Source organism: Allosphingosinicella sp., from assembly GCF_046295735.1.
In the GTDB taxonomy this organism is placed as follows: domain Bacteria; phylum Pseudomonadota; class Alphaproteobacteria; order Sphingomonadales; family Sphingomonadaceae; genus Allosphingosinicella.
The window spans coordinates 1-108,061 of sequence record NZ_JBKBMQ010000002.1; the positions used below are offsets into that span (position 1 = coordinate 1).

117 protein-coding genes, 1 tRNA gene and 1 pseudogene (1 of these 119 cut by a window edge) are annotated in these 108,061 nt (G+C 69.0%); 43 read left to right on the forward strand and 76 right to left on the reverse strand.

The genetic code is table 11. The features are described 5' to 3' along the window. Positions 1-118: 118 nt before the first annotated feature. Positions 119-1,696, reverse strand: coding sequence for a TIR domain-containing protein (locus ACK4K7_RS02640; RefSeq protein WP_431863634.1), 1,578 nt, complete (start codon positions 1,694-1,696; stop codon positions 119-121). Positions 1,697-1,890: 194 nt separating this feature from the next. Between ACK4K7_RS02640 and ACK4K7_RS02645 the strand changes: the two genes are divergently transcribed. Beyond that, positions 1,891-3,315: a coniferyl aldehyde dehydrogenase gene (locus tag ACK4K7_RS02645; protein ID WP_431863635.1), complete on the forward strand. Its 1,425-nt coding sequence runs from the start codon at positions 1,891-1,893 to the stop codon at positions 3,313-3,315. Next, the gene (locus ACK4K7_RS02650) at positions 3,312-4,193 is read left to right on the forward strand and encodes a haloalkane dehalogenase (RefSeq protein ID WP_431863636.1); all 882 of its coding nucleotides are present in this window, start codon (positions 3,312-3,314) and stop codon (positions 4,191-4,193) included. Before ACK4K7_RS02645 ends, ACK4K7_RS02650 begins: the two co-directional genes overlap by 4 nt. A gap of 15 nt (positions 4,194-4,208) precedes the next feature. Here the strand turns inward: ACK4K7_RS02650 and ACK4K7_RS02655 are convergent, their stop codons facing one another. From ACK4K7_RS02655 to ACK4K7_RS02670, 4 genes are read right to left on the reverse strand one after another with little or no spacing between them, the layout of a single operon-like run. Next, positions 4,209-5,873: a GMC family oxidoreductase gene (locus ACK4K7_RS02655; protein WP_431863637.1), complete on the reverse strand. Its 1,665-nt coding sequence runs from the start codon at positions 5,871-5,873 to the stop codon at positions 4,209-4,211. Next, a complete protein-coding gene (locus tag ACK4K7_RS02660) occupies positions 5,851-6,816 on the reverse strand; it encodes an alpha/beta fold hydrolase (protein ID WP_431863638.1) in 966 nt (321 codons plus the stop codon). The genes ACK4K7_RS02655 and ACK4K7_RS02660 overlap by 23 nt, the downstream gene beginning before the upstream one ends. Then, positions 6,813-7,631, reverse strand: a complete 819-nt coding sequence (locus tag ACK4K7_RS02665; RefSeq protein WP_431863639.1) for an SDR family NAD(P)-dependent oxidoreductase — start codon at positions 7,629-7,631, stop codon at positions 6,813-6,815. Before ACK4K7_RS02665 ends, ACK4K7_RS02660 begins: the two co-directional genes overlap by 4 nt. Continuing rightward, positions 7,628-9,106 carry a flavin-containing monooxygenase gene (locus ACK4K7_RS02670; RefSeq protein ID WP_431863640.1) on the reverse strand — a complete coding sequence of 493 codons (1,479 nt, stop codon included), beginning with the start codon at positions 9,104-9,106 and terminating at the stop codon, positions 7,628-7,630. The genes ACK4K7_RS02665 and ACK4K7_RS02670 overlap by 4 nt, the downstream gene beginning before the upstream one ends. A gap of 63 nt (positions 9,107-9,169) precedes the next feature. Here ACK4K7_RS02670 and ACK4K7_RS02675 point away from each other — a divergent pair, with 63 nt between their 5' ends. Further along, positions 9,170-9,760: a TetR/AcrR family transcriptional regulator gene (locus ACK4K7_RS02675; RefSeq protein WP_431863641.1), complete on the forward strand. Its 591-nt coding sequence runs from the start codon at positions 9,170-9,172 to the stop codon at positions 9,758-9,760. A gap of 216 nt (positions 9,761-9,976) precedes the next feature. Beyond that, positions 9,977-13,057 carry a TonB-dependent receptor gene (locus tag ACK4K7_RS02680; protein WP_431863642.1) on the forward strand — a complete coding sequence of 1,027 codons (3,081 nt, stop codon included), beginning with the start codon at positions 9,977-9,979 and terminating at the stop codon, positions 13,055-13,057. On the opposite strand, the gene ACK4K7_RS02685 is transcribed toward ACK4K7_RS02680, so the two are convergent. The 8 genes from ACK4K7_RS02685 to argC form a co-directional block, all read right to left on the reverse strand. Then, positions 13,047-13,733 carry a glutamine amidotransferase-related protein gene (locus tag ACK4K7_RS02685; RefSeq protein WP_431863643.1) on the reverse strand — a complete coding sequence of 229 codons (687 nt, stop codon included), beginning with the start codon at positions 13,731-13,733 and terminating at the stop codon, positions 13,047-13,049. The two genes, ACK4K7_RS02680 and ACK4K7_RS02685, sit on opposite strands and share 11 nt — an antisense overlap. Then, positions 13,730-14,968: an argininosuccinate synthase gene (locus ACK4K7_RS02690; RefSeq protein ID WP_431863644.1), complete on the reverse strand. Its 1,239-nt coding sequence runs from the start codon at positions 14,966-14,968 to the stop codon at positions 13,730-13,732. Before ACK4K7_RS02690 ends, ACK4K7_RS02685 begins: the two co-directional genes overlap by 4 nt. After that, a complete protein-coding gene (locus ACK4K7_RS02695; RefSeq protein ID WP_431863645.1) occupies positions 14,965-15,150 on the reverse strand; it encodes a hypothetical protein in 186 nt (61 codons plus the stop codon). Before ACK4K7_RS02695 ends, ACK4K7_RS02690 begins: the two co-directional genes overlap by 4 nt. Further along, a complete protein-coding gene (locus ACK4K7_RS02700) occupies positions 15,143-15,607 on the reverse strand; it encodes an arginine repressor (protein ID WP_431863646.1) in 465 nt (154 codons plus the stop codon). Before ACK4K7_RS02700 ends, ACK4K7_RS02695 begins: the two co-directional genes overlap by 8 nt. 151 nt (positions 15,608-15,758) lie before the next feature. Then, the gene (gene argF, locus ACK4K7_RS02705) at positions 15,759-16,622 is read right to left on the reverse strand and encodes an ornithine carbamoyltransferase (RefSeq protein ID WP_431863647.1); all 864 of its coding nucleotides are present in this window, start codon (positions 16,620-16,622) and stop codon (positions 15,759-15,761) included. Beyond that, the gene (gene argB, locus ACK4K7_RS02710; RefSeq protein ID WP_431863648.1) at positions 16,619-17,506 is read right to left on the reverse strand and encodes an acetylglutamate kinase; all 888 of its coding nucleotides are present in this window, start codon (positions 17,504-17,506) and stop codon (positions 16,619-16,621) included. The genes argF and argB overlap by 4 nt, the downstream gene beginning before the upstream one ends. A 100-nt stretch (positions 17,507-17,606) precedes the next feature. Beyond that, entirely contained in the window at positions 17,607-18,767 is a 1,161-nt protein-coding gene (gene argJ, locus ACK4K7_RS02715; RefSeq protein ID WP_431863649.1) for a bifunctional glutamate N-acetyltransferase/amino-acid acetyltransferase ArgJ, read from the reverse strand. 16 nt (positions 18,768-18,783) lie between these two features. Continuing rightward, positions 18,784-19,788 carry an N-acetyl-gamma-glutamyl-phosphate reductase gene (argC, locus tag ACK4K7_RS02720; protein WP_431863650.1) on the reverse strand — a complete coding sequence of 335 codons (1,005 nt, stop codon included), beginning with the start codon at positions 19,786-19,788 and terminating at the stop codon, positions 18,784-18,786. Positions 19,789-19,874: 86 nt separating this feature from the next. On the opposite strand from argC, the gene ACK4K7_RS02725 reads away from it, so the two are divergent. The 4 genes from ACK4K7_RS02725 to ACK4K7_RS02740 all read left to right on the forward strand — a co-directional run bounded on the left by ACK4K7_RS02725 (position 19,875) and on the right by ACK4K7_RS02740 (position 23,349). Next, positions 19,875-21,035, forward strand: a complete 1,161-nt coding sequence (locus tag ACK4K7_RS02725) for a glycosyltransferase (protein ID WP_431863651.1) — start codon at positions 19,875-19,877, stop codon at positions 21,033-21,035. Between the two features lie 59 nt (positions 21,036-21,094). Then, entirely contained in the window at positions 21,095-22,501 is a 1,407-nt protein-coding gene (locus tag ACK4K7_RS02730; protein ID WP_431863652.1) for an NAD(P)H-dependent flavin oxidoreductase, read from the forward strand. 64 nt (positions 22,502-22,565) lie between these two features. Continuing rightward, on the forward strand, positions 22,566-23,051 hold the full coding sequence (locus tag ACK4K7_RS02735) for an SH3 domain-containing protein (RefSeq protein WP_431863653.1): 486 nt from the start codon (positions 22,566-22,568) through the stop codon (positions 23,049-23,051). A gap of 16 nt (positions 23,052-23,067) precedes the next feature. After that, a complete protein-coding gene (locus ACK4K7_RS02740; RefSeq protein ID WP_431863654.1) occupies positions 23,068-23,349 on the forward strand; it encodes a DUF6916 family protein in 282 nt (93 codons plus the stop codon). On the opposite strand, the gene ACK4K7_RS02745 is transcribed toward ACK4K7_RS02740, so the two are convergent. The 5 genes from ACK4K7_RS02745 to ACK4K7_RS02765 are packed head-to-tail and all read right to left on the reverse strand — an operon-like array spanning position 23,346 to position 25,889. Then, positions 23,346-23,849 (reverse strand): N-acetyltransferase family protein, encoded by a 504-nt coding sequence (locus ACK4K7_RS02745; RefSeq protein WP_431863656.1) that lies wholly within the window; start codon positions 23,847-23,849, stop codon positions 23,346-23,348. The two genes, ACK4K7_RS02740 and ACK4K7_RS02745, sit on opposite strands and share 4 nt — an antisense overlap. Before the next feature lie 3 nt (positions 23,850-23,852). Next, a complete protein-coding gene (locus ACK4K7_RS02750; protein ID WP_431863657.1) occupies positions 23,853-24,311 on the reverse strand; it encodes a hypothetical protein in 459 nt (152 codons plus the stop codon). Between the two features lie 32 nt (positions 24,312-24,343). Next, the gene (locus tag ACK4K7_RS02755; protein WP_431863658.1) at positions 24,344-24,865 is read right to left on the reverse strand and encodes a phage tail protein; all 522 of its coding nucleotides are present in this window, start codon (positions 24,863-24,865) and stop codon (positions 24,344-24,346) included. Between the two features lie 11 nt (positions 24,866-24,876). Next, positions 24,877-25,380 (reverse strand): phage tail protein, encoded by a 504-nt coding sequence (locus ACK4K7_RS02760; RefSeq protein ID WP_431863659.1) that lies wholly within the window; start codon positions 25,378-25,380, stop codon positions 24,877-24,879. 11 nt (positions 25,381-25,391) lie between these two features. After that, positions 25,392-25,889 (reverse strand): phage tail protein, encoded by a 498-nt coding sequence (locus ACK4K7_RS02765; protein ID WP_431863661.1) that lies wholly within the window; start codon positions 25,887-25,889, stop codon positions 25,392-25,394. A gap of 165 nt (positions 25,890-26,054) precedes the next feature. Here ACK4K7_RS02765 and otsB point away from each other — a divergent pair, with 165 nt between their 5' ends. The 5 genes from otsB to ACK4K7_RS02790 all read left to right on the forward strand — a co-directional run bounded on the left by otsB (position 26,055) and on the right by ACK4K7_RS02790 (position 30,938). Continuing rightward, a complete protein-coding gene (otsB, locus tag ACK4K7_RS02770) occupies positions 26,055-26,792 on the forward strand; it encodes a trehalose-phosphatase (RefSeq protein ID WP_431863662.1) in 738 nt (245 codons plus the stop codon). After that, entirely contained in the window at positions 26,789-28,579 is a 1,791-nt protein-coding gene (locus ACK4K7_RS02775) for a glycoside hydrolase family 15 protein (RefSeq protein ID WP_431863663.1), read from the forward strand. The genes otsB and ACK4K7_RS02775 overlap by 4 nt, the downstream gene beginning before the upstream one ends. Next, a complete protein-coding gene (gene otsA / locus ACK4K7_RS02780; protein WP_431863664.1) occupies positions 28,576-29,982 on the forward strand; it encodes an alpha,alpha-trehalose-phosphate synthase (UDP-forming) in 1,407 nt (468 codons plus the stop codon). The genes ACK4K7_RS02775 and otsA overlap by 4 nt, the downstream gene beginning before the upstream one ends. A 123-nt stretch (positions 29,983-30,105) precedes the next feature. Further along, complete coding sequence (locus ACK4K7_RS02785; protein WP_431863665.1) at positions 30,106-30,285, forward strand: hypothetical protein; 180 nt, start codon at positions 30,106-30,108, stop codon at positions 30,283-30,285. A 170-nt stretch (positions 30,286-30,455) separates the two neighbouring features. After that, on the forward strand, positions 30,456-30,938 hold the full coding sequence (locus ACK4K7_RS02790; protein ID WP_431863666.1) for an Hsp20 family protein: 483 nt from the start codon (positions 30,456-30,458) through the stop codon (positions 30,936-30,938). A gap of 237 nt (positions 30,939-31,175) precedes the next feature. Here the strand turns inward: ACK4K7_RS02790 and gph are convergent, their stop codons facing one another. After that, positions 31,176-31,907, reverse strand: coding sequence for a phosphoglycolate phosphatase (gene gph, locus ACK4K7_RS02795; RefSeq protein ID WP_431863667.1), 732 nt, complete (start codon positions 31,905-31,907; stop codon positions 31,176-31,178). 58 nt (positions 31,908-31,965) lie between these two features. Between gph and glmU the strand changes: the two genes are divergently transcribed. Then, positions 31,966-33,327 carry a bifunctional UDP-N-acetylglucosamine diphosphorylase/glucosamine-1-phosphate N-acetyltransferase GlmU gene (gene glmU, locus ACK4K7_RS02800; protein ID WP_431863668.1) on the forward strand — a complete coding sequence of 454 codons (1,362 nt, stop codon included), beginning with the start codon at positions 31,966-31,968 and terminating at the stop codon, positions 33,325-33,327. A gap of 23 nt (positions 33,328-33,350) precedes the next feature. Here the strand turns inward: glmU and ACK4K7_RS02805 are convergent, their stop codons facing one another. Both ACK4K7_RS02805 and ACK4K7_RS02810 read right to left on the reverse strand, forming a co-directional pair. Continuing rightward, positions 33,351-33,818: a hypothetical protein gene (locus tag ACK4K7_RS02805; RefSeq protein ID WP_431863669.1), complete on the reverse strand. Its 468-nt coding sequence runs from the start codon at positions 33,816-33,818 to the stop codon at positions 33,351-33,353. Continuing rightward, positions 33,815-34,411 (reverse strand): hypothetical protein, encoded by a 597-nt coding sequence (locus ACK4K7_RS02810; RefSeq protein ID WP_431863670.1) that lies wholly within the window; start codon positions 34,409-34,411, stop codon positions 33,815-33,817. Before ACK4K7_RS02810 ends, ACK4K7_RS02805 begins: the two co-directional genes overlap by 4 nt. Before the next feature lie 153 nt (positions 34,412-34,564). Here ACK4K7_RS02810 and glmS point away from each other — a divergent pair, with 153 nt between their 5' ends. Then, on the forward strand, positions 34,565-36,388 hold the full coding sequence (gene glmS, locus ACK4K7_RS02815) for a glutamine--fructose-6-phosphate transaminase (isomerizing) (protein ID WP_431863671.1): 1,824 nt from the start codon (positions 34,565-34,567) through the stop codon (positions 36,386-36,388). A 2-nt stretch (positions 36,389-36,390) separates the two neighbouring features. Here glmS and ACK4K7_RS02820 read toward each other — a convergent pair whose 3' ends face one another. The 3 genes from ACK4K7_RS02820 to paaG all read right to left on the reverse strand — a co-directional run bounded on the left by ACK4K7_RS02820 (position 36,391) and on the right by paaG (position 39,867). After that, entirely contained in the window at positions 36,391-36,972 is a 582-nt protein-coding gene (locus ACK4K7_RS02820; protein WP_431863672.1) for a DUF6624 domain-containing protein, read from the reverse strand. After that, a complete protein-coding gene (gene paaZ / locus ACK4K7_RS02825; protein ID WP_431863673.1) occupies positions 36,969-38,987 on the reverse strand; it encodes a phenylacetic acid degradation bifunctional protein PaaZ in 2,019 nt (672 codons plus the stop codon). Before paaZ ends, ACK4K7_RS02820 begins: the two co-directional genes overlap by 4 nt. Before the next feature lie 100 nt (positions 38,988-39,087). Beyond that, positions 39,088-39,867, reverse strand: coding sequence for a 2-(1,2-epoxy-1,2-dihydrophenyl)acetyl-CoA isomerase PaaG (paaG, locus tag ACK4K7_RS02830; protein ID WP_431863674.1), 780 nt, complete (start codon positions 39,865-39,867; stop codon positions 39,088-39,090). A 208-nt stretch (positions 39,868-40,075) separates the two neighbouring features. On the opposite strand from paaG, the gene pcaF reads away from it, so the two are divergent. Then, positions 40,076-41,278 carry a 3-oxoadipyl-CoA thiolase gene (gene pcaF, locus ACK4K7_RS02835; RefSeq protein ID WP_431863676.1) on the forward strand — a complete coding sequence of 401 codons (1,203 nt, stop codon included), beginning with the start codon at positions 40,076-40,078 and terminating at the stop codon, positions 41,276-41,278. Positions 41,279-41,442: 164 nt separating this feature from the next. Beyond that, positions 41,443-42,186, forward strand: a complete 744-nt coding sequence (locus tag ACK4K7_RS02840) for a creatininase family protein (protein WP_431863677.1) — start codon at positions 41,443-41,445, stop codon at positions 42,184-42,186. A 193-nt stretch (positions 42,187-42,379) separates the two neighbouring features. On the opposite strand, the gene cysK is transcribed toward ACK4K7_RS02840, so the two are convergent. Continuing rightward, positions 42,380-43,300 carry a cysteine synthase A gene (cysK, locus tag ACK4K7_RS02845; RefSeq protein WP_431863678.1) on the reverse strand — a complete coding sequence of 307 codons (921 nt, stop codon included), beginning with the start codon at positions 43,298-43,300 and terminating at the stop codon, positions 42,380-42,382. A 131-nt stretch (positions 43,301-43,431) separates the two neighbouring features. On the opposite strand from cysK, the gene ACK4K7_RS02850 reads away from it, so the two are divergent. Then, a complete protein-coding gene (locus ACK4K7_RS02850; protein ID WP_431863679.1) occupies positions 43,432-43,977 on the forward strand; it encodes a 2OG-Fe(II) oxygenase in 546 nt (181 codons plus the stop codon). Between the two features lie 2 nt (positions 43,978-43,979). Here the strand turns inward: ACK4K7_RS02850 and ACK4K7_RS02855 are convergent, their stop codons facing one another. The 10 genes from ACK4K7_RS02855 to ACK4K7_RS02900 form a co-directional block, all read right to left on the reverse strand. Beyond that, positions 43,980-45,224 carry an MFS transporter gene (locus ACK4K7_RS02855; protein ID WP_431863680.1) on the reverse strand — a complete coding sequence of 415 codons (1,245 nt, stop codon included), beginning with the start codon at positions 45,222-45,224 and terminating at the stop codon, positions 43,980-43,982. 46 nt (positions 45,225-45,270) lie between these two features. Then, a complete protein-coding gene (locus tag ACK4K7_RS02860; protein WP_431863681.1) occupies positions 45,271-45,657 on the reverse strand; it encodes a type II toxin-antitoxin system VapC family toxin in 387 nt (128 codons plus the stop codon). Then, entirely contained in the window at positions 45,654-45,920 is a 267-nt protein-coding gene (locus ACK4K7_RS02865; RefSeq protein ID WP_431863682.1) for a type II toxin-antitoxin system Phd/YefM family antitoxin, read from the reverse strand. The genes ACK4K7_RS02860 and ACK4K7_RS02865 overlap by 4 nt, the downstream gene beginning before the upstream one ends. Positions 45,921-45,971: 51 nt before the next feature. After that, positions 45,972-47,330 carry a serine hydrolase gene (locus ACK4K7_RS02870; RefSeq protein WP_431863683.1) on the reverse strand — a complete coding sequence of 453 codons (1,359 nt, stop codon included), beginning with the start codon at positions 47,328-47,330 and terminating at the stop codon, positions 45,972-45,974. A gap of 89 nt (positions 47,331-47,419) precedes the next feature. Continuing rightward, positions 47,420-49,699, reverse strand: coding sequence for an ATP-dependent helicase (locus tag ACK4K7_RS02875; protein WP_431863684.1), 2,280 nt, complete (start codon positions 49,697-49,699; stop codon positions 47,420-47,422). 62 nt (positions 49,700-49,761) lie between these two features. Beyond that, entirely contained in the window at positions 49,762-52,296 is a 2,535-nt protein-coding gene (locus ACK4K7_RS02880; protein ID WP_431863685.1) for a PAS domain-containing protein, read from the reverse strand. 88 nt (positions 52,297-52,384) lie between these two features. Then, positions 52,385-53,101 carry an NnrU family protein gene (locus tag ACK4K7_RS02885; protein WP_431863687.1) on the reverse strand — a complete coding sequence of 239 codons (717 nt, stop codon included), beginning with the start codon at positions 53,099-53,101 and terminating at the stop codon, positions 52,385-52,387. A gap of 84 nt (positions 53,102-53,185) precedes the next feature. After that, a complete protein-coding gene (locus ACK4K7_RS02890; protein ID WP_431863874.1) occupies positions 53,186-54,622 on the reverse strand; it encodes an amidohydrolase family protein in 1,437 nt (478 codons plus the stop codon). A 71-nt stretch (positions 54,623-54,693) separates the two neighbouring features. Continuing rightward, positions 54,694-56,085, reverse strand: a complete 1,392-nt coding sequence (locus ACK4K7_RS02895; RefSeq protein ID WP_431863689.1) for an amidohydrolase — start codon at positions 56,083-56,085, stop codon at positions 54,694-54,696. Continuing rightward, entirely contained in the window at positions 56,085-57,701 is a 1,617-nt protein-coding gene (locus tag ACK4K7_RS02900) for a peptide MFS transporter (protein WP_431863690.1), read from the reverse strand. The genes ACK4K7_RS02895 and ACK4K7_RS02900 overlap by 1 nt, the downstream gene beginning before the upstream one ends. A gap of 133 nt (positions 57,702-57,834) precedes the next feature. On the opposite strand from ACK4K7_RS02900, the gene ACK4K7_RS02905 reads away from it, so the two are divergent. The 3 genes from ACK4K7_RS02905 to ACK4K7_RS02915 all read left to right on the forward strand — a co-directional run bounded on the left by ACK4K7_RS02905 (position 57,835) and on the right by ACK4K7_RS02915 (position 59,207). Further along, a complete protein-coding gene (locus tag ACK4K7_RS02905) occupies positions 57,835-58,431 on the forward strand; it encodes a nitroreductase family protein (protein ID WP_431863691.1) in 597 nt (198 codons plus the stop codon). A 52-nt stretch (positions 58,432-58,483) separates the two neighbouring features. Continuing rightward, positions 58,484-58,828, forward strand: a complete 345-nt coding sequence (locus ACK4K7_RS02910) for a GntR family transcriptional regulator (protein ID WP_431863692.1) — start codon at positions 58,484-58,486, stop codon at positions 58,826-58,828. A gap of 64 nt (positions 58,829-58,892) precedes the next feature. Beyond that, positions 58,893-59,207: a hypothetical protein gene (locus tag ACK4K7_RS02915; protein ID WP_431863693.1), complete on the forward strand. Its 315-nt coding sequence runs from the start codon at positions 58,893-58,895 to the stop codon at positions 59,205-59,207. 5 nt (positions 59,208-59,212) lie between these two features. Here ACK4K7_RS02915 and ACK4K7_RS02920 read toward each other — a convergent pair whose 3' ends face one another. Continuing rightward, entirely contained in the window at positions 59,213-59,365 is a 153-nt protein-coding gene (locus ACK4K7_RS02920) for a hypothetical protein (protein ID WP_431863694.1), read from the reverse strand. A gap of 120 nt (positions 59,366-59,485) precedes the next feature. On the opposite strand from ACK4K7_RS02920, the gene ACK4K7_RS02925 reads away from it, so the two are divergent. Next, a complete protein-coding gene (locus ACK4K7_RS02925) occupies positions 59,486-59,947 on the forward strand; it encodes a hypothetical protein (RefSeq protein ID WP_431863695.1) in 462 nt (153 codons plus the stop codon). 89 nt (positions 59,948-60,036) lie between these two features. Continuing rightward, positions 60,037-60,459: a hypothetical protein gene (locus ACK4K7_RS02930; RefSeq protein ID WP_431863696.1), complete on the forward strand. Its 423-nt coding sequence runs from the start codon at positions 60,037-60,039 to the stop codon at positions 60,457-60,459. Between the two features lie 192 nt (positions 60,460-60,651). Here the strand turns inward: ACK4K7_RS02930 and ACK4K7_RS02935 are convergent, their stop codons facing one another. Then, positions 60,652-61,068 (reverse strand): hypothetical protein, encoded by a 417-nt coding sequence (locus tag ACK4K7_RS02935; protein WP_431863698.1) that lies wholly within the window; start codon positions 61,066-61,068, stop codon positions 60,652-60,654. 162 nt (positions 61,069-61,230) lie between these two features. Here ACK4K7_RS02935 and ACK4K7_RS02940 point away from each other — a divergent pair, with 162 nt between their 5' ends. Further along, positions 61,231-61,698, forward strand: a complete 468-nt coding sequence (locus tag ACK4K7_RS02940; RefSeq protein ID WP_431863699.1) for a hypothetical protein — start codon at positions 61,231-61,233, stop codon at positions 61,696-61,698. A 430-nt stretch (positions 61,699-62,128) separates the two neighbouring features. Here the strand turns inward: ACK4K7_RS02940 and ACK4K7_RS02945 are convergent, their stop codons facing one another. Beyond that, positions 62,129-62,677 carry an SHOCT domain-containing protein gene (locus ACK4K7_RS02945; protein ID WP_431863700.1) on the reverse strand — a complete coding sequence of 183 codons (549 nt, stop codon included), beginning with the start codon at positions 62,675-62,677 and terminating at the stop codon, positions 62,129-62,131. A gap of 88 nt (positions 62,678-62,765) precedes the next feature. Next, entirely contained in the window at positions 62,766-62,984 is a 219-nt protein-coding gene (locus ACK4K7_RS02950) for a hypothetical protein (protein ID WP_431863702.1), read from the reverse strand. A gap of 27 nt (positions 62,985-63,011) precedes the next feature. Here ACK4K7_RS02950 and ACK4K7_RS02955 point away from each other — a divergent pair, with 27 nt between their 5' ends. Genes ACK4K7_RS02955 through ACK4K7_RS02965 form a run of 3 tightly spaced genes read left to right on the forward strand, consistent with a single transcriptional unit; the run spans position 63,012 to position 63,592 of the window. Continuing rightward, a complete protein-coding gene (locus tag ACK4K7_RS02955; RefSeq protein WP_431863703.1) occupies positions 63,012-63,152 on the forward strand; it encodes a hypothetical protein in 141 nt (46 codons plus the stop codon). Beyond that, the gene (locus ACK4K7_RS02960; RefSeq protein WP_431863704.1) at positions 63,149-63,343 is read left to right on the forward strand and encodes a hypothetical protein; all 195 of its coding nucleotides are present in this window, start codon (positions 63,149-63,151) and stop codon (positions 63,341-63,343) included. Before ACK4K7_RS02955 ends, ACK4K7_RS02960 begins: the two co-directional genes overlap by 4 nt. A 51-nt stretch (positions 63,344-63,394) precedes the next feature. Beyond that, on the forward strand, positions 63,395-63,592 hold the full coding sequence (locus ACK4K7_RS02965; RefSeq protein ID WP_431863705.1) for a hypothetical protein: 198 nt from the start codon (positions 63,395-63,397) through the stop codon (positions 63,590-63,592). Here the strand turns inward: ACK4K7_RS02965 and ACK4K7_RS02970 are convergent. Then, complete coding sequence (locus ACK4K7_RS02970; protein ID WP_431863706.1) at positions 63,587-64,990, reverse strand: hypothetical protein; 1,404 nt, start codon at positions 64,988-64,990, stop codon at positions 63,587-63,589. The genes ACK4K7_RS02965 and ACK4K7_RS02970 overlap by 6 nt on opposite strands. A gap of 95 nt (positions 64,991-65,085) precedes the next feature. Between ACK4K7_RS02970 and ACK4K7_RS02975 the strand changes: the two genes are divergently transcribed. Continuing rightward, positions 65,086-65,577 carry a thermonuclease family protein gene (locus ACK4K7_RS02975; RefSeq protein WP_431863707.1) on the forward strand — a complete coding sequence of 164 codons (492 nt, stop codon included), beginning with the start codon at positions 65,086-65,088 and terminating at the stop codon, positions 65,575-65,577. Positions 65,578-65,699: 122 nt separating this feature from the next. On the opposite strand, the gene ACK4K7_RS02980 is transcribed toward ACK4K7_RS02975, so the two are convergent. From ACK4K7_RS02980 to ACK4K7_RS02990, 3 genes are read right to left on the reverse strand one after another with little or no spacing between them, the layout of a single operon-like run. Continuing rightward, on the reverse strand, positions 65,700-66,071 hold the full coding sequence (locus ACK4K7_RS02980) for a hypothetical protein (protein WP_431863708.1): 372 nt from the start codon (positions 66,069-66,071) through the stop codon (positions 65,700-65,702). Continuing rightward, a complete protein-coding gene (locus ACK4K7_RS02985) occupies positions 66,068-66,733 on the reverse strand; it encodes a glycosyl hydrolase 108 family protein (RefSeq protein WP_431863709.1) in 666 nt (221 codons plus the stop codon). The genes ACK4K7_RS02980 and ACK4K7_RS02985 overlap by 4 nt, the downstream gene beginning before the upstream one ends. Before the next feature lie 21 nt (positions 66,734-66,754). After that, entirely contained in the window at positions 66,755-67,198 is a 444-nt protein-coding gene (locus tag ACK4K7_RS02990) for a hypothetical protein (RefSeq protein WP_431863710.1), read from the reverse strand. A gap of 133 nt (positions 67,199-67,331) precedes the next feature. Between ACK4K7_RS02990 and ACK4K7_RS02995 the strand changes: the two genes are divergently transcribed. Continuing rightward, positions 67,332-67,778 carry a hypothetical protein gene (locus ACK4K7_RS02995; RefSeq protein WP_431863711.1) on the forward strand — a complete coding sequence of 149 codons (447 nt, stop codon included), beginning with the start codon at positions 67,332-67,334 and terminating at the stop codon, positions 67,776-67,778. A 50-nt stretch (positions 67,779-67,828) separates the two neighbouring features. Further along, positions 67,829-69,355, forward strand: coding sequence for a hypothetical protein (locus tag ACK4K7_RS03000; protein WP_431863712.1), 1,527 nt, complete (start codon positions 67,829-67,831; stop codon positions 69,353-69,355). Between the two features lie 3 nt (positions 69,356-69,358). On the opposite strand, the gene ACK4K7_RS03005 is transcribed toward ACK4K7_RS03000, so the two are convergent. The 31 genes from ACK4K7_RS03005 to ACK4K7_RS03155 all read right to left on the reverse strand — a co-directional run bounded on the left by ACK4K7_RS03005 (position 69,359) and on the right by ACK4K7_RS03155 (position 99,988). Further along, positions 69,359-71,926, reverse strand: a complete 2,568-nt coding sequence (locus tag ACK4K7_RS03005; protein ID WP_431863713.1) for a hypothetical protein — start codon at positions 71,924-71,926, stop codon at positions 69,359-69,361. Further along, positions 71,919-72,284, reverse strand: a complete 366-nt coding sequence (locus ACK4K7_RS03010; protein ID WP_431863714.1) for a hypothetical protein — start codon at positions 72,282-72,284, stop codon at positions 71,919-71,921. Before ACK4K7_RS03010 ends, ACK4K7_RS03005 begins: the two co-directional genes overlap by 8 nt. Positions 72,285-72,300: 16 nt before the next feature. Further along, entirely contained in the window at positions 72,301-74,538 is a 2,238-nt protein-coding gene (locus tag ACK4K7_RS03015) for a phage tail protein (protein WP_431863715.1), read from the reverse strand. Next, a complete protein-coding gene (locus ACK4K7_RS03020) occupies positions 74,535-74,966 on the reverse strand; it encodes a DUF6950 family protein (protein WP_431863716.1) in 432 nt (143 codons plus the stop codon). The genes ACK4K7_RS03015 and ACK4K7_RS03020 overlap by 4 nt, the downstream gene beginning before the upstream one ends. After that, on the reverse strand, positions 74,948-75,598 hold the full coding sequence (locus tag ACK4K7_RS03025; protein ID WP_431863717.1) for a hypothetical protein: 651 nt from the start codon (positions 75,596-75,598) through the stop codon (positions 74,948-74,950). Before ACK4K7_RS03025 ends, ACK4K7_RS03020 begins: the two co-directional genes overlap by 19 nt. Beyond that, on the reverse strand, positions 75,595-76,284 hold the full coding sequence (locus ACK4K7_RS03030) for a hypothetical protein (RefSeq protein ID WP_431863719.1): 690 nt from the start codon (positions 76,282-76,284) through the stop codon (positions 75,595-75,597). Before ACK4K7_RS03030 ends, ACK4K7_RS03025 begins: the two co-directional genes overlap by 4 nt. Beyond that, positions 76,281-79,340, reverse strand: a complete 3,060-nt coding sequence (locus ACK4K7_RS03035) for a hypothetical protein (protein ID WP_431863720.1) — start codon at positions 79,338-79,340, stop codon at positions 76,281-76,283. Before ACK4K7_RS03035 ends, ACK4K7_RS03030 begins: the two co-directional genes overlap by 4 nt. A 5-nt stretch (positions 79,341-79,345) precedes the next feature. Beyond that, positions 79,346-79,504 (reverse strand): DUF7697 family protein, encoded by a 159-nt coding sequence (locus ACK4K7_RS03040; RefSeq protein WP_431863721.1) that lies wholly within the window; start codon positions 79,502-79,504, stop codon positions 79,346-79,348. 35 nt (positions 79,505-79,539) lie between these two features. Further along, positions 79,540-80,109, reverse strand: a complete 570-nt coding sequence (locus ACK4K7_RS03045; protein WP_431863722.1) for a hypothetical protein — start codon at positions 80,107-80,109, stop codon at positions 79,540-79,542. Positions 80,110-80,132: 23 nt separating this feature from the next. Further along, positions 80,133-81,083, reverse strand: a complete 951-nt coding sequence (locus ACK4K7_RS03050) for a phage tail tube protein (protein WP_431863723.1) — start codon at positions 81,081-81,083, stop codon at positions 80,133-80,135. A 66-nt stretch (positions 81,084-81,149) separates the two neighbouring features. Then, positions 81,150-81,602 carry a hypothetical protein gene (locus tag ACK4K7_RS03055; protein WP_431863724.1) on the reverse strand — a complete coding sequence of 151 codons (453 nt, stop codon included), beginning with the start codon at positions 81,600-81,602 and terminating at the stop codon, positions 81,150-81,152. Positions 81,603-81,612: 10 nt separating this feature from the next. Next, positions 81,613-82,245, reverse strand: coding sequence for a DUF6441 family protein (locus tag ACK4K7_RS03060; protein ID WP_431863725.1), 633 nt, complete (start codon positions 82,243-82,245; stop codon positions 81,613-81,615). A 19-nt stretch (positions 82,246-82,264) separates the two neighbouring features. Next, the gene (locus ACK4K7_RS03065; protein ID WP_431863726.1) at positions 82,265-82,621 is read right to left on the reverse strand and encodes a head-tail joining protein; all 357 of its coding nucleotides are present in this window, start codon (positions 82,619-82,621) and stop codon (positions 82,265-82,267) included. Between the two features lie 22 nt (positions 82,622-82,643). Next, positions 82,644-82,991: a DUF2190 family protein gene (locus ACK4K7_RS03070; protein WP_431863727.1), complete on the reverse strand. Its 348-nt coding sequence runs from the start codon at positions 82,989-82,991 to the stop codon at positions 82,644-82,646. A gap of 138 nt (positions 82,992-83,129) precedes the next feature. Beyond that, on the reverse strand, positions 83,130-85,205 hold the full coding sequence (locus tag ACK4K7_RS03075; RefSeq protein ID WP_431863728.1) for a prohead protease/major capsid protein fusion protein: 2,076 nt from the start codon (positions 85,203-85,205) through the stop codon (positions 83,130-83,132). Between the two features lie 10 nt (positions 85,206-85,215). After that, the gene (locus ACK4K7_RS03080) at positions 85,216-86,709 is read right to left on the reverse strand and encodes a phage portal protein (protein WP_431863729.1); all 1,494 of its coding nucleotides are present in this window, start codon (positions 86,707-86,709) and stop codon (positions 85,216-85,218) included. Further along, positions 86,709-86,921 carry a phage head-tail joining protein gene (locus tag ACK4K7_RS03085; protein WP_431863730.1) on the reverse strand — a complete coding sequence of 71 codons (213 nt, stop codon included), beginning with the start codon at positions 86,919-86,921 and terminating at the stop codon, positions 86,709-86,711. The genes ACK4K7_RS03080 and ACK4K7_RS03085 overlap by 1 nt, the downstream gene beginning before the upstream one ends. Then, entirely contained in the window at positions 86,921-89,044 is a 2,124-nt protein-coding gene (locus ACK4K7_RS03090; RefSeq protein WP_431863731.1) for a phage terminase large subunit family protein, read from the reverse strand. The genes ACK4K7_RS03085 and ACK4K7_RS03090 overlap by 1 nt, the downstream gene beginning before the upstream one ends. Beyond that, entirely contained in the window at positions 89,044-89,667 is a 624-nt protein-coding gene (locus ACK4K7_RS03095; RefSeq protein WP_431863732.1) for a hypothetical protein, read from the reverse strand. The genes ACK4K7_RS03090 and ACK4K7_RS03095 overlap by 1 nt, the downstream gene beginning before the upstream one ends. Before the next feature lie 413 nt (positions 89,668-90,080). After that, a complete protein-coding gene (locus ACK4K7_RS03100) occupies positions 90,081-90,575 on the reverse strand; it encodes a hypothetical protein (RefSeq protein ID WP_431863733.1) in 495 nt (164 codons plus the stop codon). A gap of 261 nt (positions 90,576-90,836) precedes the next feature. Beyond that, on the reverse strand, positions 90,837-94,007 hold the full coding sequence (locus ACK4K7_RS03105) for a phage/plasmid primase, P4 family (RefSeq protein ID WP_431863734.1): 3,171 nt from the start codon (positions 94,005-94,007) through the stop codon (positions 90,837-90,839). A gap of 3 nt (positions 94,008-94,010) precedes the next feature. Next, positions 94,011-94,592, reverse strand: a complete 582-nt coding sequence (locus ACK4K7_RS03110) for a hypothetical protein (protein ID WP_431863735.1) — start codon at positions 94,590-94,592, stop codon at positions 94,011-94,013. Continuing rightward, positions 94,589-94,948 (reverse strand): hypothetical protein, encoded by a 360-nt coding sequence (locus tag ACK4K7_RS03115; RefSeq protein WP_431863736.1) that lies wholly within the window; start codon positions 94,946-94,948, stop codon positions 94,589-94,591. The genes ACK4K7_RS03110 and ACK4K7_RS03115 overlap by 4 nt, the downstream gene beginning before the upstream one ends. Further along, positions 94,945-95,181, reverse strand: a complete 237-nt coding sequence (locus ACK4K7_RS03120) for a hypothetical protein (RefSeq protein ID WP_431863737.1) — start codon at positions 95,179-95,181, stop codon at positions 94,945-94,947. Before ACK4K7_RS03120 ends, ACK4K7_RS03115 begins: the two co-directional genes overlap by 4 nt. Continuing rightward, on the reverse strand, positions 95,174-95,470 hold the full coding sequence (locus ACK4K7_RS03125; protein WP_431863739.1) for a hypothetical protein: 297 nt from the start codon (positions 95,468-95,470) through the stop codon (positions 95,174-95,176). The genes ACK4K7_RS03120 and ACK4K7_RS03125 overlap by 8 nt, the downstream gene beginning before the upstream one ends. Beyond that, complete coding sequence (locus ACK4K7_RS03130) at positions 95,467-98,112, reverse strand: DNA methyltransferase (protein ID WP_431863740.1); 2,646 nt, start codon at positions 98,110-98,112, stop codon at positions 95,467-95,469. Before ACK4K7_RS03130 ends, ACK4K7_RS03125 begins: the two co-directional genes overlap by 4 nt. Continuing rightward, positions 98,112-98,363 carry a hypothetical protein gene (locus tag ACK4K7_RS03135; RefSeq protein ID WP_431863741.1) on the reverse strand — a complete coding sequence of 84 codons (252 nt, stop codon included), beginning with the start codon at positions 98,361-98,363 and terminating at the stop codon, positions 98,112-98,114. Before ACK4K7_RS03135 ends, ACK4K7_RS03130 begins: the two co-directional genes overlap by 1 nt. Further along, complete coding sequence (locus ACK4K7_RS03140) at positions 98,360-98,575, reverse strand: hypothetical protein (RefSeq protein ID WP_431863742.1); 216 nt, start codon at positions 98,573-98,575, stop codon at positions 98,360-98,362. Before ACK4K7_RS03140 ends, ACK4K7_RS03135 begins: the two co-directional genes overlap by 4 nt. Continuing rightward, the gene (locus ACK4K7_RS03145; protein ID WP_431863743.1) at positions 98,572-99,171 is read right to left on the reverse strand and encodes a hypothetical protein; all 600 of its coding nucleotides are present in this window, start codon (positions 99,169-99,171) and stop codon (positions 98,572-98,574) included. The genes ACK4K7_RS03140 and ACK4K7_RS03145 overlap by 4 nt, the downstream gene beginning before the upstream one ends. Positions 99,172-99,188: 17 nt before the next feature. Further along, positions 99,189-99,710 carry a hypothetical protein gene (locus tag ACK4K7_RS03150; protein ID WP_431863744.1) on the reverse strand — a complete coding sequence of 174 codons (522 nt, stop codon included), beginning with the start codon at positions 99,708-99,710 and terminating at the stop codon, positions 99,189-99,191. Then, complete coding sequence (locus ACK4K7_RS03155) at positions 99,707-99,988, reverse strand: carph-isopro domain-containing protein (protein WP_431863745.1); 282 nt, start codon at positions 99,986-99,988, stop codon at positions 99,707-99,709. The genes ACK4K7_RS03150 and ACK4K7_RS03155 overlap by 4 nt, the downstream gene beginning before the upstream one ends. On the opposite strand from ACK4K7_RS03155, the gene ACK4K7_RS03160 reads away from it, so the two are divergent. From ACK4K7_RS03160 to ACK4K7_RS03210, 11 genes and pseudogenes are all read left to right on the forward strand, one after another. After that, entirely contained in the window at positions 99,920-100,756 is an 837-nt protein-coding gene (locus ACK4K7_RS03160; RefSeq protein WP_431863746.1) for a S24 family peptidase, read from the forward strand. The two genes, ACK4K7_RS03155 and ACK4K7_RS03160, sit on opposite strands and share 69 nt — an antisense overlap. Positions 100,757-100,767: 11 nt before the next feature. After that, positions 100,768-101,109, forward strand: a complete 342-nt coding sequence (locus tag ACK4K7_RS03165; RefSeq protein WP_431863747.1) for a hypothetical protein — start codon at positions 100,768-100,770, stop codon at positions 101,107-101,109. Between the two features lie 3 nt (positions 101,110-101,112). After that, complete coding sequence (locus tag ACK4K7_RS03170) at positions 101,113-101,508, forward strand: HIRAN domain-containing protein (RefSeq protein ID WP_431863748.1); 396 nt, start codon at positions 101,113-101,115, stop codon at positions 101,506-101,508. A gap of 82 nt (positions 101,509-101,590) precedes the next feature. After that, a complete protein-coding gene (locus tag ACK4K7_RS03175) occupies positions 101,591-102,049 on the forward strand; it encodes a hypothetical protein (RefSeq protein WP_431863749.1) in 459 nt (152 codons plus the stop codon). Then, entirely contained in the window at positions 102,046-102,309 is a 264-nt protein-coding gene (locus ACK4K7_RS03180) for a hypothetical protein (RefSeq protein WP_431863750.1), read from the forward strand. The genes ACK4K7_RS03175 and ACK4K7_RS03180 overlap by 4 nt, the downstream gene beginning before the upstream one ends. After that, positions 102,306-102,572 carry a sigma factor-like helix-turn-helix DNA-binding protein gene (locus ACK4K7_RS03185; RefSeq protein WP_431863751.1) on the forward strand — a complete coding sequence of 89 codons (267 nt, stop codon included), beginning with the start codon at positions 102,306-102,308 and terminating at the stop codon, positions 102,570-102,572. Before ACK4K7_RS03180 ends, ACK4K7_RS03185 begins: the two co-directional genes overlap by 4 nt. Beyond that, positions 102,569-104,500 carry a DNA cytosine methyltransferase gene (locus tag ACK4K7_RS03190; RefSeq protein WP_431863752.1) on the forward strand — a complete coding sequence of 644 codons (1,932 nt, stop codon included), beginning with the start codon at positions 102,569-102,571 and terminating at the stop codon, positions 104,498-104,500. Before ACK4K7_RS03185 ends, ACK4K7_RS03190 begins: the two co-directional genes overlap by 4 nt. After that, on the forward strand, positions 104,497-104,643 hold the full coding sequence (locus ACK4K7_RS03195) for a hypothetical protein (RefSeq protein WP_431863753.1): 147 nt from the start codon (positions 104,497-104,499) through the stop codon (positions 104,641-104,643). Before ACK4K7_RS03190 ends, ACK4K7_RS03195 begins: the two co-directional genes overlap by 4 nt. Next, positions 104,640-105,035 carry a hypothetical protein gene (locus tag ACK4K7_RS03200; RefSeq protein WP_431863754.1) on the forward strand — a complete coding sequence of 132 codons (396 nt, stop codon included), beginning with the start codon at positions 104,640-104,642 and terminating at the stop codon, positions 105,033-105,035. Before ACK4K7_RS03195 ends, ACK4K7_RS03200 begins: the two co-directional genes overlap by 4 nt. 2 nt (positions 105,036-105,037) lie before the next feature. Further along, a complete protein-coding gene (locus tag ACK4K7_RS03205; RefSeq protein ID WP_431863755.1) occupies positions 105,038-105,208 on the forward strand; it encodes a hypothetical protein in 171 nt (56 codons plus the stop codon). Beyond that, positions 105,159-106,013, forward strand: a pseudogene (locus ACK4K7_RS03210) (recombinase family protein); the annotation flags it as partial. The gene ACK4K7_RS03205 and the pseudogene ACK4K7_RS03210, both read left to right, overlap by 50 nt. Positions 106,014-106,749: 736 nt before the next feature. Here ACK4K7_RS03210 and ACK4K7_RS03215 read toward each other — a convergent pair. Both ACK4K7_RS03215 and ACK4K7_RS03220 read right to left on the reverse strand, forming a co-directional pair. Continuing rightward, a tRNA-Thr gene (locus ACK4K7_RS03215) sits at positions 106,750-106,825 on the reverse strand. Between the two features lie 20 nt (positions 106,826-106,845). Then, the gene (locus ACK4K7_RS03220) at positions 106,846-107,742 is read right to left on the reverse strand and encodes a hypothetical protein (protein WP_431863756.1); all 897 of its coding nucleotides are present in this window, start codon (positions 107,740-107,742) and stop codon (positions 106,846-106,848) included. Between the two features lie 13 nt (positions 107,743-107,755). Between ACK4K7_RS03220 and ACK4K7_RS03225 the strand changes: the two genes are divergently transcribed. Together ACK4K7_RS03225 and ACK4K7_RS03230 are read left to right on the forward strand one after the other, a co-directional pair. Continuing rightward, positions 107,756-107,974, forward strand: coding sequence for a BrnT family toxin (locus ACK4K7_RS03225; RefSeq protein ID WP_431863757.1), 219 nt, complete (start codon positions 107,756-107,758; stop codon positions 107,972-107,974). A gap of 45 nt (positions 107,975-108,019) precedes the next feature. Continuing rightward, positions 108,020-108,061 carry the 5' end (the start) of a hypothetical protein gene (locus ACK4K7_RS03230; protein WP_431863759.1) on the forward strand. 249 nt of this gene lie beyond the right edge of the window, so the window shows 42 of its 291 coding nt (coding positions 1-42); the start codon lies at positions 108,020-108,022; its stop codon lies beyond the right edge, outside the window.

Sequence of the window (108,061 nt, forward strand, 5' to 3'; positions counted from 1 at the left end):
TAGTTATAGTAATGTCGCACACATAGGCCTTCTTTGGAACGTCATCTCCTTCCGGGGTGATTATCGGCATCGGACGGGAAGGGTGACCGACCATCGTTGCTGCGAAGTTATGACTCATCTACTCCTCCTTGGTTCCTTCGATCCGCTGTGCCCAGCGGCGCCAAAGCTCGTTTTCCGGGTCGTGCGTGCGTAGCTGGACCGCGAGCATTCGCGCCTGATCGCGATAGGCGCCGGCTTCGCCGGCTCGACCTAGGCGCTCCAGCAGTTCGGCGACCGTCATCAAGGTTCGCGTCCACTGGTCCTTGAGGTGCATGTCCTGAGGATGGCGATCGACCAGCTCGCGCACGAGGCCCATCTGCGTCCTACGCGAGCGGTATGCGGCTTCCACGTCGCCATTGGCGAGCCATGCATCGGCCATCCAGGCATGGCGATTGGCCACATCCTGCTGCGCCTTTCGGTCTGCGGGCAGCAGGCTGCGCACCTGCGCCATGCGGGCGAGCGCGGCCTGGCAGTAGCGGAGCGCCGCCGACGCGTCGCCCTTCGCGGTGAGTTCCAGGGTGCACAGATTGCCTTCGGCATAGCCGGCCTCGCGCAGCCATTCCGGGTTGTCCGGGTCTGCCGCCGCGAGGCGGTCGGACAGTTGCTTGTAGCGACCCCAGCTCTCCCTGACCGCCGGCCAGCTTTGTCGCTCGTAGTCGACATACCCCACCCAATATTCGCTCTGCGCGTGGGCGTAGATGCGGGCGGGATCTTCGGGGGCGCGGGCGAGGAGGGCGGCGGTGGTGCGGTGCGCTTCCTGGAAGGAGGCGAGGGCCGCATCGAGATCGCCGCGGGTCGCGTCGTCCTCGCCCATGGCGTGGAGGATGCGGGCGCGGCGGTCGAGCGAGTCGTCGGTGAGGCGGCCCAGTTCCTCCTGCCCCTCGTAGAAGCCGAGCGCGCGCTGGTTGACGGCGGTCAGCACGTCCAGTCGTCCGACGCTCTTCAGCCTTTGTCTCAGATCGGTCAGCATGAACTCGATCAGTCCTTCCGCCTCGGCCCGCTGGCGCTCCGCTTCGACCCGGGCGGCGAGCGCCACGAGGGTCAGCGCCACCATCGCTAGCATCGCCGTCACCGCCGCGAGCGTGACGGCGGTCACGCGCCGCAGCCGGCGCTGCGCGTCGCGCTGGACGAGCGCGTCGAGCTCCACCCCGGCGATGCCGGCGACGAGCTTCAGGAGGCCGAGCCTCGGCCCGTCGCCCTCCGGCCGGAGATCGGTGGCGAGCGGCTCGATCGCGGTGCCGGCGGGGCCGGTCCTCAGCGCCTCGGGAAAACAGTCGGCCGGATCGCCGCGCAGGATGGCCGCGAGCACCGGCCGGTCGGGGTGGAGCGCGCGATAGGTTTCGATCTCGCGGCCGACCCAGATCGATCCGGCCGCATCGGGCGAGCACAGCACGACCAGGCAATCGGAAACGGCCAGCGCCTCGCGCACCGAGGCGCTGAGATCGGCGGCGGCGGGGAATTCCTCGCGGTCGCGGAAGATCGGCGCCAGCCGCTCCGGCACCGGCCCACCCCGCCCGTCGCGGCCGACGAGGCGGCGCGGGATGCGATAATTCTCCAGCCGCCGGTGCAGCCGCCGCGCGGCCGCGGCGTCGCGATGGCTGTAGCTGAGGAAGGCCCTGTAGCGCCCCCGCTCCCGATCTTCCCCGCCGCCGCTCATTCAGGACCCCCGACGCGCAAGCTGCCAGAGGCCCGCACCCGACACAAGGGCGCGCGGGCCGGTTGCCGCCGCCCGGGACTCGTATATGGTCGTGACGCCGATGCGGCCTGTGACGGCCGGGCGGACGCGGGCCGAAGCGCCGCGCGCCGCCGGCAAGGCTTGCGGATCATGCGCTTCGTGACGGGGAGGTGCCGGTGGCCGACGACCAGACGATCAGGACCGCGGAGACGGCGGAGGCGCGCCGGCTGTTCGAAGTCCAGCACCGCGCCTCGCGCGCGGAGCGCGTTCCCGACGCGGCGCTCAGGCGCGACCGGCTCGCCCGGCTGAGGTCGGTGGTGGCCGGTCAGGAGGCGGCGTTCGCGCGCGCCATCTCGGACGATTTCGGCGTGCGGTCCCGCACCGAGACCGAGCTGCTGGAGATCGTGCCAACGCTGAACGCGATCAAATATGCGCGCAGGAAGCTCGGCGGCTGGATGAAGCCGGAGCGGCGGCACGTGTCCGCCACCTTCCAGCCGGCCAGGGCCTGGGTGCGCTGGGAGCCGCTCGGCGTCATCGGCATCATCTCGCCCTGGAACTATCCGCTGCAGCTCGCCATCTCGCCGCTGGTGGATGCGATCGCCGCCGGCAACCGCGCGATGGTGAAGCCTTCGGAGCTGACGCCCGCTTTTTCCGATCTGCTGAAGCGGCTGATCGCGGAGCGGTTCGACGAAGTGGAACTGGCGGTGGTGACCGGCGGCGTCGAGGTCGGGCAATATTTCGCCTCGCTCCCTTTCGATCACCTGCTGTTCACCGGATCGACCGCGGTCGGGCGCAAGGTCTACCAGGCGGCCGCGGCGAACCTCACGCCGGTGACGCTGGAGCTGGGCGGCAAGTCGCCGGCGATCGTGTGCCCCGATTACGCGCTCGACAAAGCGGCGAAGTCGATCGCCTTCGGCAAGTTCGTCAATGCCGGCCAGACCTGCATCGCGCCCGATTACGTGCTGGTCCCGCGCGGCCGGGAGGAGGCGTTCGCGCAGGCGCTGATGGCGCAGGTCCGCGCCTCCTATCCCACGCTCGGCGGCAACGACGATTATTCGGGCGTGATCAGCCCGCGCCACCGTGAGCGGCTGGAGCGCGCTGTGGCGGAAGCGAAGGAGGCGGGCGCAAGGGTGCTCGTCCACGAAGACGAGGCGGGAAAAGCGGAAGGCAAGGTCGGCCCGACATTGGTGCTGGGCGCGCCCGAAAACGTGCTGTTCCTGACCGAGGAGATTTTCGGGCCGGTGCTGCCGATCGTCCCCTATGACGGGCTCGACCAGGCGATCGACTTCGTCAACCGGCGCGACCGGCCGCTGGCGCTCTATTGCTTCAGCCGCGACCGGCGGCAGCACGACCGTGTGCTGGACGCCACCCTGTCCGGCGGCGTGACGCTGAACGGCACTTTGCTCCACGTCGCGCAGGAAAGCCTGCCGTTCGGCGGCGTCGGGCCGAGCGGCATCGGCGCCTATCATGGCCGCGAGGGCTTCAGGCGGTTCAGCCATGCCCGCGCCGTTCACAAGGTCGGCTTCGTCAACGTGTTCGAGAAGATCGGACCGCCCTGGGGCGGGATGGCGAAGCGGTTTGGCCGGATGCTGGCGAAATGAGCCGGGTGCTGCGCACGCCCGACGCGCGGTTCGAGGGGCTGAAGGATTTCCCCTATGCCGCCCATCATCTGGAGGTGGGGGAGGGGCTTCGCCTTGCTTATGTCGACGAAGGGCCGCGGGACGCGCCCGTCGTGCTGCTGATGCATGGCGAGCCGACCTGGTCCTACCTTTACCGCCACATCATCGCCGCGCTGCAGGACCGGTTCCGCGTGGTCGCTCCGGACCTGATCGGGTTCGGCCGCTCCGACAAGCTGCCGGAGGAAGCGTATTACAGCTACGAGCGGCACGTCGCCTGGATGCGGGAGTGGCTGGAACGGCTGGACCTGAGGGACGTGACCCTGTTCTGCCAGGATTGGGGCGGGCTGATCGGCCTTCGTCTGGTCGCCGCCCTGCCGGAGCGGTTCGCGCGCGTGATCGCCGCCAATACCGGCCTTCCGACCGGAACCGGCATGAGCGAGGGCTTCCGCGCCTGGCTGGAGTTCAGCCAGTCGGTGCCGGTCTTCCCGGTCGGCATGATCGTCAACGGCGGCGCGGCGCGCGAACTCGAGTCCGCCGAGATCGCCGCCTATGACGCGCCCTTTCCGGACGAGAGCTACAAGGCCGCCGCCCGGGTCTTTCCGCGGCTGGTGCCGGTCACTCCGGAACATGCGTCGGTCGCGGAGAACGGGGCGGCGTGGTGCGCGCTGGAGCGGTTCGACAAGCCCTTCCTCACCGCCTTCAGCGACCGCGATCCGGTCACGAACGGCGGCGAGCGCATCTTCCAGGCGCGGGTGCCGGGCACGCGCGGCCAGCCGCACGTCACGCTGCCGGGCGGTCATTTCCTGCAGGAGGATTGCCCGGACGAGATCGCGCGCCTGATCGCCGACTTCGCCGGCTGACCGGCCGCCGGAGGCTCAGGCGGCGGCGCGCGTCGCCGCGCTTTCGCGGATCATGTCGCTGGCTTTCTCCGCGATCATGATCGTCGGCGCGTTGGTGTTGCCTGAGACCAGCCGCGGCATGATCGAGGCGTCGACCACGCGCAACCCCTCGAGCCCATGAACCCGCAGCTGCGGATCGACCACCGCCTCCGGGCCTCGCCCCATCGCGCAGGTGCCGACCGGATGGTAGATCGTGGTGCCCTTCTCGCGGGCGTAAGCGAGCATCTCGGAGTCGCTTTCCACCTCCGGTCCCGGATTGATCTCGTGCGCGATATAGTCGGCGAGCGGCGCGGTCGCGGCGATGCGGCGGCCCCACCGCAGGCCCGCGAGCACCACTTCCTGGTCCAGCGGATCGGCGAGGTAATTGGGCACGATCGAGGGATGCTCGTCGGGGTTGCGCGAGCGGATCGACAGGTGTCCGCGCGACTCGGGGCGCAACTGGCACGGCGCGATGGTGAGGCCGGGCTCGGGCTCCAGCACCATCTTCTGCTGCTTGACGAGCTTGTCCGAATCCATCGTCGCCGGGAGGATGTGGAACTGGATGTCCGGCCCGGCGAGATCGGGCCGCGACTTACAGAACACGGCGATGTGGGCGGCCGACAGGGTCAGCAGGCCCTTGCGGCTGAACAGATAGCGGCCGACTTCCTTCACGAACCGCCAGCCCCGCGTCAACTCGTTCACCGAAATCGTGCCGGGCTTCAGCCGGTAGGTCGCGCCGACGACGAAATGGTCCTGGAGGTTGCGCCCGACGCCGGGCAGATCGGCGACCACGTCGATGCCATGTTCGCGCAGCAGCCCGGCCGGGCCGATGCCGGAGAGCTGGAGGAGCTGGGGCGAGTTGATCGCGCCGCCCGCGACGATCACCTCCGCGTTCGCCCGCGCGGTCTTCATCGTGCCGTCCTGCACATATTCGACGCCGACGGCGCGCTTGCCTTCGAACAGGATGCGGGCGGCGAGCGCCCGGGTCTCGACGCGCAGGTTGGGCCGGTCCATCGCCGGGTGGAGATAGGCGACCGCGGCCGAGCAGCGGCGGCCGTTGCGGATGTTCACCTGATACCATTCGGCCCCTTCCTGATCGGGGCCGTTCGGATCGCGGCGCGGCAGGCCGAGTGCCTCGCACGCCTCGATCGCCGCTTCGGACACGGGGTGGCGCGTCGTCACGTCCGATACGTGAAGCGGGCCGCCCACCGCGTGGATGTCGCACGGGCCGCGTTCCTGGTTCTGCGCGCGCCGGAAATAAGGGAGTACGTCGTCCCACGCCCAGCCTTCGCAGCCGAGCTGCCGCCAGCCGTCATAATCGGCCCGCTGGCCGCGGATGTAGAGCATCGCGTTGATCGACGAAGAGCCGCCCAGCACCTTGCCGCGCGGCCAGACGTGGCGGCGGCCCAGCGTGCCGGGATCGGGATCGGTCAGGTAGAGCCAGTTGACCTTCGGATCCTTCAGCGTCTGCGCATAGCCGACGGGCACGTGGATCATCAGGTTGGACATGAACTGCGACGGTTCCTTCAGCGGCCGGTCGTCCCCGCCCGCTTCCAGCAGCAGCACGCGGCTGCGCCCGTCCTCGCTCAGCCGGGCCGCGAGCACGCAGCCCGCCGATCCCGCGCCGACGATGATGTAATCAGCCTGGATGTCCTCCGCCATTCGCCCCGTTCCCTCCTGCCGCGGCCCGGATCCAGCGGGCCGTCAATTCCGGCTGGGTGAAAGGCAGCATGTGGCCGCCTTCGACCAGTTCGACGTCGGCGCCCACCATGTCCTTCATGCGGGTGCCGTGGACCTCCGGATCGAGCAGATTGTCGCCCCGGCCGTAGAGGATCGCCACCGGCGCCTTCACCTCGTCGTAGCGGGCGACGAGCCGCGGCATGTCGTCCTCGAGCGCGGCCATGTCGGAGGAGGCGTTGTAGAAGTTGGAGGGCCTGAGGCCCAGCGCGCCGCCGCCCTCGGTGGCGAAATCGTCCGGCACCGGCTCGGGCGCGAAGATGCCCTTCAGCAGCTTGTCCCGCGCCGCCACGCCCATCGGCACCGCCAGCGTATGGGCGACGATGCGCCGCACCGGCTCGGATCGGATGGCGAGGCCACGCAGCGGCTCCGGCACCTCTTCCTGCGTCTGGGTGAGCGGACAGATGAGCGCGAGCCGCCCGACCTTTTGGGGATGGTGGACGGCGACGGCGAGCGACAGGGCGCCGCCGAGCGAGTGGCCGACCAGCATCGGCCGTTCGAGCCCGAGCCGGTCGATCAGCCCGGCGATCGTCTCCGCCTGCGCGGCGAGGCCGGCGGACGCGCCCTTCGGCCGCACCGAATAGCCCGAACCCGGGCGGTCGACGAGGATCACCCGGTGGTCGCGGGCGAGATCGTCGACGAGCACGCGGGCGAAGTTGCGCATCTGTCCGCCGAGCCCGTGGATCAGCACGATCGGCGGACCCGAACCCTTGTCCACATAATGGACGAGCGTGCCGTCGACGTCGATCAGCTCGCCGTCGCGCGGGACGGCCTGTTCGCTCTTGCGGGCGGTGGCGTCGCTGAACAGCTTCAGCGAAGCGGCGACCGCGCCGGCGCCGCCGGCGATGAGCAATGCGAGCGGGATCATTTCAGCCTCCTCCCGAGGAATTTCCAATATGACACGGGTGCGAGCCGTTCCGCCAGCGCCATGAACTTCGCGTCGTTGCCGACAACGACGCGCGGCCGGCCTTTCTCGACGCCGACGACGATGATCTCGCCGGCCTGCTCCGGCGGCATCTTGAGGAAGGCCTGGAAGCGCACCTTGTCCGCCTCCGCCTGGCGGAGGCGTTCGGGCGTGGCGAGGCGGGCGGGGCGGGCGCTGCGGGCGATCGACGTCGCGACGCCGCCGGGATGCACGACGGTCACGCCGACCGCCGACCCTTCAGCCGCAAGTTCGTTGCGCAGCGATTCCGAAAAGGCGCGGACGGCGAACTTGCTGGCGCTGTAGGCGGTCTGGCCCGGCGGCGCGACGATGCCGAAGATCGAGGAGATGTTGACGATCCGCCCTTCGCCCGCCGCACGCAGCTGCGGCAGGAAGGCGCGCGTCATCCGCACCACCCCCCAGAAGTTGATGTTCATCAGCCACTCGAAATCCTCTTCCGCCACCTCCTCGAAATTGCCGCCGATCGCGACGCCGGCATTGTTGAAGAGGAGATGGACGGCGCCATGCTCCGCCAACACCTTTTCGGGAAGGTCGGCGATCGCGTCCTTGTCGGCCACGTCGATGCGGTGGCGGGTCACCTTGACGCCGTTGCCGCACAGCCGGGCGGTCTCGGCGAGCCCTTCCTCGTTGAGGTCGCACAAAGCGAGGTCGCAGCCGCGCTTGGCGAGCGCCAGGGCGATGCCGCGGCCGATGCCGCCGGCGGCGCCCGTGATCACCGCCGTGCGCCCGGAGACCTTCATGCCGCCTCGCGGGCGCTGGCCGGGGCCGCGCGCTTCGAAAAATGCATCACCCCGTCCTCCAGCTTGCCGAACCGCAAGGCCGCCATGTCCTTCGCGTAATTCTGCGTCACCCGCCATGGCTGGGTCGCGCCTTGCTTGGGCAGGATGTCGATCGCGCGCTGCACATAGCCCGACGTGAAATCGAGGAAGGGGATTTCCTCCACGTCCGGATCGCGACGCGGCACGGCGATCTCCAGCCCCTCCTTCTCGAGATGGTTGAGCAGGCGGCAGAGATAGGACGCCGTGAGATCGGCCTTCAGCGTCCAGGAGGCGTTGGTGTAGCCGAACGTATAGGAAAGGTTCGGCACGTCGCCGAACATCATCGCCTTGTAGCTGAGCGCCTTGGACAGGTCGCGCACCTCGCCGTCCACGGTGAACACGACGTCGCTGAGCAGCTGGAGCTTGAGCCCGGTGGCGGTGACGATGATGTCCGCCTCCAGCTCCTTTCCGGAGCGCAGGCGGATGCCGGTTTCGGTGAAGCTTTCAATCTGGTCGGTGACGATCGACGCGCGGCCGGAGCTGACCGCTTCGAACATGTCGGCATCGGGCACCAGGCACAGGCGCTGGTCCCAGGGATTGTAGCGCGGCGTGAAATGGGTGCCGATGTCATAGCCTTCGGGAAGCAGCTTCGCGAGTTCGTCCAGCAGCCGCTTCCTGACCTTGTCCGGCCGTTTGCGGGCGAGCTGGAAGAAGAAGAGCTGCAGCCCGACATTCTTCCAGCGCACGATGTCGTAGGCGAGCTTGCCCGGCAGGATCCGGCGCAGGAAATTGGCGATGCCGTCCTCCGACGGACGCGAGACCATATAGGTGGGCGAGCGCTGCAGCATCGTCACGTGGGCCGCGTCCTTCGCCATTTCCGGGACCAAGGTCACCGCGGTGGCGCCGCTGCCGATCACCACCACCTTCTTGCCCTTATAGTCGAGATCCTCCGGCCAGAATTGCGGGTGCACGATCCGGCCGGCGAACCGGTCGCGGCCGGGAAAATCGGGATCGTAGCCCTCGGCATAGTCGTAATAGCCGGAGCACATGTGGAGCCAGCCGCAGCTGAACCGCACCCGCTCGCCGGTGTCGGTACGCTCCGCCTCCACCGTCCAGCGCGCGTCGGCCGACGACCATTCGGCTTTCTTCACATGGTGGCGGAAGCGGATCTTGCGGTCGATCCCCGCTTCGCGCGCGGTGTCGCGGACATAATCGAGGATCGACGGCCCGTCGGCGATCGCCTTCGCTTCCGTCCATGGGCGGAAGGAATAGCCGAGCGTGTACATGTCGCTGTCCGAACGGACGCCGGGATAGCGGAACAGGTCCCAGGTGCCGCCGATCGCCTCGCGGCCTTCCAGAATGACGAAGCTGCGGCCGGGGGCGCGTTCCTGCAGGTGCCAGGCGGCGCCGATCCCCGACAGGCCGGCACCGACGATCAGGACGTCGAAATGCTCCATCCCTTCCTCCACCCGAGTCGCGGCCGAGTTTGAATTTGACAACGGATCATGTCAACAAGCGCCATGGCCAGCCGAACCCGCCGACATTATCGCGGCGCGCCGCCGGAGGAGCGGCGGGCGCAGCGCCGCGAGCAACTGCTCCTGGCCGCCATTCAGGTCTATGGCGAGCGCGGCTATCGCAACGCCACCGTGAAGGCGGTGTGCGAGGCGGCGGGGCTGACGGAGCGCTATTTCTACGAAAGCTTCGCCAATTCCGAAGCGCTGCTCGCCGCCGCCTATCAGGCGGTCGTCCAGCATCTGCTGCGCGAACTCGCGGCGACCGGGGCAGGGGCGGGCGGACCTCCCGAGGCCAAGGTCCGGGCGATCCTCGCGGCTTATTATTCGAAGCTGCGCGACGATCCGCGGTCCGCGCGGCTGTTCCTGGTCGAGGTGGCGGGCGTCAGCCCGGACGTGGACGAGGTGCTCGCCGACTCGCTCGGGCGCTTCGGCGAGCTGCTGGCGGACACGCTCGGCGCGCGTCCCGATCCGATGCTGCGCACGGGCGTGGTGGGCGGCGTGCTCCACATCGCGCTCGGCTGGGTCGGCGGCGGCTATCGGGAGCCGATCGACGAGGTGGTGGATGCCGCACTCAGCCTGTGCCTGCTTCTGAAATGACACTGTCGTCGAAGTCGCTTTCCGGCGCGGAAAAAAGCATCTGCGTTTCGCTTGTGTAGCGATATTTTCCCGCGCTACTGTAACACTTGTAAGTCCGAGGGCAGCCGCCTCCGATCCCGGGGGATGAGACGACAAGGCTCCGGACATTTGGGGAGGGGTATCGAAATGGCGAATCACACCCGAATTGCGCGTGCATTCCTTGGCTGCACCGTGTCCATGCTGGCGATCGGCCTTGCCGTTCCGGCGGCCGCCCAGACAGTCCCGCCGCCCGCCGGCCAGCCGCGCGGCGACATCGAGACCGGCGCCGGCGCCGATCGCGGCGGCGACGCGCAGAGCGGCCTTACCGCGAGCCCCGCCGCCACCGAATATGCGCAAGGGCCGCTCGGCGACATCGTCGTCACCGCCCAGCGCCGCGCCGAGACGCTGCAGAGCGTTCCGATCTCCGTCTCCGCCTTTACCGGCGAGGCGCTGGAGCAGCTTCAGATCGAGAATGCGGTCGACCTGCAGCTCAGCCTTCCGAATATCACCTTCACCAAGACGAACTTCACCTCGTCCAGCTTCACCATCCGCGGCGTCGGCGATCTGTGCACCGGCTTCTCCTGCGACTCGGCGACCGGCATCCACATCAACGACATGCCGCTCGTGTCGACCCGCCTGTTCGAGACCGAATATTTCGATCTGGAGCGGATCGAGGTGCTGCGCGGCCCGCAGGGCACGCTGTTCGGCCGCAACGCGACGTCGGGCGTCGTCAACTTCATCACCGCGCGCCCGAACCTCAACGCCTTCCAGGCCAACCTTCAGCTCGAATATGGCAATTTCGATTCGAAGAAGGTGACCGGCATGGTGAACGTGCCGGTGGGCGACATGCTCGGCGTCCGCCTCGCCGGCTATTGGCTGGACCGCGACGGCTATACGCTCAACCTGTTCGACAACACCCGCATCGACGACCGCAACCTCTACGCGCTGCGCGGCACGGTGCGGTTCCAGCCGAGCGCGGGCACGACGCTCGACCTCATCGGCTATTATTTCCGCGAGAAGGACAATCGCTCGCGCATCCAGAAGCAGCTGTGCGCCCGCGACGAGACGGCGGTGCTGGGCTGCCGCCCGGACCGGCTCGCCTTCGAGACGGTGAACGGCCGCTCGACGCTCGCCGCGATCCTGTCGTCGCGGGAATTCTTCACGCTCAACAGCCCGACGCTCACCAATTTCGGCCTGACCAGCATCTACGGGCAGGATGTGTTCTTCGGCGGCGTCGTCAATCCGGCGGACCTGCGCACGGTGCGCACCGATTTCACGCCGACCTATTTCGCCCAGGAATATCATTTGATGGGCCGGCTGGAGCAGGAGCTCGGGCCGCAGTTCAACATCACGCTCACCGGCGGCTACACCAACGCCAAGGTGGATTCCCGCACCGACTACAATCTCATCGCCGGCAATTCGCTGGCCAACAATCCGGGCCTGCTGACGCTGGCGGGCACCGCGGCGGCGCCGGGCGCGGCCTTCCCGGGCGGGGTCAACCCCTACACGCCCGCGGCGGCGCGGCTCATTCCGCAGGGGCCGGCGGGCGGCGTCTGCACGTCCGAGACCAACCTCGCCTACACCGGCATCTATGGCGGCTTCGTCAACCGCTGCACGCCGGGCAGCACCGACTATGACCGCTCGCAGAGCAATTCGCGCCAATATGTGATCGAAGGGCATCTCGACAGCAGCTTCGACGGGCCGTTCAACTTCCTGCTCGGCGGCATCTATCTCGATCAGAAATTCAGCGACTCGAACTATTATGTCGCCTCGTTCGGCCTCGATTACGCGGCCGGGATCCTCGGCGCCGCGCAGTCGCTCGGGCAGCGGGCGGCGGGCAACACCACGTTCCCCAACGTCTTCCTGGCGCCGCCTTTCTACAACAGCGAAGTGGCGCTGTTCACGCTGCGCAGCTACGGCCTCTTCGGCGAGGCCTATTTCCAGGCGTCCGACGCCCTGCGCTTCACCGCGGGCCTGCGCTATTCGAACGACCGCAAGCGCCAGGTGGCGCGGGTGCCGATCCTGTCCTGGGCAGTGCCCTATGGCGTGACCGACGCCAACGCCTCGCCCTTCCTCGCCGCCTATGACGCCGATCCGAGCCGGCCGGGCAACCAGCCCTATAACGAGGCCGAGGCCCGGTTCAGCGAAGTGACCGGCCGCTTCGTCGTCGACTATGAATTGGCGCCGGGGCGGATGCTCTACGCCTCTTACTCGCGCGGCTACAAATCGGGTGGCATCAACCCGCCGATCGATCCGATCTTCAACGTGCCCTCGACCTTCCGGCCGGAAATCATCAACGCCTTCGAGATCGGGTCCAAGAACACCTTCATGGGCGGGGCGCTGCGGCTCAACGCCAGCGCCTTCTACTATGATTACAAAGGCCTGCAGCTCAGCCGCATCGTCGCCCGCACCTCGGTCAACGACAATACGGACGCGTCGATCTACGGCGTCGAGCTCGAGGCGGTGGTGCGGCCCGATCCGGCGCTACTGCTCAACTTCTCCGCGAGCTATCTGCGCACCCGGATCAAGGACCTGCAGCTCATCGACCCGCGCGACGTGTCGGGCGGTCGTTCGGACACGGTGATCATCAAGGATCTGACCAACGCGTCGAACTGCGCCGTCCAGCCGCGGGCCGGCGGCGCGGCGGCATCCAACGCCTTCGTCAGCACGATCAACCAGTTCCTGGGACTGCGGCCGACGACGCCGGTGCCGGGCACCAACACCACCGGCGCGTTCGGCGTGTGCGGCATCCTGCAGGCGGCGGCGGCCGGCAATATCGGCGCGGCGAGCGCGGCGCTGGCGGCGCCCAACCCCGCGCTCGGCGGCCTCACCCCGCAGCAATTCCTGAACCTCACCTTCGCCGGCGGCCAGGCCGGGCCGCTGCCGTTCGACGTCACGAGCGGCGTGCCGGTCGATCTCAGCGGCAACGAGTTGCCGCAGGCGCCGCGCTTCAAATTCTCCGCCGGCGCGCAATATACGTTCGAACTCGGCGGCGGCATGACGCTCGTGCCGCGCGCCGACCTCACTTATACCGGCAATTATTTCGCCCGCAGCTTCAACCGGCCGATCGACCGGATCGAGGGCTTCGAGGTGATCAATGCCCAGATCCAACTCAACGGGCCGGACGAGCGCTGGTTCTTGCGCGGCTTCGTCCAGAACCTGACCGGCAACGACGCCATTACCGGCCTCTACGTGACCGACCAGTCGTCCGGCCTGTTCACCAACGCCTTCACGCTGGAGCCTCGGCGCTACGGCGTCGCCGCCGGGATCAGGTTCTAGGAAGGACCAGGAAGCTTCTCATCCATCCGCCGACCCGCGCATTGTCGTTGGGTCGGCGGAGCGAGGCGATCGCGCCGTCCGGGTCCGGCAGCCGGTCGCGCCGGGTCTCGATCAGCGCGCGTGCGAAAGCGGGGTCGAATTCCGGGTGAAACTGGAAGGAGATCGCCGAGCCGTCGCGCCAGGCGAGCGCCGCGAAGGGCGTAAAATCGGTCGCCGCGACCACGTCAGTCCCCGGCGGCTGGACGGTCACCTGGTCCTGGTGCGACGCGGGAATGGCGACGCGGCCGCCGCCGTCCATCCATGCCGCGCGGCCGACCAGCGGATATTCGGTGAGGCCGACGCCCCAGCCCTTGGCCGACTTCTCCACGCGCCCGCCCAGCGCCTCCGCCATCACCTGGTGGCCGAAACAGACGCCGACGAGCCGCGTCCGGCCGTGAGCGGCGCGCAGGAAGTCCTTGAGCGGCGCGATCCACGGCAACGGGTCGTAGACTCCGGCCGGCGAGCCGGTGACGAGATAGGCGTCATGGTCCGACACGGCCGAGGGATACTGCCCGGCCGTGACGTCGTAGCTCGGCGCATCGGTTCCGAGCAGCCGCCGGAACATGTCCGGATAGCGGCCGAAGGTGGGGATCAGTTCGTCCGGCGGGTGGCCCGTCTCGAGGATGGCGAGCTTCATTCGCCCGCCAGCCGCCGGTCGCGCTTCGCCATGGTGCGCAGCCTCAGCGCATTGAGGCGGATGAAGCCGGCGGCGTCGCGCTGCGAATAGCTCGACGATCCTTCCTCGAAGGTGACGAGATCCTGGTCGTAGAGCGGGCAGGGGCTGTCGCGGCCGATCACCGTGGCGTTGCCCTTGTAGAGCTTCATTCGCACCGTCCCGGTCACCGGCTCCTGGCTCTTGTCGATCAGCGCCTGCAGCATCTCCCGCTCCGGCGAGAACCAGAAGCCGTTGTAGATGAGGCTGGCATAGCGCGGCATCAGCTCGTCCTTGAGGTGGGTCGCGCCGCCGTCCAGCGTGATCGACTCGATGCCGCGATGGGCCGCGAGCAGGATGGTGCCGCCCGGCGTCTCGTAGACGCCGCGCGATTTCATGCCGACGAAGCGGTTTTCGACGAGATCGAGCCGGCCGATGCCGTTGTCGCGGCCGAGTTCGTTGAGGCGGGTGAGCAAGGCGGCCGGCGACAGGCGCTCGCCGTCGATCGATACCGGATCGCCATGCTCGAAACCGATCTCGATCACCGTCGGCTTGTCGGGCGCATCCTCGGGCGAGACGGTGCGCTGGTGGACATATTCCGGCGCCTCCTGCGTCGGATCCTCGAGCACCTTTCCTTCGGACGAGGAGTGGAGGAGGTTGGCGTCGATCGAGAAGGGGCTTTCGCCGCGCTTGTCCTTGGCGATGGGGATCTGGTTCTTCTCGGCGAAATCGATCAGCTGCTCGCGGCTCGCGAACTCCCATTCGCGCCAGGGCGCGATGACGCGGATGTCGGGTTCCAGCGCATAATAGCCAAGCTCGAAGCGGACCTGGTCGTTGCCTTTCCCGGTGGCGCCGTGGCAGACCGCGTCGGCGCCGACCGCGCGGGCGATCTCGATCTGCCGCTTGGCGATGAGCGGACGGGCGATCGAGGTGCCGAGCAGATACTGGCCTTCATAGACCGTGTTGGCGCGGAACATCGGGAAGACATAGTCGCGCACGAATTCCTCGCGCAGGTCCTCGATGAAGATGTTCTCCGGCTTGATGCCGAGCATCTCCGCCTTGCGCCGCGCCGGCTCCACTTCCTCGCCCTGGCCCAGGTCGGCGGTGAAGGTCACCACCTCGGCGCCATATTCGGTCTGCAGCCATTTGAGGATGATCGAGGTGTCGAGCCCGCCCGAATAAGCGAGCACGACCTTCTTGGGGGGAGGCAGGGAAGTCATTGGTGGCTTGGTCCTTGGCTAATCGTCGTCCCGGCGAGGGGAAGAAGAAGGGAGATCCCGGCCTCCGCCGGGATGACGGGCGTCATCGTCATCCCGGCGAAAGCCGGGATCTCGACCCGGCGCCGGGAAAGGAAAGAGAGATTCCGGCCTTCGCCGGAATGACGGAAGCGCGCTTCACCCATCGATCATGTCCTTGATCCGCTCCGCGACCGCGTGTGGGACGACGCCGTCGCGCAGCGCGAGGAACAGGGTGTCGTCGCCCGAAATCGTGCCGGCGACTTCGGGCAGCCGCGCCTGGTCGATGGCGAGGCCGACGAGATGGGCGGATCCCGGCGGCGTGCGGAGCACGATGAGATTGCCCGCCGCCTCGACCGAGCGCACCCATTCGGACAGGATGCGCTCCAGCCGCGCCGCCGCCCAGTCGCTGTCGGCGATCTGGTCCGGAAGCGCGTAGGAAAGGACGCCGCCGCGCTTCACCTTGACCGCGCCGAGCTGGTCGAGGTCGCGCGAGACGGTCGCCTGGGTGACCGCGCAGCCCAGCTCGGCAAGCCGCGCCGTCACTTCCTCCTGGCTCGCGAGCGGTTCGGCGCGCAGGAGATCGGCGATGATCTTCTGCCGCCGGGTCCGGGCTTCGGTCATGAGGACATCCTCCCCTGGAAGGGGAGGGGGACCATGCGAAGCATGGTGGAGGGGGTTACGAGACCCGCGAAGTGCCAGGCGGACTCCCCCCTCCACCGCACTTTGTGCGGTCCCCCTCCCCGTCCCGGGGAGGAAGTGGGTGAGCCCCACCTCACGCCCCGCGCATCCATGCCAGCGCGCCGCGCGCGGTGTGCATGCGGTTCGCCGCCTGACGCCAGACGGCGGAGCGGGGACCGTCGATCACGTCGGCCGCCACTTCCTCGCCGCGCCGGGCGGGAAGGCAGTGAAGGAAATGGGCGTCGGGGCAGGCGGCCAGCAGCGCAGTGTTCACCTGATAGGGGGCGAGTGTCCGCCGCCGTGCCTCGGCCTCGCCGTCCTGGCCCATCGACACCCACACGTCGGTATAGACGATCTCGGCGCCGCGCACGGCCTCGGCGGCGTCGTGGGTCTGGCGCACGCCGTCCGGCGCGTCGGACAGGCCATAGCCTTCCGGGCTCGCGATCACGAGCTCCGCGCCGAGCAAGGCGCAGCCCTGGGCGAGCGAGCGGGCGACATTGTTGTCGCCGTCGCCGATATAGGCGATTCGCGCGCCCTCGATACGGCCGAGCAGCTGCTTCACCGTCAGCAGGTCGGCGAGCGCCTGCAGCGGGTGATCGCTGTCCGACAGCATGTTGAGGATCGGGGTCTCGACCGCGGCGGACATGGCGACGAGATCGCGATGGTCCATCACGCGCGCGGCGATGATGCGATGGTAGCAGGCGAGGGTGCGGGCGACGTCCTCCGCGCTCTCGCGCGTGCCGAGGCCGACCTCTTCCTTCTGGATGTAGACCGGGTGGCCGCCGAGCTGCACGACCGCCATCTCCATCGAATTGCGGGTGCGCGCCGAAGGCTTCTGGAAGACGAGCGCGACCCCCTCGCCGGCGAGTGGGCGCCCGAGGGCTGACCGCTCGGCGAGATCGAGGAGGTGCGACAGCGTGTCGCGGCCGAGATCGGCGATGGCGAGGAGATCGCTCACCAGTCCCGCTCCCGCTTCACCATCGTGCCGATGCCCTGATCGGTCAGAAGCTCGATCAGCAGCGAATGGGCGACCCGGCCGTCGATGATATGGGCGGTGCGCACGCCGCCGTCGACCGCGTCGGCGCAGGCCCGGAGCTTCGGGATCATGCCGGCGCTGACGGCATTGGGAAGGCCGCGGACTCCCCGGTCGATCCGCTCGCGAAGCTCGGCCGAGGTGAGGCGGGGGACGAGCGAGGAGGGGTCGTTCACATCCTCGAGCAACCCCGGCGCGGCGGTGAGATAGACGATCTTTTCGGCATCCATCGCGACCGCGATCGCGCGCGCCGCCTCGTCGGCGTTGATGTTGTAGGGCTGCCCCGTCTCGTCGGCGCCGACGGTGGAGACGACCGGCGCGAGGCCTTCGTCGAGCAGGCGGTGGAGGACGGACGCGCGCACATGGCTGACGTCGCCCACATAGCCGAGCCCCGATTCGCGCGGGGCGGCGGTCAGCAGTCCGCCATCCTCGCCCGACACGCCGACCGCGACCGGCTCCTCGGGTGCCTCGCGGTTGATGGTGGCGACGAGATCGCGATTGACCTTGCCGACCAGCACCATCCGCACGATGTCCAACGTCTCCTCGTCGGTGACGCGCAGGCCGTTCCGGAATTCGGGCGCCTTGCCCATCTTGCGCATCATTGCGTCGACCTGCGGGCCGCCGCCATGGACGAGCACGCAGCGCACCCCGACCGAGCGCAGCAACAGCACGTCCTGCGCGAGCGCCTGATCGAGTTCCTTGTCGATCGCCGCGCCGCCGAGCTTCACCACCACCGACTTCCCGGCGAAGCGGCGGATATAAGGCAGCGCCTGGACGAGGACGCGGGCGGTGTCCGAGGGGCTCATCATGACCTCCTCGTCGCCCCGGCGAAGGCCGGGGTCCCGGCCCGGGGCGAGAAGACCCGGGCCTTCGCCGGGGTGACCTGAAAGAGCGGGGTCAGCAATCCCATCATGACGTCTTCACATTTTCCTTGATGTAGCCGGGGCCGAGATCGATGCCGATCGTCCGCGCCGTGCCGGTGCCGAGGCCGAGCGCGACCTCGATCTCGATCCGCTCCTGCTTCATGTGGGCGGCGACGGCGGCCTCGTCGTGTGCAACGGGCGCGCCGGCTTCGGCGACCAGGATGCCGCCATAGGAGACCGACGCCTTGTCGGCGTCGAACGCCACTCCCGCCGAACCGGCGGCGGCGAGCAGACGGCCCCAATAAGGGTCGCCGCCATGCCAGCTGCACTTGACGAGATTGTTCTCGGCGATGTTGCGCGCCGCGGCGCGCGCCTCCGCGTCCGATGCCGCGCCGGTGACGGCGAGCGCCACCATCTTGGTCATGCCCTCCGCATCCCGCGCCATCTGCAAAGTCAGGTCCTCGCACAGCGCGTGGACCGCGTCGGCGAACTCGGCGAGGTCGGGCTTCCCGCGCCGGCCCGAGGCCATCAGGATCACCGTGTCGTTGGTGGACGTCGCGCCGTCGACGTTCAGCGTGTTGAAGGTCCGGTCGACCGCTTCCTTCAGGATGTTGCGCAACTGATCGCCCTCGACGTCCGCGTCGGTGGTGAGGAAGGCGAGCATCGTCGCCATGTTGGGCGCGATCATGCCGCAGCCCTTGGCCATGCCGCCCAGCGTGAAGTTGGACCCGCGGACCAGCGCTTCCTTCGGGTGGGTGTCGGTGGTGAGGATGCCTTTGGCGGCGTCCGCCCCGCCGTCGCGCGACAATCTGCCCGCGAGCTTGGGCGCGGCCGGCAGGATCCGGTCCATCGGTAGCGGCGTGCCGATGATGCCGGTCGAGCAGACGAGGACATGCGCCGCATCGATGCCGAGCGCACCCGCCGCCGCGCCCGCCATGGCTTCGGCGTCGCGCAGGCCCGGCTTGCCGGTGCCGGCATTGGCATTGCCGCTGTTGACGATCACCGCCGCCGCCCGGCCGCCGCCGTCGGCGAGACGGGCGCGCGAGAGCAGCACCGGAGGCGCGGTGAACCTGTTCTGGGTGAAGACGGCGGCGGTCGCCACCGGCCGCCCGTCCTCGGTCGCGAGCAGCGCCATGTCGTGGCGCTTGCGCTTGATGCCGGCGTGGCAGCCGGCCGCGACGAACCCCTCGGCCGCGGTAACGCTCACGGCCGTTTCCTCGAAATCATGGACATACTCCCACCTTGGGCAGGCCCGCCTCCTCGTCGAGGCCGAGCATCAGATTGGCGCACTGGATCATCTGGCCGGCGGCGCCCTTCACCAGATTGTCGAGCGCCGCGATCGCCAGCACGCGGCCGGTGCGTTCGTCGTAGCGGGCGGTGACATGGACCGCGTTCGACCCCAGCGTCCACTTGGTCGCGGGGGACCGTTCGCTGACATGGACGAACGGTTCGTCGGCATAGGCCGCGCGAAGGGCGGCGAGCGGTTCGCACGGCCCGTTCGCTTTGGCATAGCAGGTGGCGAGGATGCCCCGGTTCGCCGGCAGCAGGTGCGGCGTGAACAGCACGCTGCCGTCCAGCGCCATCTCCATCTCCGCGGTGTGGCGATGGGTGAGGAGGCCGTAGGCGGTGAAATTCTCGTCCACCGTCGAGAAATGCGTTTCCTCCTTGAGCCCGCGCCCGGCGCCGGTCACCCCGGACGCGGCGTCGACGACGATCGTCGTGGGATCGATGAGGTCGAGGAGCGGCTTCAGGGCGAGGATCGCGGTGGTCGGATAGCAGCCGGCGGCGGCGACCGCGCGGGCCCGCCTGATCGCCTCGCGATGAAGCTCCGGTATGCCGTAGACGAAGGCATCGAGCAGGTCCGGCGCCTGGTGCGGCTCGCGATACCAGCGGGCATAATCCTCGGCGCTGTCCAGGCGGAAATCGGCGCCGAGATCGACGAACGGGATGCCGCGGCCGAGAATCTCGCGGGCGATCCCCTGGCTGTGGCCGTGCGGCAGCGCGGCGAAGGCGAGGTCGATCCCGTCGAGCGCGGACGGCGCGTAGCGCTCCACCTCGAGGCCCGGCCAGGCGAGCGCGAGCTGCGGATGCACCGCCTCCAGCTTCTGCCCGGCCTGGCTGTCGCCGAACAGCCGCGCCGGCACGAACGCCGGATGCATGGCGCACAGCCGCAGCAGTTCGGCACCGACGAAGCCCGAAGCTCCGAATATCGCGACCTTGATCGTCATGGGCGGTGCATATGCAGAGACTTGCATAATTATGCAATAGCCCCTTTCCGCTTCTGCGCGGGAGCCGGTGCGTCCATAAGGGGCGGATGGAGCCGCCCGTCCGCATTCTGCACGTCCATTCGACCTTTTCGCTGGGCGGGAAGGAAGCGCGAGCGGTGCGGCTGATGAACGCCTTCGGCGACCGCGCCCGCCACAGCATCCTCAGCGCCATGCCCGGCCGGCTTTCGGCGCGAGACGCGATCGATCCGGCGGTGAGCGTCGACTTTCCCGACGACGCCCCGCCGCTCACCGGCCCGCCGACGCCGGCGCGGCTGTTCCGCCTGTCGCGCTACATGCGCCGCTTCGACCTCGTCCTCACCTACAATTGGGGGGCGTTCGACATGGTGATGGCGGCCAACCTGTTCGGCGGCGCGCCGCTGATCCATCATGAGGACGGGTTCAACGAGGACGAGGCCAAGGCGCTCAAGAGCCGGCGCAACATCTATCGCCGCATCGGCCTGCGGGGCGCGCTCCGGCTGGTCGTGCCGTCGCGCACGCTGGAGCGGATCGCCCGCAACGCCTGGGGGCAGATGCCGGCGCGGATCGTGCGCATTCCGAACGGGATTCCGGTCGAGCGCTTCGCCCGCCCGCCCGAGCCTGGAGCGATACCGGGCTTCGAGCGGCGGCCGGGCGAGGTGGTGGTGGGCACGGTGGCCGGGCTCCGCAAGGTCAAGAACCTGCCGCGGCTGGTGCGCGCCTTCGCCAAGCTGCCAGTGGCGAACAGCCGTCTGGTGATCGTCGGCGAGGGCCCCGAGAGCGAGGCGATCGCCGCCGAGGCGCGGGCGCGGGGCGTCGCCGATCGGGTGCTGATGCCCGGCTTCGTCGCCGACCCCGCCCGCTATATGGGCCAATTCGACATCTTCGCCTTGTCGTCGGACAGCGAGCAATTCCCGATCTCGCTGGTAGAGGCGATGGCCGCAGGGTTGCCGGCCGCCGCCACCGATGTCGGCGACGTCGGCGCGATCGTCTCGGACGACAATCGCCCGCTGATCGTCCGCGCAGGCGACGAGGCGGCGTTCGCGGCCGCTCTGGCGAGCCTTGCCGAACGCCCGGACCTGCGCCGCGCGATCGGGCTCGCCAACCGCGAGATGACGGCGGCCAATTATGACGAGCGGCGGATGATCGATCGCTATGCGCGCCTCTATGGTGAGGCGATCGGCCGCCCTCGCGCGTTCAGCGTCTCGCCGGCCCTTGTCTCGCCCGTATGACTCGGCTTTGCGCAAAGGCCGCGATGCGCTTATAGGCGCGCGAGTTTCTTGGAGGTTCGATGTTCAAGGGTATTCAGCCGATCCGCTATGGCGGGCGCGAGGTGCTGCCGCTGATCGAAGGCGGCAAGGGCGTTTCGGCCACCAACCATATGAGCTCCGGCGCCTGGGCCGCGGCGGGCGGCATCGGCACGGTGTCGGCGGTCAACGCGGACAGCTACGACCCCGAAGGGCGGATCATTCCCCAGGTCTATCACGCCCTCACCCGCCGCGAGCGGCACGAGGAGCTCATTCATTACGGCATCGAGGGCGCGGTCGCGCAGGTGCAGCGCGCTTATGAGATGATGGACGGGAAGGGCGCCATCAACATCAACGTGCTGTGGGAAATGGGCGGCGCGCAGCGCATCCTCCATGGCGTGCTGGAACGCACGCGCGGCATGGTGACGGGCGTCACCTGCGGTGCCGGCATGCCGTACAAATTGTCCGAAATCGCCGCGTCCTACGGCGTGCTCTATCTGCCGATCATCAGCTCCGCGCGCGCGTTCAGCGCGCTGTGGAAGCGGGCGTATTCGAAGGCGGCCGAATGGCTGGGCGCGGTCGTCTACGAGGATCCGTGGCTGGCCGGCGGCCATAACGGCCTCAGCAACGCCGAAGACCCGCTGGTCCCGCAGGATCCCTATCCGCGCGTCAAGGCGCTGCGCGAGACGATGCGCCAGGGCGGCATTCCCGACAGCGTGCCGATCGTGATGGCCGGCGGCGTCTGGAACCTCAAGGAATGGGAGCATTGGATCGACAATCCCGAGCTCGGCCAGATCGCCTTCCAGTTCGGCACCCGGCCGCTGCTCACCAAGGAGAGCCCGATCCCCGAGGAGTGGAAGCAACGGCTGATGACGCTGGAGGAAGGCGACGTCCTCCTCCACCGCTTCTCGCCGACCGGCTTTTATTCGTCGGCGGTGCGCAATCCGTTCCTGCGCAATCTCGAGGCGCGCTCGCAGCGGCAGATCGCCTTCACCAAGGAGCCGCTCGGCGACCATAGCTTCCAGCTCGACGTCGGCGTCGGCGCGAAGAAGAATTACTGGGTGACCAAGGGCGACCTGCTTCACGCCCGCGAATGGTATGCGCAGGGCTATACCGAGGCGCTCAAGACCCCGGACGAGACCTTGGTGTTCGTCACGCCCGAGGAGAAGCATGTGATCCGCAAGGACCAGGCGGACTGCATGGGCTGCCTGTCGCAATGCGCTTTCTCGTCCTGGGCGGACAATGAGAAGAACACGACCGGGCGGCTGGCGGATCCGCGCTCCTTCTGCATCCAGAAGACGCTTCAGGACATCGCCCATGGCGGCCCGGTCGACCAGAATCTGATGTTCGCCGGCCATTCCGCCTTCCGCTTCAAGAAGGACCCTTTCTATTCCAACGGCTTCGTCCCGACGGTGAAGCAGCTGGTGGAGCGGATTCAGACCGGAGACTGATTGAAGCGGGCGCGCCGAGCGCCTAGACCTTCCAAGGTCGATCATCGGTTGGCAGGGGGCGAATGTGCGACGTTTGGCGGTGATGGCGGCGGTGGCGGCGGCGATGGTCGCGCAGCCGGCCGCCCAGGCTCAGCGGGAGCGGCAGCCGCCTTATTGGGCGTCCATTTCCGCGGGCAAGGCGCTGATGCGCACCGGCCCGGGGCGGACCTATCCGGCGACCTGGCTCTATGTGCGGGCGGACCTGCCGATCCGGGTGATCGAAACCTATCCCAGCTGGCGCAAGGTGCAGGATCCGGACGGCACGACCGGCTGGATGCTGGTGAACCTCCTGTCCGACACGCGCACCGCCATCGTCACCGGCGACGCCGCGCGCCCGCTCCACGAGTCCGCCGACGCGGGCGCGCGGGTGCGTTTCCGCGCGGAGCCGGGCGTGGTGGGCCGCATCTCGCGCTGCGCGTCCGGATGGTGCCAGTTCGCGGTCGGCAACCGCCGCGGCTTCATCCGCACCGAACATGTCTGGGGCGTCGATGCCGACGAGGTCGTGAAGTAGCGAAAGGGAGGGGCAGATGGAGCAGTTGTTGTTCGCCGATTTCGAAGGGCGCGAGGGCGACACCTTCGCCCTCGACGGCGTGGGGAGCCCGAACGAACTAAGACTGGAAGAAGTCAGCCTGCTTGGCGTTTCCCACCGCGATGGGGGATCGTTCCGCCTGATCTTTCGTGGCTCGGGCGAGGCCGTGCTGCCGCAGGCGATCTACAGCCTGCGCGACGGCGATACGTGCCACGACATGTTCCTGGTGCCGATCGGCCGCGATGCGGCGGGCTGCCAATATGAGGCGATCTTCAACTAGCCGCCCGGGTCCCACTCCATCAGGTCGTAGACGCCCTTGTCCTCGACTCGCGCAAAGCCCAGACGGCAATAAAGGCGCATGGCGGGATTGTTCTTCTCGACATGAATGGAAAGGCGCTTGTTGCGGCTGCGTGCCAGACCGCACATGTCGGTGAGAATCGCGCCGCCGATGCCGGAGCCGCGCGCTTCCGGCAGCAGCGCGATGTCGATGATCCGGATCTGGTCCTTCCACTCTTCGAGATAGAGGCGCCCGACCGGCTGTCCGCCGCGTTGGATCACGAGCCACTCGGCGTCCGGATAATGGTGTACATAGTGGCGATGCTGCGCGTCCGCCTGCTGCGCGAGGAAGGCGCGCTGCGCCTCCTCGGGCCAACCGGCCGCGGCAACCTCCTCCGCGCGGGTGGAGGCGTAGACGGCGTACAGGAAAGGCACGTCGTCGGGCGTTCGCACGGGCCGGTAAGCGACGTCGTGGGCGGCCGCGGCCGCGATCGGCGGCGGCATCGCCTAGTTGAAGACGGCGACCATCCGCCGCGGTGACTTCGCCGTCGGCGCCGCCGAGAGGAAGATCGGAAGGGTGCCATATTGCGGATGCCGCGCGGTGTGGATGAGGTCGCCCGGAACGGCGGCGTTCCCGACCGGGTCGAACACAGCGATGAAGGCGCTGGAGCGGCCGACGCTCGACGGGCGCTTCCCCTTCGACGAAAGCGGGGTCACCGCGACTAGCTTCATCCGAAAGCCGCCGCCAAGCAGGAAGATAGATCCCACCTGCTGCCGCCATTCGGTGAAGCCGGCATTCGCCAGCGAGAAGAATTGTCGGGCCCAGCCGTTGGTGACGGCTGCCTCTCGCACCTGCTGCGCGAGCTGATTGCTGAATGCCGGTGCGGCAATCGCCACCGCGGCCGTGCCCCCGCCGGCCAAGGTAACGAGCATGGTGCGCCGTGAGACGCGGGTCGTATCGTCCATCGGGGTCCTTTCGATGGCGTGGGAGGAAAATATCAGGGGCGAGGCGGAAATACTCCCTGCAGCGCGATGCAGAAGTTCAACGTCAGATAGGGCATCATGTTGTTGTGCGGCAGCGAAGCTCCGGCGGGAGCCAGAGCCTGCGGCGCCATTGCCACGTTGGGCGTGCCGTTCGAATAAGCCTGACCAGCCGAGCTGCGTCCGAAAACCACGTCCGACGATCCGGTTACGATGTCCGCCGGTTCGATCGAGCCGCGCAGTCCATGATTGTGGAACGGGATTTCGCTCTGAAGCAGGGTGACGTTTGTCGTACCCCCGGATTCGCCCAGATCGTGCAGTGACAGACCGGGGCCCTGGCCCGGATGCATCGGAACATTGCCCTGCATGTCGGGCAGAGCGAAGGTGCTCTTGCCGTCGCCGCCATAAGTGGTCCCGAGCAACGCGAACAGGGCGGTATTCTGCGAAATCGGCATCAACTGCCCGTTGCAGTAGGCCCAGCCCGTGGGAGGGAAATTGAACGGATAGATGCGGATTTCCGCAACGAATGGATCAGCCATGATCTGACCTCCTAGGTGGGGCTCGGGAAAATGCCGAACAGCGAGATGATGAAGTTGACGCACAGATAGGGCTGGAAATTGGTGTGAGGCTGGCTGCTGCCCGCCGGTCCGATTGTTGCCGGATTGAAATTCGTGGCGGCCTCGTCCTCGACGAACAATTTCACCGCCGCGCTGGCTCCAACCACATTGCCGGCAGGCGTGTTGAGCGAACCGCCCGCCGTCGAGACCAGCGCCGCATGGGTGTGCGCCGGTATCTGCTGCACCGACAGAGTTACCTCTTCGACACCCGCCATTTCGCCCAGCGTATAGTTGTTGGGGTAGTGCACCGGAACCCGGCCGCGCAGGTCGGGCAGGTTGAAGGTCGATTCGCCGTCGCCGCCATAGGTGGTGCCGATCAACTGAAACAGCACCTCGTTCTCGGAGATCGACAGAGTTGAGCCGTCGCAGAACATCCAGCCGTTAGGCGGGAAGTTTCCGGCGAAGATACGGATCTCGCCCACATAAGGTTGTGCCATGTTTCAGCCCCTCAGTTTCGAGACGGGAAGATGCCTTGCAGTGCGATCGCGAAGTTGATCGCGGTGAACGGCTGCCGATTCTCGTGCGGCTGGTTGCCGCCGACGCTGGTCACCGTCGAGGGACTGAGCGCCGTCAGGCTGTCGGGCGGCCGATAGCCGTTGCCGAACGCGGTGAAGGTGTTCCCCACCGTCTGGTTGGTGTTCGTCCCCGTGTTGGTGGCGCTCAGCACATGAATATGCTGCGGCATCTCCTGCATGGTGAGCGTATGGCTCGTCTGACCGCCCTTTTGGCCGAGAGTATACTCGTTGCCAAAGTGGACCGGCACTCGGCCGCGCATGTCCGGGAGCGCAAAGGTCGTTTGCCCATTGCCGCCATAAGTGGTTCCGAGCAAAGCAAAAAGCGCCTGGTTCTGGTTGATGGGCAAAAACTGCCCGTTACACAACGCCCAGCCTTTTGGAGCGAAGTTGAACGACATCATCCGAATTTCGGATAAAAACGGCTCAGCCATTTGCAGTCCCCTCCCGTCGTCGCGAAGGTTATCGCAATTTTACGAGGGTGCAAGCTGCCAAAACAACATTCTTTTTCCTGCTTTATCGGGGATATTTCGTTCTTCTTTCATCGAAAATCGCAGGTTGAGCTTGTGAATCGCCGCCGTCCTTGCCAACGACGCGGCATGAGTGAATCGCACCGGCCCGCGCCGCCGACCGGCCTGATCCATGGATCGGCCCTGTTCCTGGATTTCGACGGCACGTTGGTGGAGCTGGCGGAGGCGCCGGACGCGATCCGGGTGCCGGGCGAGCTGCATCTGCTGCTCCACGATCTGGCCGACCGGCTGGAGGGGAGGCTCGCCATCGTCAGCGGGCGGGCGCTCGCCGATCTCGACCGGCATCTGCCTGGACAGGCGATCGCCATGTCGGGCTCCCACGGGATGGAGGTCCGGCTCGCCGACGGCACCCAGCTGCCGCTGGCGCTGCCCCGCGGCGTGGAGGAGGCGCGGGCGGAAATCCGCGCCTTCGCCTCGGGCCGCGAGGGCCTGCTGGTCGAGGAGAAGCCGGCCAGCATCGCCGTCCATTTCCGCCGCGCGCCGGAGCGGGAAGGGGAGGTGCTGGAATTTCTCGGCGGGCTCGCGGACCGCACCGGCCTTCGTCTCCTCGGCGGCAAGATGGTGGGAGAGGTCAGGCCGCCGGGCGCCGACAAGGGCGACGCGGTTCGCGCCTTCCTTGCGGAACCAGTCTTCGCCGGTGCGCGTCCTGTGTTCGTGGGCGACGATCTGACCGATGAACATGCTTTCGCCGCCGCCGCCGAACTGGGCGGCGCCGGCATCCTGGTGGGGCCGGAGCGCGCGACCGCGGCGCGCTACCGGCTGGACGGCGTGGCCGCGGTGGCGGACTGGCTGAGGGGAGCGTTGTGAGGGATCTCAATCTCTGGCCGATCGGCAATTGCCAGGTGAGCGCGCTGGTCGATACCGAGGCGCGGTTCGTGTGGGGCTGCGCGCCCCGGGTCGACGGAGACCCGCTCTTCTGCTCGCTGCTCGATCCGCGCTGCGAGAGCGAGCTGCCCTGCGGCGAATGGAGCATCGCGGTCGAGAACCAGGTGAAGTGCGAGCAGCATTATCTGCGCAACACCCCGATCCTGCGCACCAGGCTCAGCGATGCCGAAGGCGGCGCGATCGAGATTTTCGACTTCTGCCCCCGTTTCCAGCGCTCCGGCCGCATGTACCGGCCGGTCGCCTTCATCCGCATCGTGCGGCCGCTCTCCGGATCGCCGCGCATCCGGGTGAAGCTCAACCCCGCCGTCAACTGGGGCGAGAAGGAAGCGGAGCGGACCAGCGGGTCCAACCATATCCGCTTCCTCCTGAAGCCGCAGCCGATCCGCCTCACCACCGACGCGCCGATCGATCATGTCCTGTCCGGCCGCGCCTTCCGGCTCGAAAAGTCGCTCCATTTCTTCCTCGGCCCGGACGAACCGTTCGTCGGCCATCTCGGCCACACGCTCGCGACGATGCTGCACGAAACGTCGGACGAATGGCGCGAATGGGTGCGCGGCCTCGCCATCCCGCTCGAATGGCAGCATGTGGTGATCCGCGCCGCGATCACGCTGAAGCTGTGCCAGCATGAGGAGACGGGGGCGATCGTCGCCGCGCTCACCACGTCCATCCCCGAAGCCGCCCATTCGGGCCGCAACTGGGATTATCGCTACTGCTGGATCCGCGACGCTTATTATACGGTGCAGGCGCTGAACCGGCTCGGGGCGCTCGACGTGCTCGAAAATTATCTGGGCTATCTGCGCAACATCGTCGACGAGGCGAAGGGCGGCTTCATCCAGCCGCTCTACGCCGTCTCGGGCGCGCCGAAGCTGGAGGAAGGCGTCGCGGAGGGGCTCGCCGGCTATCGCGGCATGGGGCCGGTGCGGGTCGGAAACGCCGCCTACACCCAAGTCCAGCACGACGCCTACGGCCAGATCATCCTGTCCAACGCCCAAGCCTTCTTCGACGAGCGGCTGTTCCGCAAGGCGACGCGCGAGGATTTCGCCTCGCTCGAGAAAGTCGGCGAGCGGGCGTGGGAAAATTACAACCAGCCCGATGCCGGCCTGTGGGAATTCCGCACCCGCACCTCCGTCCACACCTACAGCTCGGTGATGTGCTGGGCCGGCTGCGACCGGCTCGCCAACGCGGCGGCCGTGCTGGGTCTGGACGACAAGGCGCGGCTGTGGCGCGAGCGCGCCGACACGATCCGGGCGACGATCGAGGAGCGGGCCTTCCTTGGCGGGGAGAAGCGCTTCTCGGCGATCTTCGACGGCGACGAGCTCGACGCCAGCCTGCTGCAGATGCTCGACATGCGCTTCCTGAAGCCCGACGACCCGCGCTTCATCGCCACCTTCGATGCGGTCGAAAAAGGTCTGCGGCGCGGCCAGCACATGCTGCGCTACGCGAGCGAGGACGATTTCGGACTGCCCGAGACCGCGTTCAATTTCTGCACCTTCTGGCTGATCGAGGCGCTCTACCTGGTCGGCCGCGAAGAGGAAGCGCGCGAGCTCTACGCGGCGATGCTGGAGCGGCTGACCCCGGCGGGGCTGCTGAGCGAGGACACCGATTTCGAGACCCACGAATTGTGGGGCAATTATCCGCAGACCTACTCGCTGGTGGGCCTGATCAACTGCGCCGGGCTGCTGTCCCGGCCATGGAGTTCCGTCCGATGAGCCGCCTGATCGTCATCTCGAACCGCGTGTCCGCGCCGACCTCGCACGGCGCCGCAGGGGCGCAGGGTGGTCTCTCGGTCGCGCTGGCGGCGGCGCTTCGCGAATATCGCGGCATCTGGTTCGGCTGGTCGGGCCAGCAGACCGAAAGCTTCACCGGCCATATCGATCTGCAGCGCAATCTCGGCGTCACCACCGCGACCATCGATCTCGAAGAGCAGGACGTCGACGAATATTATAACGGCTACGCCAACCGGACGCTGTGGCCGCTTTTCCACTACCGCATCGATCTCGCCGAATATGACCGCAGCTTCGGCAGCGGCTACGAACGGGTCAATCACCGCTTCGCCGAGACGGTGGCGCCGCTGATCGAGCCGGACGACCTCGTCTGGGTGCACGATTACCATCTGATCCCGCTCGGCGCGCAGCTGCGCGAGATGGGGCTCACCAACCGGATCGGTTTCTTCCTCCACATTCCCTGGCCGCCGGCGCGGCTGCTCGTGTCGCTGCCCTTCCACCAGCGGCTGGTGCGCTCGATGCTCGCCTACGACCTGATCGGCTTCCACACCGAGGAATGGCTCGACAGCTTCCACCATTATGTCGAGCGCGAGCTCGGCGGGACCGTCCATCCCGACGGTACGATTGAGGTCGGCGACCGGCGGCTGAAGGCGGCGGCCTTCCCGATCGGCATCGACCACAAGGAGTTCGTCGAGGCGGCGAGCAGCGACACCGCGCGCGCGGCCCACGACCGGCTGCTCAAGAGCGCCGAGGGCAAGCATATCGTGATCGGCGTCGACCGGCTCGATTATTCCAAGGGCCTGGCCGAGCGGTTCGAGGGCTATCGCCGCTTCCTGGAGGAGCATGACAATTGCCGCGGCCAGGTCTTCCTTCTCCAGATCGCGCCGCCGTCGCGCGGGGAGGTCCATACCTATGAAGCGATCCGCGAGGACCTGGACGAGCTTTCCGGCCGCATCAACGGCGAGTTCGCCGAGGTGGACTGGGTACCGATCCGGTACGTGAACCAGGGCTATCCGCGCGCCGAGCTGGCCGGCTTTTACCGCGCCGCGAAGATCGCGCTGGTCACCCCGTTGCGCGACGGCATGAACCTCGTCGCGAAGGAATATGTGGCGGCGCAGGATCCCGAGGATCCGGGCGTCCTCATCCTCTCGCGCTTCGCCGGCGCGGCGCTGCAGCTGAAGGATGCCCTGCTCGTCAATCCCTACAGCAAGGACGAGATCAGCGACGCGATCGCCAAGGCGATGGCGATGCCGCGCGAGGAGCGCATCCGCCGCTGGAAGGCGATGGTCGAAAGCGTCCGCAACGAGGACGTGGTGTGGTGGCGCCACGCTTATGTCGAAGCCCTGCGCGGCTGCGGAGAAGGCGACGGCTCACCGCCGGCTCCGTGAAGGCCGAGCGATTCTGAGCCGCGCCGCCGGCGGGAATTGCGCCTTTTAACTCAGGTAATTGCGGCGCCAGGGCCCGTTCGCGCAAACTCTTCGCGGTCCGAAAGTGAAGGGGTATGGACGCCGATGTCGAACGACGAGTTCAGATACCATTCCGATCGCGCGATGCAGGAACTCGACCGCGGGCTGGTGGCGCCGAGCGCGCCCGCGGCGCGGGCGCATCTGAAGCTGTCTTCGCTCCATATGGAGAAAGCGCGCAGCTTGGCGGCCCACGCGGACAGGACGAAGCCGCCCTTCGTCATGTAGGCTGTCATGTAGGCGCGTCGAGCGCGCGGCCACGCATCCCAAACGGGCTTGAACGTCCGAAATCTCGAACCATATAGGACGCGCCGGGCGCCTGTCGGGCCCGGCGAGTGGAGGGCGCCCGGAAGTCCGGGCGCTCCTCATCACCAGTTGCTCGGATGGAGGACATGGACATGAGGAACTTCGATTTCACGCCGTTCCGCCGTTCCACGGTGGGCTTCGATCGCCTGTTCGACCTGCTGGAAAGCGGCGCGTCGGCGGCGCCTTCGGAAAACTATCCCCCCTTCGATCTCGAACAGCGGGGCGACGATGCCTATCGCATCACCCTCGCCGTCGCCGGCTTCCGCGAGGAGGAGATCGAGATCACCCAGCACCAGAATCTTCTGGTCGTCTCCGGCCGCAAGCGCGACGAGGAGAATGAGGGCCGCTTCATCCATCGCGGCATCGCCACGCGCGCGTTCGAGCGGCGCTTCGGCCTGGCCGACTTCGTGCGGGTGAAGTCCGCCGAGATGAAGGACGGCCTGCTCGCGATCGAACTCGTGCGCGAGATCCCCGAGGAGATGAAGCCGCGCCGTGTCGAGATCGGCGCGCGCGGGGACGCCCAGCGCATCGAGCGCGACGCCGACAATGAGAATGGCGGCCGCGAAGCCGCCTGAGGGCGCGCGCTGATGCCCGTGGCGCATCGCCGCGGGTGAAGGGTGGAGCGTCCCGGGCGTGCCCGGCGACGCTCCACTCCCTGTCCTCGGTTGGTCGATCGGATCGCCGGAGCGGCCGCGGCCTCAGGCCGTCAGCATGCTCCCGATCAGCGAAATGGTCATGAGACCGCCGAGGGCGAGCCGGATGCTCCAGCCCCAATCGTCTGTCGTACTGAACATCGAATACACTCTACATAATTACCGTTTGGCTGCTGAACGAGCCCGTGGCGGTGCAGTTGCACGATTCGTCGCAAAACTCTTGACGGGCTTCAGGCGGGCGAGGGCTCCGGCAAGCGAATCGAAATGGTCGATGAGGGCCTCGGCGCCGAGCTGATCGGCCGGCCGGTCCGAATAGCCGAAGCTCACCGCCACGAACGGCAGGCCGGCGGCGCGGGCGGTGTCCGCGTCGGTGATGGAATCCCCGACGAAGGCGGCGGTTCCGCCGCCGGCCCGCTCGATCGCTTCCACCAGCGGCGCGGGATCGGGCTTGCGGACCGGCAGTGTGTCTCCCCCGACGACGCTCGCGAAGCGGCCGCGCCAGCCGAGCGCGTCCAGCAGGCGGTGGGTGAGGCCCTCCGGCTTGTTGGTGCACAGCGCCAGCGCCGCGCCCGCCTCCCGCAGCGCGTCGAGCGCCGCCTCCACGCCCGGATAAGGACGCGAGCCGACGCAGATCGCCTCGCCATAGACGCGTAGGAAGATCGGATAGCCGGCCTCCACCAGCGCCTCGGGCGCCTCGCCGCTCGCCGCCAGGCCCTTGCGCAGCAGCGCCTTCGCGCCATGGCCGACGAGGCGGCGGACATGTTCCGCCGGCACGCCGGGCCGGCCCAGTTCGTCGAGGGTGCGGTTGAGCGCGGCGGCGAGGTCGGGCGCGGTGTCGGCCAGCGTGCCGTCCAGGTCGAAGGCGACCACGTCGAGGCGGAAAGGAGCCATGTCGCCGCCATCTTCAGATGCTCTGGAAATGGCAAGCTTTCCGTGCGAATGGGCCGCCATGACCGAGCGTAAAGTCGCCGCGATCGTGCTCGCCGCCGGCAAGGGCACGCGCATGAAATCCGATCTCCACAAGGTGCTGCACCCGATCGCGGGGCGGCCGATGCTGGCCCATCTGCTCGCCAGCGTCGCCGAGCTGGAGCCCGCGCGCACCGTGGTGGTGGTCGGCAGCGGCCGCGAGCAGGTGGAGCCCGTCGCCGCCGGCTATGGCGCGCGGGTGGTGGTGCAGGAGCCGCAGCTCGGCACCGCCCACGCCGTCCAGCAGGCGGAAGCCCCGCTCGACGGCTTCGACGGCGACATCCTCATCCTCTATGGCGACACGCCGCTCGTGTCGGTCGCGACGATGCGGGCGATGCTCGCGCGGCTGCGCGCCGACGACGCGCCCGCCGTGGTGGTGGTCGCCTCCCGCCCGGCCGATCCGCTCCAATATGGCCGGATCATCGCCGATGCCGACGGGCTCATCGAGAAGATGGTCGAGTATAAGGACGCGAGCGAGGCGGAGCGCGCCGTCGACCTGTGCAATTCCGGCCTGATGGCGGTGCGCTCGCAAGACCTGTTCCGGCTGCTCGCCCGGGTCGGCAACGACAATGCGGCCGGCGAATATTATCTGCCCGACATCGTCATGATCGCCGGCGCGGACGGTCGCCGCTCCGCCGTGATCGAGACCGGCGAGGACGAGGTGGCCGGCATCAACAGCCGCGCCGAGCTGGCCGAGGTGGAGGCGAGCTGGCAGCGCCGCCGCCGCGCCGAGCTGATGGCCGCGGGCGTGACGCTGGCGGCGCCGGAGACCGTCTGGCTGAGCCACGACACCGTGATCGGCCGCGACTCCTCGGTCGAGCCGAACGTGGTGTTCGGCCCCGGCGTCGAGGTAGGGGAGGGGGCGAGGATCCGTGCCTTCAGCCATCTCGAAGGCGCCAGGGTGGCGGCCGGCGCGGAGATCGGCCCCTACGCCCGGCTGCGCCCCGGCGCGGAGATCGGCGAGAAGGCGAAGGTCGGCAATTTCGTCGAGGTGAAGAAGGCGCGGCTGGGTCCCGGCGCCAAGGCCAATCACCTGTCCTATGTCGGCGACGCGGAGGTCGGCGCCGGCGCCAATATCGGCGCGGGCACGATCACCTGCAATTATGACGGCTTCCTGAAATACCGGACGCACATCGGCGAAGGCGCCTTCATCGGCTCCAACACCGCTTTGGTGGCGCCGGTCAGCGTCGGCGACGGCGCGATCGTCGGCGCCGGATCGGTCGTCACCCGCGACGTCGCCGCCGACGCCCTCGCCATCGCGCGCGGCAGCCAGGAGGAACGTCCGGGCTGGGCGGCCAAGTTCCGCACCGCCATGGCCGCGAAGAAGAAGGCCCGCGGCGGCTGAGCCCGCCGCGGACCTGCCGTCCCTCAGCCGTCCCGGTCGCCGCCGTAAGGCGCCATCTCGTCGAGCCCGCGCCCGCGGCGTTCGAAATCGTCCCGGCTTTGCGGCGACAGATTGGGCCGGCCGACGCCGAGCCCCATGCCGATCGCGCAGCGGACATATTGCGTCTCGCCTTCTTCCACTTCGAGCCGGATCACATCCGTGGCTTCGCTGCGCACGCTATATTCGTGAACGCCCGGCGTCGTGTTGTGGACGAAATAGCGGCCCGGGGGGAGGCGGTTCACCACCTCGCCGCCCTCATGCACGCGGCAGCTGATCAAAGCCCCCACGCGGGAGCTGCGGTAGAACACCACCTGGCCCATGCCGGGCGGCGGCGGCGCGATCGCGGGCGCGGCCTTGGTGCTTTCGGCGCCGGCGTCCCCGCCGCTCTGCGCGGCGAGCGGCGCGGCGGTGGCCGCCATCATGCAGGCGAGCATCATCCTGGTGATCTTCATTCCCGTTCCCCCGTTTGAGTGACTGTCGGCGTGTCCGCATGCGGCGGAAGCACGATGTCGGCGGCGATCATCGCGCCGGCCTGGGTGCCGGCCGGAACCTCGATATTCCCGCCGACGATGAGCGGCGCCAATAGCCCGGCATAAGGCAGCATGCTGGCCACCAGCGTCGCGGTGGTGCGGTCCGCGCCCTGGCGATCCCCGAAACGCAGGCTGCGCAGCGCGATCCTCTGGTCGCCCAACTCCAGGAAGCGCGCGGCCAGGATCAGTTCGCCGGCCTTCCCCGCAAGACCGCCCCGCGCGGCGTGAACGACTTCACCGGTTCCCAGCGCTCCCGCCGGGATCAGTATCCGCCCGTCGACCGTCACCGGCTCGACCAGCCGGAAGGAGAAGCCGTCGCCCGGACGGGCGGTGCGGCTGGAGACCGGCTCCAGGACCTCGATGAGGATCGGCGTTCTGGCGGGCAGCGTGCAGCATGCCTCGGCCGGCGCCATTGCGGCGACCGCCTCCGGCACCGGTTCGGACGGCTGCGCGCCGGCGGCGGCGCAACCGAGACAGACGGCGCCGAGCGCCGCCACAAATCCTCGACCACCCATCCGGAATTCTCCCCCAGCCCCATTGCTGGGGATAAGCGCGGCATACATGCCGTCAAGCGGGAAAAAAGCGGGTGCAGAGCTACTGGCGCGGCCGGGCGCTCCGCGATAGAGCTTCGCCGGGCCGAGGGGCGAGCTGGAAGGGCAATTGGCTGTATGTGCGGGATTATCGGGATCGTCGGTCGTGAGGAAGTTTCGGACCGGCTGATGGGCGGGCTTCGGCGGCTCGAATATCGCGGGTACGATTCGGCGGGACTGTGCACCATCGTCGACGGCGCGCTCGTCCGTCGCCGGGCCGAGGGCAAGCTCGACAATCTCGCCCGCGTCCTGTCCGAAGAGCCGCTGCCTGGCCGGATCGGCATCGCCCACACCCGCTGGGCGACCCATGGCGCGCCGACCCGCGACAACGCCCATCCGCACGCCACCGAGGAAGTGGCGCTGGTCCACAACGGCATCATCGAGAATTTCCGGCCGCTGCGCGAGGAGCTGATCGCCGAGGGGCGGACGTTCACCAGCCAGACCGACACCGAAGTGGTCGCCCATCTCATCAGCCGCGAGATCGAGCGCGGCGCCGAACCGCGCGCGGCGGTGGCGACGGTGCTGAAGCGGCTGCACGGCGCGTTCAGCCTCGCCATCCTGTTCCGCTCGCATCCCGACATGCTGATCGGCGCGCGGCTCGGCTCGCCGCTGGTGGTCGGCTTCGGCGATGGCGAGACCTATCTCGGCTCCGACGCGCTCGCGCTCGCGCCGCTCACCCAGCGCATCACCTATCTCGACGAGGGCGACTGGGTGGTGATCACCCGCGACGGCGCGGAAATCTACGACAAGGACGACAATCCGGTCGAGCGGCCGGTGACGGTGTCCGGCGCTTCCGCGGCGGCGATCGAGAAGGGCAATCACCGCCATTATATGCAGAAGGAGATCTTCGAGCAGCCGATCGTCGTCGCCCAGACGCTGCAGACCTATCTGCGCCCGTTCGAGCAGCAGGTGGCGCTGCCCGACATGGATTTCAGCTTCGCCGACGTGCCGCGCGTCACCATCGTCGCCTGCGGCACCAGCTTCTACGCCGGCATGGTCGCCAAATATTGGCTGGAGCGCTTCGCGAGGGTCCCGGTCGAGCTCGATATTGCGTCCGAGTTCCGCTACCGCGAGCCGGTGCTGGAGGAGGGCGGGCTCGCGCTCTTCATCTCCCAGTCGGGCGAGACCGCGGACACGCTGGCGGCGCTGCGCCACGCCCGCGAACAGGGGCAGAAGATCGCGGTGGTGGTGAACGTCCCCACCAGCTCGATGGCGCGCGAGGCGGACCTTCTGCTGCCGACCCATGCCGGGCCGGAGATCGGAGTCGCGTCGACCAAGGCCTTCACCTGCCAGCTCTCGGTGCTCGCCGCGCTCGCCGCCAAGATCGCGCGTGACAAGGGCCGGATGAGCGAGGAGGAGGAGCGCGAGATCGTCGCCCATCTCTCCGAGGCGCCGGCCGCGATGAACGCCGCGCTCGCGCATGACGAGGAGATCGAGCGGATCGCGCCGATGATCGCCAAGGCGCGCGACGTCCTCTATCTGGGCCGCGGCCCCGATTATCCGATGGCGCTGGAAGGCGCGCTGAAGCTCAAGGAAATCAGCTACATCCACGCCGAAGGCTATGCCGCGGGCGAGATGAAGCACGGTCCCATTGCGCTGATCGACGAACATGTGCCGATCATCGTCCTCGCGCCGTCCGGCCCCCTGTTCGAAAAGACCGTTTCCAACATGCAGGAAGTGCAGGCGCGCGGCGGACAGGTGGTGCTGATCTCCGACGCGGAAGGGATCGCCGGGGCGGGCGAGGGCACGATCGCGACGATCGAAATGCCCAAGGTCCACCCGCTGATCGCGCCGCTCGTCTATGCGGTCCCGGTCCAGCTTCTCGCCTATCACGTCGCGGTCGCCAAAGGCACCGACGTCGACCAGCCCCGCAACCTCGCGAAGAGCGTCACCGTCGAATAGGGTCAGTCCCGCCATCCGACCGAGCGGGCCCAGGCGTCCATTCGGGCGCGCCGGGCGGTGAGGTCGCGCGGCTTCGGCTCGGCGGCGCTTTCGGCGCGCATGCGGGCGGCGGCCTCGCTAAGCGGCGGGAGGCCAACGGCGGCGCGGCGGGCGTCCACCTCCTCGGGATCCTCGATCGGCATCGGGCGCACTTCGCCCTCCTCGTTCCAATCGAACTGCGTGCCGTAGAGCTGCGGCCGGCCCTCGAGCGTGCGGATGCGGTCCTCCAGATAGGCCGACTGCCAGGTCGGCGCCCCGGCTGCCTTGAGAGCGGCGAGGCAGGCGCGCTGGAAATCGGGCAGGCCGATCGCATGCTGCGCGATCAGCCAGGCCGCCTCCGCGCCGTCCGTTCCCACGGTCGCCGCGGTGGGCCAGCCGCTCTCCGCCACGATCTCCTGGAGCGCGGCCGCATTCTCCTCGTGCACGGTCTGCATGTCGGGATTGTAGCCGTCGAACAGCGATCCGTCCGCCGCCAGCCGCTCGCGAAGCGCGAGGTCGCGCGCCGCCATGTCGAGCAGGCGGCGGCGGCGCGCCTCGTCGATCACGGCTGGTTCATGGTGAGCAGGTCGTAGGAGGCGACGACCTGGTCCTTCTGGTTGTAGACGAACACGGCCCAGCGCACTTCGCCCATCTCCTCGTTCCTGAGCTTGGTCGATTTGACGCTGAGCTCCACCCGCATCGTGTCGCCGGGATAGAGCGGCTCCAGGAAGCGCAGATTCTCGAGCCCGTAATTGGCGAGCACCGGACCCGGCGCCGGATCGACGAACAGGCCGGCGGCGAAGGAGAGGATGAGATAGCCGTGGGCGACGCGGCCGTCGAAGATCGGGTTCGCCTTGGCCGCCTCCTCGTCCATATGGGCGTAGAAGGTGTCGCCGGTGAAATGGGCGAAATGCTCGATGTCCTCGAGGCTGACGGTGCGGCTCCCGGTCTTCAGCGTATAGCCGACCTCCAGCTCGGCGATCCGCTTGCGGAAGGGATGCGCCTCGCCCTCCGGCTTGGCGGCGCCGGGCAGCCACTGGCCGATCACTTTCGACAGCATCTCCGGCGCGCCCTGGAGCGCGGTGCGCTGCATATAATGGGTGACGCCGCGTATGCCGCCCATCTCCTCGCCGCCGCCGGCGCGGCCGGGGCCGCCATGGACCAGAACGGGGAGGGGGGAGCCGTGGCCGGTGCTTTCCTTGGCACTGGTACGGTCGAGGATCATCATGCGGCCGTGATAGGCGCCGGAGCCGAGCACGAATTTCTGCGCGACCGCCGGATCGAAGGTGAAGAGCGACAAGGCAAGGCTCCCCATGCCGCGATTGGCGAGGGCGATCGCGTCGTCCAGATCCTTGTAGGGCATGATGGTCGAGACCGGGCCGAACGGCTCGACGTCGTGGATGGCGGGGGCGCCCCACGGATCGTCGGAGCGCAGCAGGATCGGCTCCATGAAGGCGCCGTTCCCCGCGACCGGAGAGCGGTCCGGATCGCCGGCGACGATGCGGGCGTGGCGCGACAGCTCGGCCACCGCCTCGCGCACCGAGGCGAGCTGATCGCGGCTGGCGAGCGCGCCCATATGCACGCCCTCCTCGCGCGGGTCGCCGACCTTCACCTTAGCGAGGCGCTGGCGCAGCGCGTCCTCGAGCGCGTCGAGATGCTCGGCCGGCGCCATGGCGCGGCGGATGGCGGTGCATTTCTGGCCCGCCTTCACCGTCATCTCGCGCGCGACTTCCTTCACGAACAGGTCGAATTCCGGCGTGCCAGGCCCTGCGTCGGGGCCGAGGATCGAGGCGTTGAGGCTGTCACGCTCGGCGATGAAGCGGACGCTCTCTCGCGCGATCACCGGATGGGACTGCAGCTTCATCGCGGTCGCGGCCGAGCCGGTGAAGCTCACCACGTCCTGAAGCGTCAGATGATCCAGCAGGTCGCCGGTCGAGCCCATGATCAGCTGCAGCGCGCCCTTGGGCAGCACGCCCGATTCGATCATGATCCGGAAGGCGGCCTCGGCGAGGTAGGCGGTGGCCGAGGCCGGCTTCACGATCGCCGGAACGCCGGCCAGCAGCGTCGGCCCCAGCTTCTCCAGCATGCCCCAGACCGGGAAGTTGAAGGCGTTGATGTGGACGGCCACGCCCTGCAGCGAGGTGTAGACGTGCTGGCCGACGAAGCTGCCGCCCTTGGACAGCATCTCCATGTCGCCGTCGGGCAGGATGCGGCCGTCGGGCAGCTCCCGCCGGCCCTTGGAGGAGAAGGAGAAGAGCGTACCCGCGCCGCCCTCGATGTCGATCCAGCCGTCGGTGCGGGTGGCGCCGGTCTGATAGTTGAGCTCGTAAAGCTCTTCCTTGCGCGCCATGACGGCGTTGGCGAGGTCCTTCAGCATCCAGGCGCGCTGGTGGAAGGTCATCGCGCGCAGCGCCGGCCCGCCGACATTGCGGGCATGGTCGAGCATCGCCTTGAAATCGAGCCCGCGGCTGCCGGTGGTGGCGACCGTCTCCCCCGTCACCGCGCTCTGGATTTCGGCGAGACCGGCCGAAGCGCGGTACCAGTCGTCGAGCGCGTAATTGAGCAGTTCCAGTGTTTTCATTTTCTATCCTGTCATGCTGAACTTGTTTCAGCATCCAACTGGTTGAAGGTCGAAGCGGGCGGCGAACTGGACCCTGAACCAGGTTCAGGGTGACGCCAGGTCATCGCCCCGTGAAGTTCGGTTTCCGCTTCTCCATGAACGCCGCCACGCCTTCGCGATAGTCGTCGGAGAAACCCAGCTCGCGCATCGCGTCGCGCTGGAGGTCCAGTTCCTGGTCGAGGCTGTGGCCCCAGCTTTCGCGGATCATGCGCTTGATGGCGGCGAGGCCCCGGGTCGGGCCGGCGGCGAAGCGGGCGGCGAGCGCGTCGACCTCGGCGTCGAGCGCCGCGTCGTCGACCGCCTTCCAGATTAGGCCCCATTCGGCGGCCGCCTCGGCCGGCAGCGGCTCGCCGGTCAGCGCGAGGCCGAGCGCGCGGGCCTGGCCGACCAGGCGCGGCAGCACGAAGGTGCCGCCGCTGTCGGGAATGAGGCCGATCGCGGCGAAGGACTGGATGAACTTCGCGCTCCTGGCGGCGATCACGATGTCGCAGGCGAGCGCGATATTGGCGCCGGCGCCGGCCGCCACGCCGTTCACCCGTGCGATTACCGGCATCGGCAGCGATACGAGGCGGCGGATCAGCGGATTGTAGCGAAGCTCGACCGACTCGCCGAGATCGACCGCCTCGCCCGGCGCCACCGCCCGGTCGTTGAGGTCCTGCCCGGCGCAGAATCCGCGCCCGGCGCCGGTCAGCACGAGCGTGCGCGCATCGCCGAGATTCGACAGCGCGTCCGCCACTTCCTCGTGCATCTGCACGGTGAAGCTGTTGAGCCGGTCTGGGCGGTTGAGGGTCAATCGGGCGACGCCCGCCTCAATCTTGAAGTCGATCGTTTCGTAGGCCATGGGATGCTCCTAACAGACCTTCTCCCCTTGCGGGAGAAGGATACGGAGACTTGGCCGCGAATGCGGCCTAGTCGAAGTTGGAAGAGGGGTGCGCTTCGAAGAAGCGCGCGGCGCGAACGGCGCCGCTGCCCCTCACCCGGCTTCGCCTAAGCTCGCCAAGGCTCCGCAACCCTCTCCCGCAAGGGGAGAGGGACACGAAGGAGCAACCATGACCGAAGCCTTCATCTGCGACGCCGTCCGGACCCCGATCGGCCGCTATGGCGGGAGCCTGGCGCATGTCCGCGCCGACGATCTCGCCGCCATCCCGATCAAGGCGCTGATGGCGCGCAACGCGGGCGTCGACTGGGACGCGCTCGACGACGTCATCTACGGCTGCGCGAACCAGGCCGGCGAGGACAATCGCAACCTCGCCCGGATGGCGGGGCTGCTCGCCGGCCTTCCGCACAAATCGGGCGGCGTCACGCTCAACCGGCTGTGCGGGTCGGGCATGGACGCGGTGGCGATGGCGGCGCGGGTGATCCGCGGGTCGGAGGCCGATTTCATCATCGCCGGCGGCTCGGAAAGCATGAGCCGCGCGCCGTTCGTCATGGCCAAGGCGACCAGCGCCTTCGACCGCAACGCCGAAATCTACGACACCACGATCGGCTGGCGCTTCGTCAATCCCAAGATGAAGCATGCCTATGGCGACGACACGATGCCCTCCACGGCCGAGAATGTCGCCGAGGAGTTCCAGGTGAGCCGCGAGGACCAGGACGCCTTCGCCGTGCGCAGCCAGGAAAAAGCGAGCCGGGCGCAGGCGAACGGCCGGCTCGCCGCGGAGATCGTCCCCGTCGAGATCCCGCAGCGCAAGGGCGATCCCATCCTTGTCGACAAGGACGAGCATCCGCGCGCGACCAGCGTCGAGGCGCTGGCGAAGCTGCGGCCGATCGTGCGGGAGGGCGGCACCGTCACCGCCGGCAACGCCTCGGGCGTCAATGACGGCGCGGCGGCGATGATCGTCGCGTCGGAGGAGGCGGCCAGGCGCCACGGCCTGACGCCCCGCGCGCGAGTGGTGGGCGCGGCCGTGGCCGGCGTCGAGCCGCGGATCATGGGCATCGGCCCCGCGCCCGCGTCCGAGAAGCTGCTCGCCCGGCTCGGCCTCAAAATCTCGGACATGGACGTGATCGAACTCAACGAGGCGTTCGCGGCGCAGGGCCTGGCGGTGATGCGGCAGCTCGGCCTTCCCGACGACGCGCCCCACGTCAATCCGAACGGCGGCGCGATCGCGCTCGGCCATCCGCTCGGCATGTCGGGCACCCGCCTCGCGCTCACCGCCGCCGAGGAGCTCCACCGCACCGGCGGCCGCTACGCGCTGTGCACCATGTGCATCGGCGTCGGCCAGGGCATCGCCCTGGTGATCGAGCGGGTCTGACGAAGGTCTGGACGGGCGCCCCGCGGCCGTTATGTTCGCTCCCGGGGCAGGGAGGGACGATTTGTGAAATGCCGGCCGGCGGACCCTGCTGAAGGGCGGCGTCGTCGCTCGCCGCGCATCGCCTCTTTCCCCCGCGTGAAAACAGACGTTCAGGAGAGTGGTTCGTGCGTATCGATCTGATGAGCTGGCCCGAGGTGGATCATTATCTCGAGGACCGTTCCGACATCATCGTTCCCATCGGCTCGACCGAGCAGCACGGGCCGAACGGCCTCATCGGCACCGACGCCTTGTGCGCCGAGGTGATCGGCCGTGCAGTGGGCGAGAAGAGCGGCGCCCTCGTCGCGCCGACCATCGCCATCGGCATGGCGCAGCATCATCTGGGCTTCCCGGGATCGATGTCGCTGCGTCCGTCGACCCTGATGGCGGTGGTGCGCGACGTGATCGCCTCGCTCGCCGGACACGGCTTCACTCGCATCTGCTTCGTCAACGGCCATGGCGGCAACATCGCGACCGTCACCGCCGCCTTCTCCGAATATTATGCGGAATCGAGCTTCGCCGCCCACGGCAACAGCACGCCGGTCGAATGCCGGCTGCGCAACTGGTGGGAGGCGCCGTCGGTCGGCCCGATCTCGAAGGAGCTCTACGGCGACGCCGAGGGCAGCCACGCCACTCCGTCCGAGGTGTCCGTCACCCAGTTCGCCTTTCCCGATCACATCAAGAGCGCGGCGATGCGGCCGGACGTGGCGCCGACCGCGAGCTTCACCGACGCGGCCGATTACCGCCGCAACTTCCCGGACGGGCGGATCGGCTCCAACCCGGCGCTCGCCAGCCCGGAGGCCGGCGCCCGTCTGGTCGAAGCCGCCGCCGGCGACCTCGCCGCCGAGCATCTGAGCTGGATCGGGCGGTAGGCTGTGACCATCATGGCTCCACCCTCACCCGCTCATCCTTAGTAGGGACTGAGCGGAGCGCGAAGCGCGGAGACGAAGGCCCGTATCGAAGGACGAGCCGGCGTGCGTCCTTCGATACGCCGCCTCGACAAGCTCGGCGGCTACTCAGGATGAGCGGTGATGGAGCTATGAGGCCATGGGATGCGCCCCAAGCTCACTCCTCCGGCAGGAAATCCGGCACGGAAAGATAGCGCTCGCCGGTGTCGTAGTTGAACCCGAGCACGCGCTTGTCCGCGCCGACCTCGCCGAGCTTCTGGCGGATGGCGGCGAGCGTCGCGCCCGAGCTGATGCCGACCAGCATGCCCTCCTCGCGCGCGGCGCGCTTCGCCATTTCCTTCGCGTCGGCCGGATCGACCTGGATGACGCCGTCCAGAAGGTCGGTGTGGAGGTTGTTCGGCACGAAACCGGCGCCGATGCCCTGAATCGGGTGCGGGCCGGGCTGGCCGCCGGAAATGACCGGCGACAAAGTCGGCTCCACCGCGAACACCTTCAGGTCCGGCCATTCCTGCTTCAGCACCCGGGCGCAGCCGGTAATGTGGCCGCCGGTGCCCACCCCGGTGATCAGCACGTCCAGCGGCGCGTCGCGGAAATCCTCCAGGATCTCGCGCGCGGTGGTGCGGACGTGGACGTCGATATTGGCGGGGTTCTCGAACTGCTGCGGCATCCAGCTGTCCGGCGTCGCGGCGACCAGCTCCCGCGCCCGCTCGATCGCGCCCTTCATCCCCTTTTCCTTGGGCGTCAGGTCGAAGGTCGCGCCATAAGCGAGCATCAGGCGCCGCCGCTCCAGGCTCATGCTTTCGGGCATGACGAGGACGAGCTTGTAGCCCTTGACCGCCGCCACCATCGCGAGGCCGATGCCGGTATTGCCCGAGGTCGGCTCGATGATCGTGCCGCCGGGGCGAAGCGCGCCCGTACGTTCGGCATCCTCGATCATCGCCAGCGCGATGCGGTCCTTGATCGATCCGCCGGGATTGGACCGCTCCGACTTGATCCACACCTCCGCCTCGCCGAACAGGCGCTGGACGCGGATGTGCGGCGTGCTGCCGATCGTGTCGAGGATGCTGGCGGCTTTCATCTTGGTCTCCTGGAGTGGGGTGCGGCAGGGGACATTGGGTGCCGCGCGCCGCCGTTCAACCTTTCCGATTCCCCGCTTCCGCGGGCGCGCCGCGGAGGCTAGGCTCGGAGGCGGGGCAGGGGAGCGCGGCCATGCGGCCAAGTCATTGGGATTGCGGGGATGCGTTCAGCGCCGCGGAATGCGCGGCCATCGTCGCGCTCGGCGAGGCGGCGGGGATGCGGCCGGCGCCGGTATGGGGCGGCCATGCCTATGTGGTGGTGCCCGCCGCGCGCGACGTCGCGATGGTCCACTGCCCCCGCGCCGCCGCGACCGAATGGATCTACGCCCGGCTCGACGCGCTGTTCGCGGAGGCGGCGCGGCGGCTCGAGCTGGAGGGGCAGGTGCGCCCGGTCGACGAGCCGATGCAGCTGCTGCGCTACGACGCGGGCTGCCACTTCCAGTCCTGGCATTCGGACGCCGGGCTGGACCTCATCGACACGCGGCGCGTCTCGGTCTCGGTCGAACTCTCCGACGCCTGCGATTATGAAGGCGGCGATCTCGAGATCATGGCGGGGCCGGCCGGCCGCACCCGCGCGCCCCGCAAGGGCGCGGCGCGCTTCTTCCGCTCCTCGACGTTCCATCGGGTGACGCCCGTCACCTCGGGCGTGCGTCACGCGCTGGCGATCTGGACCGGCTGAGCTCAGCCCGACGGTTCGAAGCTGCGCGCGCGGCGCAATTCCGGGAAGAGGCGCGCCCAAGCGATCGTGATCGCGATCGCGCCCGCGCCGCCCGCGACCACCGCCGCCACCGGACCGATCAGGGCGGCGAGGAAGCCCGATTCCGCCTCGCCCAGCTCGTTGGAGGCGGAGATGGTGAGCATCGACACCGCGCCGACGCGCCCCCGCATCTCGTCGGGCGTGTGGAGCTGGATCAGCGACTGGCGGACATAGACGGAGAACATGTCGGCCGCGCCCACCACGAACAGGGCGGCGAGCGACAGCGGCATGGAGGTCGACAGGCCGAACACGATCGTGGCGAGGCCGAAGACGATGACGGCGCCCAGCATCTTCATGCCGACCTCGGTCCGGAGCGGCCGGAAGGAGAAGAACAGTGCCGTCACCGCCGCGCCGACCGCCGGAGCGGCGCCGAGCTGGGCGAGGCCCTCCGGCCCGACCTCCAGGATGTCGCGGGCATAGACCGGGAGCAAGGCGGTCGCGCCGGCCAGGAAGACGGCGAACAGGTCGAGCGTGATCGCGGCCAGCACCAGCCGGTTGGTGCGCACATAGGACAGGCCGTCGATCATCTGCCGGATGGGGTGGCGGGCGCGGTCGATCGCGGGGCGGGGCACGGGGCCGATCAGCGCCAGGCACAGCAGCGAGACGGCGAACAGGCCGGCCGCTCCGTAATAGGCATATTCCGGCACCCAGGCGTAGAGATAGCCGCCGAGCGCCGGCCCGGCGATCAGCCCCGCCTGCCACGCGATCGACGACAAAGCGATGGCGTTCGGCAATATCTCCTTCGGCACCAGGTTGGGCGCGAGCGCCGACAGCGCGGGTCCGGAAAAGGCTCGGGCGACGCCGATCAGTAAGGCGACCGCGAACAGCACCGGCAGGGTCATCGCGCCCGCCGCCGTGAAGCCGGCGAGAATGGCCGCGCAGCCGATCTGCAGCCCCACCGTCGCCCGCGCGATCCAGCGCCGGTCGAGCCGGTCGGCGACCCAGCCGGTGACCGGCGTCAGCGCGAACAGCGGCACGAACTGGATGAGGCCGATGAAGCCGAGCTGCGCGGCAGCGGCGGCCGGGCTCATGCCGCCGTCGCGCGCGATATTGTAGACCTGCCAGCCGATGATCAGCATCATCGCCGACTGGGCGAGCATCGCGGTCAGGCGCGCCGCCCAATAATAACGGAAATCGGCGATGGCGAAGGGGTGGCGCGGCGGCTTCATCTCCGCCGCGCCTTAGGCAGGCGGCGGCGGCGGGGCAATGGCTGGATCAGGCGAGCGCCGAGCGGATGTCGGTCAGTCTGAAGTCGCTCCCGACGTAGAGCAAGGGGCAGTCCTTCTCCTTGGCGAGCGCATAAGCGAAGCAGTCCCCGAAGTTGAGCTTCGCCTTGTGAAAGCCTCTCCCCCAGCGAAGATAAGCCGCGAACGCGGAGCGCGCGCGAACTTCCGTCAGGGGCAGCACGGTGGGAAACAGGTCGGCCAGCAAGTCCGCCATGCTCGCCTCGAGTCCCCGCGCGGTCGAGACGATGAGCGCCTCCGTCAGCGTCGGCGCGGCGATCAGCAGCTCGTTGTGATCGGCGATCGCGCCTCGGCAATCCTGTGCCGCCGGTTCCGCCTGGACGATGGCCATCAACGCCGATGTCTCGAGGACGATCACGCCGGTAGCCCGTCGTCCCCATAGAGCCAATCCTGGCTTCGCGCCGCGCATTCGCCTTCCTGTCGCGCGGGAGCGCGAGCGATCGCCCGGTCGATGGCTTCCAGACGGCGTCGCCGCAATTCCTCGGCGGGCACGTCGTGCGCCACCGGCGTCAGCCGCACCGCGGGGCGGCCATGGCGGGTGAGGACCACTTCATTGCCCGCCTCGGCACGGCGCACCAGCTCGGTGAGGCGCGCCTTGGCTTCGCTGAGGGGGACGTGCATGACCAGCTCCTTTATGGACCAGAATATAGTCCAGAAGCGCCCCTGCGACAATCAGGCGACGCGGAGGAGCGTGGCGCCGAACCCGCCTTCGTAAAGCGCGCCGCAGCCGATGCTTCCCGCGGCCGGATCGCGCCGGCACGCCCAGAAATAGAGCGGGTCGAGCTGGCCGCCGCCGCGAAGGGGCAGCAGCGCCCGCGCGTCGCCCGTGGCGCGGTCGTGGAGAACCAGCTGGTCGCTGCCGTTCCGGGAGATTTCGAGATCCTGCGAGAAACGCGGATCGCTGTTCCTGTACCGGCCGAGCCATTCCGGATCGGCCGGCCGCTCCAGATCGAGTTCCGGCAGCGCGGGGTAGAGCGGCGCCTCGCCGAGCGCCAGGCGCGCGATATTCTCCGCCCAGCGGAATTCGGCGGCATAATTGTTGGCCACCGAGGAGACGATCAGGTCCGCCTCTCGGACATGATAGACGTCCAAATAGAAGCCCGGCGCCCGCCCGTCGGCGCCGATCCGGGGCCGGTCGCCTCCGAACAGGGAAGGAAAGGCCTCCGCGCCCGGAAGGCGGCGGCGCCACGCCGCGCCGAAGAAGCGCAGCACGTCGTGGGCCGAAGCATGGAGCGAGCCGCCGCCCGGCCGGGTCTCAGCGGCATAGAAGCGGGCCGGCTGGCGGGTTCCGATCTCGGTGCCCGGCGCATGGCCCCTGGCCCACCCCTCGGGCGTGAGGCGGGAGTCGGCGATCGCGCCGCTGCGGTGCATGCCGAGCGGCGCGAAGACGAGGTCGCGCATCAGCTCCGCATAAGGCTGGCCGCGGACCATCTCCATCACCCGCGCCAGCACGGCATAGCCGCCATTGCTGTAGCTGCGCCGCGCGCCGGGTTCGAAGGCGAGCGGAAGGCCAGCCAGCCGGTCCAGCAGCTCGTCGTGCGAGAAGCTGGTCGCGCCGTCGCCCCAGGGCTGGTCGTTGGTGTGCGGAATGCCGGACCGATGCTGGGTGATCGCCTCCAGCGTGATCCGGTCCGCGGAGGGAAAGCGGGGAAGGTAGCGGTCGAGCCGGTCGGAGAGCCGCAGCTCGCCGCGCGCCGCCATCGCCGCCAATGCGGCATCGGTCATGTTCTTCGACAGCGAGGCGATGCGGAAGACGGCGTCCGGCGCGAACGGCGTACCGAGCCGATGGTCGGCGAGCCCGTAGGAGCGATCGAACAGCAGCCGTCCGCCTTGCTCGATCTTCAATGAGCCGTCGAACATCCCGGCGCCCGCGGCTTGCGTCAGCAGCCGGTCGATGGCCCCGATCCGGTCCGGCGGCAGAGCGCCCGCCGGCGTGGCGAAAGCGCCCCTCGTCCCGCCGGCCACGGCGCAGAGGCCAGCCAGGGCGCCGGAGAGGCACTGCCGCCGCGAAATGCGCATTCCCTTGCTCACGGGCAGTCTCCTCGCCGAGTCGACTACAGGTGTAGTCGTAACATCGGTCGCCGGCAAGGTGGCTCTCGCCTGAACTGCGTGCGCGCCGATCAGGCGATACTGACGAAGCTGTCCAGCACTCGCTTGCGGCCCGCCTGCTCGAATTCGATCTCGAGCTTGTTGCCTTCGATCTCCTCGACGCGGCCGTAGCCGAACTTGGAGTGGAAGACGCGCATGCCGACCGCGATGTCGCTGCGGCCGGGATTGCCGAGGCTGACGGAGGAGGCGCGCGCTTCCACGATGCGCTGCGGCTCGGCGTTGAACCGCCCGGCCGCCGCGCGCTGCCAGCCCGGGCCGCGCGTGCTCGCGCGGTGCGACTGGGCGGCGGCGAGATGGGCGAACGGGTCGGCGCGCTCCGACCAGTTGGCGCGCCACAGGCTCTCGCCGCCCGACATCGTATGTTCCTGCTCGACATGGGCGTCGGGCAGCTCGCCGACGAAGCGGCTCGGGATGGAGGAGGTCCACTGGCCGTAGATGCGGCGATTGGCGGCGTGCAATATGAAGCATTTGCGCCGCGCTCTTGTGATCGCGACATAAGCGAGCCGGCGCTCCTCCTCCAGGCTGGCGAGGCCGCCTTCGTCGAGCGCGCGCTGCGAGGGGAAGACGCCTTCCTCCCAACCGGCGAGGAAGACCGTGTCGAACTCGAGCCCCTTGGCGGCGTGGATGGTCATCAAGGTGACCTTCTCCTGGTCGCGCTGCGCGTCATTCTCCATCACCAGGCTGACATGTTCGAGGAAGGCGCCGAGCGTCTCATATTCCTCCATCGCGCGGGTGAGCTCCGACAGATTCTCGAGCCGGCCGGCGCTTTCGGCCGAGCGGTCGGCCTGGAGCATGGCGGTATAGCCGCTCTCGTCCAGCACCAGCCGGGCGAGCTCGGGATGGGGCAGCTCCGAAAGGCGCTGGCGCCACCGGGCGAAATCGCCGACCAGATTGCCGAGCGAGCGGCGCGCCTGCGGCGTCAGCTCGTCGGTGTCGAGGATCTGGGCGGCGGCCTGGCTGAGCGACACGCCTTGCGCGCGGGCGAGCGCGTGGACCTTGGCCACCGCCTTGTCGCCGAGCCCCCGCTTGGGGACGTTGACGATGCGCTCGAAGGCGAGGTCGTCGGCCGGCTGGGCGATGACGCGCAGATAAGCGAGCGCGTCGCGGATCTCCGCGCGCTCGTAGAAGCGGAAACCCCCGACGATGCGATAGGGCAGGCCGATCGCGATGAACCGGTCCTCGAACTCGCGGGTCTGGAACTGGGCGCGGACCAGGATGGCCATCGCGTCGAGGCTCTGGCCGCGCCGCTGCGCCGCCTCGATCTCCTCGCCGACGCGGCGCGCCTCCTCCGGCCCGTCCCAGACGCCGATCACCTGCACCTTCTCGCCGGCCTCATGCTCGGTCCACAAGGTCTTGCCGAGCCGCCCGCTGTTCTGCGCGATGACGCCCGAGGCGGCGGCGAGGATGTGCGGCGTCGACCGGTAATTCTGTTCCAGCCGGATCACCTTCGCGCCCGGAAAATCCCGCTCGAACCGCAGGATGTTCGCCACCTCCGCGCCGCGCCAGGAATAGATCGACTGATCGTCGTCGCCCACGCAGCAGATGTTCTTGCGCTCCTGGGCGAGCAGGCGGAGCCACAGATACTGGCTCTGGTTGGTGTCCTGATATTCGTCGACCAGCACATATTTGAAGCGCTGCTGATAGTGTTGGAGCACGTCGCGCCGCGTCTTCAGGATCACCAGCATGTGGAGCAGCAAATCGCCGAAGTCGCAGGCGTTCAACGCCTTCAGCCGCTCCTGATAGGCGGCATAGAGCGCCTGGCCCTTGCCGTTGGCATAGGCCTCCGCTTCGCCCGCGTCGATGTCGGGCGGCGTCCAGCCCTTGTTCTTCCAGCCGTCGATCATCGCCGCCAGCATCCGCGCCGGCCAGCGTTTCTCGTCGATGTCGGCGGCCTGGATGAGCTGCTTCAGGAGCCGCAGCTGGTCGTCCGTGTCGAGGATGGTGAAGTTGGACTGGAGCCCGACCAGTTCGGCGTGGCGGCGCAGCATCTTGGCGCCGATCGCGTGGAAGGTGCCGAGCCAGGGCATGCCCTCGACCGCCGGGCCGACGATCCGCCCGACCCGCTCGCGCATCTCGCGCGCGGCCTTGTTGGTGAAGGTGACGGCGAGGATCTCCGACGGCCAGGCGCGGCGGGTGGCGATCAGGTGGGCGAGCCGGGCGGTCAGCGCGGCGGTCTTGCCGGTGCCGGCGCCGGCGAGGACCAGCACCGGACCCTCGGTGGTCAGCACCGCCTCGCGCTGCGGCGGATTGAGGCCGGACAGATAAGCGGGTTCGGGAGCGGGGTCGGTCACGGGCGAACGATTAGGGAACGAGCGCGTCCGGGGCAATGGCCGAGTGCGGCCGGCGGGGCGGCTCAGGCCGTCTCCGGCATCCGGAGCGCGTCGGACAGCGCCTCCGACAGGCCCTTCACCGAATAGGGCTTGTGGAGCAGCGGGAAGCCGTGCGTCCCCTGGTCGGCCAGCACGTGGCTGTAGCCGCTGGTCAGCACGACCGGCAGCCGCGGATGGGCGCGGGCGATGTCCTGCGCGAGCTCCACGCCGCTGCGGCCGGGCATCACCACGTCGGTGAAGACGAGGTCGATCGCGTCCGCCTCGCGCGCCAGCGTGGCCAGCGCTTCCTCGGCGTCGCAGGCGAGCAGGCTCTCATAGCCGAGATCGGCGAGCAGCTCGGTCGCGAACTCGCCCACCTGGCGGTTGTCCTCGACCACCAGGATGCGGCCGCGGCCGGCATGGCGCGTCGCGGCGCCGTCGTCCACCGCCTCCTCCGGCGGAGGTTCGGCGACGCGCGGCAGATAGAGCGTGAAGGTGGAGCCGCGGCCGAGCGCGCTGTCCACCCTGATCTCGCCGCCCGATTGCTTGGCGAAGCCGAACACCTGGCTGAGGCCGAGGCCGGTGCCGTGGCCCACGCCCTTGGTGGTGAAGAAGGGTTCGAAGATGCGCGCCATCTCCTCGGGCGCGATGCCGCTGCCGGTGTCGCCGATCGCGATCGCCACGAATTCGCCCGCGGCGGCGGGATTGGCGAGATCGGCCGGGATCTCGTCGACCGGGGACACACGGATGGTGAGGGTGCCTTCGCCGTCCATCGCGTCGCGGGCGTTGACCGACATGTTGAGGATGGCGGTCTCGAGCTGGTTGGGATCGGCCTTGACGAAGCAATGGCCGCAATCGAGGTCGAGCTCGGTCTCGATCCGCGATCCCATGATCGGCCGGACCATTTCGGTCAGCGCGCGAATGCGGGCGGGGACGTCGAACACCACCGGCTCCAGCGCCTGGCGCCGGGCGAAGGCGAGCAGCTGGTTGGTGAGCTTGGCGGCGCGGTCGGCGGTCTCGGCGATGGCGTCGACATAGCGGGCGCGCTTCTCCTCGCTGAGGCCGGGGCGGCGCAGGATGTCGGCGCTGCCGCGGATGACGGTGAGGAGATTGTTGAAATCGTGCGCGATGCCGCCGGTCAGCTGGCCGATCGCCTCCATCTTCTGGGCCTGGCGCAGCGCCTCGTTGGCCTGTTCCAGCTCCAGCGTGCGCTCGGTGACGCGCTGCTCCAGCGTCTGGTTGGCGAGCTGCGCGGCGGCGAACAGCCGGGCATTGTCGATCGCGATCGCGGCCTGGCCGGCAAGGCCGGTCATCACCCGCTCCGCCCGCTCGCCGAAGGTGCCGGGAACCGAATGGCCGAAGAACAGGCCGCCGATCACCTCGCCCGAACGGGAGACGACGGGCACCGCCAGATAGGCCCGCACCGGCAGGTGGCCCTCGGGCATGCCGTAATGCGGCGCCTCGTGCCCGTAGCGCGGATCCTGGGTGATGTCGTGCGAACGGATGACGCCTTCGCCGCGGAAGGTGGGCGCGAACACCTTGGTCGCGCGCGGCATTCCGAAATCGAACTGCGACGGCTCGGCGCCCGACAGCGCGTAGAGCATGTAGCTCTCGCCGTCGCCGCGGGTGACGTTGTAGAAGAAAGCGCCGAACTCCGCGCCGGTCAGGTCGACGCCCGCGTCCACCACCAGCTGCACGATCTTCTCGAGGTCGAGCTCGGCCGCGATCTGGCCGCCGGTGCGGTTGAGGATCTCGAGCGCGTGGCTCTCCTCGGCCAGCCGGTCGCGGCTCTCGCGCAGCTCCGCCTCCACCGCCCGCTCGGCGGAAATGTCGCGCACCTCGATGATCGTCCCGACCGTCTTCGACGCCTCGTCGCGCACCGGGCTGGCGGTGAAGGCGACCGGGTAGAAATGGCCGTCCTTGTGGACGAACACGCCTTCGCCCTGGACGTTGTTGTCCTCCGGAAAGGCGCGGTCGATCGGGCAGTCCTCGATCGGGAAGGGCGTGCCGTCGGGATGGGTGTGGTGGATGACGTCGTGCAGCGGGCGCCCCTGCGTCTCCTCGAAGCTGTATCCGGTCAGCCGCTCGGCCGCAGCGTTCATGTAGATGCAGTGCTGGCGCTCATCCATCAGGAAGATGGAGACGCTGGCATTGTTCAGCACCGCGTCGAGCCGGCGCTCGGCCTGGCGGCGGGCGAACTCGGCGTCGACGGCGGCGGTGACGTCCGTGCCTTCGGCGAAGATGCCGGTGACGGCGCCGTCTTCGTCCCGAAGCGGCTCGTAGACGAAGCTGATGTAGAGCTTGCGCGACTCGCCGCCCGGCTGGTCGTAGACCACCGGCACATGCTCGGCGACATAGGGCTTGCCGGTGCGGTAGACCTCGTCGAGCAGGTCGGCATAGCCCTGCTCCGCGATCTCCGGCAGCGCCTCCCGGAACGGCTTGCCGAGCACGTCGCGGCCGTTCAGCAGCTTGCGATAGGCCGCGTTGGTGATTTCGAACACGAGGTCGGGTCCGCGCAGCACCGCGATGAAGCCGGGGGCGGATTCGAACAGATGTCGGAAATCGGCGGGGCCGGTCATACGCTACAAGGATCCCGGGGGAAGGCTTACCGGCTTTGTAGCGCGTCAAAAAACGCTGGCAAGGCTTTGAAGAATCTGGAGCTGAAGTTCAGCGCAGCAGCCAGCTGAAATCCTGGTAGACGGCGATCGGCGACACTTCGGGCGCGTGCCACCAGGTGATGAGCAGCCACAGCAGCGTGCCGGCGATCAGCGGGATCCAGCCGGGCAGGAAGGCCGTGCGCCAGCGCAGCTTGCCCCGCAGCTGCGCGCCGAACGGGAAGAAGCCGGTCCGCGCCTGCCAGTCGGTCCAGGCCGCGCCCATCGCGGCGGCCTTGCGCCGGTCCTGGCCGATCGATCCAAAGAAAGCGAGGATCAGGATGTCGCCCGCGACGATGATGTTGCGGGTGGTGCCGTAGACGGAAAGATGGACCAGCGCCCACAGGATGAAGGCCCAGTTCATTGGATGGCGGGTGACGGCGAACACGCCGCGCGGCGGCGGGATCTGCGTCGGCGGCGCGCCGGGATGGGGAAAGGCCGGGTTGCGGATCAGCGATCCGACCAGCAGCACCAGCGCCGGGATCATCAGGAACGAGCCCGCCCACCAGACGAGCGACGGCGCGATCCACAGCGGAAAGGTCTCGCCCACCTGCCGCCAGGCGACGATCATCCAGCCGAGCGCCGCGAAGGCGATCAGCGAATAAAGCAGGCTGAAGCCCTTCTCGCCCAGCCGCCCCGCGAGCGCCGGGCGGAGCGGGTGGGAGAGCAGGAAATGCCCGCCGACGAACAGGACCGTCGCGGCCAGCAGCGAGATTTCGGCAGGCGACATGGATCAGGCTCCCTCCCCGGAAGGCGGCGAGCCTAATACAGCCGGCGCGGCGAAGGAAGGGCGCGGCTTTCCGCGCCCTTCCTGTCAGCGCTCGTAAGCCTTGGGCAGCTCACTCTCCGTCGCGGTGCGGTAGCGGTCGCGAAGCCGGGTCTGGCGATTCTCGAGCGGCTGCGCGACGCCGTCGATCCACACCGCCTGGACGCCGCTGGTCAGCTCCAGCGGGTCGCCGTCCCAGATCACCACGTCGGCGCGGCGGCCCGGGCGCAGCGACCCGATCTCGCCGTCCAGGCCCAGCGCCTCGGCCGGGCGCGCGCTGATCGCGGCGAACGCCTCGCCCCAGCTGAGGCCGGTATGGCCCGGGATCCGCGTCAGGGCGACCAGGTTGCCGGCATATTGCGTCGACAGCCTGATCTGGCGCGCTTCATTGTCGTTGATCATGCCGATCGCGACGTTGACGCCCGCCGCGCGCATCCGCCCGACATTGGACTGGGTCGCCGACACCTGCTCGAAGGAGGAGGGGAGGCTTTCGAGCGCGTTGGCGATGACCGGCACGCGCGCCGCCGCGATCTCCCGCGCCACCCGCCAGCCTTCCGACGCGCCGACCAGCACGAGCCGCAGGTTCGGGAACTCGCGGGAGAGGGCGAGGGTCTGGAGGATGTCGCTGGCGCGGTTGACGTGGACCAGCAGCAATTGCTCGCCGCGCACCACCGGCACCAAAGCCGCGGCGTCGAAGCGGGTGAGCAGCACGTCGGTCGGGCGCGGGCCGGTCGGCTCGAACATCCGGAAATCGGGCTGGTCCTCCAGCTGCGGCTGGCTGACGCCGACCCGCTCGCGCGGCTGTCCGCCGCCGCCGGAGATCGGATAGCGCAGCTGGCCCGCCTCGCGCAGCGCGTTGCGCAGCAGCGCATGGGCCGAGGGGCGGCTGCCGCCGGCGACCGAGGCGCCGCGCTCGCCCAGTTCCACGAACTGGAAATGGCGGCCGCGGGTGATCGGCCGCATGTCGGCGCCGAGATCGATGACCGCGCCCTGGCCCGCGAAGATCGAGCGGGCGGTGACCGGCGCGACCACGGCGCGGGTCACGCCCGCCGCGCGGTTGACCGCGATCGACGAGGCTTCGGGATTGACCGCCGGCGTGATGTCGATCGCCGCCGAGAACGGCCCCTGGGCCGCGGCGGTGTCGTTGGTGCCGGACACGGCGTCGACCTCGATCAGGCCGATGCGGGAGAAGCCGGCGACGATGCCGGGCGTCACCCAGCGGCCGGACGCGTCCACCACCTGCGCGCCCGCGGGCACGGCCACGCCGGCGCCCGCGGCCACCACCCGGCCGTCGCGGATCACCACCGTGCCGCCGTCGATCGGCTCCGATCCGTCGCCGAGCACAACGCGCCCGCCGGTGATCGCGATCGTCTGCGCGGAGACGGGAGCGGCGGCAAGGAGGGCGAGGAGGGCAACTCCTCCCCGAAACGGGGAGGGGGACCGCCGGCGAAGCCGGTGGTGGAGGGGGGCGAGCGCAGCGAGCATGGAGGCGGTGGATTCCTTCACCAGCCTCCGGCAGGCCCCCCCCGTACCGGGGAGAATGTTCCCGACGAACCTCATTTCACGTCTCCTTCACCGGGCTGGCCGAGCTCGAAGTCGGAGACGGGGCGCAAGGCGGGGTTGTTCATGTCGTAGAGGAGCGCGCCGTCGATCCAGACGCGTTCCGGGCGGGTGTAGACGCTGAAGGGATGGCCGTTCCACAGCACCACGTCGGCGCGCTTGCCGACGCGCAGGCTGCCGGTCTCCTCGGCGATGCCGAGCACCCGGGCCGGATTGTAGCTGAGCCAGGTCCAGGCGACCTCGTCGGCGATCTGGATGCCCATCCGCCGGCCGTCGGCGAGCGCCTTGGCCGCTTCCTGGTTAAGGCGCTGGATTCCGTTGGGGTCGTCCGAATGGACGATCGCGCAGGCGCCCGCATTGTGGACCAGCGGGATGTTCTCGTTGACCGCGTCATAGGCTTCCATCTTGAAGCCCCACCAGTCCGCCCACATCGACGAACAGACGTCGTTCTCGCGCAGCAGGTCGGCGATCTTGTAGCTTTCGACCGCGTGGTGGAACGAGGCGATGCGGAAGCCGAACTCCTTCGCCATGTCCATCATGATCGCCATCTCGTCGGCGCGGTAACAATGGTTGTGGACGATGATGTCGCCGTTCAGCACGTCGACCAGGGTGTCGAGCGCGAAGTCGCGGGCGGTGTTGCGCTCGCGCGCGCGGCGGTCGCGATATTCGATCGCGCGCTGCCAGGTCTGCCGCATCAGGGCGACGTTGCCCATGCGGGTCTGCGGGATCTGGTTGCGGCTGCCGTAGACGCGCTTGGGATTTTCGCCGCAGGCCATCTTGAGGCCGCGCGGCGCGCCCGGGAAGCGCATCTGCTGCATCGTGCGGGCCGGCACGTTGCGCAGCGTGACCGCCCGGCCGCCGAACAGGTTGGCCGATCCGGGCAGGATCTGGAGCGTCGTCACGCCCCCGTTGGCGAGCGCGCGGGAAAAGCCCGGATCCTGCGGCCAGACGGCATGTTCGGCCCACACTTCCGGGCGCACCGGGCCGGTGATCTCGTTGCCGTCCGAATGCGCCTCGACCGCGGGCGAGGGATAGTTGCCGAGATGGGAGTGGGTGTCGATGATGCCCGGCGTCACCCAGCGGCCGCGCGCCTCGATCACGCTGGCGCCGGCCGGCACCGGCGTGTCGGCGCCGCCGATCGCCTGGATGCGGCCGTCGGCGAGCACGACCGTGCCGTTCTCGATCCGCCCGCCTTCGCCGTCGAAGATGGTGGCGCCGGTGATGGCGGTGGTGACGCCCGGATAGGGGCGGTAGGTCGACGGATAGGGGTCCGCCACCTCCGCCCGCGCCGACGCGGCCGAGGCCGAGCCGGCGCGCGGCTGCTCCGCGGTGGCGCAGCCGGCGAGGAGGGACGCGGCCGACAGGCCGGCGAGCAGTTTCAGGCGCATCAATATTGCTCCCGGCTTGGCTTGGTTTCGTCCTGCGGGAACATGCCCGGGCCCTGCTTCTCGGCCAGCTCCTTGTAGCCGGCGAGTTCCTCGTCGTCCTGGAGCGTGTCGAGGTGCATCAGCTTCTTCACCAGCGGCGCGACCAGCATCACCGCCACGCCCACGCCGATCGCGATCCAGCCGACCGTCGAATAGACGTCGAGCACGATCTCCTTGGCGGCGCCGGATTCGCCTTCCAGCTCGCCCGATCCGGTGGCGGCGGCGATCAGGCCGGCCGCGAAATTGCCGGTCGCCGACGCGAAGAACCAGGTGCCCATGATGAGGCTGGCCATATGCTTGGGCGCCAGCCGGTTCATGGCGCTCAGGCCCACCGGCGACAGGCACAGCTCGCCGGTCGTGTGGAGGAGGTAGATGAGGAAGATGAAGATTACCGGCGTCGGATTCTCGATGCCGATCGCCTGCGCGCCGAACACCAGCACCAGGAAGCCCGCGCCGAGCTGGACCATGGCGAGGCCGAACTTGGCCGGGGCCGACGGCTCCAGCCCGCGTCGGCCCAGCGTCGTCCACAGCCAGGCGAAGAGCGGCGCCAGCAGGATGATGTAGAGCGGGTTGATCGATTGGAAGGTCGCCGCCGGAACGTCGATGCCGAGCATGGTCCGGTCGACATGGCGGTCGGTGAACAGGTTGAGCGAGGAGCCGGCCTGTTCGAACAGCGCCCAGAACAGGATCGATCCCACGATCAGGAACATCGCCGCGAAGATGCGGTCGCGGTCCTCGCGCGGCAGCTTCACCACCGCGGTGAAGAGGACATAGCCGACCAGCACGATGCCGAAGACGAGCAGCAGGCTGCCGACCAGCTCCTGATACTGGATCAGCGCCCAGATCACCGCCACCATCGCGATGCCGACGAGGTAGAGCAGCCATTCGAACTTGATTCCCATCACCCGGCTGTTGAGCCGGGCCGGATCGCGCGACTCGCCCTTGCCCATCAGCAGCGGGGTGAAGATCATGAACACGATGAGGCCGGCGAGCATGCCGAATCCGGCGAGGCCGAAGCCGTAGGCCCAGCCGTAGCTCTGCCCGATCCAGCCGCACAGCAGCGATCCGAGGAACGCGCCGAGGTTAATGCCCATGTAGAAGATGGTGTAGGCGCCGTCGCGGCGCACGTCGGTGCGCGGATAGAGCTGACCGACGATCACCGAGATGTTGGCCTTGAGGAAGCCCGATCCGACGATGATGAAGGACAGCGCCAGCCAGAAGATGTTGATGGTCGGGTCCGCCTGGCCGCCCGTGCCTTCGAACGCCATGAAGAAGTGGCCGAAGGTGAGCAGGACCGCCCCGAACAGCACCGCCTTGCGCTGCCCCAGATAGCGGTCGGCGAGATAGCCGCCGATCACCGGCGTGATGTAGACCAGGGCCGTATAGGCGCCGTAGATGACCGAGCCGCGCTCGTCCGAAAAGGCCCAATGCTGGACGAGGTAGAAGATCAGCAGCGCCCGCATGCCGTAGTAGGAGAAGCGCTCCCACATCTCGGCGAAGAACAGGACGTAGAGGCCGCGCGGGTGACCGAAGAAGGTCTTCGTGTCGTAGCCGCTGTCGGGAACGGTGGAGGCCATCGGGCGCAACTCCCTGAACGAATTGACCGACCGCTCGGACGGCGGCCTTGAGGAGGAGCGGCACAGTAGCGCCCTTATCGCGCGTGTGAAGCGGGATTGTTACGGTAGGTCGGGCCTGTTACGCGCCCTTTCCATGCTGAACGACCGTTCCTCGCCGATCGCGCTGCTGCGCACCCGCCGCTCGTCGCGGCCGCGCGACCTCGTCGCGCCGGGCCCCAACGCGGCCGAGCTGCGGCGGATCGTGGAGATCGCCGCCCGCACGCCCGATCACGGCAAGCTCCACCCCTGGCACTTCGTCCATGTCCCGGCGGACGGCCGCGCGGCGCTCGCCGATTTGCTCCACCGCGCCTACCGGATCGACAATCCCGCGCCCGGCCGGCTCGAGGTCGAGGCGATCGACCGCTTCGCCCATCAGGCGCCCGAGCTGATCGTGGCCCTGTTCCGTCCGGTCGCGCCGTCCAAGATCCCGGTCTGGGAACAGCAATTGTCCTGCGGCGCCGCGGTCATGAATCTCCTCCACGCCGCCCACGCGCTGGGGTTCGCCGGCGGCTGGGTGACCGGCTGGGCGGCCTATAGCGACGCCGTTCGCGACGCGTTCGGCGGCCCCGACGAGCGCATCGCCGGCTTCCTCTTCCTGGGCACGGCCGGCTGCGTCCCCGAAGAACGGCCGCGCCCCGATCTCGCGGACGTCTTCGCCGCCTGGCGCCCGGACCCCGGAATCTCGGGGTGAATCTCTTTCGTCGGGGCTTGACCCCGGTGCTGTATTAGTACACTGTTACGCGATGTCCGAAGAACGCCCCGTCTATCTCCGCCTCCGCGACCGCATCGCGGCCATGATCCTCGACGGCAAGGTGCGGGACGGCGATCCGCTGCCCTCGGTGCGCAGCCTGGCGGCCGATTTCGGCGCCAATCCGCTCACCGTCGCCAAGGCCTACCAGACCTTCCAGGACGAGGGGCTGGTGACGGTGAAGCGCGGCGTGGGCATGTTCGTCGCGCCCGGCGCCGCGGCACGGCTGCGCGAGGCGGAGCGGCGCGATTTCCTCGATCATCGCTGGCCGGCGATCGCCGAACATATCCGCCGCCTCGGCCTCGACGCGGAAGACCTGGTCGAACGCGCCCTCGCCTGAACGGGCTGGACCTCTCGCGTCCGCGCGTCCAGACTGACCGCCCGGCAAGCGGAAGGGCAGGGACATGGCGGCTTTGATGGCGATGCTGCTGGCGGCGGCGACGCCTCCGGGCCAGGCGGCTCAGGCGGCCCCGGCGGCCGTGGAGGCGGACGAGATCGTCGTGCGCGCCGTGCGCCGGCGCTGTCAGGTCGAAGCCGCCAATCGCGTTCTGTCCGACCGCGAGTTCGACGCGCGCGCCGCGGAATGGGCGGCCGGCCGCCCGGTCCGCGTCTACGCGCCCTTGTCGTCCGACTATAAATGCCTCGCCCGCATCGCCTTCCGCCTCAACGACCGCGGCGTCCGCCTCATCCACTTCGTCGACCGCCCCTCGGACGAATAAGGGGCTCAGCCGGTGGTCGCGCCGCAGTCGCGCTGGAACATCACCGCGCTGCGCTGCCCGTCCGGCGCATCGGCCCGTCCGACGACCTGGTTCGCACAACCGTCCGAACAGCCGCCCAGAGCCATGCATCCCGCCACCAAAGCCGCAGCCCGCAACATGGCCCCACGACTAACCTGCCCGCGGCCACGGTCAACCCGCACATATGTGCCGGCCAATCGCCGTCCGCCGCGGAAATCCGCCGCTGGCGTTCCGGCACCGGTCGGCTATGGTCCCGTGCCATGTCGCGTGCTTTCAGTCTCATCGTGCTGGCTTCGTTTCTCGCCTTGGGATGCACGTCGCCACGCGCGCAGACGCGCATGACGCCGCCTCCGGAGGAGCTGGCGGTTCAGCTGCACGACGCGATCTGGAGAGACATTCTTTCCAACGCCTGGATCGGGAACGGCAACGAACTCGCGGCGCGGTGGGCCAATGCCAGGCGTGAGGGGGAAGAGGCTCCGTCGCTCTACATCCAGAACCTGCTTTGCGTCGGCGATGTGGCCCGGCTTCGTTGCCGGTTCGGCCTCTTCCGGGAGGGCGGCGTCGCAAACTATCTCGGCCGGCCCGCTCCCGAGCGGCTGGCCTGCGCCGCGAACTTCCTTCGCTTCGAAGACGAGGAGGGCGAGGGCTGGCGTATCCCTCGTCTCCCGCCGCGCCGGGGCGGCCACAGCCGGATCACCATCGCATGCCGGCCCGCGCCCTGAACGTCGTCGGACCGACACGGCCCGACCGCCGTGCCGACGATGGCTAGCGACCGTGCGCTCGCCCCGTCGCAATCTCGCAAAGGACCCTGATGGACCGTCTGATCTGCACATATGTCCATGCCGCCGACCACGACGACGATTTCGGCTGGCTCGCGTTTGAAGTGATCACCCACGACTTCTCGGCACGCAGCGGCTTCTGGGTCCACTGGCGGGACGTGGCGGACTTCGCGGCCGATCTTTCGCGCTATCCGATCGCGCCGGACGATCCGGTGCGGGCGCGGTGGGGCTTCGAAACGCTGCAGGGCGACGACCTGATCCTCGGCCTCGAGATCGCCGCGGCGAACCGGAGGGGCGGCCTGGTCGCCCGGGTCGAGGTGGCGGACCACCTGTGTCCGCGGCACAGGCTGCGAACCTCCTTCGCCACCAGCTACGCCGCGGTGGCCGCCTTCGCCGCCGCGCTCTCGGCCGTCGTGGCCAGGACGGCCGACGCGGCGGTGCTCTCCGGCGAGTGATCCTGCCGCGTCAGGCCAGTTTCCGGTCGCCGATGTGGCGAGGAACGGCAGCAGGCGCGGCGGGACGCTTCCCGTCGCGGCGTCGACCGGGCCGTACGCCGGCATCCCGGCCACATCCCCGCAACGCGGCGGAAGAGGCATCGCCCCGCGCCTGACGCCCCGGCGTTGCCGATTCGAACCGCGCGCCTCGCGTCAGGCGGGCTCTTCTTCGTCCAGGAGCTGGGAAGCCGGCGCCCGGTCCGCGCTCTCCCGCGGCGCGGCGGCCGGCCAATAGCGTGTGCCCACCAGCGTGGTCACCCAGATCAGCAGTGCGACGGACAGCCGCTGCATGTCCTCGGGCAATCGCAGGGTCGGCGACCAGATGGTTCCCGCCAGCAGCGCCGCGAGGACGATCCCCGTGCTGAGGATCGTCGCTTTGCGCTCCGAATAGGCGACGACGAAGATCGAGGACACGGCGGCGACCAGGACGATGATGATCATCGCATATCTCTCGAGCGGCATCTCGCTCATCGCGCCCAGGCTCGCGCCCAGAAGGGCGCTGAAGAAGAGGTTGATCGCCGTCATGGCCGCGCGGCGCTCGGATGCGGAATAGGTGAACAGAGCCTTCAACCACGCCTCCCCTCGGGCGATCCGCGGCCAGGCCCCCGGCGCGTCCCACCCCGTCCCGATGCATAGCGGAGGTTCCACGCCTCCGCCATGGGGCGCCGCCTGGCCCATCGACGCCCGCCTTCCGCCGTTGCGGACATGCTCCCCATCTGACATGCTCCCGCGATGAACGGTCTCAAAGTCCTGGCGGCGGCGGTCGCTTTCTTCTGCTCGCCGGCACTCGCGCAGGATCCGGAAATCCGGACGCTGCAGGTGCAATCATATTTCGGCGCGACGGACGACTGGCCCCTCGATCCCTCGACATCCCTCATCGACATCCAGCGGATGCGAGACAGCGCCTATGGCTTCTGCCTGGTCGAAAAAGGCGGGAGTCCGGATTGCCTGTATGAACAGGATCATTCCCTGTTCGAATATGTGCGATCGTTCGGCCTGGTTCGCATCTTCCGGGGTCAGAGCAGCCCCACCTTTGCCTTCGCCGCAGCTCATAAGAGTGACCCTTCGGCGTTCGACCTTGTCCGAAGCTATTGCGAGTCGATCTATATCGATCACGGCTCCCGCGACGCGCGGATATTGGGTCCCTGCATGATGGCGGGACTGGGCGGCGACTTCTTCGGCATCGTGCCCGTTCCCTGACCCGCGCGCCCCAGCGCCCCCCGAAAATAGGGAAAGTCCCCACTTTTTCGGGCGGCGAGCGAAAATAGGGACGGTCCCCCCTGGGCGCTCCCCCGGCGAGATTCCGCTTTCCTACAGGCGAACCGATATGGTTCAAGAGGCGAATGCGCGCGACTCAGCTCCCAACCGGACGGCACTTGCCTCCCGCTGCCGGCACGTCGTCGCGCGGGTGGGACGCCGCGCCACCCCAGGCAGGGCTGTTGATCGACCCCCTCGATCAATATCCGGCCATTGATCGACGGGATTTTTCGCGCACGCCGAACCTTCCTGAACTTCCGCGTTGGGGAAGCCACGGGCGCGATGCTGGCCGGGGGTCAGGCGGGTGGTGCCGGCTGTCAGGCTCGGCCACGAACATACGTTGATGCGGATCGCCGTCTAGCGAGAGCAGATCTCAACGAGCGAGGAGCCGAGCCTTTTGAGTTTCGAACTCTGCCTGAGTGATGATGCCTCTGTCCCGCAGTTCGGCGAGCTTTTCCAGCTCACTGGCAACGCTCACCGGCCCTGTCGAGGACCCCGGTACCACAGGAGAAATCGCAATCAATTCGGGGTTGGGGGGCGGCCCGCCTCCTTCATCGCAGGAGGAGATGGTGTTCGCCACCATGCCAGTTGTGACGGTCCCATTGGCAGCAGCCATGATCCAGAATGGCTGGGCACCGACGTACCCCCCCAAGCGATTCTTCGCGTTTATGCTTCCACACGCGATCCAGCCGTGGGTCCGCCGACCAATTAGCGGCTTCGCATAGCCCCACCTAAAGCCGCTTGACCAAGTGATCTGCGCGCTAGCGGGATCGAACAGCGCGCCAGTTATCTCGGCCACACCAAGGGAGCGCACCGCTGCCCAATCTGGGTGATCTGCCGGCTCCGGCGGCGCCGCCCTTTCCCTAGCAACCGCAGGTGACGACGCCATCAAGAGACAGCCAATTAGCAGTGCAGCACGCATGATTCCCCCCCATCCAGACGACATCACCGAAGTTAGACATGAGATTTACGGCACAAGCAAGAAGAGGCCGGGGATGGGGAGCCCCGAGCTATCCCTGAATTGGCGTAGGGCCGGTGCCGACGTCCCAGAAAGGGGGCTTTCCCGCCACCTCGACGTAGATGCGGAGGCGGCGCCAGGCGGGGTGATCGGCGATCATCACCGCGAGCGCGCCCTGGTCCTTCGCGCGGACCGCGCGCAGCAGGGTCCGCAGCAGCTCGTGCTTCTCCTCCTCGCTCAACAGGCGCATGTTCGGCGGCGAATCGATCATCCGCCAACTGGAACAGGACGGGAACACATGGCAAGGAAGTATGAGGTGAGCGGCACCGACGCGGAGGGGGACCGCTGGACCTTCACCACCGAGAGCCGGGAGCGCGCCGAGGACGTGCACGCGCAGATGCGCGAGGACCTGCAGGACGTGGAGCTGAAGGAGCGGTGAGGGACGTCGCCGAGTATCTGCGGCGGCTCGGGCTCGGCGAGGCGGCCGAGGACGCGGCGGCGCTGAAGCTGGCCGAGGCGATCCTGCTGGCGGAGCGGGAGCGGACGGCGCGGCTGCTGCGCGCACGCGACATGGAGGAGGCAGCCGGCGCGATCGAGCGGGCCGAGCACTGGTTGCCTGACGAAATATGACTCGACTCCCAGTAAATCTACGGTACGACTCCCTCAACGGAGGGGGTCGCTATGCCGATCTATTCATTCAGGATTGTCACCAATGATGGCGCCCGCGGAGGGCAGGACCTCGGCTTCTACAACGACGATGCCGCGATCGGCTACGCCAGGAAGCTTGCCTATGGGGCAAAGGTCGAAGTGGTGCGCGAGACCGCGACGGTCGCGGTCGTCGACGAGCAGGGCGCCAGCCGCGCGGCACCTGCGCTATAGAAGCTGCGGCGCCGCGCTGTTCACGACGTCGACCAGCTCTCTGCCACCCTCGGCCCGGATCTGCAGTCTCGCCGGGCCGGCATTCTGAAGACGAAGCGGCCGCGTCACGCCGCTCACATCCCGAAAATTCATCTGTGCCTCGATGCGCGGAGCTGGAGCCCCGGCGCCGGGTCCGCCGATGATCGCGGCCCAGCTCCGCATCAACGGGGCCGTGCCGCGAAAACCGTTTACCGTCACGTCCTCGATCCGGCTGCCACCGCCCACATAGATGGCGCGCACGGCCGCGTGCCGCTGCGCCGGGCCGGAGGCTTCCGCCACGCACCGGCTGAACAGATGGTCGCGTTGGAACGCGCCGCCGGCGGGGCCTCCGAGGCCGGTCACCTGGGCGAAGCTGTAGCCATAACCTGAATAGCGCCGAACGGTGTTGCCGATGCACCTGTTGCCCCGGCCATTGGCGCCGTGCCGGTCCAGCGCCACTCCCCGGCCGGTCTGCCCGATTCCGCTCGACGTGTCCTCGACGAGCACATTCTCCACCGTGTTGAACGATCCCCGCGTCTTCACCCCGTAGCCGCGCGTGCGGCGGTGCTCCCCGCCGGTCACCGTCCATCCTTCTCCCGACGAGATGTAGATCCCGTTGTCCTTGGTGAAGGTGGAGCTGCCGCCCACCGCGCGGCCTCCAGTCGATCCGCGCTGGGCCAGCAGCAACTGCCCGCACTGGCGGGCGTGACATTCCTCGATCAGTGGGGCCCGACCCCCGTCGATCCTGATCGCCGGGCAGTAGCGCCCCAGCGGCGGCCCGTCGCCGTCGTCGGCGGAGAAAAAACCGGTGAAGCGCACGTTCCGCACCACGGGCGACGCGCAATCCTCCAGCGTCACCAGGTTGCGCGCCGCGGCGCCGTCGCGGCTGCGGGTGCCGATCAACCCGTCGATCTCCACATTGCCGCCCTGGAACAGCAGTGCCGGCCAGATCGAGGCGGAATAAGGCGGGTCGCGGCCGTCATGCTGGGCGAGGCTCGCGAGCGCCCAGCGCCAGAACTCGGCCTCGGTCTCCCATCCCTGGAAGGCCAGGGGACCGGCGAAGCGCACGTCACAATCGACGAAGGTCACCCAAGGCCCAATCAGGCCGCGCGCGGCGCGCACCACTCCGCCGGCCGCCTCCACCACGACCCGCGCGCGTTCGATCCGGACAGGCTCCGCGACGTCGAGCAACGTACCCGCGGCGATCCTCAGCGGCTGCCCGGACGAGGCGGCATGGCGGACCGCCTCCCCAAAGCTGTTGTTCCCCGCCGACGCGTTCCAGCCGTTGGCCGGGCGCCCGCCACCAAGCATCGACGAACCGAGCAGGCCGCAGCCTGCCAAGCCGCCGAGCATCTGACGTCGGGAGAGGAGGGGGCTCATTGCGGCGCGAACTTACCGCAAAGCGGGCAACGCCGCCATGCGGTCGTCGATTTGCTCTCACCGTGCTAGACACGGATGCGCCGAGGAGAGAACGGATGAGGGACAAGCGCGGACGCCCGTCGCCGCGGGAATGGATGTGGGGCCTGTTCGGGGGCGCGGTGATCGTGCTGCTCGCGCTCGGATTCTTGTGGCCGCATCTGGCACCGGCGGCCGAGCCGGCGACCACCTTCACCTGCACCGCCACCAGCGTGCACGACGGCGACGGGCCGATCCGGTGCCGCGAAGCGGGCGCGGACGGCAAGCCGATCCGGGTGCGCCTGTCCGGCATCGCCGCCCGCGAGCTGGATGACAGCTGCTCCCCCGGCCACCCGTGCCCGCGCGCGTCGGGCGCGGAAGCCAAGGCGTCGCTGGAGCGGCTCGCGCTGGGGCAGAAGCTGCGCTGCGAACAGGTCGGCACCAGCTACGGCCGCGCCGTCGCCTTCTGCCGCACGCCCGCCGGCGACGATCTCAGCTGCGCGCAGATCCGCGCCAGGGTCGCGAAGCGGTGGGCGCGGCACGATCCGGACGGGCGACTCGCCCGCTGCTGATCACCCCCGCCGCGCGCGGTCGATCAGGACGGCGGCGGCGATGAGGATCAGCGCCAGGCCCACGGCGGCGCACCACAGCAGCCCGATCGCGCCGCGGCGGAGGCGGCGCATATGCCGGCCGCTCACTCCTCTCGTCCTCGCGGATCGCCACCGGGCGGGGAGACCGGCACCCGGTCCTCGTCGTCGTTGACGACGTGCACGTCCTGCGGCCCGGGCGGCGACGATCGCGCCAACTGGTCGGCCATGCGTCGCTGCTGCTGCGCGTCGATCACCTTCTGGACGACCAGCAGCAGGCCGGTGATCGCGGAGGCGAACAGCTCGCCCGCGCCCGCCGGCATACCGCCCTTGATCACGACCGCTCCGAGGATGAAGCCGATGATGACGAGCGCGATCGCCGCGATGGTGAACAGCCAGAAGCGGTCGCACACCCCGCGCACCGCCCGCACCGTGGCGCCGGCCGCCGCCGCGACCGCGCGGCTCACCCGGCCGCTCATGCCTGGCCGATCCGGTGGGCGAACCAGCCGTAGACGAAGCTGCGGTTCAGCGGGCGCCCTTCGACGAGCTCGATGTAGCGGACGCCCTGCAGGCAATCGAGCGCCGCGACCAGAACGGCTTCGCCTTCACGGCCGCGCAGGCGCTTGAACTCGCCCACGGCCGTTTCGGTGCGGGGTCCGATCCGCCCGTCCACCGCCACCGTCTCGCCGAGAAAGGCGTTCAGCGCCCGCTGCAGGAATTGCGCGGCGACCCGCTGCCCCATGTTGATCCCGGTGTCGAACAGCTCGGCGCCCACGCGCGGATAGAGCGCGCCGATCCGGTCGAAGCCCGGCGCCGTCCAGTAGAGCTTGCGGTAGATCGCCCTCGCCGTCGCCAGCGGGAGGTTGCGCATCGGGCCGTCATAGCCGTTGGCGCGGGCGACGGCGACGGTGATCCCCCAATTGGTCTCCCCGCCGCGGTCGTGGGGATGGTTCACGTAGCCGCCCTCCCGCTTGATCACGTCGTCGATCAGCTGCTCGATGTCGCTGGCGCGCATCGCCAGCGACGGCGCCTTGCCGTTCAGCGCAGCCTCAATGGCGGCGACGGTCGCCGGTCCCACCACACCGTCCGGCCGCGCGCCGACGCGCGCCTGCAGCCGACGGATCGCGTCGGTGATGCTCATCCTTCTTCTCCTTTTTGGGGGTCAGTCGATCTTGTGGAGTTGGTCCATCAGGCCCACCATCGGCGGCGGGGTGAGGGGGCTGATCGGGAACACCGCCTTCAGCATCTCCTCGGCCTGCTTCAATGCCGGGTTCTCGGGCTCGCGCAGCCGCAGCGGCGCGGCGATCAGTTCGAACGCGATGCGCAGCGCCGCATTCTCACGGTGGAGCTGGGCATAGGCCACCTCCAGCCTTCCCTGCCGGTCCTCAAGGCGCTGGCTGCGCTCGGCCTCTTCCGCGTCGAGCCGCCGCTCGCGCGCGTCCAGCTCCTCGTGCCAGCGCTGCAGCTTGGCGGAACGCGCCTCCGCCCGCCGCTCGCGCCAGCTCACCAGCCAGCGGACGCCGCCGCCCAACAGGGCCAGCACGGTGACGATCCCGGCGAACACGCCGCCGACCTCCCCGGGCGAGGGGGAGCCAGGAAGATGCATCGGCGGTCCTTTCAAGGGCTTGGCGAGCGGTTGCAAATCGGCGACAAAGCGGGTCCGGCCGCCCTGTAGCAATGGCCGGAGGGCTGGAGCCCTTCCTCAATCCGGGGCTCCAGCCCTTCTTTGGGAGAGCGAGATGAGCCGCCGCAGGTCGAGACGAACGAATATACCGACGCGGGCGCTGATCGTAGGCGGCATCATCGTTGCCGCGTTCGCGATGTACGCCCTCGTCGGCCTCCGTCCGACGGCCGTTCATAAGATCCAGGCCATCGAGGTGGTCGAGGCCACGGACGATCCGGACCTCTCCGACACTCGGTTCGAAGAAGACCGCCGCATCGCCTGCGGCCAACGCTACACCGGTGATGAACAGGCCCAGCAGGCCTGCCGGCGTATCGCAACCGCCAGCTTCCGCGAATTTCGCGAGGCCTGGAACACCTTCGCGAGCGACCGGCAGGTGCGGCTAGGGCTTCTCTCCTGCATTCGTCGGCACACATCGAGCTATGCTCGCGGCGCCACCAACCTAAGCGCAGTCAACTGGGCCAATGCCAATATGTGCGCCCAATCTCTGGTATCTGCGGGATAGCCTCCCTGCTCAGCCGGTGCTAGAAAACTCGGCAACGGCGGGGACTGACCATGGAAACTTATTCAAGCCTGCCAGCGACTTTGGTGGGGATCGCGGTTGCCGCCGCCATCTTCTGCGCCCGTTTCGCGGCGCCCTTCGAAGATGAGGACCATCAGCAGCGCTACCTCTGGTCCGGCTTCGCCGGCATCCTCTCCTGGCCGGCGCTCGTCTTCCTTGCCGCCAGCCTGCCGAACGATGTCCTGAAGGACCTGCTGGCGCCGCTCTACCTCGGCCAGGTCGCGTTGCTGGTGTATCTCTTCTCCCGCGTCACCCGGGGCCGGATCGCCGACTTCATCAAGCCGTCGATGCTCGGCCTGATCTACATCGGCATTTCGGTCGGGCTCGGCGCCTTCATGTATTCGATCGAGGCGGTGGTGAGGTCTCGCGACCTCGCCGACTACATGTCCTGGTACCATATGGCGGAGGTCTATTCCGCTGTCAGCGGCTCCTTCCTCATCATGTTCCTCATCTCCCTGTGGCCGCCGCGCGCAACGTTCGGGCCGCCGCCGACGGAGAGCCAGCCGAAGGGCTATTACACCGCAGGCGTACTGACGGTGCTGCTCTTCGCCAGCCTGCCGATCGACCACCCGCTGATGGCGGTGCCCTGGGCCGTGCTCGCCTGCTCGACCTTCTTCATCGTGTTCCGCAACAAGTTCAAATGGCGCTGGCTGGTCGTCGCTCTCATCGTCGGCGTCATGGCCGCCTTCGCCTACGATTCGAAGCGCAACGCCATCTTCCTTCTGCTGCCGGCGCTCCTCCTCGAGGCGCGCTACGGCTCCGCCCGCCTGAACTGGCGGTGGGTGCGCATCGGTGTGCCGATGGCGTTCGTCGTCGGCTTCCTCATCATCACCATGTCGCTCATCCGCATGCCGAACGCCCAGCGGAGCTTCACGGAGGCCGCCGCCGAAGTGCCGACCTATGCCGCCGATCCGAAGAACCTCGCCCTGATCAGCAACCATTTCGAGCTGGGCTACATGTTCTTCCACACCCACAATTCCGTCCAGGCTTCGCTCCAGATCGATCGGCTCAACGCCCACGGGCTCACCTATCTGAAGGCGCTGTTCGTTCCGGTGCCCTTCGGCGACAAGCCGCCCTCCTATATCGATCTCTACACCCGCTGGGCCGAATACGACTTCCGGGAGCGCGGCGGGTCGTGGATGGCCTCTGCCCTTGGTGAGCCGTTCTGGAACTTCGGCATCTGGGGCTTTGCCATGCTGGCGCTCGTGATCGGGCTCCTCGATTGGGTCTACAAGCACCTCCTTCGCAACATCGGCCGCAACATCGCCGTCAGCGGCCTGGCGCTGGCGATGATCACCTTCATTCTCCAGCTGCTGCGCGGCTCCGGTTTCGACATCTACGTCGCTTATTCGATGGTCGCCGCGGGCGTCGCCATCGTCGTCGCCATGGTCGCGATGACGACCGGTGGCATGGCGATCAGCAGGAAGCGCTACACTTACATGCCAAGGAGCGAGGTGCGGGTGCGCACCCCTCCGGCTCCGGATTCTCCCGGCGCCCGCATACGGCCCGCTGGAGCCTGATCCCTACTGCTGGCAGAAATAGCGAACGGCGAACCTCCGGCTGCTCCCGCTGTTGTTCTTGATGTTCAGCTGGTTCGTGCCGACCCACGCCCGGAAATTTCCAGTGGCCGGTTCTGACGTGTTACCGAGCCCCCATTCGCTGCCGAGGTGGATCGGCACCGTCCCCGATGATCCGGCCCAGAACTCCGCGCCACCGTTCTGGTTGATAGCGCAGGATATTTCCACCTTGCATGCGGTACCCGCCAGCGGGAGGGATACGGTCGCCGTCGCGGCGGCCGAGATGGTCAGCGTATTCACCACCGCCTGCTCCGAGCTGCGGGAGGGCGCAGCGTCTGCCGCGCTCCTCATCGGCGGACCCGAAGCCCCGCTGCGCCAGATCTGCTTGCGGCGAAGGCCGGAGCCGACGCCTGCCGAAGCCGTGGCGTCGTCGAGGAAGCCGATATTGCCACGGGAGCTGATCGCCGCGAGCGTTACGAGCCCGGTGATGTTGTCGCGGGCGACATGCACCTCTTCCGTTCCGCCATAGATATTGCTCTCGATCTCCACGAGGCCAAACCTTGGAGTGGCGCCCGTGCCGGCCCCGCCTGACACAACCGTCACCAATGTCCGCGCATCGGTTGCATTGGCGGTGATGCCGAGCGCGATCTTCCGGAAGAAGTTGCGCGCCACCCGCAGGAAGTTGGTGTCACCAAAGGTGAGGAAGCGCACCGGCTCGGCCACCTCGCCGAACACGCGGTTCTTCTCCACTTCGATGTAGCGATAGGCGCCGCCGTTCGGGGAGTTCTGGACCAGGCGAGGCAGCACCAGCCCGTCCGCGACGTGAACGACATTCTCCTCCACCACGATGGTGGGGTTCACCGTCGCGGAGCCGGTGGCTTGCACGAAGGCGGAGGGCAGCACGTTCTGCCCGCCGCTGTAGTGCGCTTCGTTGCGGCGAACGAAGCCGTCGCCACGCTGGATGCCGAACGACGCCGGCTTCTCGATCGCGGTCGTGGTGCCGACATCCCGCACAAGCTGGTTTTCCTCGATGACCGTGGTCTTGATCTGGGTTTTGACCTCGCGGCCCCGGCAGTTCTTGAACTTCACGCCCCTGACGATCGCCACCGCCGGATAGGGAGTTGCGTTGTCGGGCTGTAGAGCAGTGAGGCGGATTCCGTCCTGATCCTGGATGACGCTCGGGTCGTCGCAGTAGACATCCTCGACCGTGCCGCCCTCGATGTGCTGGTACTCCGCGTAACCCCCCGCCGAGGAGGCAACTGTCGTGAAGCCATGCGCGCCGACGCTTCCTTCCGAAACCCCGGCGGCTGCCACATGGATATTGCTCAGTCGAAGGTCGAAGCACTCGATCCGGCTGAAGGCTCCCCTGATGCGAACGCCATCCCCATAGCTGTCGTCGCCGGACAGGCGGTGCGTATTGCGCGCCCCGAACCCTCTTGTCTCCAGCACACTCAGATTGGCGGGCGTATGGGCGGCGGTATTCTCGATCTCCCAGCCGCAGCCGCACTTGTTGTCGGCGTCCACCTCGATCCCGTGGATCGTGACGCGCCGACCGGTCACATTTACCCGAATGATCGCGCGTGGCACCCGGGCAGCGCCGGCATAGCGGATGATCGTGCCGTCGCCCCTCCAGTCGATGTCGGACCCGTGCTCGGTGGCGCGGGCGATCGGTCGGTCGACCAGGTAGACGGCCGGCTTCTTCTTGAACAGTAGCGGCCGCCCCGACCACATCGCCGCTTCCAGCGCGTTGGTGCTGGCGGTGAGAGCGGCGCCGGACAGCGGGCCGGAGCGGACCCCCAGCAGCTCCACCGGAACGCCCTGATCCTCCAGCGTCGCGGCGGAGAGAAGGGTGTCGAGCAGGACGGCGTTGCCCGCCACCTTTCGGTAAAGCTCGATCCCGTTCGATCCACCCACCCAGAAGGTGGCGTCGTTGACCACTGCCGCGTTGCCGGCCGCAACCGTACCGTACACGTTCGGGGCGGTGAGGGACGCTGCCTGAGCCACGTCCCGCGCCGTCTCGGCCGCGATGCGCGCCTGCACCGCCCCGCCGGCCGCCGTCTGGCTGTCGTTGCGGTAGCCGAGCGTCACGTCCCTCGCGGTCAGGGTCGCGTCGCGATAGCCGAGCGTCACGTCTCGTGCTGCGGTCGCGATGTCCCGTGCCGTGATTGCCGCTTCACGCGCCGCCTCGGCTTGAGCGACGACCGGGTTCAGCGTGATCAGAAGCTCGTCGCGCCGAATATTGAGGGCGTTGAGGTTCAGGTCACGCTGAAAGTTGAGAGCGTAGATATTCTCCTCGAGCCGGAAGTTGAGGGCGCCGAGCGAATATTCCCGGGCATTAGCGATAAGGGCCACCGACAGGTTGTAGCTTTCGGTGATCGCCCCAAGTGCCTGATCGCGCGCCGGCACGAGATTCACGTTGATCGCCGCGAGGATCGCTTCGCCGTCGGGCATGGCGGGCGTAGCGCCACCGATGCCCAATCGACGCACCTGGTCGGCAAAGCTCTCACCCCGCACGCCCGTGTGCCGGACCTGGAACCGATCCTCGCCGTTCCAGATCTGGTCGAAATTATCCATTGGTCGGCCCCTCGGTCACGGTCAGCTCGATATCTTCGATCCACGCCTTTGCGCCGCCGGGCTGCGTGGCGAGGATGTCGCCGAACAGGACGAACTTGCCGGACGTGTCGGTGAAGGACTGCAGCGCACCCGGCGTCACGTTGATCGAATATTCGCCGGTGATGCTGTCGAGGATGTAGAAGCCGAGCGCGGCTTCGTTGGCCGCCATGTTCAATTGGATGTCGATGGTGCCCCGGCGCCGGGTGAGCGCCATCGCGAATGTCCAACCGGTGATGTTGACGACATGCCCCGCTGCGTCACGCAGGGTCACGATCGCCCGATAGCCCACGCTCCTGCGGGCACGAAGCCGCCTTGCCATTGTCTTTCCTTCTGCCTCAGGGTTGGCTGGTACCGTCGCCGCCGCCATAGCCGCCGCCGCCCGGCGGCGCGGTCTGGTCGCTTCCTCCGGGCGGAGGAACGAAGACGGTCCGCTTCATGTCGTGACGGAACGGGTGCGCGTTGCTGTTGATCGAATCGCCGAAGACTGTGGTCGCCTGATAATCGGGCGTCTGATCGGCCAGCGTCGGATCGTCGTAGAACAAATAATAGGTGCCGGGCGCCACCGGCGAGATCAGGCCGCCGAAGAGGTAGAGCCGGTCGCCGCGATCGGGGTAGTCGCGGAAATGATCGCCGATCACGATCTCGCCGACGCCGCCGACGTTGCGGCCCGTCACCGTCAGCCCGGCGGGATAGGAACCGCGGATGAGATTCTGATAGTGGCCGGCGGTCAGCAGCGCGCCCACCGTCACAGGGCCCAATATCCGCCGCGGCGTCGGCTCGCCGTCGATCAGGTAGGACACGGCGGCATAATAGGTCCCGCCGCTCGCCACCGCCACGATCTCGCGCCGCTTCACGTCGGGCGCGGCGAGCTCGGTTCCGATCCAGTCGGTAACCGCCGCCGGATCGGTGACCCCGTCGTCCCGCCAATATTCGAACCGAATCGCCGCGGCGTAGCGATCGTCGGCGGCGCCCGCGATCACCAACGCGGGGAGCGACGGGTAGTTGGCGCCGAGCGTCAGCGTCTCGGCCGAGAGCGTCCACGCCCCGGCGCCGGGAGCCGACAGGCCCGGCCGCGGCGTCGGCGTCGCCGGGCTCGCTTCGTCCGGCAGGAAGGCGCCGTCGGAATAGACGCTGGCCGTGATCCGCCGCAGTCGCAGGCGGCTGTGCCAGCGTGCGTCGAGCCCATAGGCTTCGGCGCGGAACGTACGCGCCTCGCCGCCGAACCGCCGCGCCGACGTCCAGACGATCCAGTCCCCTTCCTCGAGGTAGGCGAAGCGCGGCCCCAGCGTGATCGTGGCCCGGTCCCACAGCCGGCCGAGCCGTCGCCAGATTTCACCGACCCGGCCAGCCTGCGCGGCCCAGCGGACGAACTGCAGCAGGACCGTCTCCTCGCGCGGGCCGCCGTCCGACAGCACGTCGGCGATCTCGCGCCGCAGCGGCGCCGCATGCTCCATCCAGCCCTGCGCCGGTTCGACATAGCGGGGAACGACGGTGTTCACCCATTCCTTGTCCGCTTCCGACAGGAAGTCGGAATGCTCCACCTGGCTGCCGACCAGCAGGTCGGCGTCGGTGATCCACGCCACCGGCGCCTTGGCCTGGCCGGGCTCGATCTCCACGCTGCCTTCGGGCTGGATGATGATGCCGGCGCAGGCGGCGGCGAAGCGCTCCTCCACCGCCAGATAGGTCTCGTTGGCATAGATCCGCCCGCCGACGCGGTAGCGCGGCTCGCCGGCCACCAGCTCGTCGCAGAGATTGGCCGCCGCGAACACATTCTCCGGCGGCGCCTCCTCGGCCGTCAGGCCGCGCCCCACCAGCAGCATGTCGGGATCGTTCACCCGGTCGCAGGCATAGATGCCGCGCACCCAGGCGTAGCGACAGACGATCGGGTTCTCGCTCCACTCCCACGTCGCCGGGAGGTGACGGCGGTGCGCACCCGATCCTCCGGGAAGGCTGCCGTCCTTGCGGGGATCGTAGCATAATGCGCCCTTCACCACCCATTTGAAGCGCGGGCGGCCGCCGGGCCAGACCGGGTTCTTCGCATCCGCCGCATCGGCCTTGTAGGCGACGACGACGGCTGAGATGCCGGCAAGATTGTCGCTGGCGGCCCAGCCGCCTTGCGTCGTCACCACCGACGGCATCGCCTGATGCTCGGTCCCCGGCAGCCACCAGACCATCAGCTGGCCGTTATAGCCGGCGACCGCCCCGTCGCCGGCGAACGCCACATATTCGTCGTTGACGAAGAAGCCGGCGAGGGCGGCGCAGCGATGATCCGCCAACCGGATCACCATCACTTCCCAGTCGGTGCCGTGCTTCCCGCCATAGTTGAACGCGTCGACCAGGTCGCCGCCCGTCGCCGCTTCGCCGACGATCGCGCAGCGCGGACGCTCGCCGATCTGCAGAGCCAGCTCGGCGGCCTGCCGCTCCTGCTGGCCGCCCTTGGGCATCAGCAGCGCGTTGAGCGCCATCGCGCCGACGAGCGCGGCGGTGATCCAGACCGGGATGGCGACGAACGGCGCGATGATCGACACCGCCACGGCGGCGACGCTGAGGACGACCCCGACCGCCTTGCTCATGGCCGCGCCACCGCCGACCAGGCCTTGACCATCGCCGCGCGCGGTTCCCGCACCAGCCCGTTCTCGCCGGGCCCGACCAGCGTCGTTCCCTCGACGATCATCAGGCGCAGCCCAAGCCGATCGTCCGGCGCGCCCGCCACGTCGCCGCGCATCGCCTGCGCCGGCGCCACGGGCGCGAGCGCGCGATCGAGCGCGGCCTCGATCCCGCCGCGCCGCTTCAGCACCCGGGCGGCGCCCAGCGCCGTCGACCAGCGGTGCCGGCCGATCAGGCTCGCGAGGCTCCGGCCGGTCTGGACGCGGACCGCCTGCGCGGCGAAGGAGACGCAGTCGTTGCGCGAGCGGCCCCAGGCAAAAGGCATGGCGGCCCGCGCCTCCAGGAAGGCGAGCAGGGCGTCGAGATCGCGGCGCATCAGCGGTGCTGCGTCCAAAAGCCGTGCTCGTCGATTCCGGAGCCGAAGCCGCCGCCACCGCCGCCGCCCAGCGCCGCTCCGGCGCGGGCGGGGCGGAGGCCACCCCAATAGAGCATCTTTTCCCCGGCGTGGCTGACGCTGCGGAACGATCCGTCGGTCGGCTTCACCAGCCGCTGGTCGGCGTCGGTCGCCATCCTGCCGCCCCGGCGGCCGAGGCCGCGCGCGGCGGTTTCCACGCTCACCTGGATCGAGGCCGCGCCGCCTATCGTCTCGACCGTGCGCACCTGGTCGATCCGCCCGCGGCTGAACACGTTGGCGCCGAGCAGGGTCCGGCCGTCGCCGGAGAAGATCATCCGCCAGATGACGGCGGGCGCTCGGCGGACCTCTTCCGCGTCGAGCAGGTCGATCACTTCGGGCTCGATGCCGGACAGAGTGAGCGTCACGCCCTGCGCCGCGCCGCCGATCGCGCCGGAGCTGACCTGTGCCAGGCCGCGGTCGCCGATCCCCTGATAGGTTTCTCCGCCGATATCGATCGGCCCGTAGCCGCCCCAGACGCGGATCGGCGGATCGCAGTGGATCGCGACTGCGCCGGTCACGATCGCGTCGCCCCGCGCCAGCGCGGCCAAAGCGGCGGGAGCGATCAGCTTCATGCCCGGAGATCCTGCAAGGCGACGATGCGGCCGCCGCCGATGGCGAGCCGGCGGTCGATGCTCCCCAGCTTCGTCTCGCCCGACACCAGCGCCATGACGCAGGACGGCCTGTCGAGATGCGCGATCGCACCCGCCGGCACCAGCGGCGGCAGCGGCGGTTCGACGATGCCCGTCCAGGTGCCGGCGGCATTGGCGACGCCGGGCCCCCGCAGCCGCGCCACCGTCCGCCGCACCATGTTGCCGGCGGGCAGCCCGGCGGCGTCCCAACGGAGGCCGACATAATCGCCGGTCGACAGGAGGAGCCCGGCGGGGAGGCCGGTCAGCGTCAGATGCGCCTCGCCGTCCGCGTCGATCGTCTGCGACCAGCTGGCGGCTACGCCATCGAACGGCGTGCCGTCGACGTTGGTCGTGCGGCTGAAGCCGTCGCGATAGTGCTTCGGGAAGGGGCGGCCGAGATCGTAGCCGAGGAAGCGCCGCTGCGATCCGCGCATGCCGATATGCCAGGCGCGCCAGGCGTCGGAAGCGTCGGCGCCCATCCGCCCGAGCGTCCAGACGGCGAACCAAAGCGGAAAACCCGCCTGCACGCCGCCGAGATAGCCGCCGGCCTCCGGCGCGGAATAATCGACGCGCTGCGGCTCGAACTCCTGCCCCGACGCACCCTTGGCCGGCATCTGGTAGAGTTTCATGCGGCGGTCCGGATCAGGTTGCGGTCGCGGGCGTCCGACCAGACGGCGACGATCCGGCTCGGCAGCTCCTCCTTCAGCTGGCGAACCTCGGCGGTGAGCGCGGCCAGCTGCGCCGGATCGGCGCCGTCGGCGGAGATCGGCATATAGAGGCTGACCGGCGGCAGCGCCGACCCGCCCGCCATCATCCGGCGCGTGTCGGCCGCGGTGCGGACGCGGGCGCCGCGCGGCACCTCCATCAGCTCGGCGCCATTCTCGCCCACCAATGCCATCCCGCCGGGGGCGTGGAGAGTGCCGAGCGCGAAGGCGCCGGGATTGGCGGCCATCATCCCGCGCACCGCGCCCTGGAGGCCGCCGCCGCGCACGGCGCCTAGCACGCCCTGCAGCGTCGGCAGGTTCGATCCGAACAGCATGTTCTTCAGCGGATTGGCGGCGCCGAGACGGACGAAGTCGGAGATGAGGTCGTTGAGGATGCGTTTCCCCATGCTGCCCCAATCCTTCCAGTTGTCGACGTTCAGCACGGTGTCGACGAAATTGGCGCCGGTGGAGCGGAGTTCGTCCCAGTTCGCCGCCTGCTCGGTGATGCGGCGGTTCATCTCCTCCATCGCTTCGGCCTTGGCGAGGATGCCGGCGATCTGGTCGGCATATTCGGGGCCGAGGTCGCGGTTGAGCCGCAGCTCCAGCTCCAGCAGGCGGAGGCTGCTCTGGCGCTGATTGTCGTTGGCGGCGACCAGCTCGAGCTCCCGCCGCGCCAGCGCCATCGACTCTTCATGGTCGCGGTTGAGCCGCGCGACGAGATCGGCGCGCTGCAGGGCGATGTCGAGACGCGCTTCCTCCACCCGCAGCTCGACATGATGATCCCGATCCTCGGCGCTCCACCCGGCGCGGCGGGCTTCCTCGGCGGCCTGGCGGCGGGCCAGTTCCAGTGCCTGCCGCTCCGGATCGCCCGCCAGGCCGATCAGGGCGCGCATGTCGGCAGTGCGTGCGCCCAGCGCCTTCGCCGCCTCGATCGCGCCGGAGCGGGCCTCCTCGCGGCGCGCATCGGCCATCGCGCCGCGATAGGCTTCGATGACGCGGGTGAGGGCGGCATAGGCATCGCCCTGCGCCAGCGCCTGCAGGCGGATCAGCGGGCGAATGGCGAGCTCCTCCTCGAGCGCCTGCTGAAGCGAGGGATAGACGGCGTTGGTGCTCGCGATCCGCTCGTTCACGTCGGCGCGCGCCTCGATCTCGTCGCGCAGCTGCGCGACCGCCTTGGCGCCGCCGACGACGCCTTCGGCGATGTCGAGGTTCAGCTGGCGGCGGATCTGCTGCTCGACCGAGATGCCGCGCCGCGTGGCGTCGGTGGCGCCCTTGCGCATCGCTTCGGCGCGCATCGCCGCCTCGCCGCCCTGCAGATAGGCGTTGGCCAGCGCGATCGCGCCGGCGGTGTTCACCTCCATCGCCTCGGCCTGGCGGCGCAGCGATTCCTCGCGGCTGCGCCCGCGGCCGCGCTCGGCGGCCTGCGCCTCGTTCACCGCGCGCTCGGCCGCCGCCACCCGGCTCGTATATTCATCTTCGGAGATGATGCCGCGCTGCAGCTGCTGCCACGCCTCCTCGCGAACGAGGGTGAGGCGCGCCTGCGCCCGTTCCGATTCCTTCAGCGCGCCGGTGAGGCGGGCCTGCGCGTCCAGCATGGTGCGGTTGATCGCGTCGCGGCCCTTGCCGGTCAGCTCGTTGTAGCGCTGGAGCGCTCCGGGCTCCTCGCGCAGCAGGCCGATCTCGGCCCGCCGCTCCTGCGATCCGCGATAGAGGTTCTCCGCCTCGGCCGCGAGGTTGCTCACCTGCACGCGCAGGTCGCGAAGCTCGGGCCGGCGCTGCGCCAGCTCGCCAAGCGCGCGATCGAGGTCGCGGATGCCGCCGCCCTGCCGGAGGATCGCCTGCAGGTCAGGATCGAGAGCCCCTTGTCCCCGTTCTGTGACGGTGCGACCGAGCAGGGGGTTCACAATCTCCCCTTCGGTGAGATTGCCGTTGAACATCCTGGCTCGAAGCTCGGTGGTGATCTCGCCGCGGATTTCTCGAACCCGCTTGCGCGCCTGATCGATCTCGCCCTCGCGCTTCAGGATCGCATTCTCGCGAAGCACCTGGTTCTGGAGGATGATGCGGCCCGTCAGCAGGTCGACGAAGCGGGCGATCTCGACATTGGCGTTGCCGAAGTCGATCGTCGCCTTGGTGGCCTTCTCGGCCTCCTCCCGGCTCGACATATACTTGCCGATGAGCACGCCGAGCAGCGCCGCGCCGGCGCTGATCGCGACGCCCCAGGGGCCGGTAAGGAAGGCGGCAAGGTCCTTCTTCTGGCCGAGCACCCGCTGGCCGGCCGAGCCGAGATCGTTGACGCGGCGGCCGAACGCCTCGACCGGATTGGTGCCGCGCGCGAGGTCCTGGATGAACTGGCTGATCGAACTGCCGAGGCTGCGATAGCCCTGCCTTGCCTGACCGCTCATTTCCGCCTGCTGCTTCAGCGCCTCGGCCTGCTCGATCACCGCGTTGGTGGCGAGCTCGGTCAGCCGCTGCGCCTCGCTCTCGCTGATCACCTTCGCGTCGAGCAACTCGGCGATGTCGGCGAGCGCGGACGCATAGTCGCGCTGCACCACCGCCACCTTGTCGTAGCGGTCCTCTAGCCGCTGCAGCACCAGCGCATAGGCGCCGGCATTCTCGCCCGCCGCCTCGAAGCCTTCCTGCGCCTCGTCCATGGCGGCGCGGAGCGCCTCCCGCATCTGGGGATCGACCTCCACCGCGAACATCTTCGAAAAGACCTCGCCGGCCTTCTCCGCTTCCTGCTCGACCTCGGCGATCATCTGCCGGGCTTCGGTCACCAGCTCCGGCGACAGCTCCACCGCGGTCATCTTCGCGATCGCGGCCGCGACCTTCTCGGCCTGGTCCTCGACGGCCCGGCCCTGCTTGTCGAAGCTGTCGCCCAGGCGCGCGGCCGCGCTCTCGCCGGCCTGCCCGATCTGGGCGAACGTGTTGACGACTTCCGCCGCACCTTCGGTGCTCAAACGGATGCGAACGCCTTCGGACATGGGGGTCAGCTTTCCTCGTGCGGATCGTCGTCATCGTCGTGGAGCGCGGCCATGATGGCCGCTTCGGCGGCGGGCAGGACTTCGGCGAGCAGCTGCGCGTCGACGCCGAGCGCCGCGCCCATCTGCATCACCGCGCCGAAATCGAGCCCCGCGGGCATCCCCATGCCGCCGAAGCGGAGCTGAGTGCCGCAGGAGCGGATCAGCTCCCAGACTTCTTCCGCCGCCTCGGTGCGGGGCTCTTGGACGCGGTAGGGGCATCCGTCGCATCGTTCGGCGGCGGCGGTTCCGTATCCGCAGCTGAGCCGGCAATATCCGCCGCCTGCGTCCCCGCCTCCCCAGTGCCACTCGGCGAGGCGGGCGAGCCGTTTTTTTCCGCTTCCCGGTCGGCCCAGGGTTTCACGTACTTCTCGTCGGCGAGCTCGAACAGACGATCGTCGGCGAGAAGCCAGTCCATCGCCTCCGGGGTGAAGGGCAGGGGGTTGCCGTCCTGATCGCCCACGCCGTCCCAGTTGCGCGCGCCGAGCCGGATCAGCTCGACGCTGATCGCGTCGCCCGCGTCGGCCAGCAGGTCCAAGTCCCCCGCCGCCGCGTCGGCGCCGGCGGCGATCAGGATCTTGCGGGCGGCGGTGTGGGCGCGCCGGCGCATCGCGCGGGTGATCGGCGCGAATTCGATGCGAAGCGCCGGACGTGCCGGTTCGTCGCCTTCCGCCGGAACCGCTTCCAGCAGGGTGATCCACTCCGGACCGGGCGGGGGAGCAACAACGTGCATGATCGACCCTTTCGTCGCGCCGCTCAGTAAGCGGCGATGTCGTTGATGAGCGTGGCGGTGAGGACGTGGCCGTCAGCGCCGGACGCCTGCAGCTGGAACGTGGCCTGGATGCCGTTCGGACCGCTGATCGGCGTCTTCGGGCGCGGCAGGAACACGCGCTCGTTTTCGAAGACGAGGCTGTGCGGCCCCTTCGACCAGCCGAAGCTGAGCGCCACCGGCTCGCCCGACACCGCCTTGTCGAACAGGCTCTGGCCGGCGAAGCGAACGGTGATGCTGCTGCTCGACCCGGACATGCCGGGATCCGCATCCTCGATTTCGCCGTCGGGCCGGATCGTCTCGACGGGATCGAGATTGTTCGAATAGCCGAACTCCGCCGACACCACGTTGCCGAGCAGCACGCCGTTCTGGCGCACCTCGCCGGTCGCCTGCGCGAAGCGCTCCACGTCGATGGGCTGCGGCGTGCCGGCGGCGCTCGCGGCCGCCACCGTTTCGCCCTTGGCGATCAGGCCGAGCGTGGCGTTGAGCAGGCCCCGGCGGCTCATGCCGATGCGCAGCGTGTTGCCGCGCACGCCATAGTTCATCCCGAACTTCTGGGCGGCGGGCAGAGCGAGCTCGATCGACATCGAAGGAAGCTGGTCGGCGCCGGAGGTGAAGACATGTTCGTACATGTCGTCCGGCAGCGCCGACGTGTCGGGCGCGCCGAACAGCAGCTTCAGCCAGTGGCCAAAGCCGCGCACGTCCACCGGCACCACATGGTCGCCGGCATTGTTGATGACGTCCGGCGACGGGTCATAGGGCTCGCGCCCCTGGCCGAGCAGGTCGCTTTCGATCAGCCCCTGTTCCGCCCCCAGCATGGAGGAGACGAAGGGCAGACGGATGTAATTGCCGCCGGGCGAGGCGCCGTAGGTCTCTTCGAACTTGACGTGCTGGAACGCGCCCGAGCCGCGGGCTCGGCGCTTCGGGGGAACGGCCATCTTGCTTCTCCTTGGTTCGGCCGATCAGGCCTTCTTCGGGCCCCGTCGAAGTAGTACTTCGACGGGTTACGCCAGTGGATCTTCGGTCGAGTAGTTGGCGACGACGGGAACCACTGCCCAGTTGCCGGTGGCGAGCCCCTCGACGGTGCGGTCGTTCCGGTCGGGAGATTCTCCCTGCAGCCAGTCGACCAGCCCGCCGAGCGTACGGTCGCCGGCGATCGCCTCGCCGAGGCGCTTGATCATCGCGTCGAGCGCGGGCCCGCCTTCGCCCTTCGGGTCGATCAGCTCCAGATACATGCGGTGGCTGTAGTGGAAGGTGAGCGGCGAGAGATCGACCTCCGGTTCACCGGGCTCGCCGGGATGACCGATCACGGTGCCGCCCGCGTCGTTCTTCCGCGGCTTCGACGTGTCGCGATCGAAGCCGCGCACATGCGCGGTCGGGAGAGCCGTCTCCACCAGCGCCTTCAGCGCCAGCACGACCTGCATCTGCTTCGTCGGCTGTTCGGTCGGCTCCGGCACCGGCAGGCTCCTATCGTTGCGGCCAGCGCCGCCGCACCAGCGCCGGCACCTGCGCGCCCCAGCGGCGGGCGGGGCCTTCCAGGTCCAGCAGCTTCCGGCCCTGGACCGAGCGGGTGAGCACGAACATCAGCACCGGCTTGGCGGCACTGCCTTGCCTGCCCCGGCGACGGTCCGCCGGGAGGAAGCCCTTGCCGCTTCGGGGCTGAAAGAGGTTCAGGAAGGCGAGGAAATTGCCGTTGTTGCCCTTGCGGACGTAGAGGTCGGCGTTGAAGTGGCGCTCCACTTCCTCAGGCGTCATCCGCGCATTGTTGCCGCGCCGGTTCTTGTTCGACTTCGGAACCGCGTCGGTCGGTATCCAGAGGAAGTTCGATCCGTTCACGGGCCGGATGATCGCGCCGGTGGCGAACAGGCTGATGATCTTCGGCGCCTTCGACCAGACGAAGGCGGCGGGCTCCAGGCTGAAGCGTGCCTGAGGATAGGTCCGGCCCTGCCAGGTGCCGGCCAGGCGGTTGCCGAGGCCGGCGGCCCGCACCTGGGCGCGATATTCCTCCTTCAGGCCCTGCGTCGCGTCGTCCATGCCGAGCGACATCGCCTGCGCGATGTCGCTGAGGCCGCCGCGGAGCACCTGCGCGACCCCGCTCATCCGCGCGCGAGGGCGCACCTCACTCCTCCGGCGGCGGCGGCGGCGGCGGCAGAGGCGCGGGTTCGACCGTGCAGGTCCACACCCGCTTCCGGTCGAGCATCGGCTCGCCGACCACCGCGAAGCGCCGCTCCGGATCGGGAGCGCCGGCTTCGTCCAGCAGCTGGACGATCTGCCCTTCCTCCGGCGACGCCACCTCGGCCCGTCTGACGCGGACGAAGCGGGCCGTGGCGATGCTGGCGCCGTAATCGAAGCCGGCATTCACGTCCCGCTCGCGCGCGATCACCCGGACGATGCCGACCCCTTCCCAGTCCGCATTCTCGCCGTGCACGCGAAGCACCGCCTCCAGGAGGCGAGCGGCACGCGCGGCGGCGGACATGGGGGCGGGGCCGGCAGGCGCGTCAGATGGTGGGGACGAGGCGGATCAGGCCTTTGGCGGCGCCGCTCGCCGGGGCGGTATAGCCCTCGGGAACGACGGCATAGCCGGCCTTGGTGTTGCCGGACGCCGTCTTGGTGAAGGCCGATCCGTCGGCGAGGAGGTAGAGGGCGTCGCCCTCGGCCCAGGCCGCGCCGGTCGCCTTGTCGACCTCGTAGACGCCTTCGACCCAGCCGGCGAAACGCTCGCCCTCGGCGGCGTCGGTCGCGGGCATCACGATGGCGGCGCCGATCTTCACGGCCTTGCCGGCGGTCACGCCCCCTGCGGGCGCGGTCCAGTCGAGGGACACGCCCTCCTGCACGAAATTCTTCATGGTCGTTCTCCTGCCCGGCTCCTGCGCGGGACGCTGCTGCAATCGTGGGGGAAACTGCCGCCGCGCCTCCGGGGGGGGATGGAGGCGCGGCGGACCGCCTCAGCCCGCAGCGGCGGGCTCAGGCGGATGGCGAGTGGGTCAGGCCGGAGCCGCGCCCGGGTTGCGATAGGCGCCGCGATAGTCGATCGCGTCGACGTAGAAGTCGTAGGTGACGCGGTACTGCATACCGTCCACGCTGAACGATTCCTTCGACATCAGGCGCGGCCCCGGCGCGCTTTCGAGCGAGCCGAACACCCACACCGGAGCGACCGCCGGATCGGCGTAGAGTTCGTAGCTGAAGTCGCCGATCGAACCCTCGGCCACCACGTCGAGCTTGCCCGAGAACGGGTTGACGTTGCCGACCTGCTGCGGGACGAGCGGCGAGGTCAGCTGCTCGGCCAGCGTCTCGGTGTCCGGGCCCACGAGCAGGATCCGGGGCGCCAGGTTCATCACCTGACCTTCCAGGTTCTTCTGCTTGCGGATCGCGGCGCGGCCGGCGCTGATCAGCGGGACCGACATCGACCCGCCCGCGGCTGCTAGGTTGCCGTGATCGGCATGGAACACCGTCTTGCCGTCGGCAAGCTTCGGACCGAGGCCGCCATTCTGGTTCTTCACCGAGTAGAAATAGGCGTTCTCGAACTGGGCGATCATAACGCCGATCGAACCGAACACCTCGTCGAAGGCGCCGATATCGTCGTTGACGATCGCCTGACGGGTGAGGATCAGGCGGCGACCGAACGAGCCGAGCTGCACGGTTTCCTTGCCCTCGCCGATCGTGCCGACCTTGATCTCGCCGTCCTCGAGGTACGGCTTCAGGGTCGGGAAATCACCGACCCGCAACAGGCTCGTCGGGCGGAAGTCCCGAAGGTTCCGGCGACGGGCGATTGCGGTGAACGTCGGCGCGGCGGCCTGATAGCGCTCCAGCAGGATGCGCTGGCCGGCCTGCTCCATGATCAGCGGGAAGTCCGACGTGGCGTGCGCCGCGCGCAGGATCACGTCGGGATCGCGCTCGGTGGCCGAGACGTTGGCGCGGGCGCGCGCCAGGTCGAGCAGGCTGAGGTGCATGAAGTCGCGCGACCCCTGCTCCTGGTCGGTGAGGCTGCGGCCGAGCGTGCGCGCCACCAGGGCGGTGACGATCGCGCCGCGCGACGCTTCCTCGTTCGACGGCCCGGCGTCGGTCCGCGCGCCGCCCTGCGCCGGCGCGGTGGCGGCCCGCTGCGCCTCGGCCGCGGCCTGCAGCAGCGCCGAGCGGGCGGCTTCGACACCGATCTCGCCGCGGTCGTTCTGCTGGATCAGCTCGTTGGCGCGGGTGACCAGCGCGTCGCCACCGAGGCTGCGGGCCTGATCGACGAACGCGACGGCGTCGCCACCGGCGAAGCGGGTGACGGTCGGCGCGCTGGGGCCCGGAGCCGCGGGAGCCGGCTGCCCGCCGGCCTCCGCGCGGCTGTCGGCGCCGGCGGCGGGAGCAGCGGGAGCCGCGGGCGCGGCGGCGGCGGGGGCAGGCGCAGCCGCGCCGCCCGCATTCTGACGGATCAGCATTTCATCTTCCTCTTCGGTTGCGCCGGGTGCGGATTGCCCGCCTGCTGAGCGAACCCCGGCGTTCGCGTCTGCGGGTACTGGTACCAGACTGACCTCCAGCAGCTCCCAGGCCGCCGCGCGCCACGTCTCGTGTTTCTCATCGTCTGACCGGACGATTTCCCAAGTGGTGACCTTGTAGCCGATCGAGACGCCGCGCAGCTCGCCGCGCGACACCATCCCCTCGACCTCGCGGGCCCTTTCGGTCTCGCCGAAGTGGAGAACTCCAACGAGTTTGCCGTTCTCGATCCGGACGTTCGAAACGCCGCCGAGCACGGCACCGGCCTCCCACTGGTTGTGGGCGTCGAGCAGCGGCACCAAGCCACTGGCGACGCGGGAGAGGTCGATCGCTTGGGCGTCAATCACCAACTCCTCGGTGAAGAAACGTCGCCGAACGGCGGTGCCTGCTGAAAGCACGGCCTCCACCGTTCGTGCTTCGGCGTCGTAGCTCGACGCATTGAAGCCTGCGAAACGGGTGCCTTGAAATCCCACCATGGGTTGACGGCGCTCGGTTTCCGCCGCCTCAGCGGCCGCCGCGTTGCGGACGAGCATCGTCGAGGCGAGCGGCCCGAAGGCCGCCGCCGTCCTGATCGCCTTCATGTCTGTCTCCTCAGTCCTCGGCCGTCGCCTGCTTCGGCGCGAGATAGCCCACCGCCTTCTGCAGCACGCCGCTGTCCGTCAGCTTTCTCGGGTCGGTGTCGAGCGCGAGCCCGAGCTGGTCGAGCTGCTTGTTGATCGCTTCCAGCTCGGCCAGATGCTGGTCGCCGTTGATCCCCCGCTCGGCGAGCGATCGGAACAGCGTCTTGATGCCCGCGCGGATCTCGATGATCTCCGCCATCAGGTCCTTGATCGGGTCGACGAACCGTCGCACTGGCAGCGCATAGTTCCAGCGTAGCTCCAGATAGCGGCGGTCGCCCGTCTCCATCGCGAGCCGCCGCATCCGCCGCATCACCGCAGGGCGCACCTGGTGCGGGATGAACACGTTCTGCTGCCAGTCGTCGAGCAGCGCCCAGCTTCCCAGCATCGCCGCGCGGAGCGACGAATAATTGGCCTGGCTGACGTCGCCCGTCATCCGGTGATAGGGCGCAAGCCGCGCCGAGATCGCGCCCAGCTGCTGCCGGATGAACTCGACAGCGCCACCGGTCTGCGCCGGATTGAGCGTCGACACCGTGTCTCCGTGCCTGGCGCGGTAGATCATGCCCGGCGTCACCGTTTCCTGCTGCTTGCCGGTACGGACATCCACCTTCGCCTCGCCCGTGGCGCCCAGCGGTGAAGCCTCGGCTCCTTCACCGGGCACCAGGATCAGACCCAGGCAGGCCTGCACCTTCTGCTGCATCCGGACGGCATCCTCGATGTCGCCGATGTCTTTCATGTCCAGCGCCACCGCCGCCAGCCACGAAACGCCGCGGGTCTGGCCGAACCGGGTCTGCTCGTAGACATGGTCGACATGCTGCGCAGGCACCGGCGCCGAGCGATAGCTCGACAACAGCGACATTCCGCCGGGGTGGCGATCGAACATCCAGTAGGCGCGGCGATCGTTATAGCGGTCGAACTCCACCCCCTGAACGATGCGGCTGCCGTCCCGGCGATCCTCGATCTTCGACTGGTCGAGATGGTCCCCTTCCAGCCCCTCGATCCTGCCGTCGGGGCCGCTGGCGTCCGGCTTCCAGACCTGCAGGGCCTCGCCGCCGACGACCACGCCCCACGCCCCGATCTTCTGGACACCATAGAAATCGTTGCGACCGTCGACCGGCCCCTCGGCCCATCGGTCCCATTCGTCCTGCGCCTTCTGCGCCACTGCCTTGTCGGCATGGATGAATTGCGGGGCGATGCCGTCGCCGATCATGTCGGCCACGAGATGCCGGACCCCGGCCTCGGCATATTTGTTGTTCCGCACGAGGTCGTGCCCCGACGCGCGCAGCCGCGCCAGCGCGCCGGCATTCTCGGCGTCCGCATCGGTGTGCGGCCGCCGCCAGCCTTTGGTGCGACGGCCGTTGGTCGCCGCGTCGAACTGGCGGATGCCTTCGCGTGCCGCCATGCGCCGCGCCGCCCAGACCGGCGCGAACGGCGCCAGCCCCTGGTCGATCCAGTCGCCCAGCCCCATCAGTCGCGCTCGAACACCGCGACGCTGCTGCCGCCACGCCTGCGCACGCCCATCGCGTCCTGCGCGCGCTCGCGGAAATAGGCGAGCGTGTCCATGATCTCCCGCCGCGACCGATAGGTGACGCGCTCCCCGTCCGATTCGACGGTGAGCTCGCCGCTCGCCAGCGCCTGCTCCAGCGCGGCGATCTCGGCGGCATAGTCCGGTGCGGGCATCAGTCGATCCAATCGTTGCGGTCGTCGATCCACTCCTCCGCCCCGCGATCTGCGGACGGAGCCGGGGTCGGCGCCTGTTTCGTTTTTGCGGGTGCCGGAGCCGCGATCGGCCCGGCCAGCAGGTCGCCCTGCGTCCCGTCTTTCGGTGCGTAGCGCTCGGCTCTGAGGTTGGCCCAGTCGGCCTCGCCCAGCGTGTCGAGCAGAAGCTTTTCGGCCGCCGCGATGTTGTACACCCGGCAGTCGAGCCAGTGGTTCTGCCGGCCCGCCATCACCTGCCATTCCCGGCGCGGCGTCCCGTTCACCATCCTGGTGAGGACGGTCTCGGCGGTGACCTGCTCGAAATATTCGTCCGGCGCGTCGCGGTTGAAATGGCAGAAGCCGCGCGGCCGCGTGCCCCCGTCGCCTGCCGCGATGGCCTCGGCCGAGGCCTTGATCGTCTCGCGAAGCCAGCCATACCAGCTCAGCTTCACGCCATAGGTGCCGACGATGAACGCCTTGTCCTCGGCCCGCTTCGACGCCTTGCCGGCCCGGCTGCCCTGCTTGTCGTAACGCAGATTCTCGCCGCGCCCGAGGATCGGCAGCGTCCACCCGGCACGGCCGAACACCGGAAGCCGGTTCGGGTGCGCCCTGCAGAAGGCTTCCGCCGCCTCGGTGTGATAGCCCGCGTCGACGCAGATCTGGTCGATCGCGAACTCGCGCCCGCCGGGATAGACGATCTTCGTCCGCGCATAGGCGTCGAGGTCGCGCCACGCGCCTTCGCCCTTCACGTCCGTCGCCCCGGGCAGGAAGCGGGCGTCCATCGACCAGTTCTCGGCGTTCGGACCCCAGCCCACCAGCTCGAGGTAGAGACCGTCGCCCTGCACGTCGACGCCCAGCGTCGTCGCCACCGGACCGAACGGCATCTGCCGCCGGCCCCAATCCTGTTCCTTCAGCTCCCGCAGCTTCTCATAGTCCGGAACGCCGCCCTTCAGCTCGAACACCCATCCGAGCACCAGGTTCGTCCAGGTCTTCAGCTTGTTGAGGTCTCCCTGCGCGGCCAGGAACCCCGTCGCCATGTCCGCCCAGGTCTGGAACGAGGAGATGATCCCCGTCAGGTGAAAGCCCCGCTTGCGGCTCGCCGGCATGCGCGCCCGCCAGCCCTGAAAATCCTCCTCGTTCATGTGGCGGGGCGGTTTCGCCCCGTCGATCTCTTCCGAAAGCCAGCCGTCCGGCAGCTTCATCGCCGCCTTCTGCCAATGCTCGACGACCGCGCCGCAGCATGGCGGCACCAGATGCGCCTCCTCCGACCGACCGTCCGGCCAGATGATGTCCTGCCATTCCGGCTTGAACCGGGATCCGCAGTGCGGGCACTTCAGGTGAAAATGCCGCTTGTCGCTCGCCGCGAAGGCCAGCTCGATCTTGCTCGCGCCCCTGATCGTCGGCGTCGAAATCTTCAGCCGCTTGGACAGGCCTTGCCGGCGCCACACCTTCAGCCGCTGGTCGACCATCGCTTCGGGCGATCCCTGCCCGTCCAGGTCGTCCGGAAACTGGTCGAGATCGTCTTCGATCGCGTAGCGCACGGTGCGCTGGCGCAGGCCCGCCGCGGAATTCGCCCCGGCCAGCAGGACATAGCCGCTCGACCGCGCGAACCTGATCTTGTGCTTCGTCGATCCGTCGCCGTCCGGCAGCCCCAGCGCCTTGATCGTCCCGCCGCGCTCCGGGTTAAGCCGGGGCGTGGCCTCCACCATCGGCCAGAACTTCTCGGCCGCCCAGTCCCAGGCCGCCTTCAGCGTCGCCTGCACAAACAGCACCGGCCCGGGGCGCAGGTCCGAAATGTAGCCGATCCAGTTCTCCGCCGACGCCGACCCGCCCGACTGCGCGCATTTGATGATGCTCGCCTCCTCGCACGGGTCGTGCGGCGACAGCGCGTCCATGATCTCGACCAGTTCGGGCGCCGTCTCGTGCCGCCACGGCCCCGGGAAAGCGTCGTCGTCGGGGAAGCGGCGATAGCGCTGCGCCCATTCGGACACGTCCATGCGCGGCGGCGGCCGCAGCCCCTCGGCGATCGATCGATCCAGCCTTCCGGCATTCCGGCGCAACTGGGCGGCGGCCGTGCCGCCGAAGCGGTGATAGTCGAACCCCATCAGGACGCTTCCGCTTCGACTTCGGCCTCGATCTCCTCGGCCGCCGCGACGTCGAGCTCTTCCTCGTCCGGGGCGAACGCGCCCATCTCGGCGGCGTCCGCCAGCTCCTCGAACAGCCGGTCGATTCCCTCCTCGCCGATCGCCAGCACCCGGCGCAGGTCGCGCTCGGCCGTGATCCGCTCCGCGACACTGCGATACCAGGCGTGGACCCGCTCGCGCGTCGCCCGCGCCATCTCGCTCGCCCGGCTCGCCAGCTCCTCGATCGGCGCGAGCTCGCCCGCGTCGCGGGCGTTCTTCAGCCTGTGCCCGATCGTGCGTTCGTGGCTCTCCGCCATGCGAAGCGCCTGGAGCGACTGGCCCTCCGCCGCGGCGGGGGACGAGGCGGCGACCGGAGAGGGAGCGACATCCGGCAGCGGCAGCATCGCCGACGCCGGCGGGCGGCCGCGCATCGGATCGATCCGCGCATTCACCCGCATGTCGGACCTGGCGAGGTCGACCATCGCCCGGCCGTCCGGCCCCTCGGCGAAGACGAGCAGGCCGTCTTTCTTCCAGTTGGAAACGGCGGACCTGCCGACGCCGCGATGACGGGCATATTCAGCCTGCGTCACCAGCTGCGCCGTCATGATCCCTTCCGCCTTTCTCCCGATCCGTTGCCCGCCGCGCGGCCGAAGCCGGCGGCGGGCGGAGCGACCGGCCCGACGGGCCACGCCCCGGCGCGCGGGCCACCCCGCGCTCATCGGCGGGGGCCTCGCCCTGCGCCGGTCCCGTCGTGAACAGCCCCGTGAACGGCTCTGTTCACAATGTTCAAAATCCTTGAACGCCCTTGTGCACTGAAGCCAAGCGCTCCGCCCCACCGCATAAGGCGGCAGCCCTCCGGAAGGACCCGCCGGGCATTCACCTCGCCGCTGTCAACCGAAATCGGACGTGCTCGCGTCGATTTCGGAGCCCCGGAAGAGCTGCGCCCGCCGGGCCGGAGGGGCTCAGCGGGCGCGAAGGTGTCCAGGGAGACTGACGACGAGCAAAACACTGCCCGAGGCTAGCGAGGAATAGCCCCCTTCACCCCCGGAGCCGAACACACAAAATCGTCACCGCAGGTCGATTTTCGATTTGACACGATCCCGCCCGGATTTCCGCCGTTCAGCGCATTGGCCACCTTCTCGATCGCCCGCGCATAGCGCATCCGCAGCCCGTCCGCGCCCATCCGGAGGCCGAGCGGCTGCAGCAGCCGGCGCCACGGCACCCGCGCCTCGCCGCGCGCCAGGCACATCAGCGCCATCACGACGAGCCTCCGGTCCCGCTCCGGCACGAACCGCATCCACTCGCTCGCTTCGTCCCGCTCCGCCACTTCGGCGCGGGTGAGCGGCAGCGGCCTCGGCTCGGCTTCGGTGTCGGCATAGTCGCCGAACCAGTTGTGCCGCACGATGTCGGGCCAGAAGGCGCGCATCCGGTGCCAGCCCCGCTCCCGATCAGGCGAGCGCCGCCACAGCACCATCGCCTCCACCATCCGCTCCTCGACCATGGCGAAGGTCATGAAGCTTCCGTCCCCGGAACCCTCCAGATCAACCCTTCCGGCATTGCTGTCTCTATAAGTCATTGGAAGAACGTCCTTTGTTCACAAGAATGGAAGGGACGGAAGGGTCGGAAGCATATATGTGAATTTCGCATCGCGCGCGCCCGCGCACCCGCACCCACGCTTGAACATCGCGAAAACCCTTCCGACCCTTCCAAAGCCGCACAAATCCGCGCTTTCTCCCTTCCGCAAACCCTTCCGCCTCCCTTCCGGATGGAAGGGTCACGGGTCGTCGTACGGATCGTCGAAGCCGGGAACGAAGCTGTCGCCGGCGAGCGGCGGCGGCTGCGCGCGCGGCGGGTCGGCCGCGGCGGCCGCCACCGGCGGCGGCGGCTCGAGGTCCAGACCCTCGCGCACCTTCCCGTTCTCGTCGACGAAGTCGGAAGCGGATCGGACGAGCCGCAGCCCCAGCCACTTCATCCCGTCGCTCTGCTTCTTCTGCCAGCCCTTCTCCGCCATCGCGTTGGAGAAGCCCTTGTTCGACCATTCGCGCTCGCCCGCCGCCTTCGCCCACGCACAGAACACTTCGTGCAGCAGCGACGACTGGACCCGCGCCTCGGCATCGGCGACGGTGCAGAGCCGCAGGAAGCGGGCCAGCGGGTCGCTCTGGTCGCGATAGGCCTCGGTCGCCTCCTTCACCGCCTGCGGCTCGGTCAGGCCATTCTCCAGCCAGTCCACCAGCCCGTCGACGAGCCGCCGGAACACGCCGGGCAGCTCGCGCGCCTTGATCTTCTCGAGCAGCTTCGTGTCCCGCTTCGGCCAGTTCTCCACGCCCGGCTCCGGCAGGTCGATGTTGCGCAGCCAGGGGATCAGCTTCATCCGCCCCCAGATGCCGTCGTCGGTGTCGGGGATGGACGGCTTCGAATTGCCGCTCATCAGCAGCTTGAAGCGCGGCTCGAGGTCGAAGAAGCCGCGGTGCAGCGCCCGCACCGACATCGGCTCGCCGCCCGTCGCCGCCTTGATCAGCGCCGAATTGAGCTTCGCCTCCCGCTCCGGCTCGGACGCGCGCAGCATCCGCACGCCGCCGAGCTTCGCGAGGTCCGGGCTCGCCGCGTCTCCGCGCTTCTTGATCCCCTGGTCGAGGAAGCTCTCGATGCCGATCGTGCCCGAATAATCGCCCAGCGCCGAGCACCAGCTGTCGATCGTCGTCGACTTGCCGTTGCGGCCTCGGCCATAGTTGAACCACAGCTTGTGCTCGCCGGTGTCGCCGGTGGAGGCATAGCCGCCGACCTGGTGGAGATAGCGCCGCATCGTCGGGTCCGGCTGCGCCCACGCGAACATGCCGTCATAGAGCGGGCAGTCCGCCTCGCGGTCGTAGGGCACCGGCGCCAGCTTCGTGATCAGGTCCTCGCGCCGGTGTCGGTCGAGGTCGATCCGCGCCTTCTTGCGCCCGTCGGGCAACTCCTCCACCGCGAAGCGCAGCGTGCCGTTCATCACGTTGACGGCCAGCAGCTCGCGGTCGAACTCCTCGATCGGCACCGTCAGCCAGCGCCGCGCCAGCGCCGCGATCGCCGCCGGCTTGCCCGACGTCTCCGACTGCCGCCCCCACGCCGCCAGCATCGACGAGAAGAGCACGAAGCTTTTCCCCTTCGGCACATAATGGTCGAGCGCGTGCTGGTCGGGATCCTCGAGGTCGAGATATTCCTGCTTGTCCTTGCGGATCAGCTTCAGCTTGGCGCGCGTCCCGCGGATCAGCCGGGCCTCGCGCTGGATCGCGCGCACCGTGTCGAACACGGCGGCGATCAGCTCGGCCGGCGGCGCCTCCTTCTCCTGGTCGAACACCTTCCAGCGTCGACCGTCCCAGCCCAGCCAGCCCTTGGCGACGGTGAAGCGGAAATCGGCGCCGTAGCGGTCGCGGAATCGCTCGCCGATCCCGAAATCCGTCATCGGATAGCCGGCGCAGCGGAAATCGAGCCGCAACGGTCCGGGGTCGAAGCCGCGCGCGCGCCCCTCCTCGATCGCCCGATCGATGTCGCCCAGCTGCAGGTCGGGCAGCAGCTCCGCCTCGGCCCAGATCGCTTCCACCACGTCGCCCGCATCGAGCAGCCCGGCGGCGATCCGCCGTCCCGCGCCCCATGCGATCGCCTTCAGCTCCTTCGGCTGATCGGCCTTCGGCAGCCCGGCCGCGCGCTCCAGGCGCCGCTCCAGCCACGTCTCGGCGATCCGCGCGAACCGCACCCGCTCCGCTTCGCTGAGCTGCGCCGGCTCCCGCTCCCCCTCGCCGCCACCAGGATCGTCCACCCTTCCGCTCCGGAAGGATGACGATGGGTCGCCGCCGCCATGCGGGGGTGCGGGGGGCCGGGGCGGCCGAGGCCCACGCGCGGCGCGCGCGCGCGCTTCGTCGCGGATGTGGGTCAGGTCGCGCGGAGAGGCCTTTCCCGCTTCGATGCCGTTGTCGACGGCGCGCGCGCGCGCGGCGGGGTCGCCGAAGCCCTGGACGGCCGCGTGCAGCGCCGATCGCGCCATGCCCTCTTCCAGCGCGCCGGCGCCGACCAGCTGGCCGATGACGAAGCCGGAGGCGTTCGACTGGTTGTCGCGGTTGCCGAGCGGCGTCGCCGCCAGCAGCCGGCACTCGGCATCGAGCGCGCCCAGCGCATAGCGCCGCACGGCGGCCTCGGCCGGATCGTCGGAAGGATAGGGGCTCGCCGATCGCGTCCGCGCGGGGGGAGGGGAAGCGGTCGCCGGCTTGTCGCCGGCGGCGTCATTTTGGGGGCCGGCCTCCGGCTTCCGCTTCGGCGCGCGCAGCACGTCGATCAGCTCCGCCGGCGCGTCGGCGATCTCCGCGTCGGCCGCCCCGCGTAGCCAGCGATAGGTGCGGCCGTCCTCCATCACGCTCGGCGGCGCGATCACATAGCCGCCCAGGCCGCGCACATCGACATGGTTAGGAAGGTTGCCGCGATTCCGGATCGGATCGCCCTCGGCCGGCATCAGGAAATAAAGGTGCACCCCGCCGCTCGGCGTCCGCGACGCCAGCGTCGCCGGCAGCGCGCATCCGATCTGCGCCTCCACCTCGGCCTTCAGCCGCTCCAGCGTATATTCCTCGCCCGTCTCCTGGTCGTGGCGGGGGTCGAAGTCGACGACGAACAGGCGCTCGTGGCCCGTGGCGAGGCCGACCATCGCCAGCGGCCACTTCTTCCACCAGGCGCGGATCTGCTCGGGATCGGTGCTCGCCTTGGAAACGCCGCCCGTGCCCTTGATCTTCGCGCCGCTCTTCGGGTCCTTCTCGGCCGCCAGCAGCGGCTGCTTGTTCTTCATGTTGCAGGGGAAGACCGGCCACCCCCGCGCGGCGAAGGCCAGCGCCGCCTCCAACAGCGGATTGGCACGCTTTGGCGGCGCGCCATCCCCCGCGGCCTTACCCTCGCCGCGGCTCTTCGATCCCCGCTCCCCGCCCATGGCTCAGCGCGCGCCTCCGTCGACGAGTCGATCGATGTTCGCCCGCTCGACGCGGAAGGTGATGGCGACGACCTCGGGATTGTCGGCCCAGCTGTCGGCACCGTGGAGACTGTTCCACAGGTCGCAATATTCCTCCGTCGGTGACGGGTCCCATTCGTTGGGGAACTCGGGATGGGGGGCGAGCTTGCCAGGGCAACCTTCAGCGATCGCATCCGCCTCGCTGATCGCCTGTAGCGGCTCGGTCTTCACAGCCTCCACGATCAGCGTCAGCCGCGACGCCCAGCGGGGCATGTGCAGGGAAGGTCTGAACGGCGGAAGCGGCCCCTCCCACCATCGGTTGTCGTCGGCGGCGAACAGCATGAAGCCGTGTTCGAGCAGATCGTCGTGATCATAGCCGGGGGGCTTCAAATAGGGGCCGCGTTGGCAATCCACATGGTCGCAGTACCAGCTCTCCCGCACCCACAGCCGGTCGCCGGGCTCGCAACGCCGCAGCGGCGACGTGGCGAGCCGCCGCGTCTGCGTCTTCCGCCCGGCGAGCAGCGCGCGCACCATCGGCGCGGAGAAGATGATCGGCCGATCCGTCATGCCGCCCTCCCGAGCTCGCCACCCGCGGCGACTTCGTCGTCGAGCAGCCCAGTCCCATCCTCGCCTCCGGCGCCTGCCCCGCAGGCCCCGGTCCCGTCGTCGACGAGACCGGCTCTGATAGAACTCGCCAGCCCGCGCAGGGCGACGATCAGCGGGCCTTTCACTTCGGGCGGATGGTCGACCCGGTTGACGGGCGCCTCCCACTTCTCGCGCGGCCGCGGCGGCGCCTCCATCATGTAGGCGTAGCCGTCCAGCCAGGCCGCGACCTCGATGTCGCGCTCGGCCCGGATCGCCTCGCGGTCGAGCGCGCACGCGCTCTCCGGCGTCGTAAAGGAAGGCGACGATCGGCGGCTCATTCTCTCTCTCCGGTGATCCGCGCGGCCACGGCCGCGGGGTTGTTCGTCTTCAGCCAGGCCGCGCCGGCCATCGCCGCGCGCGATCGGTTGTGCGGCCCGTCGGCCTCCCTGATCTCCCGCCGCCGGCCCGCCGGCAGCAGCGCCCAGCAGGCCCCGCACAGAAACTGCCACCGCCCACGCGTCCGCCGCCCGCACCCGGTGACGCACAGATGGACCTGCGGGCGTCTAGCCATCGCTCAGCACCCCCTCGGCGCGGCTGATCGCCATGAAGCGTTCGATCTTCTCCCGCTTGCGATCGATCTCGGCGATGCTCGGCTGCGGGTAGGGGATCAGCCCCGCCTGCGCGCAGAGGATCGCCACCGCCCACAGGTCCTTCAGCTCGTCGGTGATCCGCTGCGCGTTCGTCAGCCCCTGGCCGGCCTGCACCTCGCTCAGCCCGAAGCGCAGCGCCTTCGCCGCGCGCTGGCTGACTTCCGCGCATTCCTCGGAAAGGCAGGTGAGAAGGTGCTCTGCTCGGTTCACTCCGCTGCCTCCATCATCGCATCGTCGGCCTCGGCCGAGGCTTCGATCAGGTCGAACAGGCTGGGGGTCGCCCGCGCGCGGTCCTGCTCGCGCAGATGCGCCACGCCGTCGGCGAAATAATCGGGGTTCAGCTCGTGCCCCCGCCCGCGCCGCTTCATCATCACGGCGCGCAGCGGCACCGTCATCAGCCCGCCGAACGGGTCGAACACCAGGTCGCCTTCGTTGGAAAAGCGGCGGATCAGCCGGTCGACGATGTCGAACTGCAGCGGGCAGAGGTGCATTTCCTTGCCCCGCGCGGCCTGGACGCCGTTCAGCGTCCGCATCCGCGCCACGTCGCTCCACACGTCGGAATGCCATGCGGCGGGCGGCAGCAGCGCGAAGCCGGTCGGCAGCTGCCGCGCCTCGGTCAGCGCCTCGACCAGCGCGATGTGATGCTCATAGTCGTAGACGCTGCAATGGCTGAAGCCGCGGAACAGCCGGTAGATCGTCCGCGCGTCCTGCCCGATCAGATCCTCGCGCGTCAGCATCCGGTCGCCCGACGATCGCCACTTGGCGTGCGCGTCGACCTGCCACCGCGCCAGGCTGTAGCCCTCGGGGTTCTCCCACGCGCCGGTCCCGTGATCGTACCAGCGCGCCTCCTTCACCACCCTCTCGTCGGCATAGCCGCTCGCCGGGTCGCTCGGCGCCTTGCGGAACAGCAGGACATATTCCGGCATGCCGACGCTCATCCGGCTGCCGTCCTTGCGCTGCTCGCTATAGCCGAGCCGATAGGTCTGGTTGTTCTCCCGGACGACGTCGGTCTCGACCGTGATCATCCCCATGTAGAAGAAGCCGTGCCGGCGGTAATGCTGGATGCAGTCGGCGTGGAACGGGTCCACCGTCTGGAACCCGACGCCCTCCAGCCCGCCGGGCCGCACCCGGTCCTTGACGTGGATCGCCGCGATCCGCCCGGGCTTCAGCACCCGCAGCAGCTCCGGCGTCAGCCAGTCCATCTGCCGGAAGAAATGGGCGTTGTCATCGCTGTGCCCGAAATCGTTGTAGCTCGGGCTGTACTCGTACTGGGTGGAAAAGGGGATCGACGTGACGATCAGGCCGACGCTGTCCGCCGCCATCGCCGCCGTCTCGATCACCGTGTCGCTGCGCACCGCGACCCACCCGTCGCCGGCCTCCTCGGTGCACCCCTCTCCGTCCTCGATCGACCGCACCAGCACGTCGCGCGCGCCGGTCAGGCCCAGGCCGAAGCTGCGGATGATTTCGCTCATCCGCTCGGCCGTCTCCTTGTGGCGTTTCCACTTCTCCTCGAGCCGCTTGCGCACCGATCGCTCGGCCTCGGAATAAATGAGGTCGATGCGCACCTGGTGCGTCTGCAGGAATCGCTGGATGCGGTGGATTGCCTGGATGAAGTCGTTGAACTTGAAGCCGATGCCGAGGAAGATCGCCCAGTGGCAGTGCCGCTGGAAATTGCATCCGCTGCCGGCCAGCACCGGCTTCGCCGCCAGCTCCTGCACCTCGCCGTCGCTGAACCGGATGATCGCCCGCTCCCGCTCGTCGAGCGGCTGCGCGCCATAGACGGAGACGACGTTCGGCACCGCCGCCTCGATCGCCTCCCGCTCCCGTTCCAGGTCGTGCCAGATGATGCGGTGCGCCGCCGGGTCCTCCGCCCGCAGCTCCATCAGCTTGGCGATGCGGGCGCCCAGGCTTTCCTTCTTCTCGGCCGATGCGGCGACGACGCCGATCGCCTCTTCCTTCAGCAGCCGGCGCTGGCCGTCCGCTTCCTCGCCGGCGCGGCGATGGTCGCTCGGCACCTCGTGCCAGCGCACGTCGATCTCCGGCAGCTCGTAGCCCTCGTCGGAAAAGCCGAGGTCGGACGGCTTCTGGACGAAGGCCGCCCAGCTGTTGATCCACAACCAGAATTCCCGCTCCTTGTGCGGGTGGATGGTCAGCTCGTCCGCCTTCTCGCTGTTGCGGCGGAAGAAGCGGGTCTTCGCCTGGCCGACGTCCATCACCTCCAGGAAGGCGCAATAAGCGAGCAGCTCGACATATTCGTTCGGGCTCGGCGTCGCCGTCGCCACGAACTTGTAGGCCATGCCGTCGAAGGCCTTCATGAACTCGCGGAAAGTCTTGGTCCCGCCGAAGCCGCGCAGGCAGCTCGCCTCGTCCAGCGACGCCGCGTTGAACAGCGACAGGTCGAGCTTCCCTTCGCGCACGGACTCGTAGTTGGTGAGATACAGCTGTCCCTCTCCGGGCGGCAGATCCGAGAGCGGGTGCGCGAGGTGGCCCGTCGACTTGATGAACACCGGCTCCATGCCGAGCAGCCGCGCGTCGCGCTTGAACTCGACGAGGACGGTGAGCGGCACCACGATCAGCTGCCTGCCGCCGAGCTGCAGCCCGATCTGGCGCATGATCTCCAGCTGCATCAGGCTCTTGCCCAGGCCGAACGCGGCGAAGATCGCCCTGCGGCCTCCCTCCACCGCCCAGCGGACGATCGCTGCCTGGTGCGGCTTCAGGACGGGGTGGATCGCATCGGCCGCGACCGGCAGGCCGAGCGGCGGCAGCGCGATCACCTTCGATCGCACGAAGTCCAGATAGGACGAAGCCCCCTCGCCGGCGGCGCAGGCCGAAGGGGAGGGCGCGCGGCGCATCAAGCGCGCTCCTCTGCCGTCCGAGCCGCCACCGGCTCGCGGCAGATCCAGTTGCGGGGGATCACGGTGACGACGGTCTCGCCTTCCAGCACCAGCTTGGCCGCCCCGGTGCGCACCACCCGGCATCCGAAGGCGGCGGCGATCTCGACGGCGCGAGACGAAAGCTGCATCGCGGCCGCGGCCTCCTCCAGCGTCGCGCGCGGATCGATCCGCTCGCACCAGCGCTGCCGGGCATGGGCGGTGACGATCATCGCGCGCGCCCCTCCATCCGAAAGCCGCGCTCGGCGGCGAAGTCGATCAGCTCGTGGTCGGAGAAGGTCCCGGCCCACAGCGGCACCCGCCAGGCGGCGACGGGAGAGTCCCGGTCGGCGCGCTGCGGCGCCATGCCGATGCCCGCGAGAAAGGCCCGCGCCGCATCCCGCCGCGCCACGAACGCGTCCACCCAGCTGGTCCCGCCGCTCATCCCCGCGCTCCGAGGCCGCGCAGCAGGCCCGTCTTGGCTCCCGTCTCGACGATGGTGATCACCCGGCCCGGCTCCACCGGCACCGCCGTGCGGACGATGAAGCCGAGCGCACCGAGCCGGCGCAGCTGGTAGGCGGCGGCGTCGGCGTCCTTCAGCATCGCCGCCCGCGCGATCATCCGGTTGCTGGAACAGGGCGCGCCGACGTCGGCCAGGCGGGCGAGATGATCGAGCACCCGCCGCGCCTCCGGCGTCAGCGGATCGACGGGGCCGGCCGTGCGCGCCGGCGCCGGCTTCGGCTCCGGCCGCGCCAGCGACAGGCAGCTGCGCCGTGCGATGAAGTCAAACAGGTCGCTACCCGGCGCATGCCGCACGTTGTTCAGCGTCAGCGCCCCGGCCGCCGCCAGCGCCGCCGCGCGGTCGCGCAGGCCGGCGTGGAAGCGCAGGCTCGGCACCCGGGCATAGACGCAGCGCGCGCCTTCTTCCGCCTCGATCGCCCAATCGATCAGCTGCTCCTCGGTGGCCGCGAACGCGCCCGTCTGCGGGCCGAGCGGCGCCGGCGGCACCACCGTGAAGCTTCCCCGAATGTCCAGCAGCATGTTCCCCCCTTCCGGCATCAGCGGAGCCCGTCCTGGGCGTCGTCGGAGGGCCCGATGCGGGGTGGCAGGCCGCCCTCCGCTTCGAGCCTCTGGATGAGCAGGCCGGCCGCCTCGCACAGTTCGCGCGCCTGCGCGGTCGCGGCGGCGAGCTGCGGCGGCGACATCGCCTCGGCCTGGGTGACGAGCGCCGCCAGCGTGCGCACCGTGTCGGCGCTCTCGCTGGCGATCGTGGCAAGGTGGACGGTCAGGCACGCGGCCGACACGCCGTCGGCGCCGGGCCGCGGCATCAGCAGGTAGCTCTGCCGGTTGGCGAGGAAGCTGGTATAGACCGGCTCGCCGGCCACCGCCTCCAGCTCGTCGATCACGTCGGCGGGCATGAAGGCGTCGGCATTGGCCGCGTTCAGCGTGTCGCAGACCTGCTGCAGCCGTGACTTGCGCAGCCGGCAGAACCCCTCCGCCGCCTCGAACCCGCCGACCTTCTCGATCAGCAATCGCGCCGCCCGCTTATGGGCACGCTGGAGGGGGGAGAGGGCGCTCATGCCGCTTCACCAATCGAAGGGGCGGCGGCGCTGGAAACTTCGGCCTCCTTTCCAGCTGACGCGACTACTCCTGGTGCGGCATCAACCGGTTCAACGGCCGCTGCCCAGTCGATCTCTATACCGGCGTCTCGGGCGGCCAATTTGAGGTGCGCCAGTCGGGAGGCGGGAATGCCGTTCCTCTTCCAGCTGTGCACGGTGGAGACAGGGGCATGGATCAGCCGAGCCACAGCTGTGGTACCCCCCAGCGCGATCATCGCATCGTCGGTCAGTCTCTGCATGTTGCGGAAGATGCGATAATCGGATCATCAGCGCAAGCAGAAAGTTCCGATAATCGCGTTTGCGATAATCGCAGCACTGTGCCCTATGGCTTCATGGACGTCGCGCAGCGCTTATCGCCAGAAGCAGCAGAGGTGTTCGCCCGATTGGACGCTCTCCGCCTGAAGCAGAGGGAGCTGGCGGAAGTGCTGAACCTCGAACCCAACAAGATATCGAAGGTGCGCGCCGGCGAGCGGCAGCTTAAGGCGTCAGAGTACCGAAAGGCCAGCGAGTGGCTGGCGGCCAAGGAAGCAGGCGTCGGGGCGATCCAGCGCGTAGAGCCGGATATCCCTCCCGTTCGCCCCGCCTCGGCCGATGACGAGGTGGTGGAGATCACCTCTCTCGACCTTACCTTCTCCATGGGGCCGGGAACGAACCTCGACGATTATATCGAGGAAACGCCGCTTCGCTTCGACCTAAGCTATATACGCGGCTTCACGCGCACCACGCCGACACGGCTGCGCATCGCTCGCGGCGTCGGCGAGAGCATGTTCCCGACGCTGATCAGCAGCGACCTTGTGTGGATCGACACCACGCAGCGGATGCTCAACCAGCAAGATCGCATCTGGGCGATCTCTCTCTATGGTGCTGCAGCGATAAAGCGACTTCGGGCGATCGGCGACGGCAAGGTGATGGTGATTTCGGACAATCGCGACGTCGAAAACCAGATTGTCGATGCGGAAGACTTGATTATAGGCGGGCGGGTGATCCGCTTTTCGCGCGATCTGTAAGGGGGCTTTCAATGACGATGAACAAGCGCGGCGTCGTGGCAATCGCCGCGGGCGCAGTACTGATGGCGGGCTGCACCACTTCCGCAGCCGGCCTGGAGCGTGGACGGCTCAGGATGACGGTTGACAGCCCGAAGAGCCCTCAGGCCTTCGCCACCTGCTCGGCCGATACGATGATCGGCAACGTGCAGCTGCGCGGGGAGGGCGATCATTGGTGGGTGCTGAGGTTCAACGGTTATGGCGTGCCCGTCACCCGTTGGGACTTCCGGGCCAAGCCGGGGGGAGGGACGACGGCCGAGCTGCGCTCTTCGATCCCCATCAACACCGGTGACGAACGGGTCCGCAACTGCGTGTGAGCCGTGGCTCTTTCGTCTCTCAGCCTGGCAGTCGTCGGCGCTGACTATCCGAATCGGAAGGGGCCGGGGCGGCGCTTCGAAATAGAGCTCTGCCGTCCCGGCGAACCCGTCGTCCTCATTCCCGAACCGAAGAACCCGGCAGACCCTCGTGCGGTCGCTGTGTTCAGCTGCCGAGGTATCCAGATCGGCTACCTGAGCGCAGAGCGCTGTGGCTGGATTGGCTCGATCATCGGCAGCGGCCGCGACGTGCGCGCCATCTTCCAGCACAAGACCAGCTATGGGGCCGCCATTCGAGTTGCGTTCGATGGGGAAGAGCCGGCGCTGCCGCCGGTGCGGCATGCTACCGAGCAGCCAGTCGATGACAGCGGCTTCTATCCAGATGAGGAATGGCCAGACTAGGCCGATCCGATAATCGCAACAAGTCTGTTGACGATGTTCCGATAATCGCACATAACTCGCCTCCTGAACACAGGAGGCCCGCATGCTCCCAACCCCATCTCCCTTTCCACAGCCCGGCAGCTGGGCGCTGTTCGAACGCGACGGCGTCACCCACCCGGTCCGCATCGTCGCCGAGCGTTACAAGGCAATGGCGGAGGCGCGGGTCGTCACCGTTTCGCTGGCCGACATGCCCACCGCCGCGAGCGGCACGGTCGAGGTGCCGCTCGCGAAGCTGCGCGATCCGACGCCGCTCACTGCGGCCGAGCGGGAGGAGATGGAGCGCCTTGCGGTCGAGCTGCGCGGTCTCAAGCGACCCTCCCAAAGCAGCAAGGCCCGTCGAGTTTCCAAACTTGCCGACCGGGACTTCGCCGCCCGCGTCCTGATCGGCCACCTCGCGGCGCTCCCGCGTCAGGGCCTCGCCACCCGCGCCACTCGCGAGGCGCACCGCTTCTTCGAAGCCGCGATCGCTGCGGGCGCGAAGCCCGAGAAGGTGGCGGCATGAGCCGGCTGATCATCACGTCGCGGCAGGACTCGCGCGTCATCAGCATGGAGGCCCATCGGGTTGCCCGGCAGACGCCGGCCCGCCGCCGCTTCGTCCACGGACCCCTGCTCTCCGCCGCGGCGGAGCGGGACCGCTGGCTGCGCAAGCGGCCGATCCGCAGCGTCGGCGCAGGCCGGCTCTGCCTGCTGGTCGCGACCTTCGCCGCCGTCGCCTTCGGCGTCCCCGCCGTCATCTGGCTCGCCGAACGGGTGCTGCTGTGAAGGCCCGCCGCCTCACCCGCGGCCAGCGTCAGCTGCTGGAGCTGGTTGCCGCCGGCTACACGCAGGCCGAGGTCGGCCGCCAGGTCGGCATCTCCGCCGCCAGCGTCGACGGGACGCTCGGCCGCGCCCGCGCGCGCTTCGAGGCCCGCAGCACGATCGAGCTCACCGCGATCGCGCTGGCCCAAGGCGAGATCGACCCCGCTCGCATCCGCATCCTCCGCCAGCAACGCGCCTTCAACGCGACTGCGAAGGTGGCTGCGTGAGCTCCGGCCTCATCGTCGGCGCCTTAGCCGCCACCGGCCTGTTCATCGACGGCTTCGCGGGCGGGGGAGGGGCGTCCACCGGCATCGCCCAGGCGATCGGCCGCGAGGTCGACATCGCCATCAACCACAGCCCGGCCGCGATCGCGATCCACAAGGCCAACCACCCGGAGACAATCCACTATTGCCAGGACATCCGCGCCGTGTGGCCGCGCGCCGTCACCCGCGGGGCGCCCGTCGCCGGAGCCTGGTTCTCTCCCGACTGCAAGGAATTCTCGAAGGCGAAGGGCGGCCCGGTCAAGGATCGGTCGATCCGCACGTTGGCGTGGGAAGTGCCCGTCTGGCTCGATGAGACGCGGCCCGTCGTCGCCTATCTGGAGAATGTCGAGGAGTTCCAGGACTGGGGGCCGCTCGACGAGAACAACCGGATCATCCCGGAGCTGAAGGGCCGCGATTTCCGCCGCTGGGTCCGCAAGTGCCGCTCGCTCGGCTATCGCGTCCAGTGGCGCGAGCTGCGCGCCTGCGACTATGGCGCGCCCACCAGCCGCAAGCGGCTCTACATCGTCATGCGCCGCGACGGCCTGCCGATCGTGTGGCCGAAGCCGACTCACGGCGCCCCGGACAGCCCCGGCGTCCGCGCCGGCCGCCTGCAGCCCTATCTCACCGCCGCCGAGTGCATCGACTGGTCGATCCCCTGTCCGTCGATCTTCGACCGCAAGCGCCCGCTGAAAGACGCGACGCTGCGCCGCATCGCCCACGGCGTGATGCGCTATGTCGTCCACGCGGCCGAGCCGTTCATCGTGCCGGTCACCCACAGCCAGAACAGCCCGCGCGCCCACCCGGCGGGCGAGCCGCTGCGCACCATCACCACCGCCAACGGCGGCGAGTTCGCGGTCACCGACGTCGCCCTTGCGCCGCACGTCACCAAGTTCCGCAACGGCGCGATCGGCAGCGACATGGCCGATCCGATGCCCACCGTCACCGCGAACGGCGCGCCCGCGAGGCCAGCCGGCGCAACGCCCCTCGGGATCGTAGGCGCCACGCTGGTGCGCACCGGCCACGGCGAGGCGGACATCAGTGGCAAGCGTCGTGGCAAGGGCTTCCACGACCTGCAGGCGCCGGCGCCGACTGTCACCTCGTCGCGCGACGAGGCGCTGGCCGCCGCCACCATGGTGAAGATGGGGAACGGGGAGCGCGAGGGGCAGGCGCCGCGTGCGCTCGACATCGCCAGGCCGTTCCACACCGTCACGGCCAAGGGCTCTCAGGCCGCCGCGGTGACCGCCTTCCTCTCCAGCTTCTACACCAGCAACACCAATGGCGGGCGGGGCCGGCCCGATCTGCCGCTGAAGACGGCCTGCGCCGGCGCCAATCACCACGCGCTCGTCGCCGCTCACGTCGAGCAGGCGAACACCGGCATGGTCGGCCGCGCCGCCTCGCGGCCGCTCAGCACCATCGTCGGCAAGGGTTCCACCCAGCGACTCGTCGAAACGACCTTGGTGGAGGAGGGGGCCCTGCCGCCCCAGATGATGGAGCGCGCGGTCAGGGTCGCCGCCTTCCTGGTGAAATATTACGGCACCGGCGGCGAGAACGAGGCGAGCCAGGTCCAGGAGGCCGATCGGCCGCTGGACGCCGTCACCACCCGCGCGCGCTTCGCCGTCGTCACCGTCACGATCGACGCCGTCACCTATGTGATCGTCGACATCGGCCTGCGCATGCTAAAGCCGCGCGAGCTCGCCCGCGCGCAGGGCTTCCCCGACAGCTATGTGCTCGATCCGATCGTGCCGAAGATCAAGCGCGGCAAGCTGGTGCACGAACCGCTCACCATCGCCGAGCAGATCAGCATGATCGGCAACAGCGTCAGCCCCCCGGTCGCCCGCGCGCTCGTCGCCGCCAACCAGCCCGGCATCGCCGAAATGAGGATCGCGGCATGATGCGCCTCATTCCTCTCGTCGAGCGCTACCGCTGGGGCGGCGACATGGATGATGGCCGCTCCAGCGTCGCGGGCTGGTCGATCAGCTTTGCGTGGCTGGGCTTCTACGTCGAGTTCATCGTCGCGCGGGAGCAAGGCAAGTGACCGTCCCCGATCCCCATCTCGCCCGCGCCGCGCGGCTCGAGGCGGAGGCGCGGGAGCGCGGCTATCCGCCGATGGTGAAGGCCGGCCACATGACGGCCGAGGAGGCGGAGCGGGACTGGCGCTGCTGGCTGGTGATCGCCGAATGGCTCGCCCGCGGCACCGCCCGCGCGCTCGACTGGGCGGGCGACTATGGCTGGCCCGACCTCGAACTCGCCGCCGCCAAGGCCCTCCGCCGCCGCGAGGACGCCTGCGCCGCCAAGCCCGCCGACGAAGGCCTCACCGCGCGCCGCGACGCCGTGGCCGCCATCCTCACCGCCGTCCAGGCTCGGCGCCGCTTCATCGACGACCTGAACGCCGCCCTCCGCCGCCACGCCGAGCAAGAGGCGGCCTGACCATGGCCGCGCGCGCGCCTCGCCTCGACCCGGCAATTGCCGAGATCGTCGCGGCCCTTGCGCGCGCCGACGCGGAGGAGGATTATCGCGCTGCCGCCGCACTCCAGAACAAGGACGCCGATCGTGCGCACCGTCATCTACGCCCGCTACAGCTCGGCGCTCCAGGAACGTAGGTCGATCGAGGACCAGGTCCGCGTCTGCCGCCAGCGGTGCGAGGCGGAAGGCTGGGACGTCGTCGACGTCTATTCCGATTTCGAGATCAGCGGGCGCGCCGGCATCGCCGCCCGTCCCGGGCTGCAGGCCATGCTGGATCGGGTCGCGCTCGGCGGCGTCGACCAGGTGATGGCCGAGGCGCTGGACCGGATCGCACGCAGCCAGGTCGACACCCCGCTCATCCACCAGAAGATCCGCTTCGCCGGCGTTCGCCTCTTCACGCTCAGCCAGGGCGAGGTGACCGAGCTTCATACCGCCTTCCAGGGGGCGATGGACGCCCTGCAGCTGAAGGAGCTGGCGGCCAAGGTCCGGCGCGGGCAGCGCGGCCGCACCGCCGCTGGCTTTTCGTTCGGGAGGCCCGCCTACGGCTACCGCATGGCCAACCGGATCGGGGAGGGCGGCGCGGTCGAGCTCGGCGTCCGCGAAATCGATCCGGAGCAGGCCGGGATCGTGCGGCGGATCTTCGCCAGCTTCGTCGAAGGAGAGTCGGCGCTGGCGATCGCACGCGCGCTGAACCGGGAAGGGGTGCCGGGGCCGACCGGCGGGCTGTGGCGCGTGTCGAGCATCAACGGCGACCGCATCCGGCGCAACGGCATCCTTCACAACGATCTCTATCGGGGGCGGCTCGTCTACAACAAGACGCGCAAGGAAGTGGACCCGGAGACGCGGCGGCGCGTGATCCGCTCCAACCCGCCCTCGGAATGGCAGACCACCGTCGTCGAGCATCTGCGCATCGTCGACGATGCGACCTGGGCGAAGGTGGAGGAACGCAGGGAACGGCTCGAGGGCGTCCCCGCGCACCGGCAGAAGCGGCCGAGGCGGCTGCTGTCCGGCCTCGGCGTGTGCGGGGTGTGCGGCGGGGGCTGGAACTGCATCGGCTCGTCCAGGGGACAGCGCTGGGGCTGCTCGTCGCGCCGCGATGCCAGGGGCTGCACCAATGGCCGCACCATCTTCAACAGCGAATATGAGCGGCGCGTGCTCGGCGGTCTCGCCGGCGAGCTGCTGAGCCCGGAGGCGGTCGAGCATTATGAGCGTGTCTACCGTGCGCGCCATGCCGAGCTGAGCAGGGGGCGGGCAAAACGCATCGCCGCGGCCGAGCGCGCGCTCGCCGCCGCCGAGACGAAGGTGGAGCGATGGCTGTCGGCGATCGAGGACGGCGCCGCGGGGTTCGCCGAGGTGAAGACCCGCCTCGCCGCGGCGCGGGCCGATCGCGACCGCGCGCGCGAGGATCTGGACGAGGCCCGGGCCGAGGACAATGTCCTCGCGCTGCACCCCAATCTCGGCCAGCGCTACCGGCGCGAATTCGCCGAGCTGATGGACGCCCTCCAGCGCCCCGCCGCCAAGGCGACGGCCTACGCCGCGATCCGCAACCTGGTCGACCGGATCGTCGTGTGGCCGAACGAAGAGGGCAGGGGCGTCCGCATCGAAGTGCACGGCCGCATCAACACCATCCTCGCCTTGGCGCAGGGGCGCCCCAGCACTTCCGAACGTACGTTAGCAATGGTGCCGGCTGTCGGACTCGAACCGACGACCTACCGCTTACAAGGCGGTTGCTCTACCAGCTGAGCTAAGCCGGCGCCCCGGCTCCCCACATGATCTAACGGACGCCGAACGTCCAGCCCTCCGTGCGGGCGAGCACCGGGGTGAGGGCGGGCGGCGCCCACAAAGCGGGCTCCCCATGGACCAGCCGCAGCCAGGCCGCGCTCATGATCGCGTCGGTGGCATGGTCGTTATAGGACGCGAGCGGGCGATGCGGCGCGCTGCCGAGCGCCGCGAGCGCGCGGTCGAGCGTCGCCGGGTCGCGCACCTTGGTGCGGCCCTTGGGGAGGCCGGCGCGCAGGGCGGCGATGCTGGTGTAGATCTCCACCACCAGCGAACCCTTGCCCACCTGCGGGTCGAAGGGCCTGTCCGGAGCGAAGTCGAAGGGCCACACCGGCAGCTTTCCGTCCAGCCGCCTGAGGAGCCGCATGCCGGTGAGGCTGGATTTGCCGACCTGGGCGGCGCCGACCAGGTTGAAGTTGCTGTAGGGATTGAGGCCCTGCGCCCGCTGCGCCTCTTCCGTCACCCGCAGCCGGCCGCGGCCCGGCTGGAACCGGTCGCCGACGCGGCCGCCGTGGCGGCGGAAATGGCGGGCGGCGTCGGGATGATCGACGAAGCTCGACGCGGCGAGATGCGGGTCCTCGGCGCAGATCTCCTCGACCAGCCGCCACAGCCCGCGCGCGTCCGGAGGCGAGCGCGCCCAACCGGGGAAGAAGGCGCCGCGGTCCGCGAAGGGGAGGGAGGGGCCGAGGTCCAGCCCGACCAGCGTGCGCCCCGGCATCTCCTCCAGCATCCACGCCAGCGCCTCGGCGCGCGACCAGACATGGCCGGGCCGCACCAGGCGCGGCGCCTCGCCGCCAAGGCCGCAAAGCGCGATCGCGATGCCCCGCTGCCGCGGCCCCACCGCCCCCGACCAGTCGATGGCGGCAAAGCGGGCAAAGGCGGACGGTTCCATGATAGACAGCCGAATGGACTTCGAATGGGACGAGGACAAGCGCCTGACAAACCTCGCCAAGCACGGCATCGACTTCCGGCGCGCGCGCGAGATCTGGGGCGGGCCGGCGGTCGATCCGTTCTCCGCGGCCGTTCGAGACGGCGAGCGGCGGTTCGTCGCGATCGGTTTGGTCGGCGAGGATGAAATGATCGTGGCGGTCGTGTATACGGACAGGGGAACCGGCGGCGCCTGATCAGCGCGCGCCGGGCGAGGCGAGATGAACGGAAGAGGTACCGGGATGAGTTCGGCCGAGGATGGTGAGGCGGACCGCACCGATTGG

Excerpts from the sequence above, each read along its gene's own strand:
- ACK4K7_RS03145 (WP_431863743.1), bottom strand. The coding sequence starts at position 99,171 with ATGCTGCTGGACATTCGGGGAAGCTTCACGGTGGTGCCGCCGGCGCCG.
- ACK4K7_RS03115 (WP_431863736.1), bottom strand. The coding sequence starts at position 94,948 with ATGAGCCGCCGATCGTCGCCTTCCTTTACGACGCCGGAGAGCGCGTGC.
- otsB (WP_431863662.1), top strand. The coding sequence starts at position 26,055 with ATGAGTGAATCGCACCGGCCCGCGCCGCCGACCGGCCTGATCCATGGA.
- ACK4K7_RS02805 (WP_431863669.1), bottom strand. The coding sequence starts at position 33,818 with ATGAAGATCACCAGGATGATGCTCGCCTGCATGATGGCGGCCACCGCC.
- ACK4K7_RS03015 (WP_431863715.1), bottom strand. The coding sequence starts at position 74,538 with ATGAGCAAGGCGGTCGGGGTCGTCCTCAGCGTCGCCGCCGTGGCGGTG.
- ACK4K7_RS02855 (WP_431863680.1), bottom strand. The coding sequence starts at position 45,224 with ATGAAGCCGCCGCGCCACCCCTTCGCCATCGCCGATTTCCGTTATTAT.
- ACK4K7_RS02740 (WP_431863654.1), top strand. The coding sequence starts at position 23,068 with ATGGAGCAGTTGTTGTTCGCCGATTTCGAAGGGCGCGAGGGCGACACC.
- ACK4K7_RS03150 (WP_431863744.1), bottom strand. The coding sequence starts at position 99,710 with ATGAGCGCCCTCTCCCCCCTCCAGCGTGCCCATAAGCGGGCGGCGCGA.
- ACK4K7_RS02980 (WP_431863708.1), bottom strand. The coding sequence starts at position 66,071 with ATGAGCGGCCGGGTGAGCCGCGCGGTCGCGGCGGCGGCCGGCGCCACG.
- ACK4K7_RS03110 (WP_431863735.1), bottom strand. The coding sequence starts at position 94,592 with ATGACGGATCGGCCGATCATCTTCTCCGCGCCGATGGTGCGCGCGCTG.
- ACK4K7_RS03105 (WP_431863734.1), bottom strand. The coding sequence starts at position 94,007 with ATGGGCGGGGAGCGGGGATCGAAGAGCCGCGGCGAGGGTAAGGCCGCG.
- ACK4K7_RS02865 (WP_431863682.1), bottom strand. The coding sequence starts at position 45,920 with ATGCACGTCCCCCTCAGCGAAGCCAAGGCGCGCCTCACCGAGCTGGTG.
- glmS (WP_431863671.1), top strand. The coding sequence starts at position 34,565 with ATGTGCGGGATTATCGGGATCGTCGGTCGTGAGGAAGTTTCGGACCGG.
- ACK4K7_RS02685 (WP_431863643.1), bottom strand. The coding sequence starts at position 13,733 with ATGAAGCTCGCCATCCTCGAGACGGGCCACCCGCCGGACGAACTGATC.
- ACK4K7_RS02745 (WP_431863656.1), bottom strand. The coding sequence starts at position 23,849 with ATGCCGCCGCCGATCGCGGCCGCGGCCGCCCACGACGTCGCTTACCGG.
- ACK4K7_RS02940 (WP_431863699.1), top strand. The coding sequence starts at position 61,231 with ATGAACGGTCTCAAAGTCCTGGCGGCGGCGGTCGCTTTCTTCTGCTCG.
- ACK4K7_RS02920 (WP_431863694.1), bottom strand. The coding sequence starts at position 59,365 with ATGTTGCGGGCTGCGGCTTTGGTGGCGGGATGCATGGCTCTGGGCGGC.
- ACK4K7_RS02765 (WP_431863661.1), bottom strand. The coding sequence starts at position 25,889 with ATGGCTGAGCCGTTTTTATCCGAAATTCGGATGATGTCGTTCAACTTC.
- otsA (WP_431863664.1), top strand. The coding sequence starts at position 28,576 with ATGAGCCGCCTGATCGTCATCTCGAACCGCGTGTCCGCGCCGACCTCG.
- ACK4K7_RS03050 (WP_431863723.1), bottom strand. The coding sequence starts at position 81,083 with ATGGCCGTTCCCCCGAAGCGCCGAGCCCGCGGCTCGGGCGCGTTCCAG.
- ACK4K7_RS02655 (WP_431863637.1), bottom strand. The coding sequence starts at position 5,873 with ATGGCGGAGGACATCCAGGCTGATTACATCATCGTCGGCGCGGGATCG.
- ACK4K7_RS02760 (WP_431863659.1), bottom strand. The coding sequence starts at position 25,380 with ATGGCACAACCTTATGTGGGCGAGATCCGTATCTTCGCCGGAAACTTC.
- ACK4K7_RS03225 (WP_431863757.1), top strand. The coding sequence starts at position 107,756 with ATGGACTTCGAATGGGACGAGGACAAGCGCCTGACAAACCTCGCCAAG.
- ACK4K7_RS03165 (WP_431863747.1), top strand. The coding sequence starts at position 100,768 with ATGACGATGAACAAGCGCGGCGTCGTGGCAATCGCCGCGGGCGCAGTA.
- ACK4K7_RS03195 (WP_431863753.1), top strand. The coding sequence starts at position 104,497 with ATGATGCGCCTCATTCCTCTCGTCGAGCGCTACCGCTGGGGCGGCGAC.
- ACK4K7_RS03155 (WP_431863745.1), bottom strand. The coding sequence starts at position 99,988 with ATGCAGAGACTGACCGACGATGCGATGATCGCGCTGGGGGGTACCACA.
- paaZ (WP_431863673.1), bottom strand. The coding sequence starts at position 38,987 with ATGAAAACACTGGAACTGCTCAATTACGCGCTCGACGACTGGTACCGC.
- ACK4K7_RS03130 (WP_431863740.1), bottom strand. The coding sequence starts at position 98,112 with ATGCGCCGCGCGCCCTCCCCTTCGGCCTGCGCCGCCGGCGAGGGGGCT.
- ACK4K7_RS03180 (WP_431863750.1), top strand. The coding sequence starts at position 102,046 with ATGAGCCGGCTGATCATCACGTCGCGGCAGGACTCGCGCGTCATCAGC.
- ACK4K7_RS03045 (WP_431863722.1), bottom strand. The coding sequence starts at position 80,109 with ATGCACGTTGTTGCTCCCCCGCCCGGTCCGGAGTGGATCACCCTGCTG.
- ACK4K7_RS02750 (WP_431863657.1), bottom strand. The coding sequence starts at position 24,311 with ATGGACGATACGACCCGCGTCTCACGGCGCACCATGCTCGTTACCTTG.
- ACK4K7_RS02730 (WP_431863652.1), top strand. The coding sequence starts at position 21,095 with ATGTTCAAGGGTATTCAGCCGATCCGCTATGGCGGGCGCGAGGTGCTG.
- pcaF (WP_431863676.1), top strand. The coding sequence starts at position 40,076 with ATGACCGAAGCCTTCATCTGCGACGCCGTCCGGACCCCGATCGGCCGC.
- ACK4K7_RS03025 (WP_431863717.1), bottom strand. The coding sequence starts at position 75,598 with ATGAAGCTGATCGCTCCCGCCGCTTTGGCCGCGCTGGCGCGGGGCGAC.
- argC (WP_431863650.1), bottom strand. The coding sequence starts at position 19,788 with ATGACGATCAAGGTCGCGATATTCGGAGCTTCGGGCTTCGTCGGTGCC.
- gph (WP_431863667.1), bottom strand. The coding sequence starts at position 31,907 with ATGGCTCCTTTCCGCCTCGACGTGGTCGCCTTCGACCTGGACGGCACG.
- ACK4K7_RS02695 (WP_431863645.1), bottom strand. The coding sequence starts at position 15,150 with ATGGGTGAAGCGCGCTTCCGTCATTCCGGCGAAGGCCGGAATCTCTCT.
- ACK4K7_RS02680 (WP_431863642.1), top strand. The coding sequence starts at position 9,977 with ATGCTGGCGATCGGCCTTGCCGTTCCGGCGGCCGCCCAGACAGTCCCG.
- ACK4K7_RS03035 (WP_431863720.1), bottom strand. The coding sequence starts at position 79,340 with ATGTCCGAAGGCGTTCGCATCCGTTTGAGCACCGAAGGTGCGGCGGAA.
- ACK4K7_RS02970 (WP_431863706.1), bottom strand. The coding sequence starts at position 64,990 with ATGAGCCCCCTCCTCTCCCGACGTCAGATGCTCGGCGGCTTGGCAGGC.
- ACK4K7_RS02890 (WP_431863874.1), bottom strand. The coding sequence starts at position 54,622 with ATGCTCGCTGCGCTCGCCCCCCTCCACCACCGGCTTCGCCGGCGGTCC.
- ACK4K7_RS03030 (WP_431863719.1), bottom strand. The coding sequence starts at position 76,284 with ATGAAACTCTACCAGATGCCGGCCAAGGGTGCGTCGGGGCAGGAGTTC.
- ACK4K7_RS02785 (WP_431863665.1), top strand. The coding sequence starts at position 30,106 with ATGTCGAACGACGAGTTCAGATACCATTCCGATCGCGCGATGCAGGAA.
- ACK4K7_RS02810 (WP_431863670.1), bottom strand. The coding sequence starts at position 34,411 with ATGGGTGGTCGAGGATTTGTGGCGGCGCTCGGCGCCGTCTGTCTCGGT.
- argB (WP_431863648.1), bottom strand. The coding sequence starts at position 17,506 with ATGATGAGCCCCTCGGACACCGCCCGCGTCCTCGTCCAGGCGCTGCCT.
- ACK4K7_RS02955 (WP_431863703.1), top strand. The coding sequence starts at position 63,012 with ATGGCAAGGAAGTATGAGGTGAGCGGCACCGACGCGGAGGGGGACCGC.
- ACK4K7_RS02900 (WP_431863690.1), bottom strand. The coding sequence starts at position 57,701 with ATGGCCTCCACCGTTCCCGACAGCGGCTACGACACGAAGACCTTCTTC.
- ACK4K7_RS02850 (WP_431863679.1), top strand. The coding sequence starts at position 43,432 with ATGCGGCCAAGTCATTGGGATTGCGGGGATGCGTTCAGCGCCGCGGAA.
- ACK4K7_RS03100 (WP_431863733.1), bottom strand. The coding sequence starts at position 90,575 with ATGACCTTCGCCATGGTCGAGGAGCGGATGGTGGAGGCGATGGTGCTG.
- ACK4K7_RS03060 (WP_431863725.1), bottom strand. The coding sequence starts at position 82,245 with ATGAGCGGGGTCGCGCAGGTGCTCCGCGGCGGCCTCAGCGACATCGCG.
- ACK4K7_RS03080 (WP_431863729.1), bottom strand. The coding sequence starts at position 86,709 with ATGGGGCTGGGCGACTGGATCGACCAGGGGCTGGCGCCGTTCGCGCCG.
- ACK4K7_RS03010 (WP_431863714.1), bottom strand. The coding sequence starts at position 72,284 with ATGGCAAGGCGGCTTCGTGCCCGCAGGAGCGTGGGCTATCGGGCGATC.
- ACK4K7_RS03160 (WP_431863746.1), top strand. The coding sequence starts at position 99,920 with ATGGATCAGCCGAGCCACAGCTGTGGTACCCCCCAGCGCGATCATCGC.
- ACK4K7_RS03205 (WP_431863755.1), top strand. The coding sequence starts at position 105,038 with ATGGCCGCGCGCGCGCCTCGCCTCGACCCGGCAATTGCCGAGATCGTC.
- ACK4K7_RS02725 (WP_431863651.1), top strand. The coding sequence starts at position 19,875 with ATGGAGCCGCCCGTCCGCATTCTGCACGTCCATTCGACCTTTTCGCTG.
- ACK4K7_RS03085 (WP_431863730.1), bottom strand. The coding sequence starts at position 86,921 with ATGCCCGCACCGGACTATGCCGCCGAGATCGCCGCGCTGGAGCAGGCG.
- ACK4K7_RS02755 (WP_431863658.1), bottom strand. The coding sequence starts at position 24,865 with ATGGCTGATCCATTCGTTGCGGAAATCCGCATCTATCCGTTCAATTTC.
- ACK4K7_RS02995 (WP_431863711.1), top strand. The coding sequence starts at position 67,332 with ATGAGCCGCCGCAGGTCGAGACGAACGAATATACCGACGCGGGCGCTG.
- ACK4K7_RS03090 (WP_431863731.1), bottom strand. The coding sequence starts at position 89,044 with ATGGGGTTCGACTATCACCGCTTCGGCGGCACGGCCGCCGCCCAGTTG.
- ACK4K7_RS02930 (WP_431863696.1), top strand. The coding sequence starts at position 60,037 with ATGGACCGTCTGATCTGCACATATGTCCATGCCGCCGACCACGACGAC.
- ACK4K7_RS03175 (WP_431863749.1), top strand. The coding sequence starts at position 101,591 with ATGCTCCCAACCCCATCTCCCTTTCCACAGCCCGGCAGCTGGGCGCTG.
- cysK (WP_431863678.1), bottom strand. The coding sequence starts at position 43,300 with ATGAAAGCCGCCAGCATCCTCGACACGATCGGCAGCACGCCGCACATC.
- ACK4K7_RS02985 (WP_431863709.1), bottom strand. The coding sequence starts at position 66,733 with ATGAGCATCACCGACGCGATCCGTCGGCTGCAGGCGCGCGTCGGCGCG.
- ACK4K7_RS02895 (WP_431863689.1), bottom strand. The coding sequence starts at position 56,085 with ATGCGCCTGAAACTGCTCGCCGGCCTGTCGGCCGCGTCCCTCCTCGCC.
- ACK4K7_RS02665 (WP_431863639.1), bottom strand. The coding sequence starts at position 7,631 with ATGAAGGTCTCCGGGCGCACGGCGGTGATCACGGGCGCCGCCGGCGGC.
- ACK4K7_RS03065 (WP_431863726.1), bottom strand. The coding sequence starts at position 82,621 with ATGTCCGCCGCCGCGCGTGCCGCTCGCCTCCTGGAGGCGGTGCTTCGC.
- ACK4K7_RS02700 (WP_431863646.1), bottom strand. The coding sequence starts at position 15,607 with ATGACCGAAGCCCGGACCCGGCGGCAGAAGATCATCGCCGATCTCCTG.
- ACK4K7_RS02965 (WP_431863705.1), top strand. The coding sequence starts at position 63,395 with ATGCCGATCTATTCATTCAGGATTGTCACCAATGATGGCGCCCGCGGA.
- ACK4K7_RS03005 (WP_431863713.1), bottom strand. The coding sequence starts at position 71,926 with ATGGATAATTTCGACCAGATCTGGAACGGCGAGGATCGGTTCCAGGTC.
- glmU (WP_431863668.1), top strand. The coding sequence starts at position 31,966 with ATGACCGAGCGTAAAGTCGCCGCGATCGTGCTCGCCGCCGGCAAGGGC.
- ACK4K7_RS03040 (WP_431863721.1), bottom strand. The coding sequence starts at position 79,504 with ATGGGGATGCCCGCGGGGCTCGATTTCGGCGCGGTGATGCAGATGGGC.
- ACK4K7_RS02790 (WP_431863666.1), top strand. The coding sequence starts at position 30,456 with ATGAGGAACTTCGATTTCACGCCGTTCCGCCGTTCCACGGTGGGCTTC.
- ACK4K7_RS02880 (WP_431863685.1), bottom strand. The coding sequence starts at position 52,296 with ATGACCGGCCCCGCCGATTTCCGACATCTGTTCGAATCCGCCCCCGGC.
- ACK4K7_RS03075 (WP_431863728.1), bottom strand. The coding sequence starts at position 85,205 with ATGAAGGCGATCAGGACGGCGGCGGCCTTCGGGCCGCTCGCCTCGACG.
- ACK4K7_RS02910 (WP_431863692.1), top strand. The coding sequence starts at position 58,484 with ATGTCCGAAGAACGCCCCGTCTATCTCCGCCTCCGCGACCGCATCGCG.
- ACK4K7_RS02975 (WP_431863707.1), top strand. The coding sequence starts at position 65,086 with ATGAGGGACAAGCGCGGACGCCCGTCGCCGCGGGAATGGATGTGGGGC.
- ACK4K7_RS02885 (WP_431863687.1), bottom strand. The coding sequence starts at position 53,101 with ATGTCGCCTGCCGAAATCTCGCTGCTGGCCGCGACGGTCCTGTTCGTC.
- ACK4K7_RS03120 (WP_431863737.1), bottom strand. The coding sequence starts at position 95,181 with ATGGCTAGACGCCCGCAGGTCCATCTGTGCGTCACCGGGTGCGGGCGG.
- ACK4K7_RS02670 (WP_431863640.1), bottom strand. The coding sequence starts at position 9,106 with ATGGAGCATTTCGACGTCCTGATCGTCGGTGCCGGCCTGTCGGGGATC.
- ACK4K7_RS03070 (WP_431863727.1), bottom strand. The coding sequence starts at position 82,991 with ATGAAGAATTTCGTGCAGGAGGGCGTGTCCCTCGACTGGACCGCGCCC.
- ACK4K7_RS02905 (WP_431863691.1), top strand. The coding sequence starts at position 57,835 with ATGCTGAACGACCGTTCCTCGCCGATCGCGCTGCTGCGCACCCGCCGC.
- ACK4K7_RS02640 (WP_431863634.1), bottom strand. The coding sequence starts at position 1,696 with ATGAGCGGCGGCGGGGAAGATCGGGAGCGGGGGCGCTACAGGGCCTTC.
- ACK4K7_RS02675 (WP_431863641.1), top strand. The coding sequence starts at position 9,170 with ATGGCCAGCCGAACCCGCCGACATTATCGCGGCGCGCCGCCGGAGGAG.
- ACK4K7_RS02990 (WP_431863710.1), bottom strand. The coding sequence starts at position 67,198 with ATGCATCTTCCTGGCTCCCCCTCGCCCGGGGAGGTCGGCGGCGTGTTC.
- ACK4K7_RS02925 (WP_431863695.1), top strand. The coding sequence starts at position 59,486 with ATGTCGCGTGCTTTCAGTCTCATCGTGCTGGCTTCGTTTCTCGCCTTG.
- ACK4K7_RS03220 (WP_431863756.1), bottom strand. The coding sequence starts at position 107,742 with ATGGAACCGTCCGCCTTTGCCCGCTTTGCCGCCATCGACTGGTCGGGG.
- ACK4K7_RS02690 (WP_431863644.1), bottom strand. The coding sequence starts at position 14,968 with ATGACTTCCCTGCCTCCCCCCAAGAAGGTCGTGCTCGCTTATTCGGGC.
- ACK4K7_RS02945 (WP_431863700.1), bottom strand. The coding sequence starts at position 62,677 with ATGCGTGCTGCACTGCTAATTGGCTGTCTCTTGATGGCGTCGTCACCT.
- ACK4K7_RS03140 (WP_431863742.1), bottom strand. The coding sequence starts at position 98,575 with ATGAGCGGCGGGACCAGCTGGGTGGACGCGTTCGTGGCGCGGCGGGAT.
- paaG (WP_431863674.1), bottom strand. The coding sequence starts at position 39,867 with ATGGCCTACGAAACGATCGACTTCAAGATTGAGGCGGGCGTCGCCCGA.
- ACK4K7_RS02950 (WP_431863702.1), bottom strand. The coding sequence starts at position 62,984 with ATGATCGATTCGCCGCCGAACATGCGCCTGTTGAGCGAGGAGGAGAAG.
- ACK4K7_RS02660 (WP_431863638.1), bottom strand. The coding sequence starts at position 6,816 with ATGATCCCGCTCGCATTGCTCATCGCCGGCGGCGCCGGCGCGGTCGCC.
- ACK4K7_RS03000 (WP_431863712.1), top strand. The coding sequence starts at position 67,829 with ATGGAAACTTATTCAAGCCTGCCAGCGACTTTGGTGGGGATCGCGGTT.
- ACK4K7_RS02915 (WP_431863693.1), top strand. The coding sequence starts at position 58,893 with ATGGCGGCTTTGATGGCGATGCTGCTGGCGGCGGCGACGCCTCCGGGC.
- ACK4K7_RS03095 (WP_431863732.1), bottom strand. The coding sequence starts at position 89,667 with ATGACGGCGCAGCTGGTGACGCAGGCTGAATATGCCCGTCATCGCGGC.
- ACK4K7_RS03135 (WP_431863741.1), bottom strand. The coding sequence starts at position 98,363 with ATGATCGTCACCGCCCATGCCCGGCAGCGCTGGTGCGAGCGGATCGAT.
- ACK4K7_RS02650 (WP_431863636.1), top strand. The coding sequence starts at position 3,312 with ATGAGCCGGGTGCTGCGCACGCCCGACGCGCGGTTCGAGGGGCTGAAG.